This window comes from Paenibacillus sp. RC334, from assembly GCF_030034735.1.
Taxonomy (GTDB): domain Bacteria; phylum Bacillota; class Bacilli; order Paenibacillales; family Paenibacillaceae; genus Paenibacillus; species Paenibacillus terrae_A.
Genome location: NZ_CP125370.1, coordinates 805,210 through 920,552 on the forward strand (window position 1 = coordinate 805,210; position 115,343 = coordinate 920,552).

The 115,343-nt window shown below is 47.6% G+C and carries 106 protein-coding genes, 3 rRNA genes, 5 pseudogenes and 2 riboswitches (2 of these 116 only partly in view); of the genes and pseudogenes, 93 read left to right on the top strand and 21 right to left on the bottom strand.

The window, feature by feature from the left end; genetic code table 11:
• The 6 genes from QMK20_RS03905 to QMK20_RS03930 form a co-directional block, all read left to right on the top strand.
• Positions 1-1,399, top strand: a 16S ribosomal RNA gene (locus QMK20_RS03905) (it extends 159 nt beyond the left edge of the window).
• Positions 1,400-1,803: 404 nt separating this feature from the next.
• Positions 1,804-4,731: ribosomal RNA gene (locus tag QMK20_RS03910) — 23S ribosomal RNA — on the top strand.
• 154 nt (positions 4,732-4,885) lie between these two features.
• Positions 4,886-5,002, top strand: a 5S ribosomal RNA gene (rrf, locus tag QMK20_RS03915).
• The 16S, 23S and 5S rRNA genes sit together here, the layout of an rRNA operon.
• A gap of 201 nt (positions 5,003-5,203) precedes the next feature.
• A complete protein-coding gene (locus QMK20_RS03920) occupies positions 5,204-6,196 on the top strand; it encodes a ketoacyl-ACP synthase III (RefSeq protein ID WP_283654680.1) in 993 nt (330 codons plus the stop codon).
• A gap of 122 nt (positions 6,197-6,318) precedes the next feature.
• Complete coding sequence (locus QMK20_RS03925) at positions 6,319-8,451, top strand: DNA topoisomerase III (protein WP_283654681.1); 2,133 nt, start codon at positions 6,319-6,321, stop codon at positions 8,449-8,451.
• A gap of 114 nt (positions 8,452-8,565) precedes the next feature.
• Positions 8,566-8,703: a hypothetical protein gene (locus tag QMK20_RS03930; protein WP_167518699.1), complete on the top strand. Its 138-nt coding sequence runs from the start codon at positions 8,566-8,568 to the stop codon at positions 8,701-8,703.
• 287 nt (positions 8,704-8,990) lie between these two features.
• Here QMK20_RS03930 and QMK20_RS03935 read toward each other — a convergent pair whose 3' ends face one another.
• Positions 8,991-10,151, bottom strand: coding sequence for a type II asparaginase (locus QMK20_RS03935; RefSeq protein WP_283654682.1), 1,161 nt, complete (start codon positions 10,149-10,151; stop codon positions 8,991-8,993).
• A 303-nt stretch (positions 10,152-10,454) separates the two neighbouring features.
• Between QMK20_RS03935 and QMK20_RS27535 the strand changes: the two genes are divergently transcribed.
• Together QMK20_RS27535 and QMK20_RS27540 are read left to right on the top strand one after the other, a co-directional pair.
• Entirely contained in the window at positions 10,455-10,634 is a 180-nt protein-coding gene (locus tag QMK20_RS27535) for a glycoside hydrolase family 36 N-terminal domain-containing protein (protein ID WP_404521026.1), read from the top strand.
• A pseudogene (locus QMK20_RS27540) lies at positions 10,635-10,885 on the top strand (alpha-galactosidase); the annotation flags it as partial. It lies immediately after the preceding gene.
• A gap of 221 nt (positions 10,886-11,106) precedes the next feature.
• On the opposite strand, the gene QMK20_RS03945 reads toward QMK20_RS27540, so the two are convergent.
• Positions 11,107-11,235 carry a DUF4023 family protein gene (locus QMK20_RS03945; protein WP_023987044.1) on the bottom strand — a complete coding sequence of 43 codons (129 nt, stop codon included), beginning with the start codon at positions 11,233-11,235 and terminating at the stop codon, positions 11,107-11,109.
• A gap of 179 nt (positions 11,236-11,414) precedes the next feature.
• Between QMK20_RS03945 and QMK20_RS03950 the strand changes: the two genes are divergently transcribed.
• The 5 genes from QMK20_RS03950 (at position 11,415) to purB (ending at position 15,818) form a co-directional block, all read left to right on the top strand.
• Entirely contained in the window at positions 11,415-11,678 is a 264-nt protein-coding gene (locus tag QMK20_RS03950; RefSeq protein ID WP_044647005.1) for a DUF1294 domain-containing protein, read from the top strand.
• A 145-nt stretch (positions 11,679-11,823) separates the two neighbouring features.
• Complete coding sequence (locus QMK20_RS03955; protein WP_044647006.1) at positions 11,824-12,258, top strand: universal stress protein; 435 nt, start codon at positions 11,824-11,826, stop codon at positions 12,256-12,258.
• Positions 12,259-12,610: 352 nt separating this feature from the next.
• Positions 12,611-12,712, top strand: a riboswitch (purine riboswitch).
• Positions 12,713-12,859: 147 nt separating this feature from the next.
• Positions 12,860-13,345: a 5-(carboxyamino)imidazole ribonucleotide mutase gene (purE, locus tag QMK20_RS03960; protein WP_283654683.1), complete on the top strand. Its 486-nt coding sequence runs from the start codon at positions 12,860-12,862 to the stop codon at positions 13,343-13,345.
• Positions 13,342-14,517, top strand: a complete 1,176-nt coding sequence (gene purK, locus QMK20_RS03965) for a 5-(carboxyamino)imidazole ribonucleotide synthase (RefSeq protein ID WP_283654684.1) — start codon at positions 13,342-13,344, stop codon at positions 14,515-14,517. Before purE ends, purK begins: the two co-directional genes overlap by 4 nt.
• Before the next feature lie 2 nt (positions 14,518-14,519).
• A complete protein-coding gene (gene purB / locus QMK20_RS03970; RefSeq protein WP_283654685.1) occupies positions 14,520-15,818 on the top strand; it encodes an adenylosuccinate lyase in 1,299 nt (432 codons plus the stop codon).
• Here purB and QMK20_RS03975 read toward each other — a convergent pair.
• Both QMK20_RS03975 and QMK20_RS03980 read right to left on the bottom strand, forming a co-directional pair.
• Positions 15,793-16,038 (bottom strand): hypothetical protein, encoded by a 246-nt coding sequence (locus tag QMK20_RS03975; RefSeq protein ID WP_283654686.1) that lies wholly within the window; start codon positions 16,036-16,038, stop codon positions 15,793-15,795. The genes purB and QMK20_RS03975 overlap by 26 nt on opposite strands.
• A gap of 196 nt (positions 16,039-16,234) precedes the next feature.
• Positions 16,235-16,435 (bottom strand): hypothetical protein, encoded by a 201-nt coding sequence (locus QMK20_RS03980; protein ID WP_283654687.1) that lies wholly within the window; start codon positions 16,433-16,435, stop codon positions 16,235-16,237.
• A 204-nt stretch (positions 16,436-16,639) separates the two neighbouring features.
• On the opposite strand from QMK20_RS03980, the gene QMK20_RS03985 reads away from it, so the two are divergent.
• From QMK20_RS03985 to purF, 5 genes are read left to right on the top strand one after another with little or no spacing between them, the layout of a single operon-like run.
• A complete protein-coding gene (locus tag QMK20_RS03985; protein WP_283654688.1) occupies positions 16,640-17,521 on the top strand; it encodes a phosphoribosylaminoimidazolesuccinocarboxamide synthase in 882 nt (293 codons plus the stop codon).
• A gap of 58 nt (positions 17,522-17,579) precedes the next feature.
• A complete protein-coding gene (gene purS / locus QMK20_RS03990; RefSeq protein WP_014279841.1) occupies positions 17,580-17,825 on the top strand; it encodes a phosphoribosylformylglycinamidine synthase subunit PurS in 246 nt (81 codons plus the stop codon).
• Between the two features lie 4 nt (positions 17,826-17,829).
• The gene (gene purQ / locus QMK20_RS03995) at positions 17,830-18,519 is read left to right on the top strand and encodes a phosphoribosylformylglycinamidine synthase subunit PurQ (RefSeq protein WP_283654689.1); all 690 of its coding nucleotides are present in this window, start codon (positions 17,830-17,832) and stop codon (positions 18,517-18,519) included.
• Positions 18,497-20,740, top strand: coding sequence for a phosphoribosylformylglycinamidine synthase subunit PurL (gene purL / locus QMK20_RS04000; RefSeq protein WP_283654690.1), 2,244 nt, complete (start codon positions 18,497-18,499; stop codon positions 20,738-20,740). Before purQ ends, purL begins: the two co-directional genes overlap by 23 nt.
• The gene (gene purF, locus QMK20_RS04005) at positions 20,725-22,206 is read left to right on the top strand and encodes an amidophosphoribosyltransferase (protein WP_149096211.1); all 1,482 of its coding nucleotides are present in this window, start codon (positions 20,725-20,727) and stop codon (positions 22,204-22,206) included. Before purL ends, purF begins: the two co-directional genes overlap by 16 nt.
• 349 nt (positions 22,207-22,555) lie before the next feature.
• Here the strand turns inward: purF and QMK20_RS04010 are convergent, their stop codons facing one another.
• Entirely contained in the window at positions 22,556-22,801 is a 246-nt protein-coding gene (locus tag QMK20_RS04010; RefSeq protein ID WP_283654691.1) for a hypothetical protein, read from the bottom strand.
• A 138-nt stretch (positions 22,802-22,939) separates the two neighbouring features.
• Between QMK20_RS04010 and purM the strand changes: the two genes are divergently transcribed.
• From purM to QMK20_RS04070, 12 genes are all read left to right on the top strand, one after another.
• Positions 22,940-23,980, top strand: coding sequence for a phosphoribosylformylglycinamidine cyclo-ligase (gene purM / locus QMK20_RS04015; RefSeq protein ID WP_283654692.1), 1,041 nt, complete (start codon positions 22,940-22,942; stop codon positions 23,978-23,980).
• Positions 23,980-24,594 (top strand): phosphoribosylglycinamide formyltransferase, encoded by a 615-nt coding sequence (gene purN, locus QMK20_RS04020; protein WP_283654693.1) that lies wholly within the window; start codon positions 23,980-23,982, stop codon positions 24,592-24,594. Before purM ends, purN begins: the two co-directional genes overlap by 1 nt.
• A gap of 129 nt (positions 24,595-24,723) precedes the next feature.
• The gene (purH, locus tag QMK20_RS04025) at positions 24,724-26,271 is read left to right on the top strand and encodes a bifunctional phosphoribosylaminoimidazolecarboxamide formyltransferase/IMP cyclohydrolase (protein ID WP_283656191.1); all 1,548 of its coding nucleotides are present in this window, start codon (positions 24,724-24,726) and stop codon (positions 26,269-26,271) included.
• Positions 26,272-26,360: 89 nt separating this feature from the next.
• Positions 26,361-27,626, top strand: coding sequence for a phosphoribosylamine--glycine ligase (gene purD, locus QMK20_RS04030; RefSeq protein ID WP_283654694.1), 1,266 nt, complete (start codon positions 26,361-26,363; stop codon positions 27,624-27,626).
• A 126-nt stretch (positions 27,627-27,752) separates the two neighbouring features.
• Positions 27,753-28,439, top strand: coding sequence for a TetR/AcrR family transcriptional regulator (locus QMK20_RS04035; RefSeq protein WP_283654695.1), 687 nt, complete (start codon positions 27,753-27,755; stop codon positions 28,437-28,439).
• Positions 28,440-28,545: 106 nt separating this feature from the next.
• The gene (locus QMK20_RS04040; RefSeq protein WP_283654696.1) at positions 28,546-29,406 is read left to right on the top strand and encodes a substrate-binding periplasmic protein; all 861 of its coding nucleotides are present in this window, start codon (positions 28,546-28,548) and stop codon (positions 29,404-29,406) included.
• A gap of 85 nt (positions 29,407-29,491) precedes the next feature.
• A complete protein-coding gene (locus QMK20_RS04045) occupies positions 29,492-30,139 on the top strand; it encodes an amino acid ABC transporter permease (protein WP_283654697.1) in 648 nt (215 codons plus the stop codon).
• A 17-nt stretch (positions 30,140-30,156) separates the two neighbouring features.
• Complete coding sequence (locus QMK20_RS04050; protein ID WP_283654698.1) at positions 30,157-30,903, top strand: amino acid ABC transporter ATP-binding protein; 747 nt, start codon at positions 30,157-30,159, stop codon at positions 30,901-30,903.
• Positions 30,904-30,957: 54 nt separating this feature from the next.
• Complete coding sequence (locus QMK20_RS04055; RefSeq protein ID WP_134911173.1) at positions 30,958-31,383, top strand: OsmC family protein; 426 nt, start codon at positions 30,958-30,960, stop codon at positions 31,381-31,383.
• 186 nt (positions 31,384-31,569) lie between these two features.
• Complete coding sequence (locus QMK20_RS04060; RefSeq protein ID WP_283654699.1) at positions 31,570-32,805, top strand: serine hydrolase; 1,236 nt, start codon at positions 31,570-31,572, stop codon at positions 32,803-32,805.
• Positions 32,806-33,164: 359 nt separating this feature from the next.
• A complete protein-coding gene (locus QMK20_RS04065; protein WP_044647023.1) occupies positions 33,165-33,458 on the top strand; it encodes a putative quinol monooxygenase in 294 nt (97 codons plus the stop codon).
• 45 nt (positions 33,459-33,503) lie between these two features.
• Positions 33,504-34,328 carry an aldo/keto reductase gene (locus QMK20_RS04070; protein WP_283654700.1) on the top strand — a complete coding sequence of 275 codons (825 nt, stop codon included), beginning with the start codon at positions 33,504-33,506 and terminating at the stop codon, positions 34,326-34,328.
• 127 nt (positions 34,329-34,455) lie between these two features.
• Here QMK20_RS04070 and QMK20_RS04075 read toward each other — a convergent pair whose 3' ends face one another.
• Positions 34,456-35,112, bottom strand: a complete 657-nt coding sequence (locus QMK20_RS04075; RefSeq protein ID WP_283654701.1) for an SdpI family protein — start codon at positions 35,110-35,112, stop codon at positions 34,456-34,458.
• Entirely contained in the window at positions 35,109-35,420 is a 312-nt protein-coding gene (locus QMK20_RS04080; RefSeq protein ID WP_283654702.1) for an autorepressor SdpR family transcription factor, read from the bottom strand. Before QMK20_RS04080 ends, QMK20_RS04075 begins: the two co-directional genes overlap by 4 nt.
• Before the next feature lie 222 nt (positions 35,421-35,642).
• On the opposite strand from QMK20_RS04080, the gene QMK20_RS04085 reads away from it, so the two are divergent.
• The 10 genes from QMK20_RS04085 (at position 35,643) to QMK20_RS04130 (ending at position 45,984) form a co-directional block, all read left to right on the top strand.
• Positions 35,643-36,254 carry an alpha/beta hydrolase gene (locus QMK20_RS04085; RefSeq protein ID WP_283654703.1) on the top strand — a complete coding sequence of 204 codons (612 nt, stop codon included), beginning with the start codon at positions 35,643-35,645 and terminating at the stop codon, positions 36,252-36,254.
• A 74-nt stretch (positions 36,255-36,328) separates the two neighbouring features.
• The gene (gene tlp, locus QMK20_RS04090) at positions 36,329-36,553 is read left to right on the top strand and encodes a small acid-soluble spore protein Tlp (protein WP_044647028.1); all 225 of its coding nucleotides are present in this window, start codon (positions 36,329-36,331) and stop codon (positions 36,551-36,553) included.
• 241 nt (positions 36,554-36,794) lie between these two features.
• A complete protein-coding gene (locus tag QMK20_RS04095) occupies positions 36,795-38,087 on the top strand; it encodes an ABC transporter substrate-binding protein (RefSeq protein WP_283654704.1) in 1,293 nt (430 codons plus the stop codon).
• A 27-nt stretch (positions 38,088-38,114) separates the two neighbouring features.
• Positions 38,115-39,077: a carbohydrate ABC transporter permease gene (locus QMK20_RS04100; RefSeq protein WP_283654705.1), complete on the top strand. Its 963-nt coding sequence runs from the start codon at positions 38,115-38,117 to the stop codon at positions 39,075-39,077.
• A 3-nt stretch (positions 39,078-39,080) separates the two neighbouring features.
• Positions 39,081-39,920, top strand: coding sequence for a carbohydrate ABC transporter permease (locus tag QMK20_RS04105; protein WP_283654706.1), 840 nt, complete (start codon positions 39,081-39,083; stop codon positions 39,918-39,920).
• A gap of 214 nt (positions 39,921-40,134) precedes the next feature.
• Positions 40,135-41,424, top strand: a complete 1,290-nt coding sequence (gene ilvA / locus QMK20_RS04110) for a threonine ammonia-lyase IlvA (RefSeq protein WP_283654707.1) — start codon at positions 40,135-40,137, stop codon at positions 41,422-41,424.
• 237 nt (positions 41,425-41,661) lie between these two features.
• A complete protein-coding gene (gene abnA, locus QMK20_RS04115; protein WP_283654708.1) occupies positions 41,662-42,636 on the top strand; it encodes an arabinan endo-1,5-alpha-L-arabinosidase AbnA in 975 nt (324 codons plus the stop codon).
• A gap of 200 nt (positions 42,637-42,836) precedes the next feature.
• Positions 42,837-43,922, top strand: coding sequence for a FecCD family ABC transporter permease (locus tag QMK20_RS04120; protein WP_283656192.1), 1,086 nt, complete (start codon positions 42,837-42,839; stop codon positions 43,920-43,922).
• Complete coding sequence (locus QMK20_RS04125; protein ID WP_283654709.1) at positions 43,922-44,947, top strand: FecCD family ABC transporter permease; 1,026 nt, start codon at positions 43,922-43,924, stop codon at positions 44,945-44,947. Before QMK20_RS04120 ends, QMK20_RS04125 begins: the two co-directional genes overlap by 1 nt.
• An 89-nt stretch (positions 44,948-45,036) precedes the next feature.
• A complete protein-coding gene (locus QMK20_RS04130; protein WP_283654710.1) occupies positions 45,037-45,984 on the top strand; it encodes an ABC transporter substrate-binding protein in 948 nt (315 codons plus the stop codon).
• Positions 45,985-46,211: 227 nt separating this feature from the next.
• Here QMK20_RS04130 and QMK20_RS04135 read toward each other — a convergent pair whose 3' ends face one another.
• Positions 46,212-46,640, bottom strand: coding sequence for a hypothetical protein (locus QMK20_RS04135; protein WP_283654711.1), 429 nt, complete (start codon positions 46,638-46,640; stop codon positions 46,212-46,214).
• 197 nt (positions 46,641-46,837) lie between these two features.
• On the opposite strand from QMK20_RS04135, the gene QMK20_RS04140 reads away from it, so the two are divergent.
• From QMK20_RS04140 to QMK20_RS04150, 3 genes are all read left to right on the top strand, one after another.
• A complete protein-coding gene (locus QMK20_RS04140; RefSeq protein WP_283654712.1) occupies positions 46,838-47,137 on the top strand; it encodes a hypothetical protein in 300 nt (99 codons plus the stop codon).
• Positions 47,138-47,483: 346 nt separating this feature from the next.
• Positions 47,484-48,308: an alpha/beta hydrolase gene (locus tag QMK20_RS04145; protein ID WP_283656193.1), complete on the top strand. Its 825-nt coding sequence runs from the start codon at positions 47,484-47,486 to the stop codon at positions 48,306-48,308.
• A gap of 92 nt (positions 48,309-48,400) precedes the next feature.
• Positions 48,401-49,192, top strand: a complete 792-nt coding sequence (locus QMK20_RS04150) for a dioxygenase family protein (protein ID WP_283654713.1) — start codon at positions 48,401-48,403, stop codon at positions 49,190-49,192.
• A 101-nt stretch (positions 49,193-49,293) separates the two neighbouring features.
• On the opposite strand, the gene QMK20_RS04155 is transcribed toward QMK20_RS04150, so the two are convergent.
• Both QMK20_RS04155 and QMK20_RS04160 read right to left on the bottom strand, forming a co-directional pair.
• A complete protein-coding gene (locus QMK20_RS04155) occupies positions 49,294-50,220 on the bottom strand; it encodes a hypothetical protein (RefSeq protein ID WP_283654714.1) in 927 nt (308 codons plus the stop codon).
• A 191-nt stretch (positions 50,221-50,411) separates the two neighbouring features.
• The gene (locus tag QMK20_RS04160; protein WP_044647040.1) at positions 50,412-50,930 is read right to left on the bottom strand and encodes a DoxX family membrane protein; all 519 of its coding nucleotides are present in this window, start codon (positions 50,928-50,930) and stop codon (positions 50,412-50,414) included.
• Positions 50,931-51,173: 243 nt separating this feature from the next.
• Here QMK20_RS04160 and QMK20_RS04165 point away from each other — a divergent pair, with 243 nt between their 5' ends.
• The 7 genes from QMK20_RS04165 (at position 51,174) to corA (ending at position 58,574) form a co-directional block, all read left to right on the top strand.
• Positions 51,174-52,274 (top strand): DUF3048 domain-containing protein, encoded by a 1,101-nt coding sequence (locus QMK20_RS04165; RefSeq protein ID WP_404580116.1) that lies wholly within the window; start codon positions 51,174-51,176, stop codon positions 52,272-52,274.
• Positions 52,275-52,466: 192 nt separating this feature from the next.
• Positions 52,467-53,081, top strand: a complete 615-nt coding sequence (locus QMK20_RS04170) for a DUF47 domain-containing protein (protein ID WP_014279877.1) — start codon at positions 52,467-52,469, stop codon at positions 53,079-53,081.
• A 14-nt stretch (positions 53,082-53,095) separates the two neighbouring features.
• Positions 53,096-54,085, top strand: coding sequence for an inorganic phosphate transporter (locus QMK20_RS04175; RefSeq protein ID WP_283654716.1), 990 nt, complete (start codon positions 53,096-53,098; stop codon positions 54,083-54,085).
• A 243-nt stretch (positions 54,086-54,328) separates the two neighbouring features.
• A complete protein-coding gene (locus tag QMK20_RS04180) occupies positions 54,329-55,777 on the top strand; it encodes an amino acid ABC transporter substrate-binding protein/permease (RefSeq protein WP_404521048.1) in 1,449 nt (482 codons plus the stop codon).
• Positions 55,770-56,498 carry an amino acid ABC transporter ATP-binding protein gene (locus tag QMK20_RS04185; protein ID WP_014279880.1) on the top strand — a complete coding sequence of 243 codons (729 nt, stop codon included), beginning with the start codon at positions 55,770-55,772 and terminating at the stop codon, positions 56,496-56,498. Before QMK20_RS04180 ends, QMK20_RS04185 begins: the two co-directional genes overlap by 8 nt.
• A gap of 425 nt (positions 56,499-56,923) precedes the next feature.
• Entirely contained in the window at positions 56,924-57,358 is a 435-nt protein-coding gene (locus tag QMK20_RS04190) for a GNAT family N-acetyltransferase (RefSeq protein WP_283654717.1), read from the top strand.
• Positions 57,359-57,614: 256 nt separating this feature from the next.
• Complete coding sequence (gene corA / locus QMK20_RS04195) at positions 57,615-58,574, top strand: magnesium/cobalt transporter CorA (protein ID WP_044647044.1); 960 nt, start codon at positions 57,615-57,617, stop codon at positions 58,572-58,574.
• Positions 58,575-58,580: 6 nt separating this feature from the next.
• Here corA and QMK20_RS04200 read toward each other — a convergent pair whose 3' ends face one another.
• Entirely contained in the window at positions 58,581-59,108 is a 528-nt protein-coding gene (locus QMK20_RS04200; RefSeq protein ID WP_283654718.1) for a tyrosine protein kinase, read from the bottom strand.
• A gap of 229 nt (positions 59,109-59,337) precedes the next feature.
• Between QMK20_RS04200 and QMK20_RS04205 the strand changes: the two genes are divergently transcribed.
• The 9 genes from QMK20_RS04205 to QMK20_RS04245 all read left to right on the top strand — a co-directional run bounded on the left by QMK20_RS04205 (position 59,338) and on the right by QMK20_RS04245 (position 68,545).
• Positions 59,338-59,628, top strand: coding sequence for a YerC/YecD family TrpR-related protein (locus QMK20_RS04205; protein ID WP_014279885.1), 291 nt, complete (start codon positions 59,338-59,340; stop codon positions 59,626-59,628).
• Entirely contained in the window at positions 59,628-60,401 is a 774-nt protein-coding gene (locus QMK20_RS04210; RefSeq protein ID WP_283654719.1) for a sirohydrochlorin chelatase, read from the top strand. Before QMK20_RS04205 ends, QMK20_RS04210 begins: the two co-directional genes overlap by 1 nt.
• A gap of 185 nt (positions 60,402-60,586) precedes the next feature.
• Positions 60,587-61,468 carry a diacylglycerol kinase gene (locus tag QMK20_RS04215; RefSeq protein ID WP_043922646.1) on the top strand — a complete coding sequence of 294 codons (882 nt, stop codon included), beginning with the start codon at positions 60,587-60,589 and terminating at the stop codon, positions 61,466-61,468.
• Between the two features lie 241 nt (positions 61,469-61,709).
• Entirely contained in the window at positions 61,710-63,419 is a 1,710-nt protein-coding gene (rlmD, locus tag QMK20_RS04220) for a 23S rRNA (uracil(1939)-C(5))-methyltransferase RlmD (RefSeq protein ID WP_283654720.1), read from the top strand.
• Positions 63,406-64,368, top strand: a complete 963-nt coding sequence (locus QMK20_RS04225; RefSeq protein WP_283654721.1) for a helix-turn-helix transcriptional regulator — start codon at positions 63,406-63,408, stop codon at positions 64,366-64,368. Before rlmD ends, QMK20_RS04225 begins: the two co-directional genes overlap by 14 nt.
• A gap of 151 nt (positions 64,369-64,519) precedes the next feature.
• The gene (locus QMK20_RS04230; protein WP_283654722.1) at positions 64,520-65,044 is read left to right on the top strand and encodes a VOC family protein; all 525 of its coding nucleotides are present in this window, start codon (positions 64,520-64,522) and stop codon (positions 65,042-65,044) included.
• 642 nt (positions 65,045-65,686) lie between these two features.
• The gene (locus QMK20_RS04235; RefSeq protein ID WP_283654723.1) at positions 65,687-66,130 is read left to right on the top strand and encodes a HEAT repeat domain-containing protein; all 444 of its coding nucleotides are present in this window, start codon (positions 65,687-65,689) and stop codon (positions 66,128-66,130) included.
• A 300-nt stretch (positions 66,131-66,430) separates the two neighbouring features.
• Positions 66,431-66,652, top strand: coding sequence for a helix-turn-helix domain-containing protein (locus QMK20_RS04240; RefSeq protein WP_044647052.1), 222 nt, complete (start codon positions 66,431-66,433; stop codon positions 66,650-66,652).
• Positions 66,653-67,165: 513 nt separating this feature from the next.
• Positions 67,166-68,545: an amino acid permease gene (locus tag QMK20_RS04245; protein ID WP_283654724.1), complete on the top strand. Its 1,380-nt coding sequence runs from the start codon at positions 67,166-67,168 to the stop codon at positions 68,543-68,545.
• A 114-nt stretch (positions 68,546-68,659) separates the two neighbouring features.
• Here QMK20_RS04245 and QMK20_RS04250 read toward each other — a convergent pair whose 3' ends face one another.
• Positions 68,660-69,388, bottom strand: coding sequence for a GNAT family N-acetyltransferase (locus QMK20_RS04250; protein WP_283654725.1), 729 nt, complete (start codon positions 69,386-69,388; stop codon positions 68,660-68,662).
• Positions 69,389-69,604: 216 nt separating this feature from the next.
• On the opposite strand from QMK20_RS04250, the gene QMK20_RS04255 reads away from it, so the two are divergent.
• Both QMK20_RS04255 and QMK20_RS04260 read left to right on the top strand, forming a co-directional pair.
• Positions 69,605-70,303, top strand: coding sequence for a hypothetical protein (locus QMK20_RS04255; RefSeq protein ID WP_283654726.1), 699 nt, complete (start codon positions 69,605-69,607; stop codon positions 70,301-70,303).
• A gap of 488 nt (positions 70,304-70,791) precedes the next feature.
• Positions 70,792-73,671, top strand: coding sequence for a DUF3863 domain-containing protein (locus QMK20_RS04260; protein ID WP_404580115.1), 2,880 nt, complete (start codon positions 70,792-70,794; stop codon positions 73,669-73,671).
• Positions 73,672-73,727: 56 nt separating this feature from the next.
• Here the strand turns inward: QMK20_RS04260 and QMK20_RS04265 are convergent, their stop codons facing one another.
• The gene (locus tag QMK20_RS04265) at positions 73,728-74,402 is read right to left on the bottom strand and encodes an NAD(P)H-dependent oxidoreductase (RefSeq protein ID WP_283654728.1); all 675 of its coding nucleotides are present in this window, start codon (positions 74,400-74,402) and stop codon (positions 73,728-73,730) included.
• Between the two features lie 142 nt (positions 74,403-74,544).
• On the opposite strand from QMK20_RS04265, the gene QMK20_RS04270 reads away from it, so the two are divergent.
• Positions 74,545-74,937: a winged helix-turn-helix transcriptional regulator gene (locus QMK20_RS04270; RefSeq protein WP_044646631.1), complete on the top strand. Its 393-nt coding sequence runs from the start codon at positions 74,545-74,547 to the stop codon at positions 74,935-74,937.
• Positions 74,938-75,251: 314 nt separating this feature from the next.
• A complete protein-coding gene (locus QMK20_RS04275; RefSeq protein ID WP_283654729.1) occupies positions 75,252-76,274 on the top strand; it encodes an ABC transporter substrate-binding protein in 1,023 nt (340 codons plus the stop codon).
• Positions 76,275-76,456: 182 nt separating this feature from the next.
• Here the strand turns inward: QMK20_RS04275 and QMK20_RS04280 are convergent, their stop codons facing one another.
• Both QMK20_RS04280 and QMK20_RS04285 read right to left on the bottom strand, forming a co-directional pair.
• Positions 76,457-77,092 carry a cyclodeaminase/cyclohydrolase family protein gene (locus tag QMK20_RS04280; protein ID WP_283654730.1) on the bottom strand — a complete coding sequence of 212 codons (636 nt, stop codon included), beginning with the start codon at positions 77,090-77,092 and terminating at the stop codon, positions 76,457-76,459.
• Positions 77,089-77,955: a bifunctional 5,10-methylenetetrahydrofolate dehydrogenase/5,10-methenyltetrahydrofolate cyclohydrolase gene (locus QMK20_RS04285; protein ID WP_283654731.1), complete on the bottom strand. Its 867-nt coding sequence runs from the start codon at positions 77,953-77,955 to the stop codon at positions 77,089-77,091. The genes QMK20_RS04280 and QMK20_RS04285 overlap by 4 nt, the downstream gene beginning before the upstream one ends.
• Before the next feature lie 113 nt (positions 77,956-78,068).
• Positions 78,069-78,153, bottom strand: a riboswitch (ZMP/ZTP riboswitch).
• 219 nt (positions 78,154-78,372) lie between these two features.
• Between QMK20_RS04285 and desA the strand changes: the two are divergent.
• The 12 genes and pseudogenes from desA (at position 78,373) to QMK20_RS04345 (ending at position 90,744) form a co-directional block, all read left to right on the top strand.
• A pseudogene (gene desA, locus QMK20_RS04290) lies at positions 78,373-79,427 on the top strand (Delta(5) desaturase DesA).
• A gap of 72 nt (positions 79,428-79,499) precedes the next feature.
• Entirely contained in the window at positions 79,500-80,633 is a 1,134-nt protein-coding gene (locus tag QMK20_RS04295; protein WP_283654732.1) for a sensor histidine kinase, read from the top strand.
• Positions 80,630-81,229, top strand: a complete 600-nt coding sequence (locus tag QMK20_RS04300) for a response regulator transcription factor (RefSeq protein WP_283654733.1) — start codon at positions 80,630-80,632, stop codon at positions 81,227-81,229. Before QMK20_RS04295 ends, QMK20_RS04300 begins: the two co-directional genes overlap by 4 nt.
• A gap of 181 nt (positions 81,230-81,410) precedes the next feature.
• The gene (locus QMK20_RS04305; protein WP_283654734.1) at positions 81,411-82,034 is read left to right on the top strand and encodes a deoxynucleoside kinase; all 624 of its coding nucleotides are present in this window, start codon (positions 81,411-81,413) and stop codon (positions 82,032-82,034) included.
• Complete coding sequence (locus tag QMK20_RS04310) at positions 82,031-82,669, top strand: deoxynucleoside kinase (RefSeq protein ID WP_283654735.1); 639 nt, start codon at positions 82,031-82,033, stop codon at positions 82,667-82,669. Before QMK20_RS04305 ends, QMK20_RS04310 begins: the two co-directional genes overlap by 4 nt.
• Positions 82,670-82,878: 209 nt before the next feature.
• Positions 82,879-83,787, top strand: coding sequence for an Rpn family recombination-promoting nuclease/putative transposase (locus tag QMK20_RS04315; protein WP_283654736.1), 909 nt, complete (start codon positions 82,879-82,881; stop codon positions 83,785-83,787).
• A gap of 193 nt (positions 83,788-83,980) precedes the next feature.
• A complete protein-coding gene (locus tag QMK20_RS04320; protein WP_283656195.1) occupies positions 83,981-84,982 on the top strand; it encodes a Gfo/Idh/MocA family protein in 1,002 nt (333 codons plus the stop codon).
• A 329-nt stretch (positions 84,983-85,311) separates the two neighbouring features.
• Positions 85,312-86,337, top strand: a complete 1,026-nt coding sequence (locus QMK20_RS04325; RefSeq protein ID WP_283654737.1) for a methionine ABC transporter ATP-binding protein — start codon at positions 85,312-85,314, stop codon at positions 86,335-86,337.
• On the top strand, positions 86,327-86,989 hold the full coding sequence (locus QMK20_RS04330; protein WP_283654738.1) for a methionine ABC transporter permease: 663 nt from the start codon (positions 86,327-86,329) through the stop codon (positions 86,987-86,989). The genes QMK20_RS04325 and QMK20_RS04330 overlap by 11 nt, the downstream gene beginning before the upstream one ends.
• A 44-nt stretch (positions 86,990-87,033) precedes the next feature.
• Positions 87,034-87,921, top strand: coding sequence for a MetQ/NlpA family ABC transporter substrate-binding protein (locus QMK20_RS04335; RefSeq protein WP_283654739.1), 888 nt, complete (start codon positions 87,034-87,036; stop codon positions 87,919-87,921).
• Between the two features lie 58 nt (positions 87,922-87,979).
• Entirely contained in the window at positions 87,980-89,188 is a 1,209-nt protein-coding gene (locus QMK20_RS04340; RefSeq protein ID WP_283654740.1) for a M20 family metallopeptidase, read from the top strand.
• A 329-nt stretch (positions 89,189-89,517) separates the two neighbouring features.
• Positions 89,518-90,744 carry an RtcB family protein gene (locus QMK20_RS04345; RefSeq protein ID WP_283654741.1) on the top strand — a complete coding sequence of 409 codons (1,227 nt, stop codon included), beginning with the start codon at positions 89,518-89,520 and terminating at the stop codon, positions 90,742-90,744.
• Positions 90,745-90,860: 116 nt separating this feature from the next.
• Here the strand turns inward: QMK20_RS04345 and QMK20_RS04350 are convergent, their stop codons facing one another.
• On the bottom strand, positions 90,861-91,751 hold the full coding sequence (locus tag QMK20_RS04350) for a shikimate dehydrogenase (RefSeq protein ID WP_283654742.1): 891 nt from the start codon (positions 91,749-91,751) through the stop codon (positions 90,861-90,863).
• A 29-nt stretch (positions 91,752-91,780) separates the two neighbouring features.
• Positions 91,781-92,971: an MFS transporter gene (locus tag QMK20_RS04355; RefSeq protein ID WP_283654743.1), complete on the bottom strand. Its 1,191-nt coding sequence runs from the start codon at positions 92,969-92,971 to the stop codon at positions 91,781-91,783.
• Positions 92,972-93,148: 177 nt separating this feature from the next.
• On the opposite strand from QMK20_RS04355, the gene QMK20_RS04360 reads away from it, so the two are divergent.
• From QMK20_RS04360 to aroD, 3 genes are all read left to right on the top strand, one after another.
• On the top strand, positions 93,149-94,060 hold the full coding sequence (locus QMK20_RS04360; protein ID WP_283654744.1) for a LysR family transcriptional regulator: 912 nt from the start codon (positions 93,149-93,151) through the stop codon (positions 94,058-94,060).
• A 133-nt stretch (positions 94,061-94,193) separates the two neighbouring features.
• Positions 94,194-95,453, top strand: a complete 1,260-nt coding sequence (locus tag QMK20_RS04365; protein WP_283654745.1) for an MFS transporter — start codon at positions 94,194-94,196, stop codon at positions 95,451-95,453.
• A gap of 105 nt (positions 95,454-95,558) precedes the next feature.
• Positions 95,559-96,323, top strand: coding sequence for a type I 3-dehydroquinate dehydratase (gene aroD, locus QMK20_RS04370; RefSeq protein WP_283654746.1), 765 nt, complete (start codon positions 95,559-95,561; stop codon positions 96,321-96,323).
• 97 nt (positions 96,324-96,420) lie between these two features.
• Here aroD and QMK20_RS04375 read toward each other — a convergent pair whose 3' ends face one another.
• Complete coding sequence (locus QMK20_RS04375; RefSeq protein ID WP_283656196.1) at positions 96,421-96,993, bottom strand: shikimate kinase; 573 nt, start codon at positions 96,991-96,993, stop codon at positions 96,421-96,423.
• A gap of 569 nt (positions 96,994-97,562) precedes the next feature.
• Between QMK20_RS04375 and QMK20_RS04380 the strand changes: the two genes are divergently transcribed.
• From QMK20_RS04380 to QMK20_RS04390, 3 genes are all read left to right on the top strand, one after another.
• The gene (locus tag QMK20_RS04380) at positions 97,563-98,255 is read left to right on the top strand and encodes a pectate lyase (RefSeq protein WP_283654747.1); all 693 of its coding nucleotides are present in this window, start codon (positions 97,563-97,565) and stop codon (positions 98,253-98,255) included.
• A gap of 204 nt (positions 98,256-98,459) precedes the next feature.
• On the top strand, positions 98,460-99,497 hold the full coding sequence (locus QMK20_RS04385) for an aminoglycoside phosphotransferase family protein (protein ID WP_283656197.1): 1,038 nt from the start codon (positions 98,460-98,462) through the stop codon (positions 99,495-99,497).
• 52 nt (positions 99,498-99,549) lie between these two features.
• Positions 99,550-100,548 (top strand): glycosyltransferase, encoded by a 999-nt coding sequence (locus QMK20_RS04390; RefSeq protein WP_283654748.1) that lies wholly within the window; start codon positions 99,550-99,552, stop codon positions 100,546-100,548.
• A gap of 281 nt (positions 100,549-100,829) precedes the next feature.
• On the opposite strand, the pseudogene QMK20_RS04395 reads toward QMK20_RS04390, so the two are convergent.
• Positions 100,830-102,039 (bottom strand): annotated as a pseudogene (locus QMK20_RS04395) (MFS transporter).
• A 186-nt stretch (positions 102,040-102,225) separates the two neighbouring features.
• Between QMK20_RS04395 and cysK the strand changes: the two are divergent.
• The gene (gene cysK, locus QMK20_RS04400; protein ID WP_283656198.1) at positions 102,226-103,149 is read left to right on the top strand and encodes a cysteine synthase A; all 924 of its coding nucleotides are present in this window, start codon (positions 102,226-102,228) and stop codon (positions 103,147-103,149) included.
• 21 nt (positions 103,150-103,170) lie between these two features.
• Entirely contained in the window at positions 103,171-104,148 is a 978-nt protein-coding gene (locus tag QMK20_RS04405) for an aldo/keto reductase (protein WP_283654749.1), read from the top strand.
• Between the two features lie 55 nt (positions 104,149-104,203).
• Here the strand turns inward: QMK20_RS04405 and QMK20_RS04410 are convergent, their stop codons facing one another.
• Both QMK20_RS04410 and QMK20_RS04415 read right to left on the bottom strand, forming a co-directional pair.
• A complete protein-coding gene (locus QMK20_RS04410; RefSeq protein WP_283654750.1) occupies positions 104,204-105,004 on the bottom strand; it encodes a WYL domain-containing protein in 801 nt (266 codons plus the stop codon).
• Positions 104,979-106,305: pseudogene (locus QMK20_RS04415) on the bottom strand (helix-turn-helix transcriptional regulator). Before QMK20_RS04415 ends, QMK20_RS04410 begins: the two are co-directional and overlap by 26 nt.
• A 242-nt stretch (positions 106,306-106,547) precedes the next feature.
• Here QMK20_RS04415 and QMK20_RS04420 point away from each other — a divergent pair.
• From QMK20_RS04420 to QMK20_RS04465, 10 genes and pseudogenes are all read left to right on the top strand, one after another.
• Positions 106,548-107,372, top strand: a complete 825-nt coding sequence (locus tag QMK20_RS04420; protein ID WP_283654751.1) for a nucleotidyltransferase domain-containing protein — start codon at positions 106,548-106,550, stop codon at positions 107,370-107,372.
• An 85-nt stretch (positions 107,373-107,457) separates the two neighbouring features.
• Positions 107,458-108,249 carry a TatD family hydrolase gene (locus QMK20_RS04425; RefSeq protein ID WP_283654752.1) on the top strand — a complete coding sequence of 264 codons (792 nt, stop codon included), beginning with the start codon at positions 107,458-107,460 and terminating at the stop codon, positions 108,247-108,249.
• 378 nt (positions 108,250-108,627) lie between these two features.
• Positions 108,628-109,224, top strand: a complete 597-nt coding sequence (locus QMK20_RS04430) for an ECF transporter S component (protein ID WP_283654753.1) — start codon at positions 108,628-108,630, stop codon at positions 109,222-109,224.
• Positions 109,224-110,727, top strand: a pseudogene (locus tag QMK20_RS04435) (ABC transporter ATP-binding protein). The gene QMK20_RS04430 and the pseudogene QMK20_RS04435 overlap by 1 nt, the downstream one beginning before the upstream one ends.
• Positions 110,702-111,493: an energy-coupling factor transporter transmembrane component T family protein gene (locus tag QMK20_RS04440; protein WP_283654754.1), complete on the top strand. Its 792-nt coding sequence runs from the start codon at positions 110,702-110,704 to the stop codon at positions 111,491-111,493. The pseudogene QMK20_RS04435 and the gene QMK20_RS04440 overlap by 26 nt, the downstream one beginning before the upstream one ends.
• Positions 111,494-111,632: 139 nt before the next feature.
• A complete protein-coding gene (locus tag QMK20_RS04445) occupies positions 111,633-112,358 on the top strand; it encodes a methionine ABC transporter ATP-binding protein (protein ID WP_283654755.1) in 726 nt (241 codons plus the stop codon).
• Positions 112,351-113,022 carry a methionine ABC transporter permease gene (locus QMK20_RS04450; protein WP_283654756.1) on the top strand — a complete coding sequence of 224 codons (672 nt, stop codon included), beginning with the start codon at positions 112,351-112,353 and terminating at the stop codon, positions 113,020-113,022. Before QMK20_RS04445 ends, QMK20_RS04450 begins: the two co-directional genes overlap by 8 nt.
• 275 nt (positions 113,023-113,297) lie before the next feature.
• Complete coding sequence (locus QMK20_RS04455) at positions 113,298-114,155, top strand: MetQ/NlpA family ABC transporter substrate-binding protein (RefSeq protein WP_283654757.1); 858 nt, start codon at positions 113,298-113,300, stop codon at positions 114,153-114,155.
• Positions 114,156-114,502: 347 nt separating this feature from the next.
• Positions 114,503-114,922, top strand: coding sequence for a hypothetical protein (locus tag QMK20_RS04460; RefSeq protein ID WP_283654758.1), 420 nt, complete (start codon positions 114,503-114,505; stop codon positions 114,920-114,922).
• A gap of 15 nt (positions 114,923-114,937) precedes the next feature.
• Positions 114,938-115,343: the beginning of a DUF4132 domain-containing protein gene (locus QMK20_RS04465; protein WP_283654759.1), read on the top strand. 4,565 nt of this gene lie beyond the right edge of the window; only the first 406 of its 4,971 coding nucleotides appear in the window; its start codon is at positions 114,938-114,940; the stop codon falls past the right edge of the window.

Consider the following 115,343-nt stretch of genomic DNA (forward strand, 5'->3'; position numbering starts at 1 on the left):
CGGAAACGGTAGCTAATACCGGATACATCCTTTCCCTGCATGGGGAGAGGAGGAAAGACGGAGCAATCTGTCACTGATGGATGGGCCTGCGGCGCATTAGCTAGTTGGTGGGGTAAAGGCCTACCAAGGCGACGATGCGTAGCCGACCTGAGAGGGTGATCGGCCACACTGGGACTGAGACACGGCCCAGACTCCTACGGGAGGCAGCAGTAGGGAATCTTCCGCAATGGGCGAAAGCCTGACGGAGCAACGCCGCGTGAGTGATGAAGGTTTTCGGATCGTAAAGCTCTGTTGCCAGGGAAGAACGTCTTGTAGAGTAACTGCTACAAGAGTGACGGTACCTGAGAAGAAAGCCCCGGCTAACTACGTGCCAGCAGCCGCGGTAATACGTAGGGGGCAAGCGTTGTCCGGAATTATTGGGCGTAAAGCGCGCGCAGGCGGCTCTTTAAGTCTGGTGTTTAATCCTGAGGCTCAACTTCGGGTCGCACTGGAAACTGGGGAGCTTGAGTGCAGAAGAGGAGAGTGGAATTCCACGTGTAGCGGTGAAATGCGTAGATATGTGGAGGAACACCAGTGGCGAAGGCGACTCTCTGGGCTGTAACTGACGCTGAGGCGCGAAAGCGTGGGGAGCAAACAGGATTAGATACCCTGGTAGTCCACGCCGTAAACGATGAATGCTAGGTGTTAGGGGTTTCGATACCCTTGGTGCCGAAGTTAACACATTAAGCATTCCGCCTGGGGAGTACGGTCGCAAGACTGAAACTCAAAGGAATTGACGGGGACCCGCACAAGCAGTGGAGTATGTGGTTTAATTCGAAGCAACGCGAAGAACCTTACCAGGTCTTGACATCCCTCTGATCGCTGTAGAGATATGGCTTTCCTTCGGGACAGAGGAGACAGGTGGTGCATGGTTGTCGTCAGCTCGTGTCGTGAGATGTTGGGTTAAGTCCCGCAACGAGCGCAACCCTTATGCTTAGTTGCCAGCAGGTCAAGCTGGGCACTCTAAGCAGACTGCCGGTGACAAACCGGAGGAAGGTGGGGATGACGTCAAATCATCATGCCCCTTATGACCTGGGCTACACACGTACTACAATGGCCGGTACAACGGGAAGCGAAAGAGCGATCTGGAGCGAATCCTAGAAAAGCCGGTCTCAGTTCGGATTGCAGGCTGCAACTCGCCTGCATGAAGTCGGAATTGCTAGTAATCGCGGATCAGCATGCCGCGGTGAATACGTTCCCGGGTCTTGTACACACCGCCCGTCACACCACGAGAGTTTACAACACCCGAAGTCGGTGGGGTAACCCGCAAGGGAGCCAGCCGCCGAAGGTGGGGTAGATGATTGGGGTGAAGTCGTAACAAGGTAGCCGTATCGGAAGGTGCGGCTGGATCACCTCCTTTCTATGGAGAATCGTTTCCTGCAACGGAAACATTCAAATCAGCAGGTACAATGTACCTGCGAACGGATATTCAATTCGGTTCATCACATCTGTGTGAATGAAATGGATATCCAAAGCGACTCACTCGTTGCTCAGTTTTGAGAGCTCAAACTCTCAATATACTGCATGAATATCATCCACTCGGTTGAGTTGGACCGATAATCACACAGGCTACAGTTTCGATGAAACTGTATTGCACCTTGAAAACTGGATACCGAAACGAAATTGCGTTTTAGAATATTCCTTTACGCTGATCTTGTGTAAACAAGTGAAATAAAGGTAGCAGGTAAGGAAAGATATTTTGCCTTTGGTAAACATCATTCTTTATCGAACATCGATATTTTCTTTCTTTGAAAGAAAAATCTAGGTTAAGCTACAAAGAGCACACGGAGGATGCCTAGGCGCCAGGAGCCGACGAAGGACGTGGCGAACAACGATAAAGCCTCGGGGAGCTGTAAGCAAGCTTTGATCCGGGGATGTCCGAATGGGGAAACCCGGCTGTCTTCATCGACAGTCACTTTCTGCTGAATACATAGGCAGAACAGAGGCATACCAGGGGAACTGAAACATCTAAGTACCCTGAGGAAGAGAAAACAATAGTGATTCCGTCAGTAGCGGCGAGCGAACGCGGATTAGCCCAAACCAAGGAGCTTGCTCCTTGGGGTTGTGGGACGTCTCACATGGAGTTACAAAGGAACCGGTTAGATGAAGAGGTCTGGAAAGGCCCGCCAGAGAAGGTAAAAGCCCTGTAGTTCAAAACCCGTTCCCTCCGAGACGGATCCCGAGTAGTGCGGGGCACGTGAAACCCCGTATGAATCCGGCAGGACCATCTGCCAAGGCTAAATACTCCCTGGCGACCGATAGTGAAGCAGTACCGTGAGGGAAAGGTGAAAAGCACCCCGGAAGGGGAGTGAAATAGATCCTGAAACCGTGTGCTTACAAGAAGTCAGAGCCCGATCTATGGGTGATGGCGTGCCTTTTGTAGAATGAACCGGCGAGTTACGTTCCCGTGCAAGGTTAAGGTGAAGAGCTGAAGCCGCAGCGAAAGCGAGTCTGAATAGGGCGAGTTAGTACGTGGACGTAGACCCGAAACCGGGTGATCTACCCCTGTCCAGGGTGAAGGTGCGGTAACACGCACTGGAGGCCCGAACCCACGCATGTTGAAAAATGCGGGGATGAGGTGGGGGTAGCGGAGAAATTCCAATCGAACCCGGAGATAGCTGGTTCTCCCCGAAATAGCTTTAGGGCTAGCCTCGGAATAAGAGTCGTGGAGGTAGAGCACTGATTGGGTGCGGGGCCCGCAAGGGTTACCAAGCTCAGTCAAACTCCGAATGCCATAGACTTGGTTCCGGGAGTCAGACAGTGAGTGCTAAGATCCATTGTCGAAAGGGAAACAGCCCAGACCATCAGCTAAGGTCCCCAAGTGTGTGTTAAGTGGGAAAGGATGTGGAGTTGCACAGACAACCAGGATGTTGGCTTAGAAGCAGCCACCATTGAAAGAGTGCGTAATAGCTCACTGGTCGAGTGACTCTGCGCCGAAAATGTAACGGGGCTAAACACGCCACCGAAGCTATGGCTTGATATTTAGGTATCAGGGGTAGGGGAGCGTTGAATGCGGGTTGAAGGTGTACCGTAAGGAGCGCTGGACTGCATTCAAGTGAGAATGCCGGTATGAGTAACGAAAAGATCTGTGAGAATCAGATCCGCCGAAAGCCTAAGGGTTCCTGAGGAAGGTTCGTCCGCTCAGGGTAAGTCGGGACCTAAGGCGAGGCCGATAGGCGTAGTCGAAGGACAACAGGTCGAAATTCCTGTACCACCGTAATCCGTTATGAGCGATGGGGTGACGCAGTAGGGTAGTGACGCGGACTGATGGATGTCCGTCTAAGCAGTGAGGCTGGTGTGTAGGCAAATCCGCACATCGTAAGGCTGGGCTGTGATGGGGAGCGAAAATTACAGTAGCGAAGGTCATGATCTCAGACTGCCAAGAAAAGCCTCTAGCCAGGAGAAGGTGCCCGTACCGCAAACCGACACAGGTAGGCGAGAAGAGAATTCTAAGGCGCGCGGAAGAACTCTCGTTAAGGAACTCGGCAAAATGACCCCGTAACTTCGGGAGAAGGGGTGCCTCGGTAGGGTGAATAGCCCGAGGGGGCCGCAGTGAAAAGGCCCAAGCGACTGTTTAGCAAAAACACAGGTCTGTGCGAAGCCGCAAGGCGAAGTATACGGGCTGACGCCTGCCCGGTGCTGGAAGGTTAAGGGGAGTGGTAAGTCCTTTGGGGCGAAGCTATGAACCGAAGCCCCAGTAAACGGCGGCCGTAACTATAACGGTCCTAAGGTAGCGAAATTCCTTGTCAGGTAAATTCTGACCCGCACGAATGGCGTAACGACTTGGGCGCTGTCTCAACGAGAGATCCGGTGAAATTTTAATACCTGTGAAGATGCAGGTTACCCGCGACAAGACGGAAAGACCCCATGGAGCTTTACTGCAGCTTGATATTGAATTTGGGTACGATCTGTACAGGATAGGTGGGAGCCTAAGAGACTTGAGCGCCAGCTTGAGAGGAGGCATCCTTGGGATACCACCCTGATCGTATCTAGGTTCTAACTTGGTACCGTGACCCGGTACGAGGACAGTGTCAGGTGGGCAGTTTGACTGGGGCGGTCGCCTCCTAAAGAGTAACGGAGGCGCCCCAAGGTTCCCTCAGAATGGTTGGAAATCATTCGAAGAGTGCAAAGGCAGAAGGGAGCTTGACTGCGAGACCTACAAGTCGAGCAGGGACGAAAGTCGGGCTTAGTGATCCGGTGGTACCGCATGGAAGGGCCATCGCTCAACGGATAAAAGCTACCCTGGGGATAACAGGCTTATCTCCCCCAAGAGTCCACATCGACGGGGAGGTTTGGCACCTCGATGTCGGCTCATCGCATCCTGGGGCTGAAGTAGGTCCCAAGGGTTGGGCTGTTCGCCCATTAAAGCGGTACGCGAGCTGGGTTCAGAACGTCGTGAGACAGTTCGGTCCCTATCTGTCGTGGGCGTAGGAAATTTGAGAGGAGCTGTCCTTAGTACGAGAGGACCGGGATGGACGTACCGCTGGTGTACCAGTTGTTCCGCCAGGAGCACCGCTGGGTAGCTATGTACGGAAGGGATAAGCGCTGAAAGCATCTAAGCGTGAAGCCCCCCTCAAGATGAGATTTCCCAAATAGTAAGACCCCTTGAAGACGACGAGGTAGATAGGTTGGGGGTGGAAGTGCAGTAATGCATGGAGCTGACCAATACTAATCGGTCGAGGGCTTATCCTAAGTATAGGACGCAATGGAGTTTCGGATCCAGTTTTCAGGGTGTAACACCTTGAAGGTATGTAGAAGATACATACGATAAGCGCATGGCTATTCATTTACACGATTAGTGATGAACTGAATATCGATACGGAAGAATTTGTTTTACAAATTCATGTTTGGTGGCGATAGCGGAGGGGTTCCACACGTACCCATCCCGAACACGACCGTTAAGCCCTCCAGCGCCGATGGTACTTGGACCGCAGGGTCCTGGGAGAGTAGGACGTCGCCAAGCAAAAGTAAAAAGAACCACAATCTCAAGGAGAATGTGGTTCTTTTTTTGTGTTGAAAAGGTAAGACATATATACTTAACTTAATGGAAAGGTACAAATTGAGACTAACTCATATCAATTGAAGCTAATTTGAAATAAATTAGTACCAGGTATTAGTATCAGGTGTTATAATAGGGCAAGGATTATAAAGGAGAGTGATCAGATTGTTGAATTCTAAAGCAAAGCTTACGGCCCTGGGTACTTATGTACCTGAACGGATTTTGACGAATGCTGACTTGGAGAAGCTTGTGGATACTAGTGACGAGTGGATTGTGCAACGAACGGGTATGCGTGAACGGCGAATTGCGGCTGAAGATCAATATGTATCTGATTTATGTATTCAGGCCGTTACACGTATGATTAACCTCTATAACGTAAATATAAACGAAGTTGATATGATCATTGTAGCAACAAGTACACCTGATTACTACTTTCCAAGTACAGCTTCACGGATTCAGGCGTATTTTAATATTCCAGATACGGGATCCATGGATGTAAGTGCAGCATGTGCAGGGTTCACCTATGGACTTCACCTGGCTAATGGCCTTATTACGGGTGGTCTACACCGTAAGGTGTTAGTGGTGGGAGCGGAAACGTTGTCTAAAATTACAGATTATACGGACCGGACGACTTGTATACTTTTTGGAGACGGCGCAGGGGCTGCTCTTGTTGAATGTGACGAGGATGAAGGATCATTTTTAACCGCAGATATCGGAACTTATGGACAAGGGGGAGTTCATCTATATCGTGCAGGTTTATCTGATTATTTAGATGGAGAAAAGTTGCAAACTAATGGATTTCTTGTTCAAAATGGACGTGAGGTTTATAAATGGGCTGTTCGCTCTGTCCCAGCGGGAGTAGAACGGTTATTGGAGCAGGCTGGAATGAAGAATGAGGATCTTGACTGGTTTGTACCGCATAGCGCCAATCTGAGAATGATCGAATCCATATGTGAACGAGGGGCAATACCTTTGGAAAAGACGCTGACAAGTGTAGAGTTTTATGGCAATACATCGGCGGCATCTATTCCTTTGGCTTTACAGTGCGGTTTGGATGATGGGCGTTTACGGTATGGGCAGCGGGTATTGTTATATGGGTTCGGAGGGGGCCTGACTTATGCAGGCCTGCTGTTAAAATGGAGCGTGCCTGATTTGTAAGCTGTCCTATAAAATGTAGAAGTAATAGTATGTACAATCACGTCTTTGAGAGCCGTTGGCATTTGATTTATCGTAAGATGGGAGGATGGTATAATTAACAATATAAGAGAAAGGGGCGTAACATGAAGGTATTAGTATTAGCAGAAAAACCATCCGTAGCCAGAGAGATTGCACGTGTGATGGGAAGCCGTGAGAAGCATAAAAGCTATATAGAGGGGCCTAAGTATGTTGTGACGTGGGCGTTAGGACATTTGGTTGGACTGGCAGAGCCGGAGGATTATGATTCTAAGTATGCGACCTGGAATTTGGAGGACCTGCCGATCCTTCCAAAGAGTACCAAGCTGAAGGTACTGCGGGAAAGCAATCATCAGTTCAAGGCTGTGCAGCAGCTCATGAAGCGGCAGGACATTGGAGAGCTTATTGTGGCAACGGATGCTGCTCGTGAAGGGGAGCTGTTGGCACGTTGGATTATACAAATGGCGAACTGGAAAAAGCCTTTCCACCGCTTGTGGATTTCATCACAGACGGACAAGGCGATTAAGGAAGGTTTCGCGAAGCTGTTGCCTGGACAGCAGTTTGATCGTTTGTATGAATCGGCTCGTTGTCGGGCTGAAGCAGACTGGATGATTGGTCTGAATGTGACTCGCGCATTGACCTGTCGCTATAACGCTCAGCTTTCGGCGGGAAGAGTACAGACACCGACGCTGGGGATGATTATGGAACGTGAGAAGGAAATTACTCAGTTTCGTTCTCAGGAATATGATACATTGACGGCGGACTTTGGTGATTTTCAGGCAACTTGGCGTGCGGAAAATGGCGATTCACGCATGTTTGACCGTACTCAAGCAGAGGCTTTGCGCCGCAAATTGGAAGGCGTCAAAGGCATGGTTGCCAGTGTCAAAAAAAGTGAAAAGAATGAGCCACACCCGTTGGCTTATGATTTAACCGAGCTGCAAAGGGATGCCAACCAGCGCTACGGCTTTTCGGCCAAGCAGACATCTAATGTGCTTCAACGTCTGTATGAGCAGCATAAGCTGGTCACGTATCCACGTACAGACAGCCGTTATCTGACATCCGATATGGTGGATACCCTTAAGGAACGGCTTAATAGTGTGGCTGTAGGCCCGTATGCTTCCTTGGCACGTCCGTTACTGCGCAAGAGCTTGACGGTCTCGAAGCGAATTGTGGATGACAGCAAAGTAACAGATCACCATGCGATCATCCCTACAGAGCAGACGTTGTTACTTAATCAGCTAGGCCCGGAGGAACGTAAGCTGTATGATCTGATTGCGCGGCGATTTATCAGTCTTTTCTATCCACCTGCTCGTTATGATGCTGTAGCGGTTGCAGTAACGGTAGAGCAGGAAACGTTTCAAGTCAAAGGCACGACAATAAAAGATAGTGGCTGGCGTGCTGTATATGACGGAAGTCTCTATGATACGGACGACGAAGCAGAGGAACGTGAGGACAACGGAAGTGGTGTTATTTTACCTGAACTGAAAAAAGGGGATTCCGTCCGGGTTCAGCGTTGCCTTGTGCGTGCTGGACGAACGATGCCGCCGAAGCGGTATACGGAAGCGGCACTACTTGCTCAGATGGAGAAGCATGGTCTGGGTACTCCTGCTACTCGCGCGGATCTGATTGAGAAGCTGGTTAGCTCGGATACAATTGAGCGTCAGGGAAATGTAATGCATCCAACGGGGAAAGGCAAGCAACTGATTGAGCTGGCAGCTCCACAGCTAAGAACACCGGAGCTGACGGCACGTTGGGAAGCGGAGCTGGAACGAATCGCGCGTGGTCAAGGGCAACCAGGACCGTTCCTGGACTCCATTCGTGCGATGGCGAAAGAGCTGGTTTCCACTGTGAAAAATAGCAGTGCCGAATACAAGCCCCATAACGTGACAAACAGCCATTGCCCGGATTGTGGTGCAAAGCTTTTGGAGAAGAAGGGCAAACAGGGCAAGTTCCTCGTATGTCCAAGTGTGGATTGCGGCTATCGCCGTTCGGGAGAAAAACGTTTGTCGAATCGTCGTTGTCCGCAGTGCCATAAAAAAATGGAAATGAAAGAGGGCAAGGCGGGGTTGTATGTAAGATGTCTGTCTTGTGGCATTACCGAGACGCTGGACAAGGACAAGCAACGGGTAAACAAACGTGAACAGCAGAAGCTGGTAAGACAATATGAAAAGCAGGAGCCTCTTGGCTCCAGTCTGGGTGATCTACTGAAAGCAGCCTTGGAACAAAAGCAGGGGAAATAACTGAAAGCTAACAGTAGACCAATACTAAGGCAGCAGTAATGACAAGAAGCAAGCAGCAAAATCGGTATAAAAGCTCTCTCTCTTTGGCATGGTAAGCCTAGGAGGTGAGTAGTTATGCCCAAGCATAAACCGCTTAAAATCAACAATCAGCAAAATAAATCAAGTATATTGGAGGAAGAAATCGCTCCACATCCAGAGAAGCAAGCGAAATATCCTCCAAGCCTGAATGGAATTCCTAAACAGCAGTCTTGATACGAAGTGGCAGGAGCCATGGATTGTATCAAAAATGGAATCAGTTATCCATTGAATGGTATGGATTTAACCATCTGACAGGCAAACTTAAACTTGAAGCTATATCAAGGCTGAGACAATTGGCCTCCGTATGGAGTTGTAGGTTGTCATTGTCTTGCGAAAAAGGAGCAACAGTTACGGTATATCACCGTTACTGCTGCTCCTTTTTTTTGTGAGCTGGCTTTTATATCTTATTGTTCATTGAGAATGCTTATTTGGATTTTCACAAATCCTTATTTACTCATTTATTAGTATTCATTAAAGAAGGACTGAATTTCTTTAACATCATGCGTTTGAGTCAAAGCAAGCATGAGCAAGATCCGTGCTTTTTGCGGATTGAGCGAGTCAGTGGAAACAAAGTTGGACGCTGCGTCTTTCGTTGACGGAGAGACGATCCCGCTCCCTACACGGCTGGAACGTGCGATGATGACTCCTTTTTTACCTGCTGCCTCAGCACCTTCTGTAGAGGTCTTGGACAAGGAACCATTGCCGGAGCCTGCCACGACGATCCCTTTGGCACCTGCCGCTACGGCTGCATCATACAGATAGCGCCCGTTATTTTGATATTCGTATAAAATATCTACCTGAGGCAGTTGGGTCAGAATGGAAATATCGAACATAGAAGCAGTTGTATGCTTGTGTGTAGATTTGTTGTAGTAGTACACTTGATCTCCCACAACAGCTCCCAGGTATCCCTGCTCCACAGACTTGAACGTATCGACTGCTGTCGTGTTCGTTTTGGTAATGTATCTCGCTGCACCGATACGGTCATTTAGCAGTACGAGTACGCCTTGACCTTTGGAGGCTGAAGCCCCGGCGACTTTGACAGCATTATAAAGGTTAAAAGGACCATCGGCGCTGATTGCTGTAGCTGGACGCATGGAGCCAACGACAACCACAGGCTTATCGCTATTGACGACCAGATTGAGGAAATAAGCGGTTTCTTCCAGCGTATCTGTACCATGAGTAATAACGATTCCGTCTACATCATCTCTGGCGAGCAGTTCATTCGTACGTTTGGCGAGTTTTAAAAGGATATCATTATTAATGTCAGGACTGCCCACGTTGACAACCTGTTCACCGCTGACGTTTGCAATACTTTTCATTTCAGGAACGGCGTTAATCAGAGTCTCGACACCCAACGCGCCTGCTTTGTAGTCGGTTGTATCGGTGTTGACGGCAGATGACCCTGCGATGGTTCCCCCAGTAGCAAGTATTTTAATGTTGGGTAGATTATTCGTTTGTGGTTTCTCAGATTTATCGGTGATGGTAGTGGCAGATGGAGGTACAGTCGTGCTGGTGGTAGCTGCTGCCGCAGCGTTAGCGGTAAAACCACCACTCCATAAGGTACTTCCGAGAATAAAGCTGGCCAGCAGGGGAATCATTGTCATTTTTTTCATGTTAGTCATATAAAGCTCCTCTCCAATGTGAAAAACATAGATATGAATGATAGATTAACTGACAAATATTTTGTCGAATTACGTTAATATCACGAATTATAGAGGCTGAAATTGTTTTTAGTCAATATATATGTCATATAATATGACGTAATAACTTATTTTTTATGAATGTAATCGTTTTATTGTTTGTATAAGGTGTTTTGTAAGGTGATAGCAATTACTTTTTATATGATTTTGTATAGAGTTCATTAGTAGGATGATAGGGGGAGCTAACTTTATGTAAGTCATACGATTACACAGGGTAAACCGAAATTGACCGGTCTTCCGGCCGTTCTACAATATACAGTATTCAATGAATTAGATGCTATCACTCGTTCTGTACGTTTTGAAAATATAGGCAGTTCAAATGTAACGCTCCGACGGGCTTTGAGCTGTAATGTGGATTTCGTGACGGTGATTATGATATGTGCAATTGTCTGGTTCATGAGGTAGGGAGAATCATTCCAGACGCCGGAAGCTGTACTGGTTCGTTCCTGGGAAGAATTGTATGATATGTCGCGCACCTATCATCGCTTATATTGAACAAGACTGTCAAGAGGAGGATTTCGTGATCAGGTCGTCCGGTGCTGATTAAAAACTGTGGGAAAGCCACGTATTTTAATTTTAATGGGGATCGGATTAAAGAAATTGCTTCGGCTGGTCAGGAACTTGGAATTGAGCTGTTTGTACTGGACGATGGTTGGTTGTCTGTCTGGGTAGACTGGGAGAAGAGATTACTGCGACAGGATAGAAGTGAACATCGAAATTACAATAAGCAGACACCTCAAAGGGAGCCTGCTTGTTGTTTTTGCAGAAGCTAAAAGAAGGTAATGTATCTGGTTTTTGCAACATCTAAAGTAAATACATTGCAATCCAAACTGACATTATACGTGAATAACATGGTTTTACAGCAGGGTACCTGCAATTAAGGATTGTTGGTATGCTGTTTGGTTGGCAAGCTGGCGCTGGGAGTTCCTTTTCCTCTTTTACGGTTGCGTTCTGCCTTTTTTGCATTTTCCCGCAGCTTTTCGACGTATTCATGGGTGCTTTCCATCGTAGTCCCTCCTTTAATTCAAGGATATCCGTCATACAACGTTACTATATCCGCAAAAGCGGTATTTCAGTCAGGAGAAGGCGTTGTTTCTGCAAAAGGGGTGGAGTTATAATGAAGGGGAGAGGGCTTAGAGGGGCTAATGCCTGGACTCGGTACGGTGTGTAAAAGGAGGGGAGACATTGCAGACAGGCTTGTTGGTGTGGCTGCTGTTTATAAATGCAGTAGGCTATCTGGTAATGTCGGAAGACAAAAAGAGGGCGCGTAAGCACCGTGATCGGGTACCCGAACGGACGCTATTTTTGCTGGCCCTGATTGGGGGAGCGTTGGGCGTGCTGATTGCAATGTACCGCAAACGCCACAAAACGCGGCATATGAGCTTCAGACTGGGTATTCCTGCGTTGCTGTTCGTTAATGCATTGCTGTACGGGTATTTTTTACGGTAAAGCCGTGGTTTAGGCTCTCATGGGGATGTTTAATGATGAGTAAGGCGGCTATGCTAGCGTCCGGCAATGTGAATGTATGAGCGGCCAAGGGAATACATATTTCAGGCGTTGTTCTGACAAACTGAATAGGAAGAGGTGCATATGTATGTTATTTTCGAAAATATTGCTTGCTTATGACGGTTCCGAGGCATCCAACAAGGCCTTGCTGAAGGCAGCAGAATTAACCAAGGCATCACCGTCCTCGCAGCTTGAGGTTGTAACAGCATTTGATTTTCCGCGTATATTCATGGGGGAAGGTTTGGCTCCGATTCCAGCTTCGGTGAATAAAGAATATTACGATTTGGCGGAGCAAACCACGGATGAGGTCAAAAAACGGCTTGCCGACCAGGGCATTGACGCTAAGGTGGAGCTGATTCAGGGTTCGCCAGCTGAAGTTATTTTGGATTATGCGAATGAAAATGGCTTTGATGTGATTGTGATCGGCAGCCGTGGTTTGGGCGGTATTCGTGAATTTGTGTTAGGCAGCGTCAGTCATAATGTGGTGCAGCATGCACGCATTCCTGTGCTGGTCGTGAAGTAACAGAATAGAAGGAATAAAAGTCGGATTACTGCCTGTACAGGAAGTACCGGCTTTTATTTTTTTGTGGAGCATAGAGCCGATCTATGATGGTAGTCTGAGGCAAAGAGTCGGCTAAATGTATAGCTACCGTCCCGTCTTGCGGGTAGAAAAGGGTTTGTGTTTTGTAAAACACGAACATTCAATTGGTTGATTTTAATAATGTTCGTTTCCAAGTTGACATAAGGTGTAGGGAATTGTTAAACTATGAAGTGTATTGTCGATAAAAAAAGAACTTTAGGTAAAAATTAATAAGGTACACATGCTTGAGCCGAAACAGACCACGATTATACTTGTAAAGAATATGTTTAAAGGTCGAGTAGGCAAAATGATGACTCGTATAATGCCGGGGATATGGCCCGGAAGTTTCTACCTGGAAACCTTAAATTTCCGGACTACGGGAGACATACGGCTGAAGCCGCATTTGTTGCGGTGAAACAGGCTTGCCTTTGGCATGCCCTTGAGAGGCTTTGTCGTTTGTTTTTCGTAGTCCGGTGTCTTGAAAATAACATTATTTTCGAGTGCCGGATTTTTGGCGCTTATTGATAAACAGGGAGTGAAGGACATGTCAGTGCAGGTCGCTGTTATTATGGGCAGCACATCGGACTGGGACACCATGCAGCATGCATGTGCAGTGCTGGACGAGCTTGAAATCGGATATGAAAAAAAGGTAGTCTCAGCCCATCGAACGCCGGATCTGATGTTTCGTTTTGCAGAGGAAGCCGCTGGGCGCGGGCTGAAGGTTATTATTGCTGGAGCGGGTGGCGCGGCGCATTTGCCGGGTATGGTGGCGGCCAAGACGACATTGCCAGTCATCGGTGTGCCTGTCCAGTCGAAGGCGCTGAACGGTCTGGACTCCTTGCTCTCCATTGTGCAGATGCCGGGAGGCATTCCGGTCGCTACTGTAGCAATTGGTAAAGCAGGCGCTACGAATGCAGGGCTGCTGGCAGCACAAATATTGGCTGCTTTTGATGAAAAAGTGCGCCAGCGGGTCGAAGCAAGACGCGACCGTATCCGTGATGAGGTGCTGGAAGGCAGTGACTCGCTATGAATGAGGCATGTAAACCCGCAGGCTGTGTTCGACCTCCCGGTACAACGATTGGACTTTTGGGAGGCGGACAGCTGGGGAGAATGCTGGTACTGGCGGGAGCAAAGATGGGATACCGTTTTGTGACGCTGGACCCGACACCGGATAGTCCGTGCGGGCAGGTGTCAGAGCAGATTTTCGCTGCCTATGATGATGAGCATGCAGCCAGAGAGTTGGCCGGGCGATGCGATGTGATCACGTATGAGTTTGAAAATGTGGATGCAGGAGTAGCCGCGCTTTTGGAACAGGAATCAAGTGTGCCGCAGGGTAGCCGTTTATTGTACACAACACAGCATCGACTACGGGAGAAACGCTCCATTGAAGCCGCTGGCGTTCCGGTCGCTCCGTATCGTGAAATCGGCAGCGCTGCTGATATGGTTCAAGCGGTAGCCGAGTTGGGCGTGCCATGTGTACTCAAGACAGCCGTCGGCGGTTATGATGGTAAGGGGCAGGCGGTCATTCGCCAAACTGGGGAAGCTGTAGCTGCCTACGAACGGCTGGCTGGTAGCGGTGCGGAACTGGTGCTAGAACAGTTCATTCGTTTTCGCTGTGAAATCTCGGTAATCGTCGCACGCAGCACGAACGGGGAAGCCAAAGCCTTCCCACCTGCGGAAAACATTCATGTGAACAATATTTTGCACACGTCGATTGTACCCGCGCGCGTGCCACAATCCGTGCAGGAGGAAGCAAGCAAGCTGGCTGTGGCTGTGGCGGAATCGTTAGGTGCGGTGGGGCTGCTTGCTGTAGAAATGTTCGTTACCGAAGACGGACAATTGTACGTCAATGAGTTGGCACCGAGGCCACATAACTCCGGTCATTATACGATGGAGGGATGCGCAACGTCGCAATTTGAGCAGCATATACGTGCCATTTGTGGCTTGCCGCTGGGAAGCACAAAGCTGCTGACTCCAGTCGTTATGGTCAATGTGTTAGGTGAGCATTTGGAGGACGTGATTCAGCGGTTCGTGCAGGCGGATGCCGAAGCTGAAAGATTGGATGTTGTACCCAAGCTGCATTTGTATGGAAAAAGCGAAGCCAAACCAGGCCGAAAGATGGGACATATGAATCTACTGTGCCAGGATGCGGAACAAGCGCTGGAATGGATCGAACAAACCAATATTTGGGGGAATAAATAGTTATGATCGAACGCTATAGCAGACCGGAAATGAGAGCCATTTGGACGGAAGAAAATAAATTTAAAGCATGGCTGGAAGTAGAATTGTGTGCCTGTGAAGCTTGGGCAGAATTGGGCGTTATTCCGAAAGAGGACACTGTGGCGCTGCGTAAGAACGCAAGCTTTGATATTGACCGGATCTATGAAATCGAACAGGAAACAAGACATGATGTCATTGCTTTTACCCGCACGGTGTCCGAAAGCCTTGGCGATGAGCGCAAATGGGTGCATTACGGCCTGACCTCCACGGATGTGGTAGATACCGCACTGGGCTACCTGTTGAAGCAGGCGAATGAAATTCTAGAGCGCGATATCTTGAATTTTATTGAAATTTTGAAAGAAAAAGCACTGGCTTATAAGCATACGCCGATGATGGGCCGTACACACGGGGTACACGCTGAACCGACGACGTTTGGCCTGAAAATGGCTCTGTGGTACGAGGAAATGAAGCGCAATCTGGAGCGTTTCCACTTTGCGGCTGACCAGGTAGAGTACGGTAAAATGTCTGGCGCAGTCGGAACGTACGCTAACATTGATCCAGCGGTAGAAGAGTTTGTATGCCGCAAGCTGGGCACCAAGCCTGCGCCAATCTCCACGCAAACGCTCCAGCGTGACCGTCATGCCGAATACATGGCGACATTGGCACTGGTAGCCACATCGTTGGATAAATTTGCAACCGAAGTCCGCGCCCTGCAAAAGAGTGAATTCCGTGAGGTGGAAGAAGCCTTCGCGAAGGGTCAAAAAGGTTCCTCTGCGATGCCGCATAAACGCAATCCAATCGGTAGCGAAAATATTTCCGGTCTGGCGCGTGTGATTCGCGGGCATATGGTATCCGCGTATGAGAACGTAACACTGTGGCATGAACGAGACATTTCGCATTCTTCCGTGGAACGTATCATTTTGCCGGATGCAACGATGCTGTTGAACTACATGCTGAACCGTTTTGGCAATATCGTGAAGAACCTGACGGTATTCCCTGAAAATATGAAGCGCAATATGGCGCGTACGTATGGTGTACCGTTCTCCGGTCGTATTATGACGAAGCTGATCGACAAGGGCTTTAGCCGTGAAAAAGCCTACGATACCGTACAGCCGCGTGCTATGCAGGCATGGGAAGAGCAACGTCAATTCCGTGAAATCGTCGAGGCGACTCCGGAAATTACCGCTGTACTCAGCCCGGATGAAATCGAGGATGCGTTCAACCCGGCATGGCATCTGAAAAACGTAGATACGATCTTTAAAAAGCTGGGATTAGGGGAGTAGGAGCGAAGGTTGGCGCTTGGTGAGGCCGCTGCGCGAACGGATCATTCTTCCGATTGCTGTTGCCCCTGGATTCCTGGATTGAAATAAACCCGTAAAGGTTGGAATCCATGGGCAAAGGCAAGCGCTGACGCTTCTCCAGAACGATTCCGTTCGCTTCGCTGCAATCCAGCACCAACCCTCGTGTGGGAGCAGGAATAGGGGGAGGTGCGGTGTATAACATGCCGCACACCCCAAAGAGTGATAGAAAAGCGTGTTCCACTGCTTTTCTGTCGCGAAGCAACGTTCTTGGGAGGGCTGCCGAATTTGCGTAGCAAACAGCCTGCAGCCCTCCCAAGAACGCGCAAGGCTCAAGGAGCGAAGCCTTGAGCCAACGTATAAGTGCGTATGCGTAGCATATGCGCACGACAGGCAAAGCCTTAATGCTCGGCCGCATGGCATGCCGAGCCACGGCCACGGGCCGAATGGTAGGCGACATGTAATACGCCGAGCCATGGTACAACCGTAAGCTGCATATAAAATTGCAGCTTAGAGCTTTCAAAGTTGATACGAAGCAAACGCTCGTAAAAACGTCGATATGCGCCAACGTAAAAGCGTTGCTGGATTAAAGCTTGTGCCAACAAGCCTTAATCCAGCGGAACGCGCTCACACCACCCCAGCTCCAGTAACCCGTCATCCCCTGCTCACTGCGCCAACCCTTGCGGGAGTCCCGAGGGCAGCAGCCCTGGGGGTCCTCCCCGAGGGGAGGATTTAGGAGGGGCAAGGTTCGATTTAGGAGGGGCCAAGGTTTGAGGGGCAAACTCTTTTAGAGGAGGAAGTTAGAAATGTCATTGTCTACTGCCGAGGGTCTGATCCATGCGCCGCTGCTCTACAAAGGCAAGGTGCGTGAGCTGTTTGATCTCGGAGAGCATTTTCTGATTGTCGTGACGGACCGGATTTCGGCCTTTGATTATGTGCTGGAGCCACCCGTGCCCGAAAAGGGGAATGTGCTGAATAAGCTCAGCGCTTTCTGGTTTGAACAGACGAAGGACTTGTTGGAAAACCATGTCGTGCATACCGATGTGAACAAGCTCGGACATGTGATCGACGAACAGAATAAAGAATTGCTGAAAGATCGGATCATGGTCACGCTGAAGGCTGAACGTATCGACATTGAGTGTGTGGTGCGCGGATATATTACTGGAGGCGGCTGGCGTCAGTATGAGCAGAACGGTGAGGTGAACGGCATTCCATTGCCGAAGGGGCTACGTAAAAATGAACGTTTTCCCAAGCCTTTATTTACACCTGCTGCGAAAAATGATGTTGGACACGACGAGGACATTTCCCTTCATCAGATGAAAGAACTGGTCGGGGCTGAACTGACAGGCGAGCTTGAGGAAAAAAGCTTGGCATTGTACGAATTTGCGCGTGCTTTCTGCGAGAAGCGTGGAATTATTTTAGCTGACTGCAAGTTTGAGTTTGGTCTTGTTGGTGGAAAGGTTATTTTGATTGACGAAATTTTCACCCCGGATTCATCCCGTTTTTGGGCACAGGAAAAGTATGAGCTGGATGTCGAGATTGACAGCATGGACAAGGAACCGGTGCGAAGCTATTTAGCTGCATCCGGTTGGGACAAGAACAGCAAGCCCGATCCGTTGCCTGCTGAGGTCGTAGAAGAAACGACTGCAAGATATACGGATATTTGGCGGCGTCTGACGGCACAGTAAATAGTAATCATAATTCAACCAATAGGATTCATCCATTCGGAGGAGGAACTGAAGGAACATGATTAAAGCAACGGTCTATGTCACAATTAAGCAAAGCGTTTTGGACCCGCAGGGGGTTGCGGTGCAAGGCGCACTGCATTCTATGGGCTTCGGAGAAGTGGACAGCGTCAGAATTGGTAAGTATATGGAATTGAATCTGGATACAACAGACCGCGAGAGTGCAGAAAAGCGCGTCATCGAGATGTGCGAAAAGCTGTTGGCCAACACGGTCATTGAAGACTACCGCTACGAACTGGAGGGCTGATTCCATGAAATTTGCAGTTCTGGTTTTTCCGGGCTCCAACTGTGATATTGACTGCTATAAGGCGGTAGAGGACACGGTCGGTGAACCTGTCGATTATGTTTGGCATACTGCGACGGATCTGTCGCCTTATGATTGTATTCTTGTTCCAGGAGGCTTCTCCTACGGGGATTACCTGCGTTGCGGCGCGATTTCCCGGTTTGCCCCGGTGATGAAGGAAGTAGCCAAAGCGGCTGCCGAGGGCAAATACATTTTGGGTATTTGCAACGGTTTTCAAATTTTGACCGAGGCCGGGCTGTTGCCTGGTGCTTTACGCCGTAATCTGTCGATGAAGTTCCGTTGCCACGATACGGTGTTGAAGGTTGCGAATAACGAAACGCCTTTTACAAAAGATTATGCTGCCGGTGAAGAGATCGTCATTCCGATCGCCCACGGTGAAGGCAACTATTACTGTGATGATGAGACGCTGGCTCGCTTGCAGGCGAATAACCAGATCGTATTTACGTATAAAGATAATCCTAACGGTTCCGTAACGGATATCGCAGGGATTTGTAATCAGCAAGGAAACGTACTGGGCATGATGCCTCACCCGGAACGCGCGGTGGACGCATTGCTTGGAACGGATGACGGCAAACGTATGTTTACATCTATTTTGAACGCTTGGAGGGATCGTCATGGCGCAGCAAGTGTCCGCTAAGGAACCAACGGCAGAGCAGGTTGCCGAGCATAAACTGTATCAACAGATGGGTGTGTCGGACAGCGAATATGCGTTGATCTGTGAATTCATGGGACGTCAGCCGAACTATACAGAGATTGGCGTATTTAGTGTCATGTGGTCAGAGCATTGTGCTTACAAAAACTCCAAGCCGTTGCTGCGTCGTTTTCCAACGAGTGGTCCGCGAGTTCTGATGGGACCGGGTGAAGGCGCAGGGATTGTAGATATCGGTGATAACCAGGCGGTTGTTTTTAAAATCGAAAGTCATAACCATCCGTCGGCTGTAGAACCTTTTCAGGGGGCAGCGACAGGGGTCGGCGGCATCATCCGTGATATTTTCTCGATGGGTGCAAGACCTGTGGCGGTGCTGAACTCCCTGCGTTTTGGCAAGCTGGAGAGCGACCGTGTGAAATATTTGTTCGAGCATGTGGTATCCGGTATTGCGGGATATGGGAACTGTATCGGTATTCCGACGGTAGGCGGCGAGGTTGTATTTGATGAAAGCTACGAAGGCAATCCACTCGTCAATGCGATGTGTGTCGGACTGATTGACCATGATAAAATCCAGCGCGGTGTTGCTAAAGGGGTCGGTAACCCGGTGTTTTATGTGGGACCGCCGACAGGCCGTGACGGGATTCACGGAGCGACATTCGCATCGGTTGAGCTGACCGAGGAATCCGAAGCGAATCGCACGGCGGTTCAGGTAGGCGATCCATTCATGGAGAAGCTGGTCATGGAATCATGTCTGGAGCTGATCGACAGCGGTATTGTACTGGGTATTCAGGATATGGGCGCGGCAGGGCTTACCTGCTCCAGTGCGGAGATGGCGAGTAAGGCTGGCAACGGCCTTGAGCTGTATCTGGATCAGGTACCACAGCGTGAAGAGGGCATGACACCTTATGAAATGATGCTTTCTGAATCACAGGAACGCATGCTGTTCGTAGTAGAACCGAAGGATGAAGCACAGGCGCTGGAAATTTTCGAGCGTTGGGGTGTCATTTGTGCCAAGGTCGGCAAGGTGACGGATGACGGGCGTCTGCGTTTGTTCCACCACGATGAAGTGGTGGGTGACATGCCAGTGACAGCGCTGGTGGACGAGTGTCCGATTTACGATAAGCCATCTGAGGTTCCTGCTTATTATGAGCAAAACGCTGCCATTGACACACTGCGTTATGCAGAAGTGACGGATTTGAACGATGCGCTGAAAAAGGTATTGTCTTCGCCAAGTGTAGCCAGTAAGAAATGGGTATATGAGCAGTATGATTACATGGTTCGCACTAGCACGGCCGTTCGTCCGGGCTCAGATGCAGCCGTAGTGACGGTGCGCGGAACCCGCAAGGGACTCGCCATGACGACGGATTGTAACGGACGTTTCGTATACCTTGATCCAGAGGTAGGCGGACGGATTGCGGTCAGCGAAGCAGCACGTAATATTGTATGCTCCGGCGGCGAGCCACTGGCGATCACGGACAACCTGAACTTCGGCAACCCTGAGAAACCGGATATTTTCTGGCAAATGGAAAAAGCTGTAGACGGGATGGCAGAAGCTTGCCGCGTACTGGATACCCCCGTTATCGGGGGCAATGTCAGCTTGTACAACGAAAATGCCAAAGGCTCCATCTATCCGACGCCTGTTGTGGGCATGGTAGGTCTGGTGCATGATACGGATCATATTACGACACAAGGCTTTAAAGCCGAAGGTGACGTGATTTTCCTGGTGGGAGAAACGAAGGCCGAGCTGGGAGGCAGTGAGTTCCAGGCTGTCGTACACGGTGTATCTGAGGGACGCCCGCCTGAGCTGGATTTGAACGTAGAGAAAAAACTGCTGACTGCGGTGCTTAGCGCCATCCAATCAGGCTTGGTACAATCCGCGCATGATCTGGCAGAGGGCGGATTGGCTGTAGCGCTTGCCGAATCCGGGATTAGCGGCGGATTGGGAGCACAGGTCAACGTAGAAACAACCTTGCGTCCTGACCATGCTTTGTTTAGCGAAAGTCAGTCCCGCATTTTGTTATCTGCATCGCCGGATCAAGCGTCTGCGCTGGAAGCACATCTGCGTGGTTTAGAAGTGCCAGTTACCGTATTAGGAAAAGTTGAAGGATCACAATTGACAGTTGAGGTGAACGGACAACCCGCTTTGAACGAGGCAGTCGCCAGTTTGAAGCAAATCTGGGAGGATGTCATTCCATGTCTGATGAAATAACAGCACGGACGTTGTGGACTGGAGATTATTATAATGAAGGCTCTGGTAAAGAGGGGCTGTTTGATAAATTAAAAGAGGAGTGCGGCGTATTCGGGGTGTACAGACACTCCGATGCTGCTTCTCTAGCATATTACGGATTGCATGCGCTCCAGCATCGTGGGGAGGAAAGCGCGGGCATCTGTGTGAGCAGTGGCGACGAGTTCCATTATCATCGTGGAATGGGCCTTGTTAAAGAAGTGTTCAATAAAGATTTGATGGCTTCGCTGACAGGCGACATTGCCATAGGACATGTGCGCTACTCGACAAGTGGAGACAGTAAGCTGACGAATGCACAGCCATTGGTTTTCAAATACCGTGATGGTGATCTGGCGGTAGCGACGAACGGGAATATCGTGAATGCTTTGCAAATCCGGCATGAGCTGGAGCAGGGCGGGTCTATTTTTCAAACGACAAGCGATACAGAAGTAGTAGCGCATTTGATAGCTCGGTCGTCCAAGGATTTGGTGGAGGCCGCCAAAGATGCATTGAAACGTATCGTCGGCGGGTTTGCTTTCCTCATTATGACCAACGATAAACTGCTAGTTGCTTCTGATCCCAACGGCTTGCGTCCGTTGACGATGGGCAGATTGGGTGATGCATATTTGTTTGCTTCTGAATCCTGTGCTTTGGAAACGATTGGAGCAGAGCTGTTGCGCGATATCGAGCCGGGTGAACTGTTGGTGTTGGACAAAAATGGACTGCACGAAGACCGTTACAGTGAAGGCAAGCATCGTAAAGCATTGTGCGCGATGGAATATATTTATTTTGCCCGTCCGGACAGTGACTTGAACGGAGCCAATCTTCATGCTGCACGTAAAAGAATGGGCAGCCAAATGGCGTTGGAAGCTTTTGTCGATGCTGATTTGGTTACCGGGGTACCGGATTCCAGTATTTCTGCGGCAATTGGTTATGCAGAGCAGACAGGTATTCCTTATGAATTGGGCATGATTAAAAATAAATACACCGGACGTACCTTCATCCAACCGAGTCAGGAGCTGCGCGAGCAAGGTGTGAAAATGAAGCTGAGCGCCGTACGCCGCGTTGTCGAAGGTAAACGGGTCATCATGATCGACGATTCCATTGTGCGGGGCACCACATCCCGTCGAATCGTGAATATGCTACGGGATGCGGGGGCGCTAGAGGTACATGTACGTATCACCTCGCCGCCTTTCAAAAACCCGTGCTTCTACGGTATCGACACGCCGGATCGCCGGGAACTGATCGCGTCGTCCAAAACAGTCGAGGAAATCCGCCAGGAGATTAACGCCGATTCGCTCTATTTTATGAGCGCTGAGGGCTTGATCGCCGCTGTAGGCGGATATAACGAAGAGGATTACAAAGGCGGTTTGTGCCTGGCCTGCTTCGATAATGATTATCCCACTCAAGTGGATTTCAAAGGCGAAGAAAAGCTCGGATGTAGTTGTTGAGAAAAAGGGAACAAAAGAGGTACAACGGTGCATGGTGGGGATGGGGATGGCGGTTCTGAGGGGGCCACTCCGCGAGTGGAAGGTTCTTCCGATCGCTGTTGCCGCTGGATTCCTGGATTGGAATAACCCTTACAGGGTTGGAATCCAGCGGCAAAGGCGAACGCTTCGCTTCTCCAGAATCCTTCCACCCGCTGCGTTCCTCAGTTATACATCCCTTTGCAGCCGTGCCTGTACCTCTTCTGTTCCCCACGGGGAAGAGGATAGGAAAGGCAGTTAAAAACTCATGGCATAACTATTTCATGCCATGAGTTTTTAAAGGGGCGGTGACTCATATAAAGTCACCCTGCTCTTATAAGGTTGAGCCAGCGAAGCGAGGCTCAATAGCAGGCTGGGCGAAGCTGCCTGCCTCAAACCTGAGGGCAAAGAAGTAAGCCAGCCATTGGCGCTGCTCACTACTTTGCCCGGCACATCCCCGCCTTTGCGAAGCAAACAGCCCGGGATGTGCCCTGCCGCCGCATAGGCGGCCACGCTCTAAAGCGTGTCCTTGTGGTTGGTGGGAAAATCCCGCAAACCACAAGGACAACACGCGACTCATAGCACGAACCAACCACCAAGCAACACCCAACCCTACGCATCTGACCGACTCTTGAGGGGTCCAGGGGGAGCAGCCCCATGGAATCCTCCCTATTAGGGAGGACTTAGGAGGGTCAATCATTTGAAGGAGTGTTCATGAATGTCCGAAGCATACAAAAACGCAGGGGTAGATATCGCTGCCGGTAATGAAGCAGTAGAACGGATGAAAAAGCACGTCAAACGTACCTTCCGTCCCGAAGTGCTGACGGATTTGGGCGGATTCGGTGCGTTGTTCGGCCTGAATAAGGATAAGTACGAGGAGCCTGTACTCGTTTCCGGTACGGATGGAGTCGGCACAAAGCTGAAGCTTGCTTTCGCGATGGATCGTCATGACACCATTGGTATTGATGCGGTTGCGATGTGTGTGAACGACATTGTCGTCGGGGGCGCGGAGCCGCTCTTTTTTCTCGACTACCTCGCTTGTGACAAGGTTATACCTGAGAAAATCGAGGCTATTGTTGCCGGAATCGCAGAGGGCTGCCGTCAGTCGGGTTGTGCGCTGGTCGGCGGTGAAACAGCAGAAATGCCGGGGATGTACAGCGAAGGTGAATATGATATTGCCGGATTTACAGTCGGAATTGTAGATAAAAGCAAGATCATTAACGGCAGCTCCATTGCCCCCGGAAATACGGTTATCGGACTGGCCTCCAGCGGAGTACACAGTAATGGCTTCTCACTGGTTCGCAAGCTGTTATTGGAACAGCAAGGATACAGTCTGCATGATGAAATCGAAGGCTTGAACGGCAAACTGGGCGATGTACTGCTGGAGCCAACGAAAATTTACGTGAAATCCGTTTTGGCTTTGCTGGACAAGGTAAAGGTAAAAGGCATGGCGCATATCACGGGCGGCGGTTTTATCGAAAATATCCCTAGAGTGCTGCCGGATCACGTTAATGTGGATATAGAATACGGCGCTTGGCCGATTCTGCCGATCTTCCAGCTCATGCAGGAAAAAGGCGCAATCTCCAACAAAGACATGTTCACAACCTTTAACATGGGAATTGGAATGGTTATCGTTGTAGGCGAAGAGCATGCACAGACTGCACTGGAAGTTCTGAAAGAACAGGGCGAAGCCGCTTATGTGATCGGAAAAGTAACGGAAGGCAGTTCTATCGTGACCTTTACGGGAGCCGAGGTGTAATGAACGAGTACCGAGTTGCTGTTTTTGCATCAGGTGAAGGAACGAATTTTCAGTCATTGGTGGATGCGGCTGTGCGGGAAGAACTGGGCGGGGCAACGGTAGAACTGCTGATCTGTGACAAGCCTGCGGCTCCTGCCGTAGCCAGAGCACAGAAGGCCGGAATTGCGTGTCACACTTTTCGACCCAAGGAATATGCTTCCCGCGAAGATTATGAGCGTGAACTGGTTGCTTTGCTGGAGCAGAAATCCATTGATCTCATCGTGTTAGCAGGCTACATGCGTTTGCTATCCAGTGTTATGGTAGATGCCTACGCCGGAAAAATTATCAATATTCATCCGTCACTACTTCCTGCATTTCCAGGGAAAGATGCTGTTGGACAGGCATTGGCCTATGGGGTCAAGGTCAGTGGGGTTACCGTTCATTTTGTGGACGGGGGGATGGATACGGGAGCAATTATTGCCCAGCGTGTCGTAGAAGTACACGACCATGATACAGCAGAATCCTTATCCGCAGCTATTCAATCCGTGGAACGTCAGCTATATCCAGAGGTGGTTGGCAGACTGTCTCAAGGCAAAATCCAATTGGATGGGCGCAAGGTAATTTCACTTCTCTAAAGATGATTGTAATTTGTCATATCATTGTCATATCAAGGATGCCGTACAGGCATTTTCCGATATTTCTCGGGAAATAAATTGATAAAACCGAATTTTGCAAAATCCTGAAGAGCTAAAGGAGGAGAAATGGTGAGTATTAAAAGAGCGCTCGTCAGCGTATCAGATAAACGGGGGATCGTGGAATTTTGCCGCGAGTTGTCCAAATTGGGTGTGGAGATCGTTTCGACAGGGGGAACGAGCAGCTTGTTGTCAAAGGAGGGTATTCCTGTCATCGGCATTTCTGAGGTAACAGGATTTCCTGAAATTATGGACGGACGTGTTAAAACACTTCATCCTGCGGTACACAGCGGCTTGCTGGCTGTTCGGGATAATGAGGAGCATCAGCGTCAGATGAAGGAGCTTGGACTGGACTATATTGATCTGGTCGTTGTGAATCTGTATCCTTTTGCGGAAACGATCGCCAAACCCGGTGTAACCTATGAGGACGCGATTGAAAATATTGATATCGGCGGTCCAACCATGCTGCGTTCTGCGGCGAAAAACCATGCATTCGTAAGTGTGGTAGTAGATGCGGACGATTATAGCACGGTGCTGGAGGAAATCCGCAAGGATGGCGATACCGAGCTGAACACTCGTAAGCGTTTGGCAGCAAAGGTTTTCCGTCATACCGCATCATACGACGCGCTCATCTCCGATTATTTGTCGAATGTGACAGGCGAGCCTTTGCCTGAGCGTTACACGGTAACCTATGAAAAAATTCAGGATTTGCGCTATGGCGAAAATCCGCATCAACAGGCGGCATTTTACCGTCAGCCGTTGGCGGCAAAGGGTACACTGACGACAGCGAAGCAGCTTCACGGCAAGGAACTGTCCTACAATAATATCAACGATGCTAACGCGGCCCTGCAAATTGTTAAAGAATTCAGCGAGCCAGCAGTGGTAGCTGTTAAGCATATGAATCCTTGCGGCGTGGGAATCGGCGGCAGCATTTATGAAGCGTACAGCAAGGCGTACGCGGCTGATCCAACTTCCATTTTTGGCGGCATCGTAGCGGCTAATCGGATTATTGACGGCGATACAGCGAAGAAGCTGAGCGAAATCTTTTTGGAAATTGTACAGGCACCGGGCTTTACGGAAGAAGCACTGGAGATTTTGACGAAAAAGAAAAACATCCGTTTGCTCGATCTGGGCGAGTTGTCCACATCTGAACAGGCTGAAAGTCGCTTCGTCGTTACTTCCATTGAAGGCGGCATGGTTGTTCAGCAGAACGACATTCACGCTGTCGACCCGGACGCGCTTACCGTAGTGACGGAGCGTGCGCCATCCGAGGAAGAATTGAAACAGCTTTTGTTTAGCTGGAAAGTTGTTAAGCATGTGAAGTCCAATGCGATCGTACTGGCGGCAGACAACATGACCATTGGCGTGGGTGCGGGACAAATGAACCGTGTCGGAGCGGCTAAAATCGCTATCGAGCAGGCTGGAGACAAAGCAAAAGGTGCTGTGCTGGCATCTGACGCATTTTTCCCGATGGGCGATACGCTGGAACTGGCAGCCCAAGCAGGCATTACGGCAATTATTCAGCCGGGCGGCTCCATCAAGGACGAAGAATCCATCAAGGTTGCTAACGAACACGGCATTGCGATGGTCTTCACAGGCGTGCGTCATTTCAAGCACTAGCTTGTATTAGCTGAGGATGCAGAGCATTCTCTCACACGAGGATTTTGCAAAATCTTGACACCATAACGGGAGCGGGAGGAATCACCTGAATGGATATTTTGGTTATCGGTGGGGGCGGCCGTGAGCATGCGATTGTGTGGGCACTGAAAAAAAGCCCCAAGGCCGGACAAATCTACTGCGCGCCGGGCAATGCCGGCATCGGGCATTTGGCGGAGTGCGTGCCGATTCCGGTGAGTGATTTTGACGCGTTGACAGAGCTGGCGGAATCCAAAAAGGTCGGACTTGTCGTGGTTGGCCCCGATGATCCGTTGGCAGACGGTATTGTGGATGCTTTCGAAGCGAAAGGCATTCCGGTATTCGGACCGCGTAAAAATGCAGCAGAAATTGAAGGCAGCAAAATCTTCATGAAGGATCTGCTGCACAAATACCATATTCCGACAGCAATCTATCGGAAGTTTTATACCTATGAGGAAGCACATGCCTATTTGAAGGAGCAGCCGATTCCTGTGGTCATTAAGGCGGATGGACTGGCAGCAGGCAAAGGGGTAACGGTCGCTTACTCTATGGAGGAAGCAGAAAAAGCTTTATCCGACATTATGGTAGCGAAGGTGTTCGGAGAAGCTGGGGCGCAGGTCGTGATCGAGGAGTTTCTGGCGGGACAGGAAATGTCGATTCTTTCCTTTGTGGATGGTGAAACGGTTCGTCCGATGGCAGCGGCGCAAGATCATAAGCCTATTTTTGATGGTGACAAAGGGCCGAATACCGGGGGGATGGGCACGTATTCCCCATTACCGCATATAGCGGATTCGATTATTGAGGAAGCCATTGAGACCATCATTAAGCCGACGGCAAAAGCGATGGTGGCTGAAGGTCGTCCGTTCCGGGGCGTTTTATTCGCGGGATTGATGATTTCTCCGGACGGTAAGCCGAAGACGATTGAGTTTAACGCACGCTTCGGTGATCCGGAAACGCAGGTTGTACTGCCACGGCTAAAATCTGATCTGCTTGATATTTTCCTGGCTGCTGTGAATGGCACGCTGGATCAGGTAGAGATTGAGTGGAAAGATGAAGCGGCGGTATGTGTGGTGTTGGCTTCCGGGGGCTATCCCGGTTCGTACGCCAAAGGGGTGCCGATCCACGGACTGGATCAGGCGAATGAAGCCACCGTGTTTCATGCCGGTACAGGCATCAATGAACAGGGCGAGTGGATCACAAACGGCGGACGTGTGTTGGGCGTGGTCGGCTTGGGACGTGATATTGCCGAAGCGCGGGACAAGGCGTATGAACAGGCGGCACGTATTACCTTTGAAGGCAAGCAAAACCGTACGGATATTGCGGCAAAAGCACTGCTATAGAAGCGTTTTTACAAGATAGAGAGGACCTCTTCGGAGGCTCTTTTTTTCGTTTGACAAAAGTATACTTATCCTATAGGATTAAAAAATACGAAACTGACTGACTGATCAATCGGGAGGAGGAAATCCATGCAGCCACGGAAGGCGAAGCAGTCCAAGACTACCGCGAATGAACCATTGGTTGATCACGCGGGAGAAGAAACAGCCGAAACCGATCGCAGAACGCAGCTTCTTCACATTGCGTTGAAGCGATTCGCCGAGCAAGGGTACCATCAAACGAAGATTTCAGATATCGTGGTGGAGGCCGGAGTGGCCCAAGGCACGTTTTATTGGCATTTTAAAAGTAAAGAAGCGCTGGCACTGGAGATTATCGCTACAGGCCGCGAACAACTGCTGGCAGCGATAGGACAAGGATACCGCCGTGATGCAGGCACGTTGGCTGATATGGTTAAAGCATCCGAAGCGCTGTTTGTCCGTCTGTTTGATTTTGCATTGGAGAACCGCTATCTGATGGGATTACTCCTGATCGGCAGCGGTGTTGATGAACCGGTACGCCAGAGCATTCGGGAGACGAGAATCGCGATGGAACTGGCTTTTCGACGCAATATGGAGCGGGCGATAGAGCTGAACATGCTACCCGCCGGATTGGATATCGAATTACGGGCAGCGCTGCTCATGAGCATGATCGAAGGTGTTATTACACGTTGGCTATTCGGTTCCGAGGGAACACATGACAACATTACACAGGTAACAGCTAAACAATTGGCGGAAGAAGCGGCTAATTTTGAATTTTACGGGCTGTTGGGTCAAGGCTAGGCGGGTGGGAGACCACATCGCATGAATTGGCAGTAAGAGGCGAATAATAGAGCCAAAATACACATATGTACTCAATCATTTACATCCAGACAGGAGAGAACGATTCATGAAAACACGTAAAAGAGGGTTCCTTGTAACTACACTGATGGCTTTGGCCATGTTCAGTCTGGTGCTGAGCGCTTGCGGAACGAAGCCGGAAGCTGCCAACAGCAGCAACGGAGCGGGCAGCAGCAATGAGGCGGCAGCGGGCAATCAGCTCGAAGCAATCAAGAAGGCTGGAGTGATCAAGGTTGGAATGATGGGTACGTACCAGCCTTACAATTTTTTGAACGATAAAAAGGAATTGGACGGGTTTGATGTTGATATCGCGAATGAATTGGCGAAGCGTATCGGGGTCAAAGCGGAGTTCACGGCACAAGAATTTTCGGGACTTATTCCAAGTCTGCAAAAGAAGAAATTTGATGCGGTGATTAGCCAGGTGACGATTACGCCAGACCGTGAAAAGGTCATTGATTTCACAGAGCCGTATATCACAAACAATGTAAAAATCATCGTAAACAACAAAACAAACGATATTACCAAGCTGGAGGATTTTAAAGGTAAAACGATTGGTGTCGGCTTGGGAACAAATGATGAGTCCTATCTGCGTAACGAAGTGCTGCCGAAGGTTGGCGATTTCGAGATTAAAACGTATGATGATGTTATTACTTCCTTGAAGGATCTGAACTCTGGTCGCATTGACGCAACCATCAACAATCTGTATGCGCTCAAGCCCATTGTTGATAAAAACGGCTTCCAGATTAAGGCGGTAGGCGAGCCGATCAAATCCGATCAAGCGGGTGTGGCTATTAACAAGGATACTCCTGAGCTTAAAGCAGCCTTGAACAAGGCTCTGAAAGAAATGAAGGAAGACGGCACCTATAAAACGATTTTCAAAAAATGGTTCGGCGAGGAGCCGAAAGAATAACGTAAGCCTGTTACAGGCGTCTGGCTCCGGTCTTGGCTTTTATGCTGACATGGGGCCACTCGTCTGAAAGAAGGGAATATAACCGATGCTTGAATTAATGTGGGAAAACGTCCCTTTTTTGTTGAAGGGTGCTTATTATACGCTGTATATCACGATTGTTTCCATGCTATTTGGCCTTATGATCGGCTTGGTGGTGGCAGTCGCCCGGTTGAAGGGGAATCGTCCGGTTCGTTGGCTGGCGCGCAGTTATGTATCTATCATTCGGGGAACGCCGGTTTTGGTGCAGATTGCGGTCATTTACTATGGACTGGATGATTACGGAATATCGTTCGGCTCGCTGACTGCTGCTTGTCTTGCACTGAGTATCAATACAGGGGCGTATTTATCGGAGACGTTTCGTGGGGCTATTTTAGCGGTGCCAAAGGGTCAAACCGAGGCGGCCTATGCAACCGGAATGTCTCCGGGTCAAACGATGTGGCGCATCATTCTTCCGCAGGCCGTGCGAATTGCGATTCCGCCGATGGGCAATACATTTGTCGGTATGCTTAAGGAAACATCGCTCGTTTCGGTGATTGGAGTAAGTGAGCTGATGCGTCAGGCACAACTTTTACAGGCACAGTATCTGCGCTACATGCCGTTTCTGCTCGAAATTGGCATCATGTACTGGATCATGAGCATTGGGTTCTCCGCTATACTGGAGCGGGTGGAAAAGCGTCTGGCCCGAGCTTATTAAGGTGGAGATGATAGAGGATGATAACAACAAGCGGTTTGGGTAAACGCTTCGGTCAGATGGAAGTGTTAAAAAGCATTGATTTTCAGGTGGCCGCGCGTGAAATCGTCGTGTTGCTCGGCCCGAGTGGTTCGGGTAAAAGCACCTTGCTACGCTGCCTGAACGGTCTGGAGGAATTGTCTTCCGGCAAGTTTGAGGTGAACGGGATCGAGGTAAATGCTACGGCTCCTCTCCGTACCCGGCAAGCGGCCATTCGTGATATTCGCAGGCAGACGGGGATGGTATTTCAGCAATTCAATCTGTATCCGCACAAAACAGCAATCGGCAATGTCATTGAAGGGCTGCTGACAGTGAAAAAAATGCCGCGTGACAAGGCTATGTCCATCGGACAGCGGTTGCTGGAGCGTGTGGGTTTGTCGGACAAGCAGGATGCTCATCCTGCGCGTTTGTCCGGTGGACAGCAGCAGCGGGTAGCGATTGCGCGTGCGCTCGCGATGGACCCGGCGATTATGCTGTTCGACGAGCCGACATCGGCGCTCGATCCCGAGCTGGTCGGGGAAGTGCTGAGCGTAATGCGGGAGCTGGCCCAGGACGGGATGACGATGGTTGTCGTCACCCATGAGATGAAATTTGCCCGCGAGGTGGCGGACAAGGTTGTATTTATGGCGGACGGTGTGATTTTGGAGGAGGCTGCGCCACAGGCATTTTTCGAGGCTTCCCAGCATGAGAGAACACAGAAATTTTTACGTCAAATCAGTGAGTTTTGAAGCGAGAATAAGAATAGATCATACATTATGAAGATGGAAAGAAGGCCTTTGAACATGAAAGTATCTACAACTTGGCACGGTAAACGCGCGTTTACTTCGGAGGGACCGTCCGGTTATTCCGTTGGGATGGATGCTACGGCAGCTTATGGCGGCGATGGCAAAGGCATGACACCGATGGAGTTGCTGCTGGCGGGTCTGGCGGGATGTATTGGCATTGATATTACGATGATTCTGGATCGCTTCCTGTCGGACATTACCCGTATTGATATTGACGCAGAAGGTGAGCGTAAGGAAGAAATGCCGAAGGGTTTTACAGCGATTGATCTGACGTTCCATGTAGATGGCGATGTTCCGGATTATCGCGTGTGGAAAGCGATTCAGATGGGTAAGGAAAAATATTGTGCCGTATCCGATTCCTTAAAAGCGGAGATTCGCATGCACCTGATCCTAAACGGAACAGAAGTACCACATCCAGCGTAAGGGTGGAAGGTTAGTGAAGGAGAGTCAACCTGTGTTATATGCAGGGAGGCTCTCCTTTTTGAATTTATTTTCAAATATTACATGTAATGAAACTTTTTGTGCTTTGTTTTCGTTTACAATAGAAACTGAAGTATAAAAATGGGAAAATAAACCTGTATGCTGAGTGCATACGGGGGGAGGTATATAGTGAAACGAAAGCAGCTTGTGATCATAGCGGTGGGCTTGGCTGCGGTACTCATCGTGATTGGTATGGCTGTGGGATTGCCATCATCGAAGCAGGACAGAATGGCTAATACCCCGGATACTGTTCGGCCCGCAACTGCCATTGCAGCTGACGCTAAGGAGGAAACGATTGAGCAGGATAGCGCCCATCGCGTGCTGCGCTTTTTAGAGGAACATCCAGAGAAAGCATCCATTACGATTCTGAGGGATGGAAAGAAGCTGGCAGGTCGTGAGGAACACCGGATGATGCCCTTGGCGAGTACGGTCAAGACGGTGATTGCGGTGGAATATGCCAAGCAGGCGGCAGCAGGCACAATCAACCCGGATGAACGGATCAAGCTGACTGCGCTGGAGCGATTCTATCTACCGCGTCTGAATGGTGGCGCACATCCGGCATGGTTGAGGGAGATGGAAGCCAAAGGACAGTTGAAGAACGGAGCCGTGTCTATGCGCGAAGTCGCTAAAGGGATGATTCTGTTTAGCTCCAATGCCAATACCGAGTATTTAATGGACAGACTGGGCTTGGAACAGATTAACCAAACGAAATCTGACCTGGGACTCCAGGATCATGATCCGATTTATCCATTTGTATCTTCCATTCTGATTCCTTATGAATGGATGAGAGAGACCCAAGGACGGGCATGGGATGGTGCAAGAAATAGCAATTCTGCCAAAGCAGCCGTTCAAGCGATGTCTGATGCGGAGTTTCGCCAACATGCCCAGATGATCCATAACAAGCTGGCTCGTGATACGAGCGGTTCTTATAAGAGAAATGCCGCTATCGCGACATGGTATGATCGGGAATTTGATCGAATGAATACGGAACGTTTTATAGCTTCGACGACGGCGGATTATGCGTCCTTGATGAGTAAGCTGAATAGCCGTCAAGGCTTTTCGAAAGCTGAGCAAAAATTATTGTCTGAGGTCATGGAGCAGCTGATGGATCATCCGAAAAATCAGGAATGGCTGCAACATTCCGGACAAAAGGGCGGATCTACCGAATATGTCCTCACCCTGGCCATGTATGCGACGGACAAGGAAGGACATTCGACGGAGATGGCGGTCTTCTTTAACGACCTGGACCCGCTCACGAATGCCTCCTTGCAAAATATGATGAATGAATTTAAAGAACGGCTATTGCGTGATGAATCGTTCAGAAAAGAAATCAATCAGCGCATTGGTGTACAGGTGGAAATGTAACCCCTACCCGTTGCCTTTTTGCTTGCGTTCCCGTAACAGAAATACAGAAAATACGGTGCGCCAATGATAGCTGTCACGATGCCTGCGGGAATTTCATACAGGGCAGAGGTGATCATATAACGAAAGGATAATCCCAACAGCCCGGTGACCACCAGCACTAAAAGGGATATGAAAAGGATTAGTTTTGTCTGAAAACGCATGTGCATTCACCGCCGTCAAGCAAGATATAGGTGCCGATTCGCCTGATTTTTTCTCCAACACGATCCATTTTACTGTATTACAGGAACGCCCGCACTTTTAATCTGTTGAATGAATGGTCTATAATAGAAATAGTTACATAATGTGAGGAGGAAAATATCATGATTATTATTCATGCTGATATGAAAGTTTTACCTGAAAAAAGAGAGGCTTTTCTGCAACAAACCCAAGGATTAATCAGCGCATCACAAGCCGAAGAAGGTAATGTACGCTACACGCTGATGCAGGATCTGAATGATGCCAACGCTTTTACCATGGTTGAAGAGTGGAAGGATGCTGCTGCTGTAGATTTCCATAACAAGTCTGCCCATTTCCAGGCATTTGTTGCCGCAGCTAAAGAATTGCTGGCCGCTCCGCTTCAAGTCAATGCTTTTCAGGATGCAACCAAGCTGTAATTAGCCCGTTTTCTAAATCATAATCAGGAACAGGAGGAGATAGACATGGGGAACATTGCGGATACAACTGTACTGAATAATGGAGTTCAGATGCCTTGGCTGGGTTTTGGTACGTACAAGGCGGAAGGCAATGAGGTCTACGAAGCAGTTAAAACGGCCATCGAGGTGGGCTATCGTCACATTGATACGGCGGCGATCTACGGCAATGAGGAACTGGTTGGACAAGCTATTCGTGACAGCGGGGCGGACAGAGAAAAACTGTTCATTACTACCAAGCTGTGGAATGAAGATCAGGGCTTTGATTCAACACTGCGTGCCTTCGAGGAAAACCGCAAGCGACTGGGTCTGGACATCATTGATCTGTATCTCATTCATTGGCCTGGCAAGGACAAGTACAAGGAAACCTGGAAGGCATTTGAGCACCTGTATGAAGAAGGAAGCGTACGCGCCATCGGAGTAAGCAACTTCCAAGTTCACCACCTCGAAAACCTCCTGAAAGACAGCAATATCGTACCTGCAATCAACCAAGTGGAGCTTCACCCGCGTCTGACACAGCAAGAGCTGCATCAATACTGCCGGGAGCACCAGATTCAGCTTGAATCCTGGAGTCCACTGATGAAGGGTAAATTGACCGAGCAAGCGGATATCGTTGAGATTGCTGCAAAATACGGCAAAACCTCGTCGCAGGTTATTTTGCGCTGGCATCTGGATCGGGGTATCGTGACGATTCCCAAATCTGTAACCGCACATCGTATCCGCGAAAATGCTGACTTGTTCGATTTTGAACTGACGGAAGAGGATATTAACCGAATCAACGCACTTCATCTTGATGAGCGTGTGGGCACTCATCCCGATAAGCTGTTGTTCTAGTTTTAGAATGAAATAGAACCTTCAATTCCACGTGCATCGTGGTTTTGGAGGTTCTTTGTTTATTTATGCATTGGGATCGTCTCATACGCTTTTGTCCGTCTGGACAGAGTTACTACGTCCTGCATGCCTACTTTTGGTTTAATTTGCGATAAAGGAGGAAGGAATAGAGTATGGGGGCGACGACGGATATAGCCAGTCCAGTAAGAAAAATGACCGTTCCCGCCACTCCATCGACCCATGCTGCCACCAAGCCTGAAGCACCCCCGAGCATCATCATAGGGCCGCCGAAACGGTGCGTTTTACGCCAAACCTCAGGATTGGACAGGGTCCAGGGTGTACGGATACCAAAGGTATAGTTTGGCTGTACCTGAGTCAAATAATTACCGAGCATCAGCAGCATCAGGCCTACCAACCCGCAAATTATAGTATTCATTTGCAGCAGTATGTTCAGGCTATACAGAAGCATGCCCCAACCGGCTACAGCGAGTACAACGGCAAGACCTGCACGTGTTACTTCGTAGGCTTTAGAAAATTTTTCGTAATTCGCTCGATTCGGGTCCATGTAGCGGGCTAACCGGAACAATAGCGGTATCAGGCCCATCAGCACCAGCATGACGATAGCGCCCGTTTTACCCATATATCTGTCAGCCGTATTGTCAAAGCTAAAATGGGAAGCCATCATGGCAGGAAGGCGGTCATACAGCAGCAAAGCCCCTATAGCGGGTGATAGGGCAATCAAAGTCGTCAAAACATCCGTAAAGCTCCATTTCATTCGAGATTTCATTCAGATTCCTCCGTATCCTTGATGTCATTCGCATTTTGTTTCGCAGGGGCATCGGAGTGGGCAATGCTGAACATCCAACCGATGACATCCGCGACAACCGTTGTATGCAGGGTGTAAATAATGTTTTGCCCTTGTCGCTCATCCAGCACCAGCGCGGCCTGCTTCAGGATATTCAGATGGTGGGAGATGCTGGGCTTGCTGATTTGAAAATGCTCAGCCACTTCGCCTGCGCTCATGCTTTTCTCTTTCAAGAGCTGTAATATTTTACGCCGGGTCGGATCAGCTAAAGCTTTGAAGGCATCATTCAAAATCCATTTCCTCCTTTAGATATTTAGATAATATTCTAAATATCTAAAGCAATAGTAAAATAGAGCTATGATACTTGTCAACGGATAAATACATCATTTTAGAAAAAGGTTTAGAGCAGGTTTGCTGATTTCGATTGTAAAAGGTCGGGAAGTTCGCTATAATTCATTTATATCAAAAATAAGAATCTTAATTTAAAATAAAAAAATTAGAGGAGGATATATATGAAACACGTATTCCGTAAAGGAAGTCATCCGCAGGCCCCGGTTATTTTGCTGTTGCACGGGACAGGAGGGAATGAACAAGACCTGATCCCTTTGGCTGATTTGGTAGCACCGGGAGCGTCTGTGTTAGGCGTAAGGGGAAATGTGTTGGAAAATGGGATGCCGCGTTTCTTCCGCCGTTTGGCAGAAGGGGTGTTCGACTTCGAGGATCTCGTATTCCGTACCAAGGAACTGAGTGAATTTGTGGATACGGCTGCGGAGCAATACGATTTTGACCGCAACAACGTTGTGGCTCTTGGGTACTCCAACGGGGCGAACATAGCGGCCAGCATGCTCTTTCACGATGCTAAGGCGCTGCGCGGAGCTATTCTGCACCATGCGATGGTGCCGCTGCGTGGGCTGAATCTGCCAGATTTGAACGGTGTCCCTGTATTTATGTCTTCCGGTGAGAACGACCCGATTGTTCCGGTTGCGGAATCCCGTGAGCTGCAAACCTTGCTGGAAGGCGCAGGCGCGCAGGTAGATGCACACTGGGAACGCAACGGTCACCAATTGACCCGTACCGAGGCCGAAGCCGCAGGCAAGTGGTTTGGTGAGCATTTTAATGCATAAAATGATCCGATAGCGTTCAAGCTACAGATTAGCGCTCCAGTGAGCGATTCCATGATTAGGAGGCGACAAACGAAATGGCAAAACCAGATAATCGAGCCGATAATGTTGAACATTTGCAACAAAGTATTCAGAATACACAGCAGAACCTGTATGAAGCTGAAGGGTATCTGAACGAATTTTCCTCTGAAATCAGTGACGAGGAGCGTAAGCAAATCGAAGAAAAAAATAATCGCCGTAAAGAAAGTATTAGATCGTTTCGAGAAGAAGTGAAGGACGAAGCAGCACATTCTCAAGAGTAGTTAAAAAAACGCGACCCAGCTCCGAGTTTCAATTCGAGTTGGGTCGTTTTTTATGCAAAAATCATCATAACCCCATTCAATTCATTTTCCCCCTATAATGCAATGTAGGCGCTAGTGTTGCGCTAAAAATGAATTTCTTATAAATAATGTTCTTGTAAACTAATTTGGCTTGATGTTAAATAGAAAAGAAAGCGCAATCATTTTAAGGAATCATCTTTTCATCATGCGAAGGGGGAAGGATATGCTGCTGCGAAGAAAAAGCATGGCGTTGATGCTCATGGCGGTGGTTCTGCTGGCTGGACTGCTGCAAGGCTGTTCTGGCAAGGCCGACGAACAGGATGGGCCGGGAACTGAACTGGTATTGTGGACGTTTAATGAATTGCATGAGAAGTTTTTTCTGCAAATGGCCGACCAATGGAACCAACTGCACCCTGATGAACCGATTATTTTGAAAGCGAATACATTTCCGTATGATAACCACCACAGCAAGCTGTCGATTGCGTTGCAATCAGGGGTGGGGGCACCGGATATTGCGGATATCGAGGTGAACAAGATCGGTAATTTCCTCAAAGGGATACCGCAACTGGTTCCGCTCAATCCGGTGATTGACCCGGAGCTGAAAAACATTGTGCCTTCCAGAGTACAGATTTACGGTAAGGACGGTAAGTATTACGGTATTGATTTTCATGTCGGAGCCGAAGTGATGTATTACAATAAAGAAATTTTGGATCAGGCGGGGGTAAACCCGGATTCCATTGTGACATGGGCAGATTATGCTGCGTCGGGCAAGCAAGTGCTGGCGAAGACAGGCAAGCCGATGGCGACCGTGGAGACGAATGACCTGTGGAATTACTGGCCGATGATCTCCCAGCAAAAATCGGATTTCCTGGATGACAAGGGCCAGCTGACACTGGATAACGAAACGAATATTAAAACACTTGAATTTCTCCAGCAAATGGTGAAGGACAAAATCGCCATTCCCGCGCCGGGCGGCGGACACCATATGGAGGAATACTACGGGTTTATGAACAAAGGAGGGGCCGCTTCGGTGTGGATGCCGATGTGGTATATGGGACGTTTTACGGATTACATGCCTGACCTGAAAGGGAAAATCATCATCCGACCGTTGCCAGCGTGGGAAAAAGGCGGCTCTCGTTCAGCGGGGATGGGCGGAACCGGTACGGTGGTCACGAACCAATCGAAGCACCAGGATCTGGCGATGCGTTTTCTGGCTTTTGCCAAGCTGTCCAAGCAAGGGAATGTAGAGATTTGGAAGCAGCTCGGCTTTGATCCGATCCGCAGTGAAGTATGGACGATGCCGGAAGTCAAAGCGAAGAATAAGTTTACGGATTATTTCGGAACGAATATTTTTGATACGCTCATTGAGGTAAAAGATGAGATCAATGCGGTGCATATCGGACCGAAAACGCCTGATATCGCCAGTGCAGTTCGCAATAAAATACTTTACCGAACACTGCTGAATGGCGAAGATCCGGCCACGGTGCTGCATGAGCTGGCAGATGAATTGAGATAGACCCTAATAGGAAAGGGAGTGAGATTCATGGCAACGCCCGTTCATACGAACGCAAATGTACCGACAGGTCAGCCGCCGAAGCCTCAGCGTCCGACCAGAAGCAGATGGAGCCGCTTTATTCATTCCAGCCGCACGGCGCCGTATGTGTTTGTCCTTCCGTTTCTACTGTCTTTTGCGCTGTTTTTTGCGTACCCGGTCATCTCGACAGTCATTATGAGCTTTCAGGAAGTGCTGCCTGGCATAACGACTTATGTCGGATTGGAAAATTATAAAGATTTGATCAATCCCACGTTTGGAAAAGCGATTCTGAACAGCGTCCTGTATACCTTGCTTACGTTGGTGGTGCTGATTCCGCTGCCGCTGGTGCTGGCGGTATTGCTGAATTCTCCTAAAATGCCGGGCAGAGGTCTGTTTCGCTCGGTGATGTTTATACCTGCACTGACCTCGGTGGTGGTCGCGGGAACGATTTTCCGGCTCATGTTCGGGGAATTGGACGGCTCGCTGATGAATTCCTTACTGGGTGCGTTCGGTCTGGAGCCGTACAAATGGCTGATGAACGCCAACACCGGATTTTTAGCGTTGATCGTACTGGCCTTGTGGAGATGGCTGGGCGTGAACATGTTGTATTACATGTCGGGACTGCAAAACATTCCCCCCGAGCTGTATGAAGCCGCACAGATTGATGGAGCCAGTCGCTTTGATTCCTTTTGGCGGATTACGATTCCGATGCTAAAACCAGTGACGATCTACGTATTTACGATTAGTATCTATGCGGGGTTGTCCATGTTTACGGAGAGCTACATGCTGTGGAACGGGAACAACTCTCCGAATGATATCGGCTTAACGATTGTCGGTTATCTGTACCGTCAAGGTCTGGAGCAAAACAGTATGGGCTTCGGAGCCGCAGTAGGCATTGTATTGCTCGTATTTACGCTGCTGCTGAACCTGGTCCAGCTCAAATTTTTTGGCTTGTTTCGGAAGGAGGACTAAGCGATGGTTCAGAAGCAAAAAGGCCCGTTATCCGCACTGCTCATTGTTCTGTTCATCCTGTTTGCCGGGTTTGCCCTGTTTCCGTTATTTGCCGTGACGCTGGCCTCGTTCAAGCCATCGACGGAGCTGCTGCGGTACGGCTTGAATCTCAAGCTGGAGTGGAGCATCATGTCCTTGAAAAATTACGCGTTCATCTTTCAGGGGACGACGGATTATTTTCAATGGTACTGGAACAGTATTGTCATAACCGTTTTATTCACGGTGTTATGTCTGATATTGTCCGCGATGGTGGGCTATGGACTGGAGATGTATCGGTTCAAGCTGAAAAATGTGATTTTTACGCTAGTGCTGGTCGTGATGATGATTCCAGTAGAAATTATTATGCTTCCACTCTATAAGCTGATGATCGGCATGAAGCTGATTAACACGGTATGGGGCGTCATTCTGCCATTTGTCGTTGCGCCGATTCCGATCTTTTTCTTCCGTCAATATTTGAGTGGGGTCCCGAAGGATTTTATGGATGCTGCACGGGTTGACGGCTGTTCGGAGTATGGCATTTTCGTGCGGATTATGATGCCTCTGATGGCGCCCGCATTCGCGGCAATGGCTATTTTGCAGGCGATGAACAGTTGGAATAACTTCCTATGGCCGATGATCGTACTTCGCACCAACGACATGCTGACGCTACCGATTGGTCTGTCCAGTCTGCTTACGCCGTATGGTAATAATTATGATGTGCTGATCGCCGGGTCGGTGCTGGCTATTTTGCCAATTCTCGTCGTGTTCCTGTTCTTCCAGCGTTACTTTATTGAGGGAATGACCGCAGGCGGGGTAAAAGGATAATCGTTGCGGTAATATGAATTGAGAGATTGAATAAAAGAAGCGTGTAACGTCAGGAAAAGCAGGTCGGGATTCACCCCGGTCTGCTTTTTTTTGAATATAATTGATTTTCATTCTCATTTTCATGCTCTATGACCTGCACAAGCTATAGGTAAACGTGGTATGATATTTGAAAGATTTCAAATACAGACATATTCAGGCGGAGCGTGGAGAACCTATGGAACCAACAGAAACCCAGAAAACCGATCCGGCCCCGATGGCGTCAACCGTCAGCATGGAGGATATTGTACGGGCGCATCATATGCTGCGTGAGGTCATTGTACGTACACCTTTGCAGCGGGATGCCGTCCTGTCGGCCAAATATAACTGTAACGTGTATCTCAAAAGAGAGGATCTCCAGGTCGTGCGGTCCTTTAAAATCCGTGGAGCCTACAACATGATTCGCAGCCTGACTCCCGAGCAGATGGAAAAGGGCATCGTGTGTGCGAGTGCGGGGAACCATGCGCAGGGTGTGGCTTTTTCATGTAATGCGCTGGGCATTCACGGCAAAATATTTATGCCGAGCACAACACCCAATCAGAAGGTGAAGCAGGTTCGTCGCTTTGGCGGCAACAGTGTGGAGGTCATTTTGACCGGGGATACGTTCGACGATGCTTATGATGAGGCCATAAAGGTGTGCAGCGAGCAGGAGATGACCTTTATCCATCCGTTTGATCAGCCGAAGATTATAGCAGGCAACGGTACGATTGCGATGGAAGTGATGGAAAGTTTGGATACGCCAGCAGATTATGTGTTCGTGACCATCGGCGGTGGCGGTTTGGCGGCAGGCGTAGGCACGTATTTCAAAACGGTCAGTCCATCCACCAAGGTAATTGGCGTAGAACCGCTTGGCGCGGCGTCGATGACGGAGGCGATGCGTTTGAACAAGGTGGTTACGCTGGAGCAAATAGACAAGTTCGTTGACGGAGCCGCTGTTAAGCGTGTCGGTCAGTTAACGTATGACATTTGTACACGTACCCTGGACGATATTGTGAAGGTGCCGGAAGGTAAGGCGTGTACTGCGATTTTGGAATTGTATAATGAAAATGCGATTGTAGTGGAGCCTGCGGGCTCGTTGCCTGTAGCAGCATTGGATATGTATCGTGAACAGATTCAGGGCAAAACGGTTGTTTGCATCGTCAGTGGTGGCAACAACGATATTGACCGTATGCAGGAGATTAAGGAACGGTCCCTGATTTACGAAGGACTGAAGCATTATTTTATGGTAAAGTTCCCGCAAAGAGCAGGAGCGCTGCGTGAGTTTCTTCAGGATGTGCTTGGACCGGACGATGACATCACAAGGTTTGAGTATACGAAAAAGAACGACAAGGAGAACGGCCCGGCGCTGGTCGGCATTGAGCTGTTTCACAAGGAAGACTACCTTCCTTTGATTGAACGAATGAACCGCAAGGGGCTCGAATATACGGAACTGAACAAAAACGAAAATCTGTTTAATATGCTGATTTAACAAGGGAGGAGCCTAGGGGCTCCTTTTTTGTACCAGGATTTTGCAAAATTCGATTCCAGTCGCTCCAGGATACATAACGTTATGCGTAGTTTATGAATTTCTTTTTATTTGAAATAAAGCGTTTACAAAACTGAAGTTGATAGGTTAATATATATGTAACTTCATAAGTATAAACACTAATGTAATAGTGTATTACCTGATTCTCATCATATAAAACGAATTTGGAGGTGCGTAAGAGTGTTGAAATCCTGGAAAAAATCAGTACAGGGTAAATTGGCTCGAACGGCGTTTGCTGCCGTAACCTCGGCTGCATTATTGCTATCAGTGGTGCCTTCGGCATCGGCAGAGCATTGGGCATTAACTGGTGATGTCGCGGTACATGATCCATCTATCACGAAGGAAGGCAATGCGTGGTATATTTTCTCTACGGGTCAGGGAATACAGGTACAAAGGTCGGATGATGGACGCAATTTTTACAGATTGCCGCAAATATTCCTGTCACCGCCATCATGGTGGAAATCGTATGTACCTAAGCAGAAGACTAATGATGTATGGGCACCGGATGCTCAAAAGTACAATGGACGTGTGTGGGTTTACTATTCCATTTCTACTTTCGGGTCACGCATTTCGGCCATTGGATTGACTTCAGCAACGAGCATTGGCGCGGGAAGCTGGAGAGATGATGGACTAGTGCTGCGTACGACGGATTCTAACGATTATAATGCCATTGATCCGAATCTGGTCATTGACGCTTCCGGTAACCCGTGGCTTTCCTTCGGTTCCTGGAACACAGGCCTGAAAATTACCCGTTTGGACAAAAATACGATGAAGCCTACGGGGCAGATTTATTCCATCGCGAAGCGTACCGCTGGCGGTCTGGAAGCTCCACATGTTACATACCGAGACGGTTATTATTATCTGTTTGCTTCTATTGATAACTGTTGCCAGGGTGTAAACAGTAATTACAAAATTATTTATGGTCGCTCCACCAGTATCACTGGACCTTATGTGGACAAGAGTGGTAAAAACCTGATGGATGGCGGTGGAACCGTATTGGATGCGGGGAATGACCGTTGGAAGGGACCGGGCGGTCAGTCTATTTATAACAATAGTGTGATTGCGCGTCATGCCTATGATGCGACTGATAACGGAAATCCAAAGCTGCTGATTAGTGATCTGAAATGGGACTCCGCAGGTTGGCCTACGTACTAAAAAATGTGGGCTACATGGAGTCATCCATATAGCGATCTCACATAGGTATATCCAAAAACTGTTCCTCCATAGGAGGAGCAGTTTTTGGCTTGCAATGTCATAGAAACATGCTATTATAAATCAAGTTGATAATAATTATCATTATCGCCATCGTCATGAGCGTTATGGTGGTTTCAGGTATGGAGGGAGTGACCTCACGAATGCAGTTTAAAGGCAGAGCAGATAAACATGCGGCTCGGACAGAAGGCACAGCTCCCGAAGTAGCCTTGGTAGCCCGTCCTTTACTCCGGGCGGGCCGGATTCGGCAGGCGCTGCTATTCATAGGTTCTGCTGTGTTGCTGGCCTTGGCTATGTTTGCCGCGATTTCCCTTGGAGCCAAGGACTTGACCTTAGGCACGGTATGGGCGGCGATATTTCACTATGATCGTTCATTGATGACACATCAGATCATTCATGAGCTAAGATTACCGCGTGTGCTGGGGGCGGCTGTCATCGGAGCTGCACTGGCGGTAGCAGGCTCTCTGATTCAAGGTATTACGCGCAATCCGCTGGGAGATACAGGTGTGCTGGGCATTAACGCAGGAGCGATGTTCGTGGTCGCTGTAAGTTTTGCCTTTTTCCCCAACCTTCCTTATGGGACGTTAATCGTATTGTCGTTCCTCGGGGCGCTGATGAGCACCTTGCTGGTATTTGGTCTGGGAGCTTCCGCGCCCGGGGGATTGACGCCGATGAGACTGACCGTATCCGGAGCAGTGACGGCTGCTCTGCTAGGCTCTATGACTTCGGGAATTGCGATTTATTTTAATCTGAGTCAGGATTTAGCCTTTTGGTATGCGGGCGGTGTCGCAGGAATCAAATGGTCACAGCTTGAGATTCTTGCGCCGATTTTGCTGATTGTGATCGCCTGGTCTATGGGGCTGGCACGCTCTATTTCCCTGATTTCGATGGGCGATGAGGTGGCGCTGAATCTTGGATTAAATCTCAAGCGTATCCGGCTGCTGGGTCTGCTGACCGTGGTGGTACTGGCCGGGTTGTCCGTGTCCGCAGCCGGGGCCATTGGCTTTGTAGGGCTGGTTATTCCGCATATTGCCCGCAAGCTGATCGGTGTGGATTATCGCCAGATCGTACCGCTGTCTGCGTTATTGGGAGCTGTGCTGCTGGTGTTGGCTGATTTGGGGGCGAGAATGGCGAATCCGCCCGAGGAGCTCGCTATTGGAATTATGGTGTCCTTTATCGGAGTGCCTTTTTTCCTCTTTCTTGCCCGTAAGGAAAGGAGGGATTTGTAATGAGTCGCTCTTTAGGAACCGGGGATGCAAGAAGGGCAAAGGCTTTGATCGTCTGCTTGGCTTTGGCGGCGATCAGCTTTGCCGTCATTGTATTGAGTTTGAATACCGGAACGATTCGTATTCCACCGCTGCGTGTGCTGGATACACTGTTTGGTGGTGGCAGCGGGCGTGATCATATCGTCCTGTTCGAATACCGTCTGCCGCGTATCGTTGTAACGGTACTGGCTGGGGCCGGATTAGGAGCAGCCGGAGCTGTTATGCAGGGCTTGTCGCGGAACGCACTCGCTGACCCGGGGGTGCTGGGGCTTCACGCGGGGGCTGCGTTGGGACTGGTGATGTTCGTCAGTTTCTTTCGCGATCTTGAAGGATCGGCAGCCGTGCTGATCCCCCTGTTTACTTTTGCAGGAGGTGTCGTGGCGGCGGTGCTGATTGTGCTGTTGTCCTATAATCGGAACAGAGGAATCGTGCCTGTGCGTCTGATCCTGTCCGGCATCGGTGTAGCCTCGGGCCTCAGCGCTATAACGCTGTATTGGTCCTTGCGACTCGATGAGGATACTTACGCGTTCACCGCACGTTGGTTGGCTGGCAGCGTATGGGGTCGGGACTGGATACATGCGGCGGCTTTGCTGCCGTGGATAGTTATTGTGTTGCCTTACGTTCTGTCACAGACGCGCAGCCTGAACAATCTGTCGCTGGGCGACGAGACGGCCGCTGGAATCGGGACAAGTGTGAAGCGTCAGCGTCTGTTGCTGCTGGGTGCAGCCGTGGCCCTATCCAGCGCCAGTGTGTCTATGGCTGGAGGTATTGGCTTCATTGGGCTGATTGCGCCTCATCTGGCTCGCCGTCTGGTTGGGCCAATGTACCAGCATTTGCTGCCAGTGGCCTGCTTTGTCGGAATCGTCATTTTGGTCACTGCGGATACGATTGGACGCTCTGTGTTCCAGCCGAATGCGATTCCGGCGGGTGTGGTGGTTGCTGTGGTAGGGGCTCCGTATTTTTTATTTTTGCTGTCCCGTACGAAATGACAGATGGAATAGGTACATAAACCAACAAGCTGAAGCTTTCTATAATAGATCATTTTATATGGAGCTTTTATGACATAGGAGGAATAGTAATGACAAAAAATGGTTCAAATCATTCAGGAATCAAGCGTTCATGGGTGGGCATGGTTCTTATTTTATGTATGGTGGTGCTGTCCGCTTGTGGACAAGCAGCAGACAACAAAGCTGCCGATACGAAAGCGGCGGACAACGGTAAGAAAACGGTCAGCGCGGATTCGCGTATTGCTTCTATGTCCATTCATTTAACGAACAATTTGCTGGCGCTGGGCATTACTCCGGCTGGTTCGGTCATTGGCGGAGATGTTAAGGACTTTTTGCCACATGTAAAAGATCGTCTCCAAAATACCCGCAAGCTGGGCGTTGTCACAGACCCGGATATGGAAGCCGTGCTGGAGCTGCAACCTGACCATATTTTTCTCGACAAAAAATATTCGGGAGCCGATGTAGCCAAGTATGAAAAAATCGCGCCGACCGAGGTCTTTGATCTGGACGAGGGCACATGGAAGGACCAACTGAAAAAAATAGCTGTTATGGTCAAGCATGAAGCGCAGGCGGACGCTTTCCTGAAAGATTACGACGCCCAACAGGAACGGGTTAAAAAGCTGATCCACCAAAAAATCGGCGACGGAACCGTTATGGCTATTCGTGTTACGGCGAAGGAAGTCCGCGTAATGGGTATGAAGCGCCCGGTAGGACCGCTGTTGTATCAGGATTTGGGCTTGAAGCCAGCCAAGGGTGTGGAAAAGATCAACAAGGCATATCAGGTCGTATCCCAGGAGGTTTTGCCGGATTATGATGCCGATGCGATCTTTGTCATTATTAGTAAAGGCGCGGATGCCCAAAAGGTGTACACACAACTGGAAGGAAACGCGGTATGGCAAGGACTCAAAGCAGTGAAGCAGGGTCATGTCTACATGCTGGACGGACAGCCTTGGCTGGATTATTCGGCAATGGGACACAAAATCGCTCTGGATAATGCAGAGCAACTCTTTTCCAAATAAACTTTAGCATATATCAGAGCCGTATTCCCTGATGCACTTATTGCAGGCGGGGAATACGGCTTTTTGGCGAACACCTAAGCTGCAAGTCGGATGCCAGATCATTCTCAGGTCAGCCGACAGCCGCTTTCTTTTCTAATATTATGTACGTAATTGGGAGTTGTAAAATAACCAAAAGAGCCGCCGCGAACAAAAATCGGGCAGCTCCAAGTACAGATGAGGATTGCGTCTTATGAACGTTTTTTGCGTAAAAAAATCGGCTTGAGACCGATGAAGCCGATGGCAGCAAGGATCAGATTCACCCAGGGTGAAATGCTGAACACGGGTAGTACGCGGCGCAGGGCCAGCCCGGCGACGAGAATCACCACGACTAATACAACATACCGCAAGATGGACTTGAGGTCTATGCGGGGCTTCACGGGCGTATAGTCCTGCTGTGCTTCCTCTCCTTCTTCCGGGCGGTCCATAAAATTCATCAGCGCTTCAACCAGCAGGATGGCTCCTGCGGCGATGATGATCAGGGTGGACAGGTTAACTTTTTCAAAAGGAGCAACATCTCCGCCTGTAAACGTTACAAACCATCCGATGATCGCCTGTGTCAAAAAAAACATGGACAAGGCAATCCATGCAATAAGTGTATAATTTTTGGCTTTATTCATTGCTTCCTCCTGCTTTGCGGGCGTATTCCGATCTGGCGGAACCGCCAATACGTAACAAAAACAGTATACGTGAGTAAGCTGCGGATGGCAAAAGGCTTTATCTGCGAAATGTATATTACCGCTGCATTCTCCTCAAACTGGATAAAGGGTGAGCAGGCGGAGCATCCTGAATGTAAATGTGGAGAGGATGTGGCATCATGAAGCTGGATAAGCAGGCGGGTTATACGGTTAATAAACGGCTGGAAGCCGCTCCAGTTAGAAACAGCGTGGAGGCCATACCTGTGAACGTGAGTCATCGGAGCGTTCAGGGAACATCCCCGACGTACCGTATTCTGAACGATGCTGAATGGGCTCAGGATACCGAGTTTGCAGGTGATCTGGGCGAAGAGTGCTACCGCAGCTTATGGCATGAGGATCAGAATAGCGGTGTCTCTTGCAGACTGGAATGGGAGGGGCGTACGGAGACGCACGAAATGTTCAGGAACAGCTACGAATAGTCTGCGGGATGAAAGTAATTTTCCCCGCCAAGTAATGCAATATGGCGCTCTCCGTTATTCGTTGCGGGGAGCGCCATTTGTTCCCTTTTTCTCCGTTATAACTGACAGGTTGACAAGGAAGCAGGGCAATGATAGACTGACTTTACTATAAAACTTATTAAACTTATCGGAATTAAAGTAAATAGATATTTTGCTGAGCATCCATGTTACAATATACGTTTGACATATTCGCTTTAAATCATTAATTACCAATCATTAATCATCACAAGAAGCTTCGCAAGATAGGGTTGCCAATACAGCATACCAGGTTGGTGACGGTGAAGCTTGAAACAGGGGGACAATCATGATGGAACGGCAAATTGGAATTCGCTTTGAAAATGAGGAGCTGGCCGCAACAATTCATTATCCAAGCAATCCGAATGAAGGAGACCGTCAGAGACGGGTACCGCTTGTAGTGATATGCCACGGATTTGTGGGCAATCGTATCGGGGTAGATCGGTTATTCGTAAAGACTGCCCGTGAGCTTGCAGAAGGGGGATATTTTGTCCTGCGCTTTGATTTTGCAGGTTGCGGGGAAAGTACGGGTGAATACGGCAAGCAAGGGCTGGAGTCGATGATTAATCAGACACGTACCGTGCTTGATTATGCCGTGAATTGTGCAGATATCGACCCGACCAAGGTGACGCTGATCGGTCACAGTCTGGGTGGCGCGGTCGCTCTTCTCACAGCAGTACGGGACAAGAGAGTACAAAATCTGGTGCTTTGGTCTGCGGTCGGCTACCCGTTCAATGACATTGTTAAAATTACGGAGCGGAGCGTGTACGATGAGTCTGTGAAAAGCGGTCAGGCCGACTATTTGGGCTATAAGTTCACACCTTCATATTTTGAGTCGCTTGCCCAGTTCCAGCCGTTTCAGGAGGCCGTCAAGTTTAACGGCGATGTGCTCGTTATTCACGGAACCTCGGATGATATCATTCCTGTGGACTATGCATTCCTGTTCCAAAAGGTATTTTGGATGCGTCCAGAGGGACGCTGCGACAAAGAGATTATTTTTCAGGGAGACCACACCTTCTCTTCCGGTAAAGAGCGGCAGCGGTTGATCGACCGGACGCTGGAATGGCTGGATGAGCAGGAGAATATTCAGCGGGATTGGCAGCACTGGATGATCTGATTTCAGGCTGTAACGGATTGTATTGGAAATTGCGCCTCCACCGGAGTAAAATGGAAGAGTAACACTATACTGGCGTGTGGAGGTTGGCAGCGATGACATTACCCTCAATTTTTGTTGCGCACGGTTCACCAACACTAGCTTTAGAAAACAACGCATACACCAGCTTTCTTGCAGAGCTGGGCGCGAGCCTGCCCCGACCCAAAGGAATAGTCATTTTTTCCGCGCATTGGGATAGTGCTGATCAATGCATAGGCGCGGATGACCAGCATGCAGCGTTGCACGATTTCTATGGCTTTCCTGAACAAATGTACACACTTGATTACCCTGCACCAGGCGATCCGAAGCTGTATGAGGAGATAGAGCATCTGTTCAGTCAGCATAACCTGTTCCACCAGCCGGTACGGAACCGGGGACTGGACCATGGAGCATGGGTGGTTTTGCGGCATATATATCCTGATGCGGACATCCCGGTCGTCCCGCTCTCCATTGATTCCAGGCGCGCTCCGCAGGAGCAATACGAGATTGGGCGGATGCTGGCACCGTTGCGTGAACAGGGCATTTTGATCATCGGTAGCGGCGGATTGGTCCACAACTTGCGAACACTCAAGCAGACGAATGAGCCAGCAGATTGGGCGGTTCAATATGATAACTGGATCGGTCAGCAGCTTCAGGAATGGAATTTACGTCATTTGTTCCAATATGATAAAAAGGCTCCTTATGCCAAACAGGCGGTTCCCTCTTATGGGATAGAGCATTTTTCGCCGCTGTTTTACGCGATGGGGGCTGCGGATGACCAGCGCTCGGCGCAGAAGCTTTTTCAGTCCTATGTCCTGGGCTCACTGAGTCTCAATTGTTGGGCTTTCGGTCAAGAACGTGATACGTAAATGTGAAAAAAGAACTTCCTAATCCACATGGCAAGTGGGAATGGAAGTTCTTTTTTGTATATAACATGAGTTCCTGTATGGTGTGTTCCTGTAAAACTTGATCAGGAAGTAGGTACGTTCTTTTTCAGCCAGTCGGATACCTGTGCAGTGTGTTTATCTCCGTTTTGATCCAGTAGAGCCACGAAGTCTTTTAGTTTTTGTACATAAGGACTAGCTGAGCCGCTGTTGCGTTGAATTACCAGTTGATATCCTTTTTTAGCGTTAGGAAGAATCTTCTTGGTATCGTAATCGAATAATGGCGTATTGTTCGTGCCGTAGAAGGTATAGAAATAGTACAGATCATGCAATTCTTTGACAGCTAGTGTACGGTTGGAATGTGGATATTTGTTTAAAAAGTCTTCCTGTGCCAGCACCCGTCCAGACAACTGCTGATATCCGATATGCAGTGCGGCATCCTTGGTAGCTGCCTGTCCAGATTCCACTGCCATGATGTCAATATAGCTGCGGATATCTGCCGTGGTGTGCTTTCCGAACACTTTATATTTTTCATAGTTTATGACAGGGTAATACATGCCTTCTGCGGTTTCCAGTTTGTATCCGGCATCTCTGGTTTGGGTCAGTAATTTCTTCAGGTTCGTATCTTTGGTGCGGCTAATTACATTTGTGAACGAATCGCCGGGTTTATAAATAGTATTGATTTTGGTCTGAACAGAAGCTGGGTATAAGGCTTGTGAATAAGAATCCAATTGCTTGGTCTGTGCATTTTCCAGATGAAGCGTCATGATGGTGGCTTGAGAGGCTGGAATGGATTGAATGTGTTTTTGCAAATAAGCGAATGCCTGAGGAAGTTTGCCGGGTTGACGTAGCAGTTGCTCGAAGGTGTTGGAGATATTTTGCACACTTTCCGATTGAGACGTTGTCGTAGTCGATACTGCCGCTTCGGCTTGTGATGGATATCCCAGTCCCATAGTCTGTACTGTGAAAGTTACTGTCGCGAGCATGAGGTAGGCTTTGGTGATTTTTTTCATGATATAACCCTCCATGGCTTTCTTTGATGTAACTTTAGTGTATAGGGGGAATGTATCGTGAGCATTCCGGGTTGTATCCAACTTGTAAACGTTTGGGGAAATGATGAATCGGATATAAAAGAAAGTCAGCAGCATAGCTGCACAAAAAAACAACCATTAGCCCGGAGGGTAACGGTTGTTTTTTTGGTAGCTTAAGCTATTTTTCGAGCGGGGTCTGCTGGAAAGGTATCTTTATTTTTACGGAACAGTCCACGCAGGAAGGGAAGTACCCAACGATCCAAGCCAATCCGTCCAGCGTTTGCGCCAGCAACTACAAGGAAGATTTCAAACAGCAGGTAGATTGCATTGGTGCTTACTGTGCCCGAGAATAGGAACGAGAAGTTCATGACCATTGCCATCAAGGCAGCTAATGTAGTCAGTGTACCAAGAAGCAGGCCAACTCCGACCAGGAACTCACCCAGTGGGATCAGGACGTTGAACAGACCGACATTAGGTAGGGCAAAGGCTTCAAGGAACGATCCCCACCAGCCTTGTACAGCGGGATGTTCTCCGCCTGTCTTAGCAATGGCCCCCGAGATAAATCCGCCTGCATCGAATCCGCCAGTCAGCTTCTCAAGTCCATGGGTCATCCATTCATATCCCAGATAAACCCGTACTACAGTCAGCAGCCACATTGCTACTTTATTTTCACGCAACCAGTTGTTAAACATTCAAACCACTCCTCTTTCTTTTCTTATAATGTTGGTTGTATTTCATTTGGTTTGGGATGATCATCTCTGCTACACCCTTATTGTATTAGGTTCAGTTACAGTTATTTGTGATAAAAATCACAAAGTCTGAATATTTTTTAAATTTTAATGTCTTCAGATAAGTATTCTATAGTGATGATGAGTTTCAATCAAGACAAAAACAGGAAATAACGCTTATAATGAGAAAAATGTCTAACTGGAGGGATGAATTTGTCCGGGCCCATTTTCAATCGAAGCCAATGGTTGTGTGTGATGACCTCGGTTTTGCTATGTATGACCATGATGTCCTGTTCTGCTATGTCCAAATCGGGTGAATCAGAACCCGCGCCCCAACCGGTTAAGCAAGAAACACAGCCGGAGGCGCTTGAGCCGCCCAAGGAACCGACTATTCCGGCATTTACAGCTCCGCTTACCGGCCTTCCGGTGGAGCAGCCTGTTCTGGAACGACCGCTTGCAATTATGATTAATAATGCTCCAGCCGCACGACCTCAGGCGGGACTTAGCGAGGCTGACATGGTATATGAAGTTCTCGCAGAAGGTGGAATTACACGTTTGGTAGCTTTTTTCCAAAGTCATGGCGGTGATGTGAAAATAGGCCCGGTCCGCAGCATCCGGCCGTATCTGATTGAGCTGGGCGAAACTTACGGGGCGTTGCCGATACACGCCGGGGGAAGTACAGATGCCTATGCGATTTTACAGCAGCAACGAAAAGAGCATCTGGATGAGATTTCGAATGGGGGAGCTTACTTCTGGAGAAGCAAGGATCGCCGTCCACCACACAATCTGTACACAGATGTGAACAGACTTCGCCAAGGAAGCGAAAGTAAAGGCTACGCCAAGCAGACGGTGGTTCCGGTATATAACTACCTTAAATCCGGTGAAGCTTCGATCATGGGGGACGGGGAGGCAGTATCTTTGCAAATCCGCTTTTTGCTTAAAAGCTACAAGGTATCTTACACCTACGATCCGTCAGATCAGCAATATAAGCGTTTTGTGAACGAAAAGTCACATGTGGATCAAAACAATAACAAGCAGCTCTCTGCGGCCAATGTCATTGTGATGAGCACCAGGCACCAAACGCTGGATGATGTAGGTCGATTGAGCGTTGAGCTTAAAGGCGGTGGAGAGGCTATGTTGTTTCAACAAGGGAAGTTGATACACGCCGAGTGGCAGCATACGCCCGGTGATGCTATTCGTTTTATGAAAAATGGAGTTGAAATTCCGTTGGTACCGGGTACATCCTATATACATGTGGTTCCGGCGGACGTTTCGCTGAACGAGCATGTAAGTGTAGAAGCAAAGTGAGGAATCCATAATCCACCTTTTTATATATAATTTGTCGGATAATGAACTTCCTTGTCGGGCAATGTATACTTAATATTGTGAAATTTGCCTTTACAAACTTTACAAAAACATTGATGAGTGTGATAAGATAGCAAAGGTTGTCTAATGCAGTCGAAACAGGTTGCGGATATTTTCGTAAAGGGGTAATCGTTAATGAGATTGAAGAAAAAGGATATATTCTTCGAGACGTTGGAAAATATGGCAGATACAATCGTGCAAGCAGCTGATTATTTTGCCCAACATACTTCAAATCTTCAAGATGTGGTTCTGTTTACTAATGAAATGAAGAAGTATGAAAATAAGTGTGATGATTACACACACACGATTATTACTGAGCTGAACAAGACCTTCATTACGCCGCTGGAACGCGACGATATCATGGAACTGACAACGACCATGGATGATGTGCTGGACGGTCTGGAAGCGACAGCCTCTCGTTTTTATATGTACAACATTACGGAGCCGGACGAGTATATTGTGCAGTTCGCTGATATTTTGCGTCAGTCGGCTTATGAAATTCAGAAGGCTGTACATTTGCTTTCACAGAAGAAGCTGCTGGCCATCCGTGAATACACCATTCGCCTGAATGATTTGGAAAATCAGGGGGATGAGCTGTTGCGTATTTGCATCAAAAACCTGTTTGCAACTGTAACTGATCCCATTGAACTGATTAAACGCAAAGAATTGTACGAACGCCTTGAAACGACAACGGATTCATGCGAGGATGTTGCAAATATGCTGGAATCCATCATTATGCGTAACTCGTAAGGGAGTCCTTTTACATGGATACAAGTTTACTGGTATTGGGTATTGTTATTTTTCTTGCTCTGGCATTTGATTTTATTAACGGTTTTCATGATACGGCGAACGCTATCGCAACCTCGGTATCTACCCGTGCGTTGACGCCGCGTCGTGCGATTATTATGGCTGCGGTCATGAACTTTCTGGGAGCCATATTGTTTACAGGGGTTGCCAAGACGATTGGTGGCAGTGTCGCTGACCCTACCAAGCTTACGAACGGGATTGATATCGTCATTGCGACACTGATCGCAGCGATTATCTGGAATCTGCTCACATGGTGGTTCGGTATTCCTTCATCCTCTTCCCACGCCTTGATTGGTGCGCTGGCCGGGGCTGTGTATGTAGGTGCGGGATCAGAGAAATTGAACTGGAGCGGCTTCATCGGGATTGTTGAGGGACTTATTTTCTCCCCGCTGATTGCTTTTGTAATTGGTTATATTGTAATGATGATTTTAAAATACATCTTCGCTCGTCGCAGTCCGCATACGGTGAACAAAGGTTTTCGCACGATGCAGGTCATTACAGCAGCGCTTCAATCGTTCACGCACGGTACGAATGATGCCCAAAAGGCAATGGGGATTATCACATTTGCACTCGTTTCGGCGGGTTATCAGGATCATCTTGAAGTGCCGATGTGGGTTAAAATTTCGGCCGCAACAGCAATGGCGCTCGGTACGTCCATTGGGGGCTGGAAGATCATCAAGACGATGGGCACCAAGATTTTTAAAATCGAGCCGATCAATGGCTTCGCCGCTGATATTTCCGGAGCTTCGGTTATTTTCACAGCCACACTGCTTCATTTACCAGTAAGTACCACTCATGCCATTACTTCGGCTATTTTGGGTGTTGGTTCTGCGAAGCGTTTTTCCGCTGTGCGTTGGTCGCTGGCTGGTCGCATTGTCATTACTTGGGTTATTACTATCCCAATTTCTGCTTTACTAGCAGGTTTGATTTTCAAAATTCTTTTCTAGTTCATCATTATTTCTCAGAAAATAAGTACACACTATAGGATACACAATAAGCTTCCTTCCGCTTTTTGCGGCAGGGGCTTATTGGCATTACAGGGGCAAAAAACAGGTCCTTTAAACCTTACCCGATCAGACAGGTCCATGAAACATCTTTCAAAAAATATCTGACATCAAAGTAGTCAATTTTTAATAACTCCTGTAGAATAAACAGAAAACTTTGAACCGTTCAACTGACTGGAGGAACTTATGCAAAAATCTGGAAAACTAACAGCACTCATGATTTGTCTGTTTTTTGTGGTTGCCCTGGCCGGTAATTTTGGCGTAGTGGCACATGCAGAAAACAAAACAAAATATGATATCGGCACGGATACAACGTTCGCGCCTTTTGAGTTTGAAGATGTAGATGGTAAATTTGTCGGAATCGACATGGATCTGCTGGCTGCTATTGCCAGGGATCAGAATTTTGACTATACCATCAAGCCTCTTGGCTTTAATGCGGCAGTGCAGGCACTTGAAACGAATCAAGTGGACGGCGTTATTGCCGGGATGAGTATTACAGATGAACGTAAGCAAAAATTTGATTTTTCTGAACCGTATTTTGATTCAGGTGTCGTCATGGCGGTCCGTAAGGATAATGATACGATTAAGCGCTATGAGGACCTGAAAGGGCAGCGTGTCGCTGTCAAAACGGGAACAGAAGGGTACACGTTCGCGGAGTCCATTAAGGCCAAATATGGCTTTACTACGGTTCCGTTCGATGATTCCTCTCAAATGTACGATGAGGTTAAGACTGGAAACTCAGTTGCATGTTTTGATGATTATCCGGTGCTGGCATACGGAGTGACACAGAATAATGGACTCAAGCTTGTGACGGATAAGGAAAAAGGTGGTTCATACGGTTTCGCTGTCAATAAAGGCAAAAACCAGGAACTGGTGGAGAAATTTAATGCAGGGCTTGTGAATCTTCGCAACAGCGGGGAATATGACAAAATCATGTCCAAGTATCTGGGCGAATCCGGTAAAGGTGCGGCACCTGTTGAACGTGGGCGCTGGGAACTCATTTCCGCTTCCCTGCCTTCGCTGATCAAAGGAATGGGAAATACGCTGCTGTATACACTTGTATCCCTGCTGGTAGCTTTTGTGCTGGGTCTGGTGTTCGGCTTTATGAAGGTGAGTCACAATAAACTGTTCCGTGGTATTGCAACAGTTTTTGTCGATGTATTCCGTGGTATTCCGCTGATCGTACTTGCTTTCTTTATTTACTTTGGGATTCCGCAGGCACTGGATTTTAAAATGCCGCTCTTTGTCGCGGCTGTACTGACGTTGTCTCTCAATGCGGGAGCTTATGTGACGGAGATCATCCGTGGCGGTATTCAGTCCATTGATCCGGGACAAATGGAAGCGGCTCGTTCTCTTGGGTTGCCATACCGGACGGCTATGCTCAAAATCATTTTGCCGCAGGCTGTGAAAATCATGATCCCGTCGTTTATCAATCAGTTGGTTATTACGTTGAAGGATACTTCGATTTTGTCTGTTATTGGCCTGGTCGAATTGACCCAATCGGGTAAGATTATTATTGCGCGGACGTTCCAATCCTTTGATATTTGGCTGGTGGTTGCGGTGATGTATCTTATCGTCATTACAGTCCTGACCAAAATTTCCAACCGCCTTGAAGGGAGAGTTCGCCGTGGGTAAAATTATCGTCAAGAACCTGAAAAAAAGCTATGGCAGTAACGAGGTGCTGAAAGGCATTGATATGCAAGTGCAGGAAGGTGAGGTTGTCTGCGTCATTGGCCCCTCGGGTTCAGGGAAAAGCACGTTTTTGCGTTGTATGAATATGCTGGAGGAAATTACAGCAGGCGAGGTCATCGTGGATGACTACAACTTGAGTGACAAGAGCGTGGACATTAACAAGGTCCGTGAAAATATAGGCATGGTGTTTCAGCATTTCAACCTGTTTCCGCATATGACGGTGCTCAAGAACATTATGTTTGCGCCAACAGAATTGGGGAAACAGTCCAAGGCAGAGGCCCGGGAGACGGCCATGAAGCTGCTGGAGCGTGTGGGCTTGTCCGATAAGGCAGATGCCTTGCCAGGACAGTTGTCCGGCGGTCAAAAGCAGCGCGTGGCGATTGCACGCGCGCTGGCAATGAACCCGGATATTATGCTGTTCGACGAGCCGACCTCGGCGCTTGATCCTGAAATGGTCGGAGAAGTGCTCGGCGTCATGAATGATCTGGCCCGTGAAGGTATGACGATGATGATCGTGACGCATGAGATGGGTTTTGCACGCGAAGTAAGCGACCGTGTCGTGTTCATGGACGGAGGCTACATCGTCGAGGAAGGAACGCCACAAGAGGTATTCGGTAATCCGCAAAATGAGCGGACGATTAGTTTCTTGGAGAAAGTATTGTAAGTGGGGCAGGGTTTGCGTTGAATGTGTGAGATGTGCTCGTTGTGAAACGCTCCGCGGTCCATTTGATCTTATGATCGCTGTTGCCCCTGAATTTTTGGATTGTATAAGACATGAAAAGGTGAAAATTTAGGGGCAAAGGCGAACGCTCCGCTTTTTCAGATTCAAATGTACCGCTGCGCTACTACTCGCTGATCGCCCCCTTTCGTCAAAAGCCTGCCTCACTTTTGAATGAGTGGATGCAGTGGAAGGGAAGGGGCGCCGCGCGGTGCTTGCTGCGCCGATAGTAGGCTGGGAGTGAATGGGCTCGGTTAAAGTGTGGTTTAGTGAGTAGGTACATGGCTAGATGTGATCTCTTGTGATTGTAAGAGAGAGTCTTTATTACCTGATATAAATCCTTATGTATATCCTTCAAAGGAGTGGGTAATTTGAAGATCAGGACTGCTAGACAAGAGGATATTCCGGCGTTGGCTTATTTAATGGAGGAGCTTGGTTATCCTACATCAGTTGAAGATATGAAGCAGAGATATGATCGTATCGCTTCTAATCCTGACTATCATACCCTGGTTGCTGAAATTGAAGGGGAAGTGGTTGGGATGGTTGGGCTACACTATGATATCTTTTATGAAAGAAATGAAGATTATGCGCGTATCGTTGTTTTTGTGATGGATTCGAAACATCGTAATAAAGGCATCGGCAAGGCGCTAAATCAGGAAGTGGAAGCTTGGGCAAAAGAAAAAGGTTTGGTTGCCATTGCTTTGAACAGCGGTAATCGGAGTGAGCGACAGGATGCGCATCAATTTTATCGACGGTTAGGCTATGAAGCGACAAGCACAGGCTTTGTGAAATTAATTGAAGCATAGTTATCATTATAAGTTGAGGATTTTGCAAAATCCTGAAGTTAGCTTCTTATCAGATAGAGAGATGGAACATATCGTTTGAGTTGGATTTATATTTTATAAGGATATCTTGGGGGATTGTGATGGCCCGGAGATATCCTTTTCTTTATTTTGCTGTATGAAGCATGAATATGGGGCTTGAGATTTGTATAACGCTGAATAGCTTATATACAATGTAAATAGAATCAATGACAGTAGTGTTAGGCGAGGGGGACGTACGGTGATACGTACATTGGTTATAGGCCATGATCATCAGGTGACGGTGGGGCTGCCACTGGAGCAGATCGTCATGGAGGATTATATATGGATGTGGGTGGATTTTAGCGAGCCTACCGATCATGAATCAGAGCTTCTGACGAGTTATTTCCATTTTCATCCGTTGGCTGTGGAGGATTGTTTGCATGTTCTGCAACGTCCGAAACTGGACTATTATGAGGATGTGCAGTTTCTGGTGGTACATGCGCTGGATGTAGATACATTGGATGCGGAAGAAGTGGATATGTTCATTAGCAGCCGTTTCTTGGTGACATACCATCATCATGAACTGGAGGAGCTGGATCAGGCTTGGGAACGGATTGTCCAGCATGCCAATGAACGCAAAATTTGGTCGCGTGGGCCGCTGGCTGCGGCTTATACGGTGGTGGACAAGCTGGTGGATAACTATTTCCCGAGTTTGTTCATGATTGAGGATGAGCTGGCAGAGCTGGAGGGCCTGGGCGGGCGTGAATCGGTGGAGGACTTGATGAAGCAGGTATTTGCTCTGCGAGGCAGGCTGCTCAAGCTGCGCCGTACAATTGTGCCGATGCGGGATTTGATGTACAGGGTCCTTAATTCGCAGCATGTGCAGGGAAAAGGGGAGCATATGGCCTATTTTACGGATATTTATGACCATCTGCTGAAGCTGACCGACATGCTGGAGGCCGACCGCGAGATGACAGCCGACCTGAGAGACAGTTATATTTCGCTAAATTCCAACCGTATGAATTCAATCATGAAGACACTGACCGTCATTACGACTGTTTTTATGCCCTTGACGCTGATTGCGGGTATCTATGGTATGAATTTTTCGTATATGCCCGAGCTGGGCTGGAAATATGGTTATTTTGGAGTGCTGTTCTTTATGTTCATATTAAGTGCAGCGATGGTAATCTGGTTTATGCGTCGGGGCTGGTTCAAATAAAATAACCTACTTTCTTTTGCGCTTGCGCGGACGTTTGCGCGGGGTCGTAGTGCTTTTGCGCTGTGTCTTTTTCCGGCGTGTGCGCGGTGGTGTGTATTCATCCAATTCCTCGGTGAGTTCCGTTGCAGAATTTTTGCTCGCGGATTTTCCGAATGCTGGGAGCGCGCCCATAATCAGCTTCGCCATTGGCGCAAATTGCTGCACGCTGGACATGACCTTTTGTACCTTGCCGAAAGTAGCGACAATCCCGTCAATACCGCCCATACGGTCAATGATGCCTTTAATTTCGCCGAGATTGGGAAGGTTACCAAGGTTGCCGAGACCGCCGAGCAGTCCTCCTTTGGCCGGGACCGGATCAGGTGTGACCACGACGGCGGATTCTGTAATACTTGATGGTGCCTCATAAGGCACGATTCCGGAGGAATCGACTTGCGGAACATCGCTGTACGTGTCGAGTCCCGGATATGAAGAGGAATTATACGGATCGGAAAGGGAACGCTGTTGCGGCCTCCGATGATAGTAGTTTCCAGGCATGAGATCACATTCCTTTGTAGGTTGATACTCTACTGTATGTTACAAACGCACAGTGGGTTTAGGCGCGTGTCCCGAAATCAGGTATAAAAGCGGATTTGGGCTCTAGCACAGTACGATCCTGCTAAAAAAATAATGCTGTTCTGTGATGCGTGAAATCGTTAACGCTTGAAAAACCAACTATTCCTCGAGTACAATGAGGATAGATTGTAACCTTGGGAGATGATAATCCATGCAGCTCAAAAAGCTTAATGATAAAAGTATTGATCAATTGTTCGAAGCCATCCTAACTCTAAAAAATTTGGAAGAGTGCTATGTATTCTTCGATGATTTGTGCACGATTAATGAAATTCAGTCCCTCTCTCAACGTTTGGAAGTTGCCCGTATGCTGGGTAAAGGTAGTACGTATAACCAGATTGAAGCAGAGACGGGTGCCAGTACAGCTACGATTTCACGTGTTAAACGTTGCCTGAACTACGGTAATGACGGGTATAAATTGACACTTGAGCGTCTGGGGCGCTAATGCGAAGCCCTGGGGTACTGGTCATTAGCCATGGCTCAAGGGAGTCGTATTGGGTGGAACAGGTGGATCAGGCGGCCGCAAAGCTTCATTTGCCGAAGGACATGCCGTTAGAGGTTTCATTTTTGGAAACGGTGAAAGGAAGATTGATCCAGAATGGTATTGACCGTTTGGAGTCCCTAGGTGTGACAGATTTGCTGGTTGTGCCCTTATTTATGTCGTCCGGCAGCACGCATGTAGATGAGATCAGTTATGCGCTGGGAGTCAAGGATACGCCAGACAAAGAAACGGATTTGAAGCCTTTTCGGATCAAGGCGTGTGTGCATTTTGGCAGTCCGGTGGATGACGGAGAAGATGTGGCTCACATGGTTTGGGACAAGGTTAGCCCATTGTCGGTCAACCCTGCGAGAGAGACTATTTTGCTCGTGGGACATGGCAGTGTGCATGATGGCTTTTTTCAGCGCTGGGAGCGAGGGATTTCTTCGTTAGCCCGTACGGTGCAAAGGGTGAGTAGTATCGCTACGGACTACGCCTTGCTGAATCCTGAGAGTGTATATGATAAGGTAGCGTACTGGAAGCAGGAGCGGGGTCATGATGTTATTGTGGCGCCGCTTTTTTTAAGCTCGGGATATTTTACAAGTCATATCATTCCTGGACGATTACAGGGACTTGAATACCGTTATTCGGGAGATCCTCTGCTGCCGCATCCCCTGCTCACAAGCTGGATGAACGGGCAAATTTGTGAACTGCTGCAAAGAATGCAGAAGCAAGATTGAGCAACAGGGCGCTTGGTTCAGCTACAGCTTTATCATAGCCTGAAATTTCCGTATTTAGGTAAGCGTAGGCTTCTTTTATTGTAAAAGAGGCCTTTTTCCAGTATGATGATATTTTGTATAGAGTGAATGTGATGAATGAGAATATAAACATAAATATCATTAAATATACGGGTGGCGTAACGGGAATGAAAAGTGCTAGATTAATCTATAATCCGACCTCCGGACGCGAGGAAATGAAGCGTCGCCTTGCGGACATTTTGCAGCGTCTGGATGAAGGTGGTATTGAAGCCTCTTGCCATGCAACTACGGGAGAAGGGGATGCAACTCGTGAGACGATGGATGCCATTGAGCGCGGGTATGATATGATCATCGCCGCAGGTGGGGATGGTACATTGTACGAAGTTATTAACGGAATGGCTGAAAGGGAAAACCGTCCGCCCTTGGGCGTGTTCCCGTTAGGTACGACGAATGATTTTGCCAGGGCCTTGGGCATTCCCAAGCAATGGGAGGACTATTGCGATCTGGTCATTCGTCAAAATGCGAAGCCGCTGGATATCGGAAAAGCTAATGACCGCTATTTTATTAACATCGCGGGTGGCGGTACTTTGACCGAGCTTACGTATGAAGTTCCCAGTAAGCTGAAAACGATGATTGGACAGTTGGCTTATTATTTTAAGGGTGTGGAGAAAATGGTCAGCCTTGCCCCGCAAGAACTGATTATCAAGGCATCGGGTCAGGAAGTGATACACGACGAGTTCATGCTTTTCCTGATTGCTAATACGAACTCGGTGGGCGGATTTGAAAAGCTGGCGCCCGGTGCGACCATTGATGATGGGCTGCTCGACGTGATCGCTGTGCGCAAATGTAATCTGGCGGAAATGATTCGGTTGGTGACACTCGCGCTGCGTGGTGAGCACTTGCAGGACAAGAAAATCGTTTATTTTAAAACGGATTACATGGAAGTTACCTCGCCCGGCTATGTCCAGCTTAATCTGGATGGCGAACTGGGTGGTACCCTGCCAGCGACTTTCCGTAATTTGCCGCAGCATTTGAATGTTTTTCGGTAAAATGACGATGAGTGTTCTCACTTCTCATTGCAGTACAGTATATGGAATGTAGAGTTGGAAGTTATTTTTCGCTGTGACGATATCGGTTCTTGCCGTTCTCCGTGGGGAGTAACGGCATTTTCGAGTTCACGGTACTGGCGTTAATGAGTGGAGCGATGGCCGCGTGATTATATATGAGGCTGTATGCCGATCATGAGCATAAACAGGTTTAAAAGATTATCAGAAAGAAGTGACATCTATAATGACGAGTAACCGTAGCGGACGTGGAAAAAGCCGCCGGAATGAAGCAGCTCCCAATCAAGGGAAGCCGCAGAAAAAGACCATGTCGATGAACAGTGAAAGAGGACAGGGACAAGGACAGCTTCGAGCTGGAACAGGAAATGGAAGTGAGCAGGAAAGGGAACGGAAGACATTGGAAAAAGGGCGTGGATCGCATCGCGCTTCCCGTGGTGGACGAAGTCAGGATGCATCCAATCGTAACCGAGTTAGTGCAGAGCGTACCGATCTGCCAGTGCAAAAAAACGATGAAGCCGTGATGGACATCATCGGCATGAACCATGACGGCGAAGGTGTGGGACGCGTTGAGGGTTTTACGCTGTTCGTTCCAGGCGCGTTGCCGGGTGAAAAGGTGCGGATAAAGGTGCTGAAAACGAAAAAGCAGTATGGCTATGCCAAGCTGCTGGATATCGTACAGGCAAGCCCTGACCGGATTGCAGCTCCCTGCGCCATCTACGATCAGTGCGGCGGCTGTCAGATCCAGCATATGAGCTACGAAGCGCAGCTAGGCTGGAAGCGCCAGCATGTCGTGGACGTGCTGGAGCGTATCGGGAAGCTGAATGTGGAGGGAAATGAAGGTTCCATTGCAGGTGAGCAAGCTGCTGTAAAGGTACTTCCTGCGCTGGGCATGAGCGAGCCGTGGAGATACCGCAACAAAGCCCAAGTGCCGATCGGCGTCACCGAAGGCGGACTTGTCGGCGGCTTCTACGCACGTGGCAGTCATCGTATCGTGGATATGGACACCTGTCTCATTCAGGACGAGCGTAACGACGAGGTCGTTGCACATGTTAAAGAGATTGGGCGGACGCTGGGCATCAGCGCATATAATGAAGAAACCGGACGCGGACTACTGCGCCATGTCGTCGTCAAGACTGCTTTTCATACAGGTGAAATGATGCTGGTCCTCGTCACGAATGGACGAGATATCCCGCACGCAGATGCCTGGATCGGCAGTATTCGTGAGCATATCCCACACGTGGCAAGCATTTGCCAGAACGTGAATACCAAGCGAACGAACGTTATTTTTGGCGACGAAACCCGTGTACTATGGGGCCGTGACGTGATCTATGATTACATCGGAAACGTCCAATTTGCTATTTCCGCGAGGTCCTTTTATCAGGTGAACCCCGTTCAAACCGAAGTGCTGTATAGCAAAACCGTCGAATATGCCGGACTCACGGGTAAAGAAACGGTGATCGACGCATACTGCGGTATCGGCACCATTTCCTTGTTCCTCGCTCAACATGCGGATCAGGTATACGGAGTGGAGATCGTCAAAGAAGCTATTGAGGATGCACGGAGTAATGCGCTGTTGAACAATATGCGCAATGTGAAGTTTGAGGTAGGCGCGTCCGAAGACGTCATCCCCGCATGGAAAGAGCAAGGCATCACAGCCGACGTCATCGTCGTCGATCCACCCCGCAAGGGCTGCGATCCTCGCCTGCTCGAAACCATTCTGGAGATGAAGCCAGAGCGCGTGGTCTATGTATCCTGCAATCCGAGCACGCTGGCACGGGATTTAAGGATACTGGAGGATGGAGGGTATAGAACGGTGGAGGTTCAGCCCGTAGACATGTTCCCGCATACGGTGCATGTGGAGGCTGTTGTGAGGATTGAAAGGTTGAAAGATTGTTGGAAAATAAAAGATGAGGATTCATCTTATGCCAAAAAATGATAATATGCTGGCCATTCTATGGATGCTGAATTCAGGCGTAAAAATGACTGCAAAACAAATATCCGAAAAGTTAGAAATAAATATAAGGACAGTTTATCGGTATATTGATGCACTATGTGCCAGTGGAGTGCCTATAATATCCGACACAGGTCATAATGGCGGGTATAGCTTGCTGAATAATTTTATCAGAGCACCTCTGCTATTTGATATTGAAGAAAAAAAGGCACTCCTTCATGCTGCTGTTTTTGCAAAAGAAGCCGGATACCCTTTGAGTGAGGCGTTAGGCAATGCGACATCAAAATTGAAAATGTATTCGAATCAGGAGCAGGAAAGTATACTTAGCCGTCATTTAGCCGGATTTGAAGTTATAAACCGCATGGGAGACCCTTCTGTTCAGCCGGTATTGGCGGAATTGGAGCAGGCTGTAGCAAACGAATTCTCTGTAGAAATTGATTATCGCACAAGCCATGAAGAACAACCCAAGAATAGGGTGATAGACCCCTATGGAATGGTCTACTGGAACAATAAATGGTATACTGTTGCATTTTGCCACCTAAGGAATGAGATCCGCAGCTTTCGGGCAGATCGAATTCTACAAATCAAGCGTACTCAAATCATATTTAAGCGTCCCGAAGCTTTTTCGGCCCGTGAATTTTTTATGCAAAATCTGTTACCTGATTTAGTGGGCAAGGACGGGTTAATTTCTTTAATTATCGGGGGCAGGTCAGAGGCATTGGATGACTTATGCCTGCATTGGTTTATGGGGCATCATCTGAAAGAGCGGACATCAGATCAAGCAATCTTTTTACTTGAGGAAAAATCAATTCATATATATGTCCCTTATTTTCTTCTATCCTACGGGAAATCCATTCAAGTAATCGAACCACAGAGTTTGAAGGAAAAACTTGTTGCTGTTGCGTCGGAGTTAATGGAATATTATCAACTTTAATAGCTTCACTGACAGCAGATGTCAGTGAAGCTATTTTATAATGATGATAATCATTGATTACCGATGGAAAGTTGGTATCACTTGATGAATTATCCAATGAAGGTATAAGCATAAAATTGATATGTTATGATCATTTAAAGGAGGAGTAAAAATGACTGAAAGCAGAGAATATATGGGAGTGTCAGGTAAATATACAAAGAATGGAACACCCAACGGCTTTACATCTATTACCCCATTTATAACAGTGAAGAATCCTTCTGAGGCAATAGAGTTCTATAAAACTGTTTTCAATGCAAGGGTTAAGGATGTTACTGAATATCCTGATGGAAATGGCGATAAAATAATTGCTCATGCGGAATTAGATTTTGGAAATGGTTTTTTGCAGCTGGGAGCAGCGAATCCGGCATATAAATTGGCCTTGCCGCCAGATGAAGACAATGCGTGTTATTCTTTAGGAATTTACGTAATTAATGTTGATCAGGTACTTGAAAATGCGGTAGCAAGAGGAGCAAAAGTAAGGGAACCGGTTGTAAGCTTTGTTTCAGGTGATCGATTCGGAAGTATATTGGATCCTTTTGGAGTAAGATGGTCTATTATGACTAGGATTGAGGATTTGTCAGAAGAAGAAAGTAGTCGGAGGGTTGCTGAATGGGCCAAAAGCTTTAGTGGAGAATAAATGCAATAACTGTCTTGATAAAAAGTGTTAAATTTTAAGGTTGAAAAAGCAACCCTTCGAAAATATACCGTGTCGCCAAGGGGCTACCAGCTTCATATGGCATCATGATCACCGCCACAAGGCATGTGGAGAGCATCGCACGCTTGGTATATAAGGGCGTAGAGTGAGTAGAGGGGTTCGTTGGGGACGAAAAGAGGACGTGAGCGTATTCACGTCCTCTTTTTTATGTCTATAATGAATGGTTATATGAATCTCCTCTTTTCATGCTGAATATATTTTTCAACCCACTAATTATAAACGAACATACGTTTTCATAAAAGCTTGTGCTACTCCAACTAAAAATGCAGATGGATAGATGAAGTTTTGTATGAATTCTGGTGATACAAACCAAGAAAGCCTGACCAATCAACAGCTCAATTTAACTTTCCACGTAAGTTTGTAAATAAAGAAGATGGTTCGAGATATGAAGAAGACCTGCAAGTATGTTATATTTAACAAACGGCAATCATGATAAACATCAAATGGAGTGATTTTTTAGTAAAGTCACAGGGTTGAAGAACAGGTGAACAAAGCGTTCTGATGGTGGAACCGTTATAGGATCGAATATAGATTGACTCAGATATAGAAAAGGATGAGATTATTTTGGAAAACAACGAAACTCAACAGGAATTTACAGAAGTATATGAGCAGCTTAAAGTAGCCGTAAACCGAACCTCCGATTGGAAAACGCGTCTAGCTGCGGTGAATGATCTGGGTGCATGGAAGAACCAACAGACGATTGACGTGCTAACACACCGATTGAATAATGATACGGTATATGCCGTTCAGGAAGCCGCTTACCGCAAGCTTCAGGAATGGGGCGAGAATGTACAGCCCCCTGTGCGCAAAGAGGGTGAGCTTGTTAAGGGCTTGACGAAGATCCTGGTGCGGATTAAAAAAAGCCTGCCAGCCGACCATACCTATAACGATTTTCGCGAGAAGTTGCACAAGATGAGAGTCGATATTTTTGACGTCTATGAAGGTGACAAGGGTGCTGAGTTTGATCAGTGGCTGGAGCAAAAATGGGCCTCGTTATCCACAAGATAATGTCGGAATCCTACAACTGAATGTATTTTAAGGATTGTTACTGGTAATGCAGACAAAACCTTAACAGGGATAAGGGGTTATCTTTGTTAAGGTTTTTTTTACTTATGATATTGGGAGTGGGTATGTTTGTATCTTTTCCTCGTTTGTGTGATTTTTAATGTGTTATATCTTATTTAATTGCCGAATTTCTTTGAAATATGGGTCACATTCATTGGAGAATTGAGTGTATTCCGACTCGGTATTAGATAATTTATGGTTATTATATTTATTCAAAATAAAATGAACTGAGGATGTATATAAATGATAAAGTTTATGGTCGATGAAATGCTTAAAGACAGGGAAATGACGATGTATGCTTTGGCAAAAAAATCAGGGATACGCCCCAATACGATAAGTCAGTGGGTGTCTGACGGTGGGGCAGACGTTAAATCCATTACGTTGGATACACTTGACCGTATTTGTGCTGCGCTGGATTGCCAGCCTGGAGAATTGCTCAAGTATGTGAAAGATACAAACCAATAATATTTCTATTCTATAACGTTAAAGGAATACTTTTTGAGCAAGCTATGAAATACATATCAGGAATGCAAAGAAAGCAACTAAGAATTATCTGTAGATAAATTGTAGGAAAATGATCATTTTTGATGGTGTAATAGTGAAGTTTGTCGTTGATAAACACGTTTCCGTGAAATATATTAGCTCTAAGCGTGGTCATAGTGAATAAGCTGTTGCAACGACAAATTTGCTCCTCTATTTTTTACCATTATTCTTTAACCATTGGTTAATTAACAAGTGTTGATTTTCCGTTTTTTTTGTCATACAATTCTTTCATTGCTACAGGGTCGGACTCAGGAACAGCAAGGCTTGATTCATATTTGGACGTGATTTCCTTGTGCGCACTCGGATGATGAAGTATCTCTATATTGGCAAAATCAGCATCACGGCAGCCTGATATCTCGATATCCTTTTTGGGATAGGGGCTGTTTTCCATATCTTTCAGTTTGATGATGAACATATACGAAGGGGAGCGTTTTTTTGGAATCGAAACAATTAACGAGAGGGCTAAAGCCACGGCATGTTGAGCTGATTGCGCTTGGAGGCACCATTGGCGTTGGCTTGTTTATGGGGTCAGCAAGTACGATAAAATGGGCGGGGCCTTCTGTGCTGTTGGCCTATCTCTTAGCCGGGATTATTATGTTTTTTGTCATGCGGATGATGGGAGAAATGCTGATTCTCGAACCGGTGACAGGCTCATTCGCTACTTTTGCACATAAATATATTAGCCCTTTGGCCGGTTTTTTGACCGCTTGGAGCTATTGGTTTTTATGGGTTACTGTAGGGATGGCGGAGGTTACTGCCATTGGGGTGTACGTGGGCTATTGGTTCCCTGACATTCCGCAATGGCTACCAGCCTTGGCAGGTGTCATCATTATTGCGTTAGCCAATTTGGCGGCTGTGAAATTTTATGGAGAATTTGAATTTTGGTTTGCCATGATTAAGATTGTCGCCATTATCTTTATGCTGATTATTGGCACGGGTATGATCTTCTTTGGCCTGGGGAACGGCGGGCAACCGATCGGTCTCTCCAATCTGTACAGCCATGGCGGTTTTTTTGCAGGTGGTTTAAAAGGATTTTTATTTGCGCTCTGTATTGTAACGGCCGCTTATCAGGGTATAGAGATGGTGGGCATTACGGCGGGTGAAGCAGAAAATCCGAAAATGACGCTGCGAAAAGCCATTAAGAATATTATCTGGCGTATTCTGATTTTTTACGTGGGTGCGATCTTTGTTATTGTTACGATCTATCCTTGGAACCAAATTGGCGAGATCGGCAGTCCTTTCGTTCTAACCTTTGCCAAAGTAGGGATTGTTGCCGCTGCGGGTATCATCAATTTCGTTGTTCTCACAGCCGCGATGTCAGGCTGCAACAGCGGGATTTACAGTGCTGGAAGAATGCTATATACATTGTCTAAAAACGGACAAGCCCCCAAGTTCTTTGGGAAAGTTTCCGAAAGCGGGGTTCCCAGAAATAGTATTATTGCGACCATTTCCTTGCTGCTGGTGGGAGTGCTGTTTAATTACTTAATCCCTGATTCCAAGCTGTTCCTGTATATTTATAGCGCCAGTGTTCTTCCAGGCATGGTACCGTGGTTTGCAATGGCAATCAGCCAATTTAAATTCAGGAAAAAGTGGAAGAACGAAATGGAAAATCATCCCTTCAAGTCTCGTTTTTTCCCGATCAGTAACTACATCACCATTATCTTCTTGTCCCTGGTGATCGTTGGAATGTGGTTCAATCCAGACACGCGTACGTCACTGATTGTCGGAGCATCATTCATGGCAATCGTCATTGTCGGCTATTTTGTCTTTGGCATAGGAAAGCGGCAGAGAATTGAAGAATTAGATAAGAAATAGAAGGCTGCTAAAATGCAGAGATCACGCCGAGCGAGATTCAGGTTACTCCCTGAGTTCGCTCGGTTTTTCTTTTGCCAAGGTAAAAGCAGCTTACTTCGGAAACGGAAAAACGGCTCAAGCTTTAACCCTATACCAATACGTATAAACTTCCGAGTATCCCAGTTTGGCATAAAGCCGTTGTGCAGGTTTATTATCGGCTACAACGGCTAAATAGCTGTGTCTGGCCCCATGCTCTTGTCCCCATTTGAGCAAATGTAATATCATTTGTTCCCCGAAGCCCTGATTTCTGTAATTTAAATCGGTCACAATATCGTATAAACCTAGATGCTCTCTTTCGATAATTCCAAGACCGCAAGCAATAACTTGATTGTTGTCATAAAGCGAGATAAACCCTTTCTTCGTTATGATATTAGATAACATGCGTTCCATGATACCCTTATGATGAACTTCCACACGATTAAGTCTGCAAAAATGCGCTAACCATTCTTCATTCATATGTTCATCTATGTTCACCGAATTTAGTTGGGGGCTGCTTAGGTTATCCAGCTTCAAGGTTTGAACACTTGTTGGGTCAATGAGGGAATAGCCCTTTTCCTCTAAAATGCGATCTAAATGCTCAGGATGGATAAAGGGAGTGATTTTATAGGTTGCGGGCAAGTTACGATTGAAATATAAGCTCTCACACTCTTCAATTTTATGATCGAGGTCAAAGGTTGAATAATGAATCGAGTTGGCACGTTTGGTATAACCATCTGCAAAGCGCAAAATCCATCCATCGTAAAGCAAAGTGGACAGGGGCTGCCAGTTGTTCAAGGATAGCTCTTCAATCATTTTAAGGTTCATAGGTATCCTCCATACAAATGAATAATAATACATACTAACGAATAATAAGCCAAAAAGAAATAGAAAGAAAGCACTAATTTTGTTTAGGTCTAGCCAATATACAAAGGACATAAATTATCTATACTTTCTTCTAAATTTTAACTGTTAATAGAATTTTAGAGAAGCTATAATTTTATTAAATAATTGGAGTGCAAATGGAGAGGGGTTAAGGGGAAGATGTTGAAAAAATGGTCATTGCTCTTGATGTTAGCCTTGCTAGTAGTAGCATCATTGGGCTGGAACGGCGGGGTATCTTACGCAGCTACCACAGAATATACTTGGGACAAGTACAAGGGTACTGAGGTGAAGACATATAGATTGACTGCAGTACCTGGAAGAATAGAATATATGGATCAGGAAAGTTTTTTTGCCGCTTTAAGCCAAACCCCAAATGTGTATGGAGATTTCAGCGGCTATAAAACGGGGAAAACAACTGGAGTTGTAACCGTAAGCATAACGGATGCGGTTTACAAATTTACAGTTACTGATTTTCTTCGCGATCAAGAGCCTGAGGTTGTAGAGTATATCAATCCCAGAGGTGGAATTCCTCATAGATGGAATGGAACTAGTGATATTCGAATTTTTATGAGAGGGTCAGAAGCGACTTCTTTGTCTGAGCTGTTTTATGAGGGGACATCAAGTGAAGGACGCTTTCAATTTAATCCTGACGATATATATTTAGTTACATTCTGGTCCAGTACCGTAAGACCTATCAGTGGTATGTCTGCTGAAGCGCTAATAGAGGAAGGACCTCACACGTTTATAAATCGGGAGCTTGTAGGCCAAGTAACAAGCGAAGATCCTGCAGCTTATCCGCAAGATGGGATTTCAGAGAGTTACTATTATGTTTTTAATGGTGCTATTACAAAAGAATAACCCAGATGATATAGGATGGCTAATAAGTGATCCAAATAAGTAAGTGAGAGTGATCTGCAATAGTAGAGATAACATAGTGTATACCCATCCGGGACTATATACATGATGTTATCTTTTTTATTTCTACGCTGGCAATGAGAACATACAGTGATGGAAGAAAAGGGTTGAAAATTTGATTTCCAATGAAAACCATTTTAAATGATCGGGATATATGGCTTTAAAATAATGACGATTTAACGGATTATACAGCATACCTAAAGCGACTTTTTTTACTGTCTTTATTCAAACCTAGGGAGATTATTCCGATAATTCAAGTATATACAGTTTGGTGTCACTGATTATGAGAATTCGTTTGAAAACAAAAGAGATAATTTTCACAAATGAAAAGGAGCACAGGGGGAAGTGATCTGGTATTACATCATAAAGGAGGGGAAATGCTCTAGAATCTTATGAAATGTAAAAAAGAGTTACAACGAATTAGGCGGTACATGGCTGGTTTACTAGCTGTTTGGTTGTTCTGCGTACATACTGTACCTGTTTTTGCAGACAGGGCCTTTAACGATATTGAGCATTCCTACGCTGCTGATGCGATTGAAGCCATGGCTTCTCAAGGGGTTGTTACTGGTTATCACGATGGCAGCTTCCGGCCCATAGATTTTATTTCGCGGCAGGAGTGGGCGAGTATCTTTGCTAAAACCGTAAAACGAACGTCGAACACCAGAAGTGTTGTTCCTTTTACAGATGTGTCGCCGTGGGCTTTATCTTATGTGCAGACCCTGCAGGAAGAGAACATTACCAAAGGAATTAGTGATCAGTTATTCGGTGCAAAGCACAATATGACTCGCCAGGATATGGCAGTTTGGTATGCCAGGTATTTCGGTGTTTCTGAAGATACCCGCGCTTCCAGTATATCCAGTTTTGTGGATCAGTCTGATATATCAGACTATGCACAAACGAGCGTATGGCTGATGGAACGGTTGGAACTGATGGAGGGGGATACAAATCACTATTTCCACCCCAAAGAGTCTGTGAAACGGCAGGATGCTACACTGGTTGCTTATCGGATATGGCTAGGCGGTGACGATCTGAGAGAACGTGCCAAGCGTTTGCTGGAGTCATTAGGAAATGGAGCAGCAACGACAAATCAGCCGATCAGCCTACCAGAATCGAAGAAGGTAGTGGTCGACCTGGCGCCGGAAATTAGTCACCAGCGTGCGAATCCAGAAATCGAAGAGCCTAAAAGCCATAGTCCAAGGCCCGATCCACCGGACTCGCCGATAACACCAACAGAGCCGAAGCCTGAACCGCCAGTTATACCACCGGGACCTGGCCCTAAACCACCAGAGACACCGCCAGTAATACCGCCAGTAACGCCGCCGCCACCGGGACCGAAACCGAAACCACCGGTGATTCCACCGGATCATTCCTCGGATTTTGTAGTGGATGAGGTTGTAATCAAGGCGCCGGAGTTGGTAAATCAACCGGAAACGTATCCTGCATATCAGCTGTCCTTTCAGCTATACAATGAAGGACGCTTGGTAAGCATTCCCGATGTCAGCGTCACAAGTGTCACTTACACATTTAGTGATACATTAGGTGTTTTTGATGAACAAGGGAAAATCGCTCGTTCCCAAAATATTCCTGATGCTGATGGTTACATCCCTGTAGAGATAGAAGTCACAATTGCCAAACCCTACCGTGTGCTTAAAGCACAAACCAAGCTGATCGTGAAAGGGAAGACTCCTCCAGTAGAGGACCCGAGTGTAATCAGTTCCGTATACTTGGCGACATACACCATTTCACAGGCCACTACTCTAGACCCTGTAGCCTGGAGTATGCCCTATGTATTTCAAAATGCAAAGGGAGAGGTCATACCGCCAGGTTTGTTGCCGTCAGACTTGAAGCTTCGGATAGAGGATTCCAGAGGCATATTTGACGAGGATGGACATATTGCCAATCTGCATCTGATTCCTACAGTGAACTCTGTCATTCCATTCAAGATCGAGGTTGAATCACCATCTCAGGGAATTCACTTCATAACCGATGCCGAGTTAACGGTAGTACCGGGAGAGCGCAAAAAGCAATATTTTGCTGTCTCAATGATGCTACAGGGACAAGATGCGGGCAGTACGACCACGGTAGACCAAATTGAGCAGGCTCGTCAATTGCTGATGGATCAATTTGGCCCCAACTTAAAAGTGACCTGGGCCATGGAAAATAGATTTGTTTTTGTAGAAACGAATCGCCCGCAGCTTAAAAAGGTTTTGGAATATGTGGATCAGTACGGTGATGAAGTCGGGATTTTGGACGGGTATCCGAATAATCTGTACGCACTCCCTGAATGGGAAGCACGGATGAACGAGTGGTTGTATATGTATCGTTATAATGCACTCAATGAGCTGCACCAATCCGGGTCGTTGGGATCACCTTCGGTGTTTGAAAGCATGGATACAGACCAATACCGGAAGTATCTGCCTAAATCATTGACCAGTTTTACGGTGAACCCTGAGCAGGCCCAATGGCTTAAAGATCATTTTAAGATCACTTCAGCGATGGGGTGGTCGGCTACACAGTATAATGTTAACAGCATGTATGGTGAAGGTTCACCTTTGATGCCTTACTGGTCCAATAAGGATAATCCGATTGTTCCAGCACAGGGGCTTGCAAATAATAGTGGTATCGTGTTTATGAACTCGATTACGATTGATCCCATTGGATCACGCTATACAAAGGATTCCTCACGCTGGACTCTCCATCCAGGCGACCCATATGTGACTGAAACGGATGCGGCACCACAACTGTATATAGCACAGCAATATTTAGATAACCCGTATCAACGTTTAAATACGGTAAACTACATGTCCATTATTTTGGACATCAACTGGCTTGCCAAGAACCATAACATGTCTCAAATATGGGAGAACTTTGTGAATCACTTCCCTGCTGACCGCGAGGTCGAGATTGTGGGAGTGGACGGGCTGAAACAGATTTATGAATCGTTAGCTGGATCGAATAATGATCATACGGAATTTTCGCTCATGTTTAGGGGTTCCGGCATTAAGGCAGTTATGGACTCCAATAATTCACCAGCCAATCTGCGTTACTTGTGGACTGAAAATGCTTCACAGCGGATCATTTTATCCAAGGAGGATGGAGATACGGCATGGTCCATTATTGATTTTACCGACTATACCCGAAATCCGGTTCCCAAAACACCATTCAACCTGGATAGGAACACGGATGTAAGCTATGTCACCGGAAGAAACTTCAAGCTAAAGCCTACGGCTCCGTTAACAGCAGAGGAAATTCAGCGCGTTAAGGATCGTTTGAAGGAGATTTACTTCGCAGAAGAAGTGAACTATCAGTAAGAACAAGAACCGAGAGCATATCGCTTTCGGTTCTTTTTGGTCTACTCGTCCTTTAGTTATACCCATTCAATAACTTGATCCGCAGGTCGCCGAGTTTTTCCACGCGGCTCATTCAGACGGTATCCAAAAGCCACCATGCAGGAAATGCCGAAATGCTCGGCATCCATGATGCCTTCTTCGGAAAGAATTTGTTCAATTTTGTTTTTATTAAAACCTTCGATCGGACAGGAGTCAATTCCGATTTGAGCTGCCGCTGTCATCATATTGCCCAGTGCGATGTAGGTTTGTCGGCAACCCCACTCGAACATCGCTCTTTCATTTTCCTCCAGCTCAAAATCCGATTTCAGGAAGTCATCATATACCTTTGCTTTGCCTTGAGCCACTTCAGCAGGCAATTGCTGTACGTTTTCCATTACACCCTTGATATATTCGGATGAGGCCAACATGTCTTTAGGCAGTCTGGAGAGAATGAGTACAAAATGGCTCGCTGTAGGTAGCTGTTTTTTGGCTCCCCAAGAGTACGGGAGCAGCTTCTCACGCATGGCGTTACTTTGGACGACAACGAATCTCCAGGGTTCAAAGCCGAACGAGCTGGGGGATAAACGACCTGTTTCGAGAATAAAATCGAAGTCCGAGTCGCTGATTTTCTTATGGCTGTCAAATTCTTTGGTAGCATGTCTGAACTCATATGCAGATAAGATTTGATTTTTAGCAGTTGTTAAGGTTTCCATAGTTCATTCACTCCTTGTGAATAATGATTGAATTGACGCTTATCAAGTGGCATGCTTAATATTAGAATATACATGACCGTTTTAGAAGTACGCACATTAATGTGCTGTAGTATACAAAATGATACTAGGAGGAAAAATACCTATGCGAAATCGGAAAGGCGGCTTTGGAGAATGTCCCGATGGAAAGGATCAGGCCTGCCCGGTGGAGTACACACTGGATGTGATTGGAGGCAAATGGAAAGGGATTCTCTTATATCATCTAATGTATGGAACCAAGCGGTTTAGTGAGTTTCGGCGAATCTGTCCGGGGATCACTCAGCGCATGCTGACGCTCCAGTTACGCGAGCTGGAAGAGGATGGTGTAGTTCACCGTGAAGTCTATCAGCAAGTTCCTCCCAAAGTCGAATATTCTCTAACCGAATTTGGAAGAACTCTGACTCCGATTATTAACTTAATGAAGGATTGGGGAGAAGAATATAAAACCAGGCATCGTTCATCAGAAAGCTGCATGGAGCCATCCAAGCCCGGCTTGTAGAGGGATGTTCATCTATCAATACAGGTACGCGAAAAAGGCACTTACGATCGTATGCTAGAGCATATATCGTAGTGCCTTTTACGCTTTATCAATAAGAGCATTTTGCATAAATCCAGTGAGAGACTGGAATCAAATGATTCATAAGAATGAACCACTCATCGGATGATTTGGTCAGGTATTCTCCAGTTCCTCTCTTTTTTGAAGCTTCGATTTTAAGTTGACAGCAGGGAAGCTGCCTGATATATTTCATACGATATTGATAATCATTATCACGCAATTGAAAAGGTCAATTTTACAATACATAGGGGGCTAATATGTTGAAGAAAAAATCGTTTTTTATTTTGGCTGCAATGATGCTCGTATTGTCTATATTCGTTAGCGCTTGCGGCGGAAACAGCAATGGAAGTAATTCCGCTTCATCTCCAGGAGATAAGCAAGAGTCAGCTTCCACTGGAGAGAAAAATGCTGATACGACAGACGGTCAGATGCGAAGCTTTAAAACGGTCAAAGGGGATATTCAAATTCCGGCCAAACCGCAGCGTATTGTGACGGATTTTTACGGCGGAGAATTACTGTCCGTAGGGGCTAATGTGGTGGGTGTGGAGCCGACGGCCTTTCAAAATCCTTTCATAACTGCTTTGCTCAAGGAAAAAGGGACCAAAGAGGTGGGTGACCCGACCAATTTGGAGAAGACGCTGGAACTCAAGCCCGATCTGATTGTGGTGATGAAGGATACCAACTATGAGGCATTGTCCAAAATTGCACCTACGCTGTATATTCCTTACGGAACGACTACGAATATTTACGATACGGTCAAGCTGTTTGGTGATATCACCGGGGAGAAAGAGAAAGCAGAGCAATTTATTGCTGCATTTGATAAAAAGGCTGCCGAAGGCCGCGAACGTCTTAAAGGCGTCATTGATCCCAATGCTACCTTTGGTCTGTATGAGCTGACGGACAAAAACGCTCTTTGGATTTTCGGTGACAATGCAGGTCGTGGAGGACAAGCGGTATACAATGCACTCAAGCTGAACATGCCGAAGAAAACGACCAACTCCAAGGAACAAACCGTACAGCTTTCGCTGGAGGTATTGCCACAGTACGCCGCAGATTATATGTTTCTGACAACCTATGACCCGGAGAAAAAGGGAGACGCGCTTAAGCAGTTGAAATCGTCCGCTGTGTGGGGGAACCTGCCTGCGGTGAAGAACAATAGAGTGTTCTTTAACGACTTTGATACGTACTATCGCTATGATCCTATCGCCATTACCGGGCAGATTGATATGATCGTGGATATGCTGATTGAAAGAGAAACAGAGAATAAAGCGAAAAAATAAGTATATGATCCACATTCGTAAGCATTTTACTACATGGGCAGTATGGCCGTGGGTGAGGTGCTTTTTTTGTGAGATCGTTTTTTGTTGCAATCGGTTACATTCTAAGATATCCAAAACAAATCAATTCCAAAAAAAATAGCCTCCAAAAACCCATGCTTAGAGATGGATTTGGAGGTTATTTCTTAGCCCGTTATTCGGCTGCGTACGATCAATAAGGTTTGCGCTTTGATTTGTCCAATTTCACGAATGAGTGCAGCCGTTTTCGCTTCATAGGCGTGTTTGGCATCCAAATCTTTCAGGGAAGCAAGGTTAATGTCAACGGTGAGCAGGGCGGATTGGGCGGCAGCCTCGAACAGGATCGCCCCTATGCCGAGATCAGAAATGACATTTTTGTTGGACAGCTCCACGATACTGTAGGCACGCTGCATTCCGTCCCGGCATACTTCCAGCAAACGCATCGGCACCTCAATGGCGGCGATCACCGCGGTCTGTAGGGAATGGGTTCGATAGCGTTTTTCTTCGTCTGTTTCTTTGGGCAAGCGCAATGCGGTCATGTATTGTTCAAAGGATTGAATGTCTGCGTTCATCAGTTCCTCACAGCGTGTGAACAGGTTTTCCATGCTGTGAATCACTTCGGCGATTTGTCCATGAACATGCGCGTACTTTTCTCCTTGGGAAAGGTTGGCGGTCATGGAGGTCATAGCCGCGCCCAGTGCCGCTGCCAGTGCGGATACACTTCCTCCGCCGGGAGTAGGTGCTGCACTTCCAGCCTCTCTTAGAAAATGTCCGATGGAATCACTCCACGACAGTTCACTCATGAATAGGCCGCCTCTCTGGAGTAGTGTTGCAGATCAATCGCTTTGAGCAGATTTTTGTACAAGATTGCAGTCGTTAATGTGCCGACACCGCCGGGAACCGGAGAAATCGCATGTACCTTTTCCCCAACGTCCAAAGCGGCATCCCCCACTATTTTTCCCTCCAGCGTCTCGTTAATTCCCGCATCTACCAAAATCAAACCGGGATGAACCATATCCTGTGTAATCACATCAGGGCATCCGACTGCGACAAAGGCAATGTCTGCATGGCTCAAATGCTCTGCAATATCACGTGTGCCTGCATGACAGGCGGTAACGGTGGCATTTTCTCTTTGCAGCATGTGAAAAAGGGGGAGTCCCACTGTCTGTCCTATGCCGACAAGGGTGACATTTTTGCCTGCCAATGTGTGACCGTAATGCTTGAGCAGCTCAATACAGGCTTGAGGCGTAGCGGGATACAACCCGGCTTCACCTGTAACGGTAGCCAGCTTGTTGCCTGGGGTAATTCCATCAATATCCTTGTATGGGGCGATGGATTGTTTAATGGCGGAGGCGGATAGATGCTGGGGAAGAGGCAATTCCAGCATAATACCATGTACATGAGAGGCTTCGTTCAGGCTGCCGATCAGGTGAAGGAGTTCAGCTTCGCTTACATGGCGGTCAAAGGTATGAAGATGAAAGGAGATGCCCAGCTTCTCCGCTATTTTTTGCTTGGTCCGGGCGTAGTAGGCAGAGGCCGGATCACCTTCTACCAACAGTGTTGCCAAATGAGGGAGATGCCCTTGCTGTTTCATTTGTTCTACTTTGTTACGGATCGTTGCATACACTTGCTCAGCTGCTTCTTTGGATTTCATAATGATAGCCATAGTCTGAACCTCCTCTGAATTTATCGCATGATGGAATCAACAGGGTGTCATGGTCTTGTAAAACGAAAAAAAGTATTTGCACAAGGTCGTCACGACAGACGAATCCTCTGCAAATACTTCTCCCAGGCGAACGGCACGCTTTCATTGTATGCTCCCTCGTGGTTGATTCCACTGACTTCGCCAGTCACATACAGCGTTATTTACCTTATATTTTAACAAATAATCTTCCGAAAAGAAACCCGTGAACAATTGGCAAAGAGGTCATGTTATTTGTCTATATGACAAATGTCATATTCCCGAACTGACGTTTATGACTACATCCAACACAGGTATCCCCTTATACTGAGGTTAGATCAACATGTACGCCTGACGAGATCAAAGTATGGGCGTCATTTTAAAGGAGGATCATAAATAAGTATGACACAACTCCCATTAGCCCAATTGAAAAAAAATATGGCTCCCTACGAGAAAATAAACACGAAATCCAGCGTTCTGCAACTCATTAACACCCTGGGTCCACTGATTCTGCTATGGTATGCCGCTTATCTTAGTCTGTCGGTATCGTATTGGCTGACTCTTCCGATTACTATTATTACTTCCGGATTTGTTATACGAGCATTTATCATTTTTCATGATTGCGGTCATCAATCGTTCTTCAAAAGCCGCAGGCTGAATGACATTGTGGGCACGATTACAGGTATTATTACACTTTGCCCGTATGACCAATGGAAAAATAGCCACGCGATCCACCATGCAACCAGCAGTAATCTGGACAAACGAGGCACAGGTGATATGTGGGTGCTTACGGTGGAAGAGTATGTAGAAGCTTCTGCATGGACACGACTGGCTTATCGTGTATACCGGAGTCCATGGGGGATGTTCGGACTCGGTCCGATCTACACTTTTTGATTTCCTATCGCTTTAACACAAAGAAGGCAAAACGCAAGGAAAAAATGAACACCTATTTGACGAATGTATCCCTCGTCGTATTGTACGCTCTGTTGTGCTGGGCCATCGGATGGCAAAATTTTGTTTTGATACAGGCACCTATTTTTTTTGTATCAGGTGTGCTGGGAATCTGGTTGTTCTATGTACAACATCAGTTTGAGGATTCGTATTTTGAGCATGATGAAGAGTGGAGCTATATTAATGCAGCCGTAGAAGGCAGCTCTTATTATAAGCTTCCTAAGGTGTTGCAATGGATTACGGGCAATATCGGCTTCCATCACGTTCATCATTTGAGTCCGAAAGTACCGAATTACAATTTGGAGAAGGCGCATGATGCCACCCCGCAGCTTCAAAAAGCGACGACTATCACGGTGAGCACAAGTCTGCAATCTCTGAAGTTCCGGCTTTGGGATGAAAGCACGAAAACCTTTTTGACCTTTAAACAAGTGAAGCCGTTGCTCAGCAAACGTGTTGCCGTTACGAAACCCGTCCCCACACCTGTTGTGAGTACGGAAAGAAAATAACTTTGTACGAAACACGGTATGATAAGATAAGGGATATAAGCTGAATTAGTGAAATGATAAAGGGTGGGCAGGATGCAAAAATGGTATCAGATTTTTCAAAGAAATACGGGACTTAACCCTTATGTATGGGTCGTCTTTTATATCCTGCCCTTCTATTTTTTTAGCTCCTCATCTACAAGCCATATTGTGCTGGGTACCATCATTATTTTAGTGTTTTTTGCTTGTTATGTACTGGCTTTTGTCGCTCAAGGTTGGCTGATCTACTTCTGGACCAGTGTACAGATTGCGATATCCATTACCATGACGTTGTTATTCAGCTATATGTATTTCTCGATATTTATCGCTTTCCTGATTGGTAATATCAAAAGCAAGGCCGCATTCACTACATTGTATATTGTTCTGATGGTCTGTACCATTGGATTGATCAATTATGGTTTTGTTTCTGGAAATCCTGTTTTTATTAAGCAGATTCCCTTTATTTTGCTGAATCTGCTTGGTGTAATCTTGATTCCGATAACCACTTTTAACCGAAATAAAAGTGATCGGCTTCAAGTGCAATTAGAGGATGCCAATAAGAAAATATCGGAATTGATTAAGCTGGAGGAGCGGCAAAGAATTGCGCGCGACCTGCATGATACTCTCGGTCAAAAGCTGTCACTCATCGGACTGAAAAGTGATTTGGCTGGCAAGCTGATGGATCAGTACCCGGAGCGGGCTCACGCTGAAATTAACGATGTTCGTCTTACGGCGAGAAGTGCGTTAAAAGAAGTGCGGGAAATGGTCACTCAGATGCGAGGTATGCGATTAGAGGATGAATTACTGCGTATTCGGCAGATTTTAAAGGCTGCTCACATTGAATTCACCTTGGAGGGCGACCCAAAGCTGGAGCATACGTCTTTGATGAACGAGAATGTGCTTAGTATGTGCATGAAAGAGGCGGTGACCAATGTGGTGAAGCACAGTGGCGCTACAGCCTGCTCCATTACCATTGAGCCGTCTCGTAAGGAGCTGACCCTTCGGATTCAGGACAATGGAGTCGGCGTTACGGGAGAAAGTGCAGCCTTTCGGGGGAATGGTCTGCAAGGGATGAAGGAACGGCTCGAATTTGTGAACGGGTGTATGGAGCTGCGTTCAGATCAGGGAACGGCCCTGATCATAAAAGTGCCGAATATTACTGAAAAGCCAAATGAGGAGGTGGGGCCATGATTCGAATCGTCATTGCGGAAGACCAGCGTATGCTGCTGGGTGCTTTGGCCTCCCTGCTGGACTTGGAAGAGGACATGAAAGTAGTCGGAAAAGCAAGCAACGGGGAAGAGGCTTTAGAGCTGGTCAAGCTGCATCAGCCAGATATATGCATCATGGATATCGAAATGCCAATCAAAAGCGGATTGGATGCGGCTGAGGAACTCAAAGGCTTGAATTGCAAGGTGCTGATTCTGACCACATTTGCCCGTCCCGGATATTTTGAACGGGCCATCAAGGCAGGCACGCACGGTTATCTGCTCAAGGACAGTCCCAGTGAAGAACTGGCTTCCTCGATTAGAAGTATTATGGCAGGCCGCCGCATTTATGCTCCAGAGCTGGTCGATGATGCTTATGCGGAAGTTAACCCGCTGACCGAGCGTGAGAAGACCGTCTTGTCGCTCATAGCTGATGGGAAGAACACCAAAGAGATTGCCGGTGAGCTGTACCTAACGACAGGAACGGTGCGCAATTACATTTCAGTCATTCTGGATAAGCTGGGTGTCAGCAATCGAATTGAGGCGATTACGCGTTTTAATGAAAAAGGCTGGTTTAAATAAGCGTAAGGCAGAAATGTTCAAGGAGAAACAGGGGAGCTATGAAGGAAGACATAGCTCCCCTGTTTTGTTGTTTTATCGGAGGATACATAAGAGAAAGTATATGCCTTTAGTCTACTTCCTTGTGATACAATAGGATAGCTGTCCATGGGATGGACCGTAGTACAAGGAGGAACGGAATCGTATGAAACAAGCCCCATTTATAGCCGTTGAAGGGCCGATCGGAGCAGGAAAAACGACGTTGGCTTCCATGCTTTCAACGGAGCTGCATATGCCGATTATTAAAGAGATTGTCGAGGAGAACCCGTTTCTCGATAAATTTTATCAAAATATAGATGAGTGGAGCTTCCAACTGGAAATGTTCTTTCTCTGCAATCGGTACAAGCAACTGGAGGATACTGGCCTGCAATATATTGAGAAGGCACAGCCTGTTATTTCCGACTATCATATTTATAAAAATCTGATTTTTGCTGAGCGAACCCTAAAGGGTGTGAAGCTCGAAAAATATCGCCAAATCTATCATTTGCTCACCGACGATATGCCTAAGCCGGATATGATCATCTATATTAAAGCCGATTTGGATACGTTGCTGGGCAGAATTCGCAAACGGGCGCGCTCCTTTGAACAGGAGATGGACCCGGCATATCTGGAGCAGCTCATCACCGATTATGATAATGGCATACAATTTCTTGCCAAACAGGCTCCTTTTCCCAAGATATTGACCGTTAACGGGAATGAGATTGATTTTGTAGAAAACCGAGCACAATTTGAACAGATTGTTTCTGATGTAAAGGAGCTTATTCAATGAATAAATACAACATTCCCGCGAATGCCCTGATTACGGTAGCGGGCACGGTAGGTGTGGGGAAATCCACACTAACGGCTGCTTTGGCTGAACGCCTGGGCTTTAAAACCTCACTGGAGAAGGTGGATCATAATCCATATCTGGAGAAGTTTTATCACGATTTCGAAAGATGGAGCTTTCATCTGCAAATTTATTTTCTGGCCGAGCGCTTCAAGGAGCAAAAAAATATTTTCTTATCCGGTGGAGGCTTTGTGCAGGACCGTTCGATTTATGAGGACACAGGAATTTTTGCGAAAATGCATGCCGATCAGGGGACGATGAACCCTACGGATTATGAAACGTATACCAGTTTGTTTGAGGCGATGGTAATGACACCGTTTTTCCCGCACCCGGATGTGCTGGTCTACCTGGAAGGCAGCTTGCCATCCATACTGAGCCGGATCGAGGAGCGCGGTCGTGAAATGGAAATCCAGACCGAGCGATCTTATTGGGAGCAAATGTATCGCAGATATTCCAATTGGATCAACGAGTTCGATGCCTGTCCTGTGCTGCGTCTGAACATTGATGAATATGACGTGCATGATCCCGCTTCTATGGATGCCATTTTGGTAGAGGTAGGCAAGGTAATTTCTAAATAAATAAAAATTGTTGACCGTCCGTGAGGACGGTTTTTTTGTGTTACACATTTCTAAAAGCCTTGCACATCTGTGCAGGTAAGCACGCTGAAAATGATCCATCAGGAATATGGATTGGCGATCATGAAGCTGGTATATTTTGATTGATGGATATAGGAACATATGTTCTTTTCTGTGCTTTCTTATTCATTGTCGTGGTATAATATGAGCAGATGGAGTTGATTCTAGTGGTAGAAATGCTGGACCCCCGCAATGACTTTTTGTTTAAGCGCATTTTCGGAAGCGAGGAAAATCGTGATGTGCTTTTAACTTTTCTAAATCGTACCTTTGAGGAAGCGGGGAAACCTCCATTAACGGAAATTGTCCTTTTGAATCCGTATACGGATAAGGACGCACCGCATGATAAGCAGTCTATTTTGGATATTCGGGCCAGAACGACGGAAGGTCAGCTCATTAATGTGGAGATGCAGCTTTTCAATAAGTATGACATGGATAAGCGAACTTTGTTTTATTGGAGTAAGCAGTATGCAGGACAATTGTACGAAGGCCAATCCTATAAGCTGCTGAGAAAGTGTGTAACGATCAACATTTTGAATTATTCCTTCCTACCGAACAGCCGTTATCATAATGTGTTTCATTTGACAGAGGACCGTACGGGCATTTCGTTTAGTGATGATATGGAGTTACATTTTTTGGAACTTACCAAACTGGATGAACACGAGATTCCGGCTGGTAGCGGTGGCTTGGTCAACTGGCTTCTGTTTCTAAAGGGAAGTAATCTATCTCAATGGGAGGTACTAGCCATGAATGAACCCGGTTTGAAAAAGGCGATGACTACGCTGGAGTTTCTAAGTCAGGATAAAGAGGCGCGTTTACAGTATGAAGCCCGACAAAAGTACCTGCATGATGAGGCTTCCATGATCGAAGGCGCAAGGGAAGAAGGTTTGAAGCTAGGTAAGGCAGAGGGAAAGGCAGAAGGTAAAGCAGAAGGTAAAGTTGAAGGAGAGCGCCAGAAGGCAATTGAAATCGCACGAAATATGCTGAATATGGGGCTTGAAATTGAAGTGATTGTAAAAGCATCTGGCTTATCCGAGCCAGAGGTGCGTTCGCTGAAAGTATAAATTAGAAACAGCATTCAAGGACTGTGGTACAATCAGAATGAATTTGGCTGATGGCCGCAGTCTTTTTTTGTCGAATGAGAAGCTCTAAGGACGAAGTATGCCTAACCGTATAGTGGACAAGCTTAAGCTAGAATGCGAGAATAGATACATATATTAAATGTAAATGACTCACGGGGAAGGATGGGATACTGTGATACGTTTTGGTATTGTTGGAACCAACTGGATAACGGAGAGATTTATTCAAGCCGCGGTAGAGACGGACGAATTTGCCCTGACGGCGGTGTACTCACGAACAGAGGATAAAGGCAAAGCCTTTGCCGCCAAGTACAGCAGCCATCCGGAGGTATTTACAGACTTGGCGCAAATGGCTGCAAGTGATCAGGTGGATGCCGTATACATTGCCAGTCCCAACTCCTTGCATGCGGAGCAAGCGATTGTGTGTATGAATCACGGAAAGCACGTGCTGTGCGAGAAGCCGCTTGCCTCCAATGCAACGGAGGTGCAGAGCATGATTGAGGCTGCGCGCAACAATGATGTTTTGCTGATGGAGGCCATTAAGTCCACGCTTATGCCAAACTTTAAAATCGTTAAGGACCATATGTATAAAATTGGTCGGGTCCGGCGTTATTTTGCAAGTTATTGTCAATATTCATCACGCTTTGATGCTTTTAAGCAAGGAAAAGTGCTGAATGCCTTTAATCCGTCTTTTTCGAATGGCTCCTTGATGGATCTTGGGGTTTATTGCCTGTATCCTATGGTGGCATTGTTCGGCAAACCGGAGGAAGTTCGCGCGGTTGGCGTGCTCTTGTCCTCTGGTGTAGATGGGGAAGGCAGCATCGCTATGCGATATCCGGATATGGACGCCGTCGTCATGCATTCCAAGATTACCGATTCATATTTGCCTGCCGAAATTCAGGGTGAGAATGGAACGATGGTGATCGACAAAATTAGCCAGCCGTATGAGGTGAAAATTCATTATCGGGACGGCACGATTGAGGATCTGACGAAAGCACAGACCCGTGAACCGATGTATTATGAAATTCAGGAGTTTATTGATCTGATTAAAAGCGGAGAACGTAATAGCTCCATTAATTCACTGGAGTGTTCACTCGCAGTCGCTGAAGTGATGGAGGATGCAAGACAGCAGATTGGTCTTCGTTTTGAAGCGGATTTGAAAAATACGTCTGCACATTAGTTGGTTAGTGATTAACGATACCCTTTAACACGGGAGACAGGGCTGCCGGTTTTGCGAATTTTGCAAACATCCGGTCGGCCTTTTTTGGTTCTATATGTCCAATAGTGTAAGCGGCTGTGATCACAGGAGGATGAAGGATGTATTCATTTTTATTGACAGATTCTCCTTCTTGTCTTAAGGTGTTAACCATACGGTATATAGTTAAATAATCCCACCTCCGGTATAAAAGGAGCCAAAGGAGCTTTTTTTAGGCTATAATTCCGATTAATTCAACCGGATTACTAAAAAAGTGGGAATGCAGAGGTGCAGATGTAAGGAGGTAAGCAGGTTTGATTAAGTTTGAACAGGTCAGCAAAATATTTTCTTTGCCCAATCGAAAGGTAAGTGCACTGGAAGAGGTTTCGTTATCCGTTGAAAAAGGAGAGATTTTCGGCGTCATTGGCTTCAGTGGAGCAGGTAAAAGCACGCTATTGCGGCTTGTGAATTTGCTGGAGCGTCCCTCGGGAGGGCGAATTGTCGTGAATGATCAGGATATTACCCGTATACGGCCCAAGGAGCTAAGGGACTTAAGAAGGCGGATCGGGATGGTGTTCCAGACTTTTAATTTATTCAACTCGCGTACCGTGTATGGGAATCTGGCATATCCACTGAAGCTGGCCAAACTGCCAAAGGCGCAGATTGATGCTCGTGTTAAGGAACTGCTGCAATTTGTAGGGCTGGAGGACAAGGCAGATTCCTATCCAGAGCAGCTATCTGGCGGTCAAAAGCAGCGGGTTGGCATTGCCAGAGCACTGGCGAACTCGCCGGATATTCTGATATGTGATGAAGCAACCTCTGCGCTCGACCCGGAGACGACAGAAGATATATTAAAGCTGTTGAAAAAGGTCAATGAGGAATATCAGATTACGATCTTACTCATTACCCATGAAATGAACGTGATCCGTAGTATCTGTGACCGTGTCGCGGTGATGGAGAATGGCAGGGTGATAGAACAGGGCAATGTGTTCGATGTATTCGCCAATCCACAGACGAAAACGACGAGAAATTTTATTCGCTCAGTGCTGAATGATCAGCTATCACCCAAACTACTGAGCAAGATTCGGGAGCACCATGCCGGACGGCTGTACAGACTTATTTTTCGGGATGGGGCGACAAGTGAACCCGTGCTGTCGAGGGCTACACGCAAATACAATCTGGATTACAACATCGTATACGGCAGCATTAATGAGCTACAGGGAGCGCTGTTCGGCAGCCTCATTGTGGAGTTGATCGGGGCCAAAGACGAGGTTGATAAGGTCGTGGAAGAACTGCGAACGACGGTAGAAGTCAGGGAGGTCGTCGATCATGAGAGTTAATTGGGATACATTTTGGCTGAAGGTGGTGGAGGCTACAGGAGAAACGCTTCTGATGGTTGTCGTCACGCTGGTTTTCGCCAGTATTTTGGGGCTTGCCATTGGTTTGTTGTTGTATGTGACACGCAAAGGGAGCCTGTTTGAAAACAAATTTGTATTTATGCTTCTGAATTTGCTGATTAATATCATCCGGCCGATTCCATTTATTATTTTCCTGGTAGCGATTAGCCCGTTTACACGCTTGATTATGGGGACCACCATTGGCACTTCGGCGGCTATTTTCCCGATGACCATTGTAGCTGCCTTTGCTGTAGCGAGGATTGTGGAAAATAATCTGGTTTCCATCGACCCGGGGATGATTGAAGCGGCCAAGGCGTTGGGGGCGACTCCTTATCAGATCATCACGGGTGTGCTGATTCGGGAAGCGTTGGGACCTTTAATTCTCGGGCTGACGTTTATTACAGTGGCATTGATTGACTTCTCTGCAATGGCTGGCACCGTAGGCGGGGGAGGTTTGGGGAATCTGGCGATGACCTATGGTTATCAACGGTTCGATACCTCGGTCATGATTGTCACGATTGTTTTGCTGATCATTTTTGTACAGGTTGCCCAATATGCGGGGAACTACCTGTCACGTAAATTTTTACGACGCTGATTTGAAATCAGGTATCTTACATAACGATTAAAGGGGAAATGGACATGAAAAAAATGATTCGTTTGGGTTTGCTCGCTATTCTTAGTGTATCTCTTCTTTCTGCGTGCTCGGCTAACGGTTCAGGCTCAGGTGCAAATGAAAAGGTGCATGTTAAAATCGGGGTTTCCGGGTCGGAAGACACATATTGGGATGTGCTCAAGAAGAAAGCGGAGGCTAAAAATATTGAAATCGAGCTGATCAGCTTTTCGGATTACACGTTGCCCAACAAGGCACTTGCCAATAAAGAGGTGGATTTGAACTCCTTTCAGCACTTGGCTTTCCTCAGTCAGTTCAACGTGGAAAATGATCTGAATATCGTTCCCGTTGGTGCAACGGTCATTGCTCCGATGGCGCTATACTCCGAAAAATTCAAAAATGTATCGGAACTTCCTGACGGCTCCAAAATTGCTATACCGGATGATCCCTCCAATCAGGGACGTGCTTTGAAGCTGCTCCAGTCTGCCGGGCTGATTGAATTGAAGAAGGATGCAGGCTTGTATCCAACCACGGATGAGATTGAAGGCAATCCGAAAAAGCTGGAGATCGTTCCTGTCGTCGCCCAACAGACGCCGCGTGTGTTGTCTGATGTAGCAGCTTCGGCTGTGAATAGTGGTGTCGCTACAGATGCCGGGTTCAAGCTGGACGCGTCCATTTACAAGGATGATGCAAGTAGCGAGGAAGCGAAGCCTTATGTCAACGTATTTGCCGCCCGTGCGGAGGATAAGGACAATGCAACCTACCAAACGATTGTGGATTTGTACCATGATCCGGAGGTAGCGGAGGCTGTAAAACAGGATTCCAAAGGAGCCAACGTCGTGGTAGACCAGTCTGCGGAGGAACTACAGGCTACATTAGATAAGCTGGTGGCGGATGTCAAAGCGCAAAAGAAATAAGGGTGTTTGAAAAACAGGATTGAAAGCATATGATTCCAAAAAAAGAGGAGAGATTGCGATGAGTGCAACGAACACGGTGGATACGCACAAGCAGCGGATTGTAGAACACATCGAGGGTTCCCGGGCGCTCTATACGGAGACGAGTCGGTTTATTCATGCCAACCCTGAAATCGGGAATCAGGAATTTCAAGCTTCCCGGGCGCTGACAGATATTTTGCAGCAGGCGGGTTTTGAGATAACCCGTAACGTGGCGGGTCACGAAACCGGATTTGTTGCCCGCAAGGCTTCGACCCGACAAGGTCCGAAAATCGGATACCTGGCGGAATATGACGCGTTGCCTGGCCTGGGCCATGCTTGCGGGCATAACATTATCGGGACGGCGAGTACGGCTGCCGCCATCGCCTTGGCGCAGGTGATTGACGAGACGGGAGGCGAGGTGTATGTATTCGGCACTCCGGCAGAGGAAGGTGGGCCTAATGGCAGTGCGAAGGGAAGCTTCGTAAAGCATGGGCTGTTCGAAGGGATTGACGCTGCGCTGATGGTTCATCCGTCTGGTGTAACCCGGCTGACTTCGCCAAGCCTGGCGGTTGACCCGCTGGACTTTCATTTTTACGGCAAAGCGGCTCATGCAGCCGGATCACCGGAGCAGGGGATTAATGCGCTGGATGCGGTTCTTCAATTGTTCAGCGGCATCAATGCCTTGCGTCAGCAGCTTCCCACCGATGTACGGATTCACGGCATTATTACGCATGGGGGAGACGCACCCAATATTATCCCGGATTATGCATCTGCACGCTTTTTCATCCGGGCAAGCACTTGGCAGCGAACGGAGGAGGTTTCCGCGAAGGTTCGTAATATCGCAGAAGCTGCCGCATTGGCAACAGGGGCTACCGTGAAGATCGAACGTTTTCAAAATGAAGTGCGTGATTTCATTCTGAATGATACGCTGGATGAAGTTGTAGGCCGGGAACTGGAAGCGCTGGGAGAACAATTGGATCGTGGACCACGTGGCGGAATCGGCTCGACAGATGCGGGCAATGTAAGCCACGTCATTCCCACTGCGCATGCCTACATTAAAATCGGATCGGACGATCTGATTGCACATACGGTGGAATTTCGGGAAGCGGCCGGCTCTGCCAAGGGAGAGGAAGCCTTAGTGACTGGCGCGAAGGCGTTGGCCTTGTCGGGGTTGCAGCTCCTGGTAGATGAAGCGCTGCTGGCTGCGGTGAAAGAAGATTTTAAACGCACGCATTTAGCGGCACAGTAAGCATCATCGGTGATGTAAAGGAGAGCGATCTGATCTGAGCATTGCACTTCGAAAATTGGTGCTGTGATATAAGCCGATTTTAATTGCTTCTATATTAATAGTATAAAAGGATATCCTACAGTCTTGTTGGCTGCTTGGATATCCTTTTTCATTTTTTTATGGGACGTCTGCTGCTGTGCTCGTAATACTTACGCCCTGTTCGGAAGCTGGTAAAACGTACATAATGCTATTAACAGGTTCAACGTTTAAAAGTATATGTTGCAATAGTATAAACTGAGGGACGGATAAGTGGCTAGAGATTTCCAAGCAAAATATAGGAGGCTGAAACGATGGCTTATCAAGAAATCAACGGAGTGCGAGTGTGGGGAGTACCCGATTCAGGGGCGTTATCTCAAGCCCGTACTTGTGCAGAGAACGGTAATGTGATTCAAGCGCTGCTGATGGCGGATCATCATAAAGGCTACAGTCAGCCGATTGGCGGCGTGATGGTATATGACGGACAAATTTCACCTTCGGGTGTCGGATATGATATCGGATGCGGAAACAAGGCGGTTAGGACCAAGCTGTCCGCAGCAGATATTTTGCCACGTATTCCATCCATTATGGATGAGATTGCACGTCATATTTCCTTTGGCGTAGGCCGTATAAATGCGGTTCAGGTAGACCATGAGCTGTTCGATGACCCGGATTGGGCGGTATATGCTGCGATTGGGAAACAGGAGCATGACAAGCTGAAATCCTTGGCGAGAGACCAGTTGGGTACGGTGGGGAGTGGTAATCATTTTGTTGACGTATTCGTGGAGGAAGCGACAGGTCAGGTCTGGATTGCGAATCATTTTGGAAGCCGGGGCTTTGGACACAAAACAGCAAGCGGATTTCTAAACTTGGCGGCAGGACGGGAGTTTCTCGGAAAAGCGCCGGGAGAGCATATGGATCAACCGCCAGTGCTGCTGGACATGAATAGTGAGTTGGGGGATATGTACTACCGTGCGATGCGGCTTGCCGGACGTTATGCTTATGCGGGACGGGATTATGTAATAGATCAGGTGCTTGGTATTATGGGCACCGAAGCGGACTTTGCCGTGCATAATCACCATAATTACGCTTGGAAAGAGCAGCATGATGGACGTGACACGATTGTAGTCCGCAAAGGTGCTACTCCCTCGGCTCCTGGTCAAACGGGTTTTATTGGCGGAAGCATGGGCGATATTTCGGTGATTGTACGCGGGAAGGATACGGTAGAAAATTGCGATTCCTACTATAGTACAGTTCATGGTGCAGGACGCATTATGAGCCGTACGCAGGCAGCCGGTAAAATGAACTGGAAAACCCGTACGCGCAGCGGCGGGCAGATTACGGACTTGCAGATGAAGGAAGCCGTTCAGAACTATGGTGTCGAGCTGCGCGGAGCGGGTACGGATGAAAGCCCGTTCGTTTACCGCAAGCTGCGCGAGGTGCTGGACGCTCATTCCGAGACGGTGGAGGTTCTGCATGAGCTCAAGCCTATTGGAGTATGTATGGCGGGGGCGAATGAGTTCGATCCGTATAAGGATTAATAAAAAGACTATGCATGGCAGAAGTGTTCATTCGCCGAGCATAGTCTTTTGAGTACATAAATGAGTATATAATAGAAGGAATTCATTGCTTGATGCGTTTGTTAGTAGCTCTATGTTTACAGCTTGTCCGCAAACAGCTGTTCCTTGATATAAGAGACCGGCATTTCCTGGCCTGTCCACAGCTCGAAAGCAAGTGCGCCCTGCCACAGCATCATGCCCAGACCGTTAATGGCGGTTGCGCCTACGGATTCAGCTTGCTCCATCAGCTTGGATTTAGCAGGGCTGTATACCACATCAGTCACGATCAGGTCGGAACGAAGCATGGATGTATCTTCAAGCACGCTTTTGCCTTCCAGTGGTTTCATGCCGACACCTGTTCCGTTTGCGAAAATATGACTTGTGCGGATCTCTTCACGCAGTTGTTCTTGATCTTCCAGAGGATATATATTCGCTTTGACTTGGGTGTGTCTCATATCTTCATTAATAATACGGACATTTTCTTCTGCACGGGCAAAGAACTGATCGTTACGGGCAAAGATTGAAATTTCAGCCAGACCTGCTTGAGCCGCTTCAATAGCAATGGGTGTAGCTGCGCCGCCAGAGCCGACGAGTGTCATTTTTTTACCTTTCAGATCAATACCGTGTTCACGCAAGTTACGAACATAACCAGATCCGTCTGTGCTGTAGCCTTTCAGCTTGCCGTCCGTATTCACGACGGTGTTGACGGCACCTGTAAATTTAGCGCTGTCGTCCAACTCGTCAAGGTACTGCACAATGGCTGTTTTGTTTGGCATGGACACGTTATAACCGCGTATGTTCAGAGCACGCATCCCCCGTACCACTTCTTCCAGTAGTTCATTTCCTACTTCAAAGGCCATATACGCGTTGTTCAGGCCCAGTTTTTCAAACGCAAGATTATGCATAGCCGGGGACAAAGAATGTCCGATCGGTGTAGCAAGCAGTCCGATTAATTGTGTTCTTCCGTCAATACGTCCAGCATTTTTCATGATATAAGCCTCCAAGTTATCTGTGTAGTTTAATGAAATACTTTTTTATATCGATAAGCAACAAACACGGCCAGCAAAATACTGACTACGGCAATCGCAATATCCAGAATGAACACGGAAGTAATTCCGAGGCTCTTGGACATGCCCCCGGTAGCTAACGGCATCAGAATGAACGAAAGACTGGCTGCAATGTTCACGAGAGAAGTCGTAGTTCCTTTATTCTTGCGGAAAAATTCAGTCATAACGGTGAGAGCAATTTGGAATATACCTGCGGTAGACAATCCGATTAAGAACGAACTGATTATAGTAGCGACAGGATTGTGCCATGTAATTAAAGCCAGCAAGGAAAGCAAGGCAATAAACGGATACACAATCATGACGGTAACCGGTTTAATGAATCTGCCAAGTACCACGGCTAGCAGAATAACGGAAACCAACGAACCTATACTATAGTAGCTTAGCAGTTTAATAGCACTGGCTTTGTCCATGCCAAGAGCTTCTTGTCCAAAGGTAGGAAGCCATAGCTGCACGACCATGAACAATAGAGTGGAAGTAAAACCGATAATGATCAGAGAGAGCCCCTCTTGCCAAAACTTAGGCTCACTTCGGAATGTATCCATGGATTGAGCAGCCTCGGTTGTAGCCTTTTGTTCCTCCATTTTGTGATTGGGAAAGGCTGTCATCGACAAGAAGATACCACTCAGCAGATAAATACCTGCCGGAATAAAGAAGGAGTAGCCATAGAACATATTGTGATCGATAAAGAATGCAATCATGAACGGAATAACAATGGCACCGATAGAAACGGATGCTTTGACCAAGACCGTTGCAGATCCGGCTTTTTTTCCGAAACCTTCAATTAATGCGGGATACGTTCCCGAATCCATCATGGAGTTACAAAGCCCTGCGATAATAGCAAATACGAATGCCAACGTATAGTTGGGTGCAAGGGGAATACCGATCAGGAAAATTAAATAAGCAAATGATGCAATCACAACGAGTGGCTTTCTTCCATACTTGTCTGACATTTTCCCGGCTACCCCGAGCGCCAGCAGCTTGCCGATCCCGATGGCTGACACCAGATAACCGATGGCAGCCTTATCCGTGTTCAATTGCACGGTCAGGAAGCTCATATTCGAGGAGAGAATAACATTGATCATACCCAGAAGAAAATAGTTGATGTAAAGCCCTGTTGCCATTCTGATATAAGGATTTTTCATGAGTATAGCTCCCAACTTAATTTTTAGATCAATGGTTTAATAGTGAAAAAATTCACATTGTTTCTATGTCTTTATTATATAAGGAGTGTTATTATAAATCCAATGCATATTTCTATCGTTTTCCATAGTTTAGGTCTATAATTTAAAAAATAAATTAAAGAAGGGAACTACATAATTATGAACCTGAAGCACCTACAATATTTTCGTGTACTTGCAGAGATGGAGCATTTTACCCAAGCAGCTTTACGACTATGTATTACTCAACCCAGTTTAAGCCATGCGATTTCAGAATTAGAAAAGGATCTGGGGGTTCATTTGTTTGAAAAGCAGGGGAGGAATATTCGGCTGAACAAATACGGACGATTTTTCCTGAAATATGTGGAGCATGCGATGGATGAATTGGAGAAGGGAGAGCACAACTTGCGGGAATTGGTTAGTCCAAGCCATGGGAATGTGGATCTGGCGTTCATTTACACGTTAGGCTCTCACTTCATTCCAGCGATCATTCAGGCCTTCTCGGCCTCGGATGCCCGTAAAGACATATCCTTTTCTTTTCACCAAGGGAACACGAACGATATTATCCAGGGCTTGAAGCAGGAGCATTATGATGTGGCGTTCTGTTCGCACATGGAAAATGAACCGGACGTTGAATTCATTCCGCTGGCTCAGCAGGAGCTTGTTGTTATTGTTTCACCAGATCATCCGCTGGCTTCGCTGGACCAAATCGATCTCAAGGATACGGCGGCTTATCCTTTTATCTTTTTTAACAAGAAAAGCGGTATCCGTCCCATTATTGAAAATTTGTTCGCCAAAGTAGGTGTTACTCCAGAGATCATTTGCGAGATTGAAGAGGACACGGCGATGGCAGGGCTGGTATCTGTGAATTACGGAATTGCAGTCATGCCTCGAATTTCATCGTTGGATTATTTTAACGTCAAAACATTGCCCATTGTTAATCCCGAATACGAGCGTTTTATCTATCTGGCGAGCATCAAAAACAGGTATTTATCCCCGGCTGTAGTGGACTTTCGGAACTTTGCGCTAAGCTACGGTGAGGAATTTTATCTGAAAACGCATCAGCGTGTCTAAATGTGTGTCTCGCAATATTTAAACTTGATAAATTTTAAAATGTGTTCTATACTTCATCATCGACACAGATGATGTGAAATGATTCACATTATTGGCACCACAAGACTTACTCACAAAAGCAGGTGAATTCACGATGAAACGTTCTTCTTTTCCAGTGGCGTCCGGCCTTTATGTAAACTATCTTCTGTTTGGTATGTTTAACATTATGCTGGCGTCACACATGTCCTTTTTAACCGAGCATTTGCATACAGATCAGGCGGGAATCAGTCTTCTGGTATCCGCAATGGGATTTGGCAGGCTGTTTACGCTGTACATATCCGGGGTGCTTTCCGACCGTTATGGTCGCAAGCCGTTTATTATAGCCGCAGGGCTACTAATGGCCGTTTTTTTGGTTGGTATACCGCTAAGCCCCAGCTTTGAAATTGCGATGGTGCTGGCAGTGCTGGCAGGTGTAGCGAATTCTTTTCTCGATTCAGGCACCTATCCAGCTCTGATCGAAGCTTTTCCTCAATCTTCCGGTTCGGCTACTGTATTGGTGAGAGGTTTTATATCCATCGGAGCAGCGTTTTTACCGTTAATGATTATCTTTTTTATGAATCACGATATTTTTTACGGATTCTCATTCTTTTTACCGGCACTTATATTTGCTCTGAATGCGATTTACCTGTTCAAAATGAAATTTCCAGACATGCGGGTTCAGGCGCCCAAGGAGCCAGTTCACGATACTACCGTGTCTGACGTGGAACAAACGGTGGATCTAAAATCAAATGACCGGAGCAAGCCGCGCTTCTGGCAGGAAGGACTGTGCCTTATTGTTCTCGGCTTTACCGGGCCTACCTTGCTGTACATCGTTCAGTTGTGGCTGCCTACTTTTGGACAGCAGTTTATCGGTATGACTGAATCAGAGTCCCTGAGGTTATTAGTCTATTACAATGTCGGTTCTCTCGTATCCGTGTTCGTATTGGTGATTGTGTTAAGAAAGTGGATCAAACCTGTTCACATTATTCTCATTTATCCATGCATTTCTTTGTTGGCTTTTGGAGCATTGCTCCTTTTCAAATCACAGGCTGCGGCCATTATTAGCTCATGTGTCATCGGGTTTTCCATTTCGGGTGTGCTTCAGCTGACATTGACCGTGATGAGTGAATTTTTCAGTCAACGTAAAGGACAGATTACGGGATTTATTTACACGGCAACTTCTCTGTCATACACGGTCATTCCTGTGTTTACGGGGTTCCTTTTGAAACATTCCCAAATATCCAGTGTGTTCATGCTGGCTATTATTGTGAATGTGTTGGGTATAGTGCTGGCGGTATTTGTTAATTTCCGATACAGTACAGTTTTTCCAGCGAACCGCAAATTGCCCTCCAAAATCGCGCTGGAAACGGAATAGTAGGACAGGCTAAACCTAATCATCAGCTGGCTTATTCAGAATGCGTTATACTATGAAATATTGTAAATGCTCGATTTAAAACTATGATTTGGGAGTGAGTTAGATATGGAAAAAATCGTAAAGGTGAAAGATGTTTTGATCGGTGAAGGCGCGCCTAAAATCTGTGTTCCGATGGTGGGAGAAACGTTGGAGCAACTGAAGGAAGAAGCTGCCTATTTGCGTACACTCGACTTGGATATCGTGGAGTGGAGAGTCGATTTTTTCGAGCATGTAGAGGATTTGGAGAAGGTTAAGGCTGCCTTGATTGAAATCCGGTCCATCTTGGCGAATATTCCGCTCGTCTTTACGTTCCGCAGCGCCCGGGAAGGTGGGGAAAAGGAAATCAGTACAGCGAGTTATGTGGAGTTGAACCGCACGGCAGCCGAAACGGGACAGGTAGATATCATTGATGTGGAGCTTTTTAATGACGAAGCCGATGTGAAGGCGCTGGTGGAAGCTGCGCATAAGCATAACGTATCCGTGATTATATCCAACCACGATTTCCAGAAGACACCGTCGAAGGAGGAAATCGTATCTCGGTTGCGTAAGGCGCAGGAGCTGGGAGGCGATCTGCCTAAAATAGCAGTTATGCCAACAAATACGGCCGATGTACTGACCTTGCTGGATGCCACGCGTATCATGGCAGAGGAATATGCAGACCGGCCTATTATTACGATGTCGATGGCGGGAAAAGGTGTCGTGAGCCGTCTGACCGGAGAGCTGTTTGGTTCGGCTTTAACCTTTGGTGCCGCTAAGAAAGCTTCCGCGCCGGGGCAGATACCTGTCACTGAACTGAGAGAGATATTAACAGTGCTGCACAGTCATTCATAAAAGACACATGGTATTAATGCTGACAACCCAAGTGCCAGCATCCAAAAAAGGAAGGTCCGCATGCAGTAAGCATGATGGAACCTTCCTTTTTGTAACTCTAATTCAATCCACGAGTAGGCTCATACAGTTCCCAACCGAGATTTAGAGTTTGAATAATGTAGTCTGCGACTTCTTCCGCATCCAGCTGATCTGTATCGATCTTGGAGTGATTTACCGCGTAAATGTCCTGTCTGGAACGGAAAAGAGCTTCGATTTCGTCCAAATTCTTGTTTTGCAGATTGGGACGGGTATCGATGAGCATCTTGAGTCGATCCTTCCAGGATTCCCAATTTAAATCTAAAAAGAAGACGATAGATGAAGCCAGGCAAGCCTGTTTAACCTCTTCTTGTAAAAAGGCACCGCCACCAACCGAGATGACTTTCAGGCGGGTATTGCTGCATAGTTTGAGAATATGCTCTTTTTCAATCTCACGGAATCTTTTTTCTCCATATGTTTTGAAAATTTCTGTTGTCGGCATGTTGTACTCTTGTTCAATCTCCTGATCAATATCCACAAAGTCCCGATACAGCTTGCGCGCGAGATGGGAACCGATCGTTGTTTTGCCTACACCCATAAAGCCAATGAGCACAATATTCTGTTCTCTTAATGGAATCTCTCTCTTGTTTTGCACCATAACCACTCTTTTCTCACCAGTAATGTTGAGATGTAACGCTTCAAAGCGCTAAATACATAAATACATTATACGTTCATCAAACGTGTCATTCAATAGCATAGATCACTTTAGGAGAAAGGTACAAGATAAAATGGTGTTCATCACCATATGGATGATATTGAACATGTAAGACGGACGGATTAGTTCATAAAGTAATTTCATGCGTAATTTCTCGAAAAATAAACTTGTACAAGCATAAAAAAGGCAATATTGTGTACTTAATTGAAAAAAAGGACATATTTTGCCGAAAAATATATTGAAATTACTGGAAGTTGGATTATAATAGAGTTATGCAAATTGTAAATGAAATCGCTGTATTTACAATTTGTGTTTAATTAAATTTATGTGATTTGATAACTTTGAACCAAATACCAAGTATACATATGTAAATAATAATATATATTTCACAGACGTGTATTGGTCAATGGGTTCATTGTACGAAGGTGGTGATACGGTCTACGCACTCTAGTCAACGAAGAATTGTGAGACAGGAATAAAAAAAATATCTTCGAGAGGGATGAATTGAAATGAACACAAGAACAGCCAAAGTATTGAAAAAGGGAATGAGTATCGCTTTATCAGGTATGCTGGTTGCTTTATTTGTTGGCAATTATTCTGCTCATGCAGCTCCAGAAGTGGTTAGTAAAACCATTCTTGTAAAAGCCGGAGAAGTATACGATGGTAAGGGGAAGACGGTAGCCGCTGATCCAAAAACCTTGGGTGACGGAAGCCAGGCTGAGGCCCAAAAGCCTATTTTCAAGCTTGAAAATGGTGCAACTTTGAAAAATGTGATCATTGCTGCCCCTGCTGCGGATGGTGTGCATGTGTATGGCAACGGAACCATTTCCAACGTAACGTGGGAGGATGTAGGTGAAGATGCATTGACGCTTAAAGAAAAAGGTACGGTAAACATTACGGGCGGTGGAGCGTTCCATGCATATGATAAAGTCTTCCAAATCAATGCCGAGGGCACGATTAACATTAAAAACTTTAGAGCCGATGATATCGGAAAACTGGTTCGCCAACTGGGCGGCTCTACCTTCAGAGTGAATATGACTTTGGATAAATCGGATATTTCCAATGTAAAGGATTCGATCCTGAGATCGGACGGTCCTAACAGCACAGCTAAAATTACGAACACTCGTTATCACAATGTGCCACAATTGTTCAAAGGCTTTAAATCCGGTAATACGAGTGAGTCTGGCAATACTAAATATTAATCGGAACAGGATAGGAGCGGGGATGGAAATCGAGAGATTTTGATTCTATCCTTGTATAGATTGAAAATAGGGGCTGTCCCACAGATCGTCTGGATCTGATGGGACAAGCCCTATTTAGCTTTTATTTGTTTTTTGTGCCGCCGGAGGATACCGTTGGAACGCTCAAAAGACAAGCCGGGCTTCGTTCAGAACGAGTACTGTGATATGATCTTGCTATTACATTTTATACAAAAAAGTTGGGAAGCTATGAATCTATTTCATCCATATGTGAATGTTGACGGTACTTTGAATGATACGCAGGTGTGGAGTCGGGAAGTTTTATATACAGGTACAAATGGTCGGCATGTAGAACGTTTTTACGTGTCACCTTCTGAGAGTTATGTGTTCAAGCCATTAACCAATGATGAGCAAGCAGGCCGGGAGAGATGGGTGTATGAGCATGTACTTCCTTCACTACCGTCGGTTTATCCCCGATTGCTTGCCTGCTCTGATTCAGAGGAAGATGGCGGAGTAGAATGGATGATTTTTGAGGATCTTGGTCCGTTGCATCATCTACACGAAGAACAAGCGATGTTGCGGGCTGTTGGACTTATAGCAGGGTGGCATGCTTTGCCGCCGGATCGTTTTACCGGAATTCCACTGCGAGGACCGAAGCCGCTCATTCAGGAATTGGTTTCTGAGTTGTACATACGCAAGCTTGATGTGTTGAAGCTTTGCAGCTCGTTAGGGTTTCCTAAACAGCAGGTTCAGCGTATCTATGCACAGCTGGATCAGTTCGCTTTTTCACCGCAGCTTGTGTTGTCTCATGGTGATCTTCATCCGGGCAACTATGCGCTGAGTGGGGAGCGGCTGATGGTGCTGGATTGGGAGCATGCCCATTTGAACACACGGCTCTGGGATGTGTATCATCTGATCGACATGTCCCACCCGTTGTTTCCCCGGCGTATAACGTTCGACTTGCGAATTCGCTTGCTGGACAGGTATTTGGAGCAGCTGGACCTGTTGGGAGCAGGACTGGAGCGAGGCGTATTTATGCAAGAATATGGCATGTTTGCTGTGGTATTTTCGCTGTGGATGCTGTTGTTAATTGAAAGTGATTTGCGAAGGATCGGAACGGAATTGCATATAAACAGTGATAAATGGTCAAAAGAGCAATTAGAAGCCCAACGGGGCGAGGCGTTAGCCTGTTTGAACCAATGCGCAGCGATGCTGGAATGGGGACAAGTCAGAAGGTGTGAATAAAGAGTTTGAGCTGCAGCGTGTGTACAGATCGTAAACAAAGGTGGGGACATATATGAAAAAAGTCGGTTTGGTCATGAGAAAAATACAGTTTGCCGAAGCGCAGGGCCCGCGTATTTTTGCGGAACGTCTGAAGCAGATCGGGCTGGAGCTGGGCGTGGATATCGTATTTGTGTCACCGGAGCGCCATGTTAGCAGCCATGACTGGCTTCCCGGTTATGAGCATGAAAAGGGTGATCTTGTTAATTATGACGTGGTGCTCGACCAGCTTCATGAGCAGCAGATTGAGGATGTTATTTATACGGTATCCGGCTTTACATATTTGAAAATGTTTTTTAAAAACAGCGTGCTTTTTCCGCACAGTTTTCCTGATCCGGCGCTTACAGGCTATGAGATGATGAAGCCTTTTTATCAGATCGTGGACAAGGCTATTGTGCAGACTGACTTTCTAAAGCAGGAGATGGCATCCAAATTTGGTGTAACCGATGTGACGGTCATCCCGATTGGATTTAATGAGCGGCTGGTGGAAAAGTATTTTGACCCTTCGCAGGTCGTGGAGAATCGGGTGATGTGGATCGGAAGGGATGAGGAGAATCGGCGTCCTGATCTGGTGCTGGAGTATGCGCGGCATAATCCCGACAAGGAAGTTTACATGGTGTTTGGCGGAGAACGCTACAAGGAAAGCATGAAGAAGTACGATATCTCTGACAATGTAAAGCTCCAATTTGCGTTGACGCAGGATGAGGTATTTGCGCTGATGAATACGGCCAAAGTTTATTGGAGCTGCTCCAAATTCGACACGTTTGCGATGCCGTTGACCGAAGCACTGGCTATGGGTAAAATCGTCGTGAAGCCTGAGCATCCTTGCTACGGACATATCAGCTCCACGCACTCTTTTTCGGGCAATGAGAAAAACTGGTTCGAGCTGGTCAATATGGCTGCTGCCTCGCCTCGTCGGGTTTCCAAGGAAAATCAGGCGTATGCCATGGAAAAGTTTTCGAGCAGGGTGATGAAGCAGGGATATCGGGACTTTTTTGAGAATTGGTTAAGCTGAGCAGGTAACTAAATGAACTGCAATCAAACTGCAAGTTAAACTGCAAATAAACTACAACTTCCTATATTTCCATTGTATCTGTCCCCTTTATTTGTATACCTAAAAGATTTGAAAAAAATTAATATCGAAAGTGCGATAAGGTTAGTTTTTATGGGTTTAAAAATCAAAAGAGATCCCTGTGTGACTTATCACAAGAATCTCTTCGATGTTTTGCAGTGCTGATATCAAATGGGTCCAAGCTCAATATCTGTAGCCAAGGTTTCTCTAACGAGTTAATCAATTTAGGATTGTATCCCCGCTACGGCTTCAGATTGAGCCGTTCTGCGGTCGATGACGTAGCTGACCAGCATGAGAAGCAGGCCACCGACAGTGATAAGAGATGCGACCCATGGGATGGCGGCGAGTCCCATTTGATTAATGACGACCCCGCCGATAAAAGCGCCTCCTGCATTGCCCAGATTCAATGCGGAATGGCTGGAGGTAGAAGCGAGCAAAGGAGCCTCATAGGCCAGATTCATGATGCGAACCTGAATGCCGGGCATAATGCCGAACGCGGCAATGCCCCAGATAAAGACAGTGATGACGGCCAGCACCGGGCTTTGTAGCGTGAACGTCAGGATGGCCAAAATAATAGCCAGTATGGCATAATTTGCGATCAGCGACGGGAGCAGCTTCCAATCTGCGAGCTTGCCGCCGACGATGTTGCCGATGGTTACGCCGAGGCCAAACAGGACGAGAATCCACGTAATGCTATGCTCGGCAAAGCCGCTAATGTCGGTCAGTAAAGGCGTGATGTACGTAAAGACGGTGAACAGGCTACCACAACCGACAGCACCTGTGAGCAGCATCAGCAGTACCTTCGGATTAAACAGGCTTCGGACTTCTTGTTTGAGACTGGAAGGCTTGTCCTGATGAGTGACCGGAATGTAACGGATGATGCCACAGAGAGAAATCAGGCCGATCACGACGATGGCTCCAAAGGAAGCACGCCAGCCGAGCTGCTGTCCGATAAAGGTGCCAAAAGGCACGCCGATAATGTTGGCTACGGTCAGTCCAGTCAGCACCATGGAGATGGCACCAGCCCGCTTATCAGGACGGACCAGCCGCGCCGCGATCAGGGAACCCACTCCCAAAAAGGTTCCGTGCGATAACGCGGTAGCCATACGGGCTACAATCAGAAGCTCGTAGTTGGGAGCAATGACGGAAAAAAGATTGCCTAAAATGAATATAATCATCAGCAGGCATAACAGCTTTTTTTTGCGGTACCTTGTGAGTCAATACGGTGAGCACAGGTGCGCCAATGGCTACACCAAGCGCGTAACTGGTGATTAGCTGTCCGGCTTGCGGGATGGTAACATGAAGATCCTGGGCTACATTAGGCAGAAGCCCCATGATGACGAATTCGGTCATGCCGATGGCAAAGGCACCGAGCGTCAACCATAGCAAGGAGGGGGGAAAGCGATGGGTTGTCAAATTTTCTTGAGTACTCATGAGTGTCTTGTATCCTCCTGAAAAATAGTAATGCGAGTATATCATTAGAAACGACATCTGGCGACCCATTTGCAAGAATTTTACATACTAAGCAGATAAGATTTATGTATTTTACAAAAGCGACAGGTATGAGCGGGTTAAATATGTTATTTTTATAGTATGGACCTATCCAAGGAGGATACAATGATGACGCTTAAAGTGGTACATAGTATTACAGATTTAATTGGAGATACGCCTTGTGTACGGCTCCAACGGTTAACCGGACCGCAGGATGCGGAAGTGTATGTGAAGCTGGAATACTTTAATCCCAGCGGCAGTGTTAAGGATCGGGCGGCGGGTAATTTGATTGACGAGGCGGAAAAGGCCGGACATTTAAAACCGGGTGGAACTATTATTGAGCCGACCAGTGGGAATACGGGGATTGGCTTAGCGATGAATGCGGCTGCCCGAGGCTACCGTGCGATTTTGGTGATGCCGTCGAATATGACGAGGGAACGAATCAATATTTTAAAAGCATACGGGGCTGAGGTTGTGCTGACACCAGCGGAGGAACGGATGTCAGGAGCGATTCGCAAGGCGCTGGAGCTGGGGGCTGAGATCGAAGGGAGCTTTATCCCGCATCAATTTGAAAACGAGGCCAACCCGGATATCCACCGTACGACGACTGCGCTTGAAATTTTGGAGCAGACGGAAGGCAAGCTGGACGTGTTCGTCGCTTCTTCGGGAACAGGCGGTACGATTACGGGAACGGGTGAGGTGCTGCGCCAGCATTTGCCGGATCTGCGGGTTGTCGTGGTAGAGCCGAAGGGTTCGCCAGTGCTTTCAGGGGGCAAGCCGGGTCCGCATAAGCTGGTTGGTACTAGCCCGGGATTCGTTCCTGCTGTACTGAATACGGATATTTATGACGAAATCGTACAGGTTTCGGATGAGGATGCGATTGCGATGACACGGGCCATTGCTGCTCAGGAAGGAATTCTCGTCGGACCTTCCAGCGGAGCTACAATATGGACGGCAATTCAGGAAGCTCGGCGCTTGGGACCGGGCAAACGGGTGCTTTGTATTGCCCCGGATACAGGAGAGCGTTATTTGAGCATGGGTATTTTCGGATAAAAAGAGTGAAGGAGGACCAACATGAAAATTATACCTTTACAGAAACGCAACATTTCGGATAGCCGTCTGGTGCTTGGCTGTATGCCTTTTGGCGGGGAATGGGATCGTACGCCGTATACACAGGAGCATGTGGTGGAAGCAGAACGAGCAGTAGAAGCTGCGCGTTTCATCGGCATTACGATGTTTGATCATGCAGATATCTATCGGGCAGGGAAAGCGGAAGAGATTTTCGGTCGAATTTTAAAGGGACAACCCGGCTTGCGCGAGCAGATCGTGATTCAGTCCAAGTGCGGTATATGTCTTCCGGAAGGTACGCTCCCGACCCGTTTTGATTTTTCATATGCTCATATTATGGAGTCTGTGGATGGTATTCTGAAGCGTTTGGGCACCGAATATTTGGACATCCTGCTGCTGCACCGTCCCGATCCGCTGGTAGAGCCAGAAGAAGTGGCGGAGGCGTTCAGCAAGCTCAAGGCATCCGGTAAAGTACGGCATTTTGGCGTCTCCAATATGAATGTAAGCCAAATTCAGTTTCTGGAGCGCAGCTTGGCGGAGCCGCTGATTGCTAATCAATTGGAGATGAGCCTGGCGCATCTGCACTTTATAGATCAGACGGTGCATGTGAATCAACAGGCCGGGACTAATGTCCATTTTGGCGAAGGCTTGATGGAATTCTGCCAAACGCAGGATATTCAGCTTCAAGCGTGGAGTCCGTTGGCACAGGGTCGTTTTAGCGGCAGTTCTTTGGACGGGCAGCCGGAGCGTATACGCCAAACAGCAGAGCTGGTACAGAAGCTGGCTGCTGAAAAGGAAACGACACGTGAAGCAATCGTCCTTGGCTGGATCATGAAGCACCCGGCACGCATTCAGCCTGTCATTGGCACCGCCAATCCAGCACGGATCAAGGCTTGTCAGGATGCTGAACGCCAGAGCGAGCTAATGACCCGCGACGAATGGTATACTTTATATGTCAGCGCGCGCGGCGAAAAGTTGCCTTAATATGTGTAAAGCCCATGCTTTGTCGATAGGACAGAGGATGGGCTTTTTTATGTAGCTAATCCTCTTCGTATCTGGCAAGTGCCCTGGCGGTTGTTTCCTTCATTCGGGAAATGAGCCGGGAGCCTTGGACGACCTTGACGCGTTTGCCGAGAAAGCGGATTTTGGACAGTACATATTCACATTCGTCTGCCTGAAAAGTGAGCGTAATACGATAGGTATCCACATCCTGAACATACTCCACCTCTTTCTCAAAGCAGGAAAAGGCATATAAAATACGAGATAATTCCCCGTTGTACATAGGCATAATTTCAATGATGCCCTGTTCTTTGCGTGACTCCAGAATACCGAGTATGCGTTGGGTGAATTTGTCGGTCTCTTCAGATGAAATTTTCTCTTTGGTGATGGTTGCGATGTTGGACAGCTTGGTGGACATCAGCGCACGGTGTCGGCGGTTGTACCAAAGCAGGCTCCATTCTTTTTTGACCATGGAAAATTCCAGCTTATACGGAAAGCCGGACATGCGTTCATGAACACGCCCGTTGCGCATTCTATAGCTCATACAAATACCTGAGCGGGACCGCAGGATGGGACGCAATATACGCAGGAGCGGATGATAAACCGGGGAGGCAGGAATGCGGGCCTTTTCCCTCAAGCTGCCATCGACCTCCAGCGACTTGTCATCTGCGAGCATCAGCCGAAGCTTATCGAGCGTAGACGGGGTAAAAGCTTCTGTCGCCGACGGATATGCCAGCATGGACTGGAGCCAGATTCTTTCCTGCGATGTGGTAGCAAAAGCGCCCGATTCATCCAGCCGCGAGACGATCTGGTAGTTAAATATTTTCTCGAATAGGCTCATAATAGGCTTGAAGCTCCTTCCATTCTTGCTTGAATTCCTGACGCAGCCGCTTGGGTTCCAACACCTCACAGCTTGATCCAAAGCTGCGCAGCCACGGTTTAATCTCGGTGATTCCGTTCACCGTAATTTCATAGATAAAGGATTCACTTTCTTCCTCCGTGATCGTTCCCCATTGCCCCTGTAACAGCACACGTTCCCGAATAAAGTTACGTTTGGCACCTTCAGGATTGAAAAAACGTACCCGCACCTTCACGGCACGCCCGGTATCCACAAGCCAGCTATACCGCGTTCTTTCTTCCAACACGGCCAGCAGGTCAGCAAAACGCTTCTCGGACACGGGTTCGCCCTCCGCCAACTGTGTCATGCCCTCCATGCGGAACTTCATGATCCCTTTGCCGTCCACCTGACCCAGCACATACCAACGTCCATATTGATGATCATAGATGACTTGCAAGGGAAGAATGGTGTGCTCACGGCCTTCGGTTTCTTTTTTCAAACAGCGGATTCGTGTTCTGTGACCCATACATGCTTCGTTTGGCCGCCGAAAAGTACAAAAAAGTTATACAGCGACGTTGCCGAATGGCGTGAAGAAGCGGATGAATATGTGCCTCATCCAGAATGCGTGAGTAATAGTGGTATTTGTATAAAAAAGGTTCTGCGATCTCCTGCACCCCCGCTTGACGGCGCATAGCTTTTTTCAAATGATCCCGCAGCAGATATCCCTGTACAGAGGGGAGGTGCGTATTCGCCATTACGTCCACAAAGTCATACAGGTCCAGTAATTCCTCGTCCATCAGTCCAGTGACCAAATCGTTGCGGACAGCATAGCGATAAGGTCTTCCTCCGGATTCCTTGCGAACCACGCCGACTTCGACGAGATATTTCAGGTCCGAACGGATCGTTTTCTCATCCGGCAATGCATTGTCGGCAGGCAATCCCTGGCAGCAGGCATCCAGCAGCTCCATGGTGGTCAATGGTTGTGACTGTAGCGCTGTCAGCAGAAGGGCCAAGCGGACGCTTTCCGATTCCTTAAGCGATTTGGCCCGAAACAGGAATAACAGTAGCGGATCAGCGGATTCATAGTAGCTAAAGCGCAGCATTTCATTGAAGTCATGTCCTTGCTCCGCTGGTAACTGTTGCTGTACGGATTGAACGATTTCTTTGAGACGCCGGATTGTTTTGTCAAAGGTATGTACCGAAATGCCCAGTCTGTCTGCAAATTGCTGTCGATTATAAGCGCCGCTCGTCAGTGTCAGCATGCGCAGAAATTGAATTTCTTTATCAAAGCTCTCTCTCGCCATGGCGGATTCCCCGTTTCTGTTGCCGTTCTCCGAAAACAAGTATCCCTATATTCTAACAGGGAAGGGATGCAGGAAAAAGGGAATTTATTCATCCTTGTAATACTTTCGCCATGTTCGTGGCAAGCAAAATAAAGGATGATAATAAATACCAACTAGAATCCGCGACCCAAGCAGGGCGTAGAATGAATGAGGCATATTAGGAAATATCAAAGTATAAAAGCGGTAGTTAGGGAGGGAATAGCATGACAGATATAAAACATGGGCGGAGTTCAATCAAACCGGAAATGCGTGAAACGATATTGCATGAGCTGCGTGCTTTGGAGCAGGAGGAGCAGGTACGTATTGTATATGCCTGTGAATCAGGCAGTCGGGCGTGGGGATTTCCTTCACAGGACAGTGACTACGATGTGCGTTTTATTTATGTAAGGCCCGTGGAGTGGTATTTGTCCATTTTTGATAAACGGGATGTGATTGAGCGTCCGATCAGCGATTTGCTGGATATCAACGGCTGGGATTTGAAAAAAGCGCTTAATCTGTTTCGCAAGTCCAACCCGCCTTTGCTGGAATGGCTGCAATCCCCGATCCCCTATCTGGAGCCATATTCAGTGGCAGAGCAGATTCGCGCTATATCGCCATTAACCTTCTCGCCGAAGTCTTGTATGTATCACTATCTGAATATGGCGCGGGGCAACTATCGGGATTATTTGCAAGGAGAACAGGTGAAGATTAAAAAGTATTTTTACGTGCTGCGCCCGCTGCTGGCCTGTGGCTGGATCGAACGCTATAACAGTATGCCTCCGATGGAATTCGAAGACTTGCTGGAGGAATTCATTCCGGCAGATACAGAGCTTTATCAGGTGATAGGACATTTGCTGCAACGTAAAAAAGCCGGCGAGGAACTGGATATTGAGCCACAGCTTTCGGTGGTGAATGATTTTATCCAGCAGCAAATGGCTTATTTTGAACAGAAGGCGCCCTTGCTCCAGCATATGGAGGGAGGACGTGATCAGCAACTGGATGATTTGTTCCGCGCTGCGGTGAAGGAAGTATGGCAAGCCGAACTGTAAAGACTGGTTCGTTGACTATGAATTGGGAGAAATAGTGGTATGGGAATATGATCCGAGATTATAGTTTTATAAAGGAGGAACTGAAATGAGTACGTCACTGATTGATATTGGTGTAAATCTGATGCATCGTTCGTTTCATGAGGATCGGGAGCAGGTGGTGGAAAGAGCGGCAGCCGAAGGGATTACACCGCTGATTATTACCGGGACAAGTGTCCGTAGCAGCCGGGAGGCATCTCAGTATGCGGCACGTTATCCCGGCAAGCTGTATACGACGGCTGGTGTGCACCCCCATGATGCCAAAGACTGTACCCCGGGTACGATTCAACAACTCCGTGCGCTGGCGGGTCAGCCGCAGGTCGTAGCCATCGGGGAATGCGGGCTGGATTATAACCGTGATTTTTCTCCGCGTGATGTGCAGCGCCAATGGTTTGGGGAACAGATGAAGCTGGCTGGCGAGCTGAAAATGCCGTTATTTTTGCATGAGCGGGATGCGCATGAGGATTTTGCGGCTATGCTGCGGGAGCATAATGAGCTGATAGATAAGGCGGTGGTGCATTGCTTTACCGGAACCGCACAGGAGTTGCATATGTATGTAGACATGGGATTGTACATCGGTATTACAGGCTGGATCTGCGACGAACGGCGCGGCAAGCATTTGCGTGAACTGGTCAGGGATATTCCACTGGACCGTCTGATGATTGAAACGGATGCTCCATTTCTCACCCCGCGTAATTTACCTGTAAAGCCGAAGGAAGGGCGCAATGAGCCGATCTATCTCGCACATATTGCCGCTACGGTTGCAGAATGTACAGGTCGAAGCATCATGGAGATCGAAATCGCGACGACAGAGACAGCCAAACGTTTTTTCGGATTGTAGGATTGTCAAAGCAATAGATGTGGTGTACATTATAGTGAATTAAAAAGCATTGTCGGGAGCTTGAGAAAGTCAGGCTGAGAGGGTGGCCCTTGCCATCGACCGTGAAATCTGATCTGGGTAATGCCAGCGTAGAGAAACCTAGAACACTATACAGGAATGCCGCGTGTTTTGCGGTTGTCGATAGATTAGGTTCATATCTTATAATCAAGCTAGACGGCTGCGCTTAGGCTACTGGTTGTATGAGGTATATCGACGAATGATGTTGTGTATGGTGATCCACCTTTTACTGCGCATAAAGCTTGCCTGGAGATTCAGCTCCGGACAAGCTTTTTTCATGGCCACGAGGCCCATTTTAAGGGAAAAGGGGAGTACATCATAATGAATACTGCTGTAAAAGCGTCTAAAGGATTGAAGCTGACGGATATTTTGGTCACGATTGTGATCGCCGTCGTGTTCGGGTTGGTCTATAAAATATGGGGGCCTGCGTATGATCTGGTGAAACCGCTTGGGCTGAACGCCGAGCAATTGGTGTATGGCATGTGGTTTATGGCGGGCACATTCGCATATCTTATTATCCGCAAGCCGGGAGTTGCGATTTTGGCAGAGGTGGCAGCGGCAACGCTCAGTGCTTTTTTGGGAAGTGAATGGGGGATGTCCACCTTGTACTACGGCTTGCTGCAAGGTTTGGGAGCAGAGCTGTTCTTTGCGGCTTTTTTGTACCGGAACGCCAACCTGTGGGTCACTTCGCTGGCTGCGGCTGGATCGGCTATAGCCTCCCTGATTTTGGACTTCAGTTACGGGTATATTGATCAGCTTTCGACCTGGAACTATGTTTTGTATGTCGGATTCCGCATGATTGGCAGTATTGTGATTGCCGGGGTGTTCGCGTTCTATCTGGCTAAGGCGCTGGAAGTCACAGGGGTGACACGTACCTTGAGACCTGCAACGGAACAGGATTACAAGGGGCTGGACTAATGAGTTGGGTAGCCGAAGATGTGGTGGCGTCGGTCACCCGTCTTCGTTTGAAATTTCCCGGTGAGCAGGAGCTGCTTTTTCACAACATGTCTGTATCCGTCCGCAAAGGGGAAAAGCTGCTGCTGCTCGGACCGAGTGGATGCGGTAAATCAACGCTGCTCCAGGTGCTGAGTGGTCTGATTCCGCGCACGATAGAAGTGCCGATGAAATGTGATGCTGCTGTCATTCCGGAGTGTACGGGTGTCGTATTTCAAGATCCGGATACGCAGTTTTGTATGTCGTATGCGGACGAGGAGCTAGCTTTTGTATTGGAAAATAATCAGGTTCCCCGTGAGCAAATGCCGTCTCGTATCCGCAAGCTGCTGACGCAGGTCGGTCTTTCGACGGATGAAATACATATGCCGATTGGCAGCATGTCTCAGGGCATGAAGCAGCGGCTCGCAATAGCGTCAGTGCTGGCGATGGAGCCGGAGGTGCTTTTTCTGGATGAGCCGACGGCTTTGCTGGATGAAGAAGGCACCGCACAGGTGTGGGATACGATTCGCCACATTTCAGCAGATCAGACGCTAGTGATTGTGGAGCATAAAATTAATGAAATTGTCCATGATGTGGACCGGATTGTGGTGCTTTCTGCTCAAGGGGGAGATCATGGCAGACGGAACTGCGGAAGAGGTATTTCATGTGCATCGGCAGGCGTTGTCTGATTACGGTGTATGGTATCCGGGCGTATGGAATGAGGCATCTTCACCACGTTGGAGTGAACAAGAGGCACAGGGACACATCTTCTGTGAACCAAATGAGTTAAACGTTTCTCATCAGGTAGAAGAGGCGGCAGCGGGTACTCCTATACTGGAGCTGGAGCATTTTAGCGGCCTTCGGGGTTCGAACCCGGTCATTCATGTGGAGAAAGCACAGGTGAAGCCGGGGGACTGGATTGGTGTGGTCGGTGAAAATGGGGCTGGTAAAAGCTCGCTGCTGCTCTCCATGATGCGCTTAATCCGAACGCAGGGAAGTTACAGCGTGGACGGAATAGAGGTGGGTGGTACGGAACAGCTGGCAGAGCACATCGCGTTCGTGTTTCAAAATCCGGAGCTGCAATTCGTAGCGCATACCGTTCGGAAGGAACTGGAGTATTCGTTGCCGGAGAGCTTGTTTACGGATAAACAGCGCCGGGAGCGAGTGGAGCGAATGCTCATACGGTTTGGGTTGGAACAACTGGACGAACGTCATCCATATCAGCTTTCATTGGGGCAAAAAAGGCGGCTGAGCATTGCCACAGCTATGATCCGTGAGCCAGCCGTGCTGCTGCTGGATGAGCCGACCTTTGGGCAGGACGCACGCAATACCTTTGTCATGCTGGACATGCTGGAGCAGCTTAGAGCGGCGGGCACGGCGATTGTGATGGTCACGCATGACCCGGAAATTGTCCGTCGATATTGCACGGATATATGGCGGATACAGAAGGGGGAACTGCGGCATGAACCTGTCTTTTCCCCATCATGAAACATGGCTTCACCGGGTTAATCCGGGATTAAAGCTTGTTATGTTTTCCTTGTTGTTCGTGGTCGTCATTCTGATTCACAATCTGAATGTGATGTTCAATGTGGCGTGTGCTATGCTGCTGTTGCTCGTCTGGACTGGCCATCCGTGGAAGCGTCTGCTGCTATATGGTTCTCCTTTTATACTGGTGTTTATCTCAACCTCCACAGGCATGATGATGTTCGGCAAAGGGGTGACGACCTGGTGGACATGGGGCCTGATCCATATTACGCAGGAAAGCTTTTATCGGGGAATGCATCTTGGATTTCGTGCACTGAGTATGGCGGCGGCAGGATTATTATTTGGTTTGACGACACGCCCGGTGAACCTGTTTTATTCGCTGATGCAGCAATGGAGGCTTCCTCCGAAATATGCGTACAGCTTTTTGGCGGCCATGCGGATGATGCCGATGCTGCTGGAGGAATTCCAAACGTTGAGACATGCCCACCGCATTCGGGGTGTACATCAGCATGTGTCCAAATGGAATATGTATGCTACGCTTCGCAGATATGCGATTCCGCTGCTGGCTCAAAGCATCCGGCGCGCCCAGCGAATTGCTATTGCCATGGAGGCCAAGGGGTTTGCCAATGAAACCAAGCGCACGTACTATTATGCGATCCATTATTCGGCTGTAGATATTGTATTTATTTGCTATTTTGTGGTGATGCTTACGCTGGCTTGGGGGCTCGGTATCTGCTTTCCTTATGTGGGCGTGTGGGATGTGCGCTAATTTGCTGTCAAAAGGCTTTGCCCGATTTCTGCTCTGTGTTATATTAATGCAATGGGAATTGACGGCTCGTACAGACCTGACTGGGCTGGCGGGCCTATTACATTTTCCCTGAGAAATGGATCATCAGGAGGCCAGTTTCATGATTACGCTGCATCAGGTAAGCAAGCATTATACGACCTCAAGCGGCCCATTTCAAGCGGTTCAATCCGTGTCCCTTCAAGTGGAGGAAGGGGAAATTCACGGTATCATAGGTGCCAGCGGTGCCGGTAAGTCAACGTTGCTCCGGCTGATGAATGTATTGGAACAGCCGGATGAGGGAAATGTGGTTGTAAATGGAGACGAGCTGACCCGCATGCCGGAAAAACGTCTCCGTGAAGCGCGGCGATCCATCGGGATGATTTTTCAGCATTATCATCTCGTCCACAATCGGACGGTTAGTGGAAATGTGGCAATGCCGCTGGAGCTGGCAGGCGTACCGAAAAAAGAGAGAGCGGCACGTGTGCGCGAATGCCTGCAATTCGTCGGTTTAGCTGACAAAGCAGCGCAGTATCCAGCACAGTTGAGCGGAGGTCAAAAGCAACGGGTCGCGATTGCCAGAGCGCTGGCGAATCGACCTGCGGTGCTGCTTTGTGATGAGCCGACCTCAGCGCTTGATCCGCAGACAACGGCGGATATTCTAGGTGTGTTGCAGGAGATCAACCGTGAACTGGGGGTTACGATTGTGATCGTAACGCACGATATGGACGTGGTGCGGAGCATTTGTAGCCGCGTTTCGGAGATGCGGGATGGACATTTGCTTTCAACGCAGCTGGTGGCTAACCCGACGGTCAATTCAACAGCTACAGCAGGTGAAGCTCATGAATGAAACGCTGAGTATCATTGCGCAGTATCAGTCCGAGATATGGAAGGCCATCGGAGAGACGTTCATCATGGTGGGCTTTTCTATCGCAGCAGCCGTACTTTTGGGGCTTCCGGCAGGAACGATTTTGTATTTGTGCGGCAAGGGGCAAAAATATGAAAATCGGCTGGTGTTCACCATACTAAACAGTCTGGTCAATGTGATTCGCTCGTTCCCGTTCTTGCTGCTGGTCGTGTTTATGATTCCATTTACACGTCTCGTCGTGGGTACGGCACTGGGTACGATGGCGGCTACGGTTCCCATGTCAGTGGTAGCCATTGCCTACTATTCAAGGCTGGTGGAGCAGTCACTGCTGGATGTGCCAAAGGGTGTAATCGAAGCTGCTACTTCTATGGGAGCGTCTACCCTCCAGCTTATTTTTAAATTTTTGTACGTGGAAGCCCGTTCGGGGCTTGTACTTGGCTTGACCACGTCCACAATCAGCTTCATTTCCTACTCCACGGTGATGGGCATTGTGGGCGGCGGCGGCGTGGGCGATTTCGCCATCCGCTACGGTTACCAGCGTTTTGAAACCGGATTGATGGCGTTCACCATCGTCGTCATGATTATTTTAGTGCAAACGATCCAGTTCACCGGAAGCACGATATCTCGTCGGATTGACAAGCGATAGTATATTGTAGCTTGCTTCTAGGCACTACATCTGCACCACCCACTATGGGAAATGAGAATGACTTTACAGTGGCCCATAAGCGGAGCGAAGGATTTGAATCTGAAGAAGCGTTAGCGCTCGCCTTTACCCCCGGATTTTTACCTTATAATGTTCTACTAAATGAAAAAAATCCGGGGGGTAACAGCGATCGTAAGATCAAATCATTCGCGAAGCGGCTCCACTGTAACTCATTTTCCTTTTCCCAATCACAAATTTACTTGGAGGTTTCTCACCTAATGAGTCGGAAAAACAACATAAAAACTAACCTGAAATTACTTACACTATTCGCTGTCGTCATGCTGCTGGTTGCCGGATGCGGCGGTCAAAAGCAGGCGGCACAAGAAACACAGCCTAAAGAAGCGACTTCTCAAAAAGAAGTGACTTTGAAAGTGGCGACGCTGATTCCACCGATGACGGATGTGCTGGATATCGTAAAACCATTGCTCAAACAGGACGGAGTCAATTTGGAAATCGTCGTGCTGTCGGACAATATCCAGCCGAATAACGCATTGGCAGCCCATGAAGTGGATGCTAACTTCTTTCAGCATGCTCCTTTTATGCAACAATACAATGAAAGCAACAAGTCCGATCTGGTAGCAGTCAAACCGATTTACAACGCCATCTATGGCGCGTATTCCAAAAAATACAAGAACATTAAAGATCTGCCCGAAGGTGCGACCATTGCGATTGCCAACGACCCGGCAAATACCGGACGTTCTCTCGTGATGATGGAACAAAACGGTCTGATCAAGCTTAAAGAAGGCGTAGGCTATAATGCTACACAGAATGATATTATTGAAAACAAGAAAAAGTTTGTGTTCAAAGAAGTGGATCTCTTGATGCTGGCGCGGTCGCTAGATGATGTGGACATGGCTGCCATGTATCCCGCTTATGCCAAGCCACTGGGGCTGACACCGAAGAAGGACGCATTAATTACTGAAAAGGATGATACTCACTTTGCCATTAATCTGGTAGCGCGCAAGGATAATGCGGATTCGGATGCCATTCAAAAGCTGGCGAAGCGAATGACTGGTCCGGAGGTCCGCAAATTTTTCGAGGATAATTACAAGGACAGCGTCGTCCCAGCATTTTAAATAAATACGAGTGTTGAAACGTTGTTTTATGATTAGTTGTGGCCTGTATAAGGTAATGAAGTCTGTGATGAGCAGATGGAGTTCCTTGTGCAGGTCTTTTTTTCTATCCTTTATATGGATATTTTTTAGCGAAAACAGGGTATAAAGTCTTAGTTTTTAAGGTTTTAGGGTACATACACTGCTATAAATTTTAGTCATTAAGGGTGATGGAGTAATGCTTGCGAGCATATTAAAATAAATATACGAACAAACATTCGTTTCTGGTTTTGTTAACGGTTTTTTTGTAGGGGTCAAAAAATTCAGCTGACAACGGATCAAAAGCGGAAGCAAGAAAGAAGGGGAACGACATGAAGCTGGCTGTAACTGTAAAAAGTTTGGGAAAGAGAAAGCCAGAACTCGCAAAACAGGAAATGGAGCTGAATCCTGCCCCTGAAACGTTGCGAGAGCTGATTGCTGCTACCGTCGCCCTGAATGTCCGCAGACTGCGTGAAAAGCAGGGGAGTGACGCACTGATTCCGTTCCTCACAGGGCAGGAGGTTCAGGCGCAGGGCGAGACAGGCAAGGTAGGATTCGGGTCCATCTATAATGATGGTGTTCCTGATGTGGAGGATGCGGTAAACACGGCGATGCAGGCTTTTGAAGACGGGTTGTACAGGGTTTTTGTACGTGATGAGGAAGCCGCTGTGCTGGATGCCCCTTTGTTGCTTGAGGATGGAGACGAGATTGTATTTATACGGTTCACAATGCTGGCCGGAAGCCTATGGTAGAGGGGGAAATGAAATATGCATCAGGAGAAAAATGAGCAGGAATATTTCACCGAACTGAAGGGGCGCGCGGCGCAACTGGATGGACAACAACAGGAATTGGCCCAACATGTTATGGAACTGGGTCGAATTCATTACATACGCGAGGATGAGGAGCCTTTTAACGAATGCCAGCGCATATTAAAAGTACAGGCAGAAGCAAGCGGAGAGCCGCTGTTCAAGCCACTGGCAGAGGTGCTGCGTCAGTTGATTGGAACAATGGCCGGGGATGTGTTTGCATATATAACAGAGCATGTGACTGAATATCCTTACAGTACAGGGTATGAGCGTAAACCGTTCCGTACCTCGGATATCACATCCCATACTTCGCGGATTTATAAAAGAATGGTGCAGCTTATCCGAATGGACTGGATCGGCTTCTCGC

Bases quoted from the DNA above. Each gene is read 5' to 3' on its own strand.
- QMK20_RS04160 (WP_044647040.1), bottom strand. From the start codon at position 50,930: ATGTTTAACAACTGGTTGCGTGAAAATAAAGTAGCAATGTGGCTGCTG.
- QMK20_RS04205 (WP_014279885.1), top strand. From the start codon at position 59,338: ATGCAGCTCAAAAAGCTTAATGATAAAAGTATTGATCAATTGTTCGAA.
- QMK20_RS03930 (WP_167518699.1), top strand. From the start codon at position 8,566: ATGCCCAAGCATAAACCGCTTAAAATCAACAATCAGCAAAATAAATCA.
- QMK20_RS04425 (WP_283654752.1), top strand. From the start codon at position 107,458: ATGAGTACGTCACTGATTGATATTGGTGTAAATCTGATGCATCGTTCG.
- QMK20_RS03975 (WP_283654686.1), bottom strand. From the start codon at position 16,038: ATGTTATACACCGCACCTCCCCCTATTCCTGCTCCCACACGAGGGTTG.
- QMK20_RS03945 (WP_023987044.1), bottom strand. From the start codon at position 11,235: ATGGAAAGCACCCATGAATACGTCGAAAAGCTGCGGGAAAATGCAAAA.
- QMK20_RS04180 (WP_404521048.1), top strand. From the start codon at position 54,329: ATGCAAAAATCTGGAAAACTAACAGCACTCATGATTTGTCTGTTTTTT.
- QMK20_RS04440 (WP_283654754.1), top strand. From the start codon at position 110,702: ATGAACCTGTCTTTTCCCCATCATGAAACATGGCTTCACCGGGTTAAT.
- QMK20_RS04010 (WP_283654691.1), bottom strand. From the start codon at position 22,801: ATGAGTCGCGTGTTGTCCTTGTGGTTTGCGGGATTTTCCCACCAACCA.
- QMK20_RS04380 (WP_283654747.1), top strand. From the start codon at position 97,563: ATGAACACAAGAACAGCCAAAGTATTGAAAAAGGGAATGAGTATCGCT.
- QMK20_RS04260 (WP_404580115.1), top strand. From the start codon at position 70,792: ATGGCTGGTTTACTAGCTGTTTGGTTGTTCTGCGTACATACTGTACCT.
- QMK20_RS04365 (WP_283654745.1), top strand. From the start codon at position 94,194: ATGAAACGTTCTTCTTTTCCAGTGGCGTCCGGCCTTTATGTAAACTAT.
- QMK20_RS04065 (WP_044647023.1), top strand. From the start codon at position 33,165: ATGATTATTATTCATGCTGATATGAAAGTTTTACCTGAAAAAAGAGAG.
- QMK20_RS04070 (WP_283654700.1), top strand. From the start codon at position 33,504: ATGGGGAACATTGCGGATACAACTGTACTGAATAATGGAGTTCAGATG.
- QMK20_RS04045 (WP_283654697.1), top strand. From the start codon at position 29,492: ATGCTTGAATTAATGTGGGAAAACGTCCCTTTTTTGTTGAAGGGTGCT.
- QMK20_RS04250 (WP_283654725.1), bottom strand. From the start codon at position 69,388: ATGAACCTTAAAATGATTGAAGAGCTATCCTTGAACAACTGGCAGCCC.
- QMK20_RS04155 (WP_283654714.1), bottom strand. From the start codon at position 50,220: ATGAAAAAAATCACCAAAGCCTACCTCATGCTCGCGACAGTAACTTTC.
- QMK20_RS04385 (WP_283656197.1), top strand. From the start codon at position 98,460: ATGATCTTGCTATTACATTTTATACAAAAAAGTTGGGAAGCTATGAAT.
- QMK20_RS04100 (WP_283654705.1), top strand. From the start codon at position 38,115: ATGGCAACGCCCGTTCATACGAACGCAAATGTACCGACAGGTCAGCCG.
- cysK (WP_283656198.1), top strand. From the start codon at position 102,226: ATGACGCTTAAAGTGGTACATAGTATTACAGATTTAATTGGAGATACG.
- QMK20_RS04215 (WP_043922646.1), top strand. From the start codon at position 60,587: ATGAAAAGTGCTAGATTAATCTATAATCCGACCTCCGGACGCGAGGAA.
- QMK20_RS04085 (WP_283654703.1), top strand. From the start codon at position 35,643: ATGAAACACGTATTCCGTAAAGGAAGTCATCCGCAGGCCCCGGTTATT.
- purB (WP_283654685.1), top strand. From the start codon at position 14,520: ATGATCGAACGCTATAGCAGACCGGAAATGAGAGCCATTTGGACGGAA.
- tlp (WP_044647028.1), top strand. From the start codon at position 36,329: ATGGCAAAACCAGATAATCGAGCCGATAATGTTGAACATTTGCAACAA.
- QMK20_RS04460 (WP_283654758.1), top strand. From the start codon at position 114,503: ATGAAGCTGGCTGTAACTGTAAAAAGTTTGGGAAAGAGAAAGCCAGAA.
- QMK20_RS04300 (WP_283654733.1), top strand. From the start codon at position 80,630: ATGATTCGAATCGTCATTGCGGAAGACCAGCGTATGCTGCTGGGTGCT.
- QMK20_RS04200 (WP_283654718.1), bottom strand. From the start codon at position 59,108: ATGCCTGGAAACTACTATCATCGGAGGCCGCAACAGCGTTCCCTTTCC.
- aroD (WP_283654746.1), top strand. From the start codon at position 95,559: ATGGAAAAAATCGTAAAGGTGAAAGATGTTTTGATCGGTGAAGGCGCG.
- rlmD (WP_283654720.1), top strand. From the start codon at position 61,710: ATGACGAGTAACCGTAGCGGACGTGGAAAAAGCCGCCGGAATGAAGCA.
- QMK20_RS04265 (WP_283654728.1), bottom strand. From the start codon at position 74,402: ATGGAAACCTTAACAACTGCTAAAAATCAAATCTTATCTGCATATGAG.
- QMK20_RS04225 (WP_283654721.1), top strand. From the start codon at position 63,406: ATGCCAAAAAATGATAATATGCTGGCCATTCTATGGATGCTGAATTCA.
- QMK20_RS04130 (WP_283654710.1), top strand. From the start codon at position 45,037: ATGACAAAAAATGGTTCAAATCATTCAGGAATCAAGCGTTCATGGGTG.
- QMK20_RS04430 (WP_283654753.1), top strand. From the start codon at position 108,628: ATGAATACTGCTGTAAAAGCGTCTAAAGGATTGAAGCTGACGGATATT.
- QMK20_RS04125 (WP_283654709.1), top strand. From the start codon at position 43,922: ATGAGTCGCTCTTTAGGAACCGGGGATGCAAGAAGGGCAAAGGCTTTG.
- ilvA (WP_283654707.1), top strand. From the start codon at position 40,135: ATGGAACCAACAGAAACCCAGAAAACCGATCCGGCCCCGATGGCGTCA.
- QMK20_RS04275 (WP_283654729.1), top strand. From the start codon at position 75,252: ATGTTGAAGAAAAAATCGTTTTTTATTTTGGCTGCAATGATGCTCGTA.
- QMK20_RS04075 (WP_283654701.1), bottom strand. From the start codon at position 35,112: ATGAAATCTCGAATGAAATGGAGCTTTACGGATGTTTTGACGACTTTG.
- QMK20_RS04455 (WP_283654757.1), top strand. From the start codon at position 113,298: ATGAGTCGGAAAAACAACATAAAAACTAACCTGAAATTACTTACACTA.
- QMK20_RS04095 (WP_283654704.1), top strand. From the start codon at position 36,795: ATGCTGCTGCGAAGAAAAAGCATGGCGTTGATGCTCATGGCGGTGGTT.
- QMK20_RS04150 (WP_283654713.1), top strand. From the start codon at position 48,401: ATGACATTACCCTCAATTTTTGTTGCGCACGGTTCACCAACACTAGCT.
- purL (WP_283654690.1), top strand. From the start codon at position 18,497: ATGGCGCAGCAAGTGTCCGCTAAGGAACCAACGGCAGAGCAGGTTGCC.
- QMK20_RS04040 (WP_283654696.1), top strand. From the start codon at position 28,546: ATGAAAACACGTAAAAGAGGGTTCCTTGTAACTACACTGATGGCTTTG.
- QMK20_RS04285 (WP_283654731.1), bottom strand. From the start codon at position 77,955: ATGGCTATCATTATGAAATCCAAAGAAGCAGCTGAGCAAGTGTATGCA.
- purF (WP_149096211.1), top strand. From the start codon at position 20,725: ATGTCTGATGAAATAACAGCACGGACGTTGTGGACTGGAGATTATTAT.
- QMK20_RS04270 (WP_044646631.1), top strand. From the start codon at position 74,545: ATGCGAAATCGGAAAGGCGGCTTTGGAGAATGTCCCGATGGAAAGGAT.
- QMK20_RS04445 (WP_283654755.1), top strand. From the start codon at position 111,633: ATGATTACGCTGCATCAGGTAAGCAAGCATTATACGACCTCAAGCGGC.
- QMK20_RS04315 (WP_283654736.1), top strand. From the start codon at position 82,879: ATGGAGTTGATTCTAGTGGTAGAAATGCTGGACCCCCGCAATGACTTT.
- QMK20_RS04330 (WP_283654738.1), top strand. From the start codon at position 86,327: ATGAGAGTTAATTGGGATACATTTTGGCTGAAGGTGGTGGAGGCTACA.
- QMK20_RS04145 (WP_283656193.1), top strand. From the start codon at position 47,484: ATGGAACGGCAAATTGGAATTCGCTTTGAAAATGAGGAGCTGGCCGCA.
- purK (WP_283654684.1), top strand. From the start codon at position 13,342: ATGAATGAGGCATGTAAACCCGCAGGCTGTGTTCGACCTCCCGGTACA.
- QMK20_RS04230 (WP_283654722.1), top strand. From the start codon at position 64,520: ATGACTGAAAGCAGAGAATATATGGGAGTGTCAGGTAAATATACAAAG.
- QMK20_RS04210 (WP_283654719.1), top strand. From the start codon at position 59,628: ATGCGAAGCCCTGGGGTACTGGTCATTAGCCATGGCTCAAGGGAGTCG.
- QMK20_RS04450 (WP_283654756.1), top strand. From the start codon at position 112,351: ATGAATGAAACGCTGAGTATCATTGCGCAGTATCAGTCCGAGATATGG.
- QMK20_RS04105 (WP_283654706.1), top strand. From the start codon at position 39,081: ATGGTTCAGAAGCAAAAAGGCCCGTTATCCGCACTGCTCATTGTTCTG.
- QMK20_RS04280 (WP_283654730.1), bottom strand. From the start codon at position 77,092: ATGAGTGAACTGTCGTGGAGTGATTCCATCGGACATTTTCTAAGAGAG.
- QMK20_RS04340 (WP_283654740.1), top strand. From the start codon at position 87,980: ATGAGTGCAACGAACACGGTGGATACGCACAAGCAGCGGATTGTAGAA.
- QMK20_RS04420 (WP_283654751.1), top strand. From the start codon at position 106,548: ATGACAGATATAAAACATGGGCGGAGTTCAATCAAACCGGAAATGCGT.
- QMK20_RS04050 (WP_283654698.1), top strand. From the start codon at position 30,157: ATGATAACAACAAGCGGTTTGGGTAAACGCTTCGGTCAGATGGAAGTG.
- QMK20_RS03955 (WP_044647006.1), top strand. From the start codon at position 11,824: ATGTTATTTTCGAAAATATTGCTTGCTTATGACGGTTCCGAGGCATCC.
- purE (WP_283654683.1), top strand. From the start codon at position 12,860: ATGTCAGTGCAGGTCGCTGTTATTATGGGCAGCACATCGGACTGGGAC.
- QMK20_RS04405 (WP_283654749.1), top strand. From the start codon at position 103,171: ATGAAAATTATACCTTTACAGAAACGCAACATTTCGGATAGCCGTCTG.
- QMK20_RS04035 (WP_283654695.1), top strand. From the start codon at position 27,753: ATGCAGCCACGGAAGGCGAAGCAGTCCAAGACTACCGCGAATGAACCA.
- purN (WP_283654693.1), top strand. From the start codon at position 23,980: ATGAACGAGTACCGAGTTGCTGTTTTTGCATCAGGTGAAGGAACGAAT.
- QMK20_RS04355 (WP_283654743.1), bottom strand. From the start codon at position 92,971: ATGAAAAATCCTTATATCAGAATGGCAACAGGGCTTTACATCAACTAT.
- QMK20_RS04240 (WP_044647052.1), top strand. From the start codon at position 66,431: ATGATAAAGTTTATGGTCGATGAAATGCTTAAAGACAGGGAAATGACG.
- QMK20_RS04055 (WP_134911173.1), top strand. From the start codon at position 30,958: ATGAAAGTATCTACAACTTGGCACGGTAAACGCGCGTTTACTTCGGAG.
- QMK20_RS04310 (WP_283654735.1), top strand. From the start codon at position 82,031: ATGAATAAATACAACATTCCCGCGAATGCCCTGATTACGGTAGCGGGC.
- QMK20_RS04390 (WP_283654748.1), top strand. From the start codon at position 99,550: ATGAAAAAAGTCGGTTTGGTCATGAGAAAAATACAGTTTGCCGAAGCG.
- QMK20_RS04165 (WP_404580116.1), top strand. From the start codon at position 51,174: ATGAATTTGTCCGGGCCCATTTTCAATCGAAGCCAATGGTTGTGTGTG.
- QMK20_RS04170 (WP_014279877.1), top strand. From the start codon at position 52,467: ATGAGATTGAAGAAAAAGGATATATTCTTCGAGACGTTGGAAAATATG.
- QMK20_RS04305 (WP_283654734.1), top strand. From the start codon at position 81,411: ATGAAACAAGCCCCATTTATAGCCGTTGAAGGGCCGATCGGAGCAGGA.
- QMK20_RS04255 (WP_283654726.1), top strand. From the start codon at position 69,605: ATGTTGAAAAAATGGTCATTGCTCTTGATGTTAGCCTTGCTAGTAGTA.
- QMK20_RS04140 (WP_283654712.1), top strand. From the start codon at position 46,838: ATGAAGCTGGATAAGCAGGCGGGTTATACGGTTAATAAACGGCTGGAA.
- purD (WP_283654694.1), top strand. From the start codon at position 26,361: ATGGATATTTTGGTTATCGGTGGGGGCGGCCGTGAGCATGCGATTGTG.
- purQ (WP_283654689.1), top strand. From the start codon at position 17,830: ATGAAATTTGCAGTTCTGGTTTTTCCGGGCTCCAACTGTGATATTGAC.
- QMK20_RS03935 (WP_283654682.1), bottom strand. From the start codon at position 10,151: ATGACTAACATGAAAAAAATGACAATGATTCCCCTGCTGGCCAGCTTT.
- QMK20_RS04350 (WP_283654742.1), bottom strand. From the start codon at position 91,751: ATGAAAAATGCTGGACGTATTGACGGAAGAACACAATTAATCGGACTG.
- QMK20_RS04345 (WP_283654741.1), top strand. From the start codon at position 89,518: ATGGCTTATCAAGAAATCAACGGAGTGCGAGTGTGGGGAGTACCCGAT.
- QMK20_RS04175 (WP_283654716.1), top strand. From the start codon at position 53,096: ATGGATACAAGTTTACTGGTATTGGGTATTGTTATTTTTCTTGCTCTG.
- QMK20_RS03985 (WP_283654688.1), top strand. From the start codon at position 16,640: ATGTCATTGTCTACTGCCGAGGGTCTGATCCATGCGCCGCTGCTCTAC.
- purS (WP_014279841.1), top strand. From the start codon at position 17,580: ATGATTAAAGCAACGGTCTATGTCACAATTAAGCAAAGCGTTTTGGAC.
- QMK20_RS04335 (WP_283654739.1), top strand. From the start codon at position 87,034: ATGAAAAAAATGATTCGTTTGGGTTTGCTCGCTATTCTTAGTGTATCT.
- QMK20_RS04410 (WP_283654750.1), bottom strand. From the start codon at position 105,004: ATGAGCCTATTCGAGAAAATATTTAACTACCAGATCGTCTCGCGGCTG.
- purM (WP_283654692.1), top strand. From the start codon at position 22,940: ATGTCCGAAGCATACAAAAACGCAGGGGTAGATATCGCTGCCGGTAAT.
- QMK20_RS04120 (WP_283656192.1), top strand. From the start codon at position 42,837: ATGCAGTTTAAAGGCAGAGCAGATAAACATGCGGCTCGGACAGAAGGC.
- QMK20_RS03925 (WP_283654681.1), top strand. From the start codon at position 6,319: ATGAAGGTATTAGTATTAGCAGAAAAACCATCCGTAGCCAGAGAGATT.
- QMK20_RS04295 (WP_283654732.1), top strand. From the start codon at position 79,500: ATGCAAAAATGGTATCAGATTTTTCAAAGAAATACGGGACTTAACCCT.
- QMK20_RS04135 (WP_283654711.1), bottom strand. From the start codon at position 46,640: ATGAATAAAGCCAAAAATTATACACTTATTGCATGGATTGCCTTGTCC.
- QMK20_RS04360 (WP_283654744.1), top strand. From the start codon at position 93,149: ATGAACCTGAAGCACCTACAATATTTTCGTGTACTTGCAGAGATGGAG.